Here is a 115343-nt window from a genome sequence, read left to right as displayed (position 1 = left end):
TGGCGTTTTCAAAAGCCAAAATAGGTTTCAAACAAAATTTTTCCGATTCGCGCGCCCACTGATTCACCAGGTGGCAGTAGGGGCAAATTACGAGGAGGACTTGCAGGTTAATTTTATTGTATAATTCAGTGGCGATCGCAAGTGCAGTAATCGTCTTGCCACTACCCGTCGCCATCTTCAGCGTACCGCGTCCCTGATTTGCAAACCAATTATCAACCGCCGCTTGCTGATACGGCCGCAATTGCAGCGATGGCGGTATCCTCGGAAACCCAAATTGCGAATTATTGGCTGTGGAGTGATTCACCTTTAAATGCCGTTAGATGCAAAATTACCCTGATTCAACTGTAACTCATATTCAACTAAAACTTAACAGCTCAAACAAATTTGCCGCCGACAATTGCAAACCAAACAACGCATCCAGCACTGGTAAAACATCTTCATTTTCTTTAATCTCAGGTTCCTGCTGCGGTTTAAAAACAATGACTAATCTTTCTTCCGGGTCAATCAGCCAACCCAATTTAGTCTTATTTTTGAGGCAAAATAGAATTTTATTAATCACGCGAGTTGAACTTTGATCCGGCGATAAAATCTCAATTATCCAATCGGGCGCAAGTTCAAACCTATTTTCTATTTCTCCCTGAGAATTTAGAGGAATGCGCTGCCACTCGAATACTGCGATATCTGGAACAATAGAACGTCCACCAAAAGAGCAGCGCAATTCTGGAAACGCATAAGCCAACTTCTGCGGTTTTCCAATTCGATTAATTACAGATGGGAACTCAAATTGTAATGTACTATGTTTTCCTTGCGGCATAGCTTTTTGATAAATTTGACCATCAAAATACTCGCTAGCCGGCTTAGTTTCTGGAAGCAGCAGAAACTCTTTCAGAGAAATTTTTGACGGAGACTGAATTGACGTTAACATAAGCGATTAAACCCTCAAAAACTCTTATAAATTCACGTCGCTGTCACCTTCCCAATCCTGACAACTCTCCGATTCCACACCAGTAGGGTGCATCGCACAAACCAACAAATTTCCGCCGTAAACTTGACCGTGATAGTTAGTACAACCGCGACAAACCGGATGCTGAGTCGGCGAAGGGTCTACATAAGTCACCATCGACAAATCTATCTCATCAAACTCCGGGTCAAAGTCCCGGCAAATTTCAATTATCGGTTCGAGAAATTCATTTAAATAACCATCGAATTCATTTAAATAACCGTCAACTTCACTAATCAGGTTATTTTGTACTTGTTCTGTAAACTCTTCCGAAATATGAGCCAAAATGTCCAGCATTTCGACAAACTCTTCGCTCATGTCGGTGAAAAAATGCTCTACTTCAGAGACAGCATTTTCCATTACTTCAAAAAAATCTTTAGACCAATCTTCCATGAATTTGACAGCTTGCTATTACAAAATATTTTACAGACAGGTGCAGCCAGCCTCATGTGAAGTGCTTGCACCTACTCTCAATTCTATTACCTATTGCGGTATATCCGTCCACATCTGACAGAGGAGATATTCAAAAAGGGAACTCAAGAGTATTATCCTGAGTTCCCTTTGTGCTTTGCGAGCTTTTTGTAGCTTAATCTTGCTTCAGACGCCGCAATTCGTCTTGTAAATTCTGCACTTGTTCGCGGAGCTTGTCTACGCCACCAGTTTCTTTAGTTTCTTTTGCAGAAACATCTTCTTCCTCAGAAACAATTTCAATCCGCCGAGGTTCAGCCGGTTTTTCTTCCCTAGCCGATTCTACGGGTGGCTGCTGCTGAGCTTGTTGCACCATATCATCAACAAAGCGACGTGCTTCTTCCGTTGACATTTCGCCACGCTTGACTAATTCATCTGCCAGCTTTTGGGCTTCAGTGCGTAATTCAGTTAACTTGCTGCCTGCTTTTTCTCCAGCGTAGGAAGCTAGCCCGACACCAAGGTAAACTGCTTTCTGTAAAATATCTCCGAAACCAGGCATAGGAGCTATACCTCATAAAACTGGGTGAACCGGAGACCACGCCTATTACAAGCATCCCGTGTTGCTGCTACCTTCCGGTCCTGACAAAATTTGGGCGTTGGAATCGCGTGGGGCCAGTTCATTTATGAGTATAACACAGTTATTTATTCTTCAACCACACACCAGTGATAAATTTCATAAATAACGCAACCGTTCTTCACCAGCGGGTCTTCAGCGACGATCGCCTTTGCTTCATCCATAGAACCCGCCTCAAACATCAACATACCGCCGCCCCGCCTCGCCCAGTAGCCAGTTTTCGCTCGGTGTCCTTTAGAAATCAACTCTCGGACATAAGCTCTGTGAGCTGGCACATATTGGTCAAAGACAGGCTTTTCCACAATTCCTTGTTCAATTTTGACAAACCAAGGCATTTTTTATTTTGGATTTTAGATTTTAGATTTTAGATTGGGGATTGTAGATTGGGAATGGAGGTTTTGGTACCGAGCATTGAGCAAATACTCGATCGCCCGTACTCCGCCATTCCTTCCTCACTGCGATGTTATCCTATGAACCAGTCAAAACAGCGATTTTTTATTGCTTTAGTGCCACCTCTCGATATTGAACAGCAGATTACTGAGATCAAACTGTATTTTGCGGAACACTACAATACTCGCGGTGCATTGAATTCGCCGCCCCACATCACGCTGCAACCTCCTTTTGAATGGCTGGCGGCGGATGTACCGAAGTTGGAGGAAAGTTTAAAGGCCTTTGCTGCAAATCGGCTGCCAATTCTCGTTACTCTATCCGGTTTTGCGGCTTTCGATCCCCGCGTCATTTATGTTGATGTTGTCAAATCGCCGGCATTGCTGGAGATGCAACAAGATTTGATGAGTTATTTGGAGGCAAATTTGGGAATTGTCGATCGACTTTCTCAGACTCGCCCATTTGTACCGCACATGACAGTAGCGTTTCGCGATTTAACTCAGGAGAATTTTCAAGCGGCTTGGTTGGAATTTGCAGGGCGTGAGATCCACTTTGAGTTTACCGCTGCGGCCTTAACTTTGTTGATGCACGACGGCAGCCGCTGGAATATCAGAAGATCCGGCGGTTAGAAACCGCGTCTATAGAAACAAAACCCGGATGGTGCGCGGGTTAAATACCTGGTGGTTAATGTGTTATTTTTTTTAGTCCCTCGCTCGCTCGGACATCGTTTGACAAGAAGCGGTTGAAACCGTACGTCTTTTCTTACCAGAAAGAATTGGTTTAAAGCCGGAACCCCTAAAGGTGAGAAATTAAAATCAGACTATTCATTGCTTCAATCCTCGGACGTAAAGTAAAGTGCTGTCAACTGTCAACTGTCAACTGTCAACTGAATGAACGATCGCTCTTATTCGGACTTGCAAGTGCCACAGTTCCATAAACCGAAATTCCCGACTGTTTCAATATTTGAATTGCCGACTTCACGGTAGTACCGCTAGTGTAAATATCATCAACTAACAAAACTCGATCGCGCGGGAGACGGCGGCGAAAATCTTTGCCCAAACTTAAAGCATCTTTCATTTCAGCTTTTCGTTGCTGTGGTGTCAGAGCGAATAAAGCCTGAGTATTTTTCACACGCTCCAAACCGTGCCGCTGCAAAGGCAAACCAGTCAACTCGCAAAAACTTTCAGCCAAAAGTTCCGCCTGGTTAAAACCACGCTCCTTGAGCTTTTCTTTGTGCAGAGGAATTGGTACAACTGTTAAATTGTCAATAGCTAATTCGGGAAAACTTAGCCAAGATTCTGCCAGCCAGCCGCCGAGGGGTTTCGCTAATTGTGGATTACCGTCATATTTCAAAGCTGCGATCGCCCGTTTGAGAGTCCCGCCGTACTCGCCCCACACAAAAACCCGCTGCTCTGAATCCCAAAATCGACCTGGATCGGCTAACTGACATCGCTGAAGTTGCTTGTGGCAGTAGGGACAAAACTCTTCGGCAGCCGATCGCTGACAAAGAGGACAGTTAGCCTTAAGAAATAGATTGAGAAAAGATTTGACCAATCCCGTCCATTTTCGGTTGTTCATCCTAAAATTGTGGTAAGTGATTAATCGGAAAAACTATCAAAATTCAATCAGTTTCCAAGAACAGGATCGCAGCGTGACAAACCTCTACTGGCTAGACAAAATTCAACCTTCAGACCGAGATGCAGTGGGAGAAAAAGCATTTTACTTGAGCTGTTTGCTCGCCCAAAATCATCCAGTTGTACCGGGTTTTGTCGTGCCGGCTACAACATTTTGGCAGTTTTTAGAGTCGATCGACTGGCTAGAACCGCTGTTTGCCGACTGGCCCCACTCTTCGCTACACTTGAACGTCGATGAACCCAGACAACTGCAATCGATCGCCCGCAGCATCCGCCACCAAATCCTTACCACCAAACTGCCAGAGGCACTGCTCTCCAACCTAGAGTCTGCGGTTGGTACTCTCAACTCCCAAGCCTTGATTTTTCGCCCTTCCCTGACTTCCAGGAGCCCGAAAACAGCCGGAATCCTGGAATCTCACGCAGTACGCGCCGAACCAGAATCCATTGAGGCCGGACTAAAACGAGCCTGGGCAGAAATCTTCAGAGCCCGAAGTCTATTTTACTGGCAGCGGTGCGGCATGGAAATACAGCAAATCAATCCCGCAGTTTTGGTGCAGCCGCTTCAAGGAGCAATCGCCACAGGTGAGGTGAAAACTAATGCCGGCGCAGCATGGGAAATCCAAGCCACTAGCGGTTTGGGAATGTCCCTCGCTAGGGGAGAAACTATACCTGATTACTATGAAGTACAGTCAGAAACAGGTGCGGTTAAATTCCAGCGGCTCGGTTACAAAACATTAGCATATAATCTCAAAGCTGATGAAATCAAGCCGAGGGAAAAAACGCATATTGGGAATTTTGCTGCTTTTCCAATCCCCGATTCTCCATTTCTAATTCCTGATTTTGCTGACAGTTGCCTGGAAGTTTTGGCGCTGGGCGAGGAATCACAAGCTGAATATGTTTTAGAGGAATCGCAACTGCAAAAAATTATTAAATTGAGCAAAAAAGTTGTCGCAGGAGTTGACTCTGATTTAATTTTGCAGTGGACAATCAGCGAGACAGAAAACAATGACGAACCGCAGTTTTATTTTACTCAAGTTCGTCTTTTGAAAGCGGAAAAAATCGCGTCGGTACGGGAAAATGCGATCGCCCCAGCCAGAAATCCTGCGATTCTCAGAGGTTTGGGTGCAGCATCAGGAAAAGCCGAAGCAATTGCCCAAGTTATGACGAATTCTCACCCAGAAAACACCCAATTCTTAGCCGGAGGCATTTTGGTAGCCCGCACAATCGAGCCGCACTGGCTGCCTTGGCTGAAACTTGCTGCTGGGGTGGTTGTGGAACAAGGAGGCATGACAGGGCACGGCGCTATTTTAGCGAGAGAATTGGGGATTCCTGCCGTTGTGGGAGTTGCTGGGGCCACGAGGGCGATCGAGACTGGCGATTGGGTGTTGGTAGACGGCGATAGCGGACAGGTTTTTGCCACCGCCGAACCAGATGGCGATCGACTTCGGGAACTAGGAAAAAATCCAGAAAATTACACTACAGCAGCAGAAATGTCAATAGCTAATTACCAATTTTCAACATCAGATCGATCGTCCAATCCCGCGTCTAAATCTCGCCAGCCTGAGTCTGCCGAATCTGTTGCGCCAACGGGGACTCAACTGCTAGTTAATGTCAGCCAAACGAGTTCGATCGATCGCCTCAGAAATTTGCCCATCGACGGCATCGGATTATTGCGATCGGAATTGATGGCATTGGAAGCTTTGGACTGTCAAAACCCTAAAGTTTGGCTGCAAAACGGTCAAAAATCGGAATTTGTCTCGCGCATGGCGGATTGCCTCAGTTTATTTGCGGCTGCCGTTTCGCCGCGACCAATATTTTATCGATCTCTCGATTTGCGCGAATCAGGAACCGACGGCAGTTTCAGTTATACCTTTGAACCGGAGTTATTTGATTGGGAGTTGTCCGTACTTCAAAAAGTCTGCGAGTTAGGTCACACAAATCTCAATTTAATGTTGCCTTTCGTGCGCTCTGTGGACGAGTTTGTCTACTGCCGCCAGCGCTTAGAAACTATTTGGAAAAATCGACCGGCTCAGTTTCAAATTTGGATCATGGCGGAAGTTCCTTCGGTATTATTTTTATTGCCAGATTATGTAAAAGCAGGAGTTCAAGGAATTTCTATCGGTACCAATGATTTAGCCCAATTTTTGTTAGGGATTGACCGCAACTCCCAACAGGTAGCAGGTGGTTTCAACGGGCGCGATCGAGCAGTGATGAGGGCGATCGAGCAATTAATCCGACAGGCCAGGGCTGCGGGCATTCCTTGCTCGATCTGCGGGGACGCGACCGCATTGTATCCTGAGATAGTTGAATCCTTGGTGCGGTGGGGGATTTCGTCTATTTCGGTGAATGTCGATGCTGTAGAACAGACTTGGAGGGCGATCGCCCGTGCCGAACAGCGCCTGCTCCTAGAAGCCGCGCGATCGATATTAACAGTTGACAGTTGACAGTTGACAGTTGACAGTTGACAGTTGACAGTTGACAGTTGACAGCGAAGTTTTTAGGCAGGGGCTTAAATCCCCAGCCTAAAAACAATCCACCTAAAGGCGGGGGCTTAAATCCCCTGTGATGCAGGTTAATAATAATTAAAAAAATCAGACGGCGGTTGAAACCGTGTCTACACAAACGAATTCTGGATGGTGCGCGGAATGAAGAAAATAACATAATTTTAACCGCCCGATCTTCTTCAACCCGGCACCATCCGGGTTTTGTTTGTATAAATGCGGGTTCAACCGCCCGGTCTTCTAAATTAAAAATATCCGATTTTCAAGCTAAGATAGAAATATCACCAACACTTGACCCAAAGGTAAAAACAATGAAATCAAAAATCATTGCAACCGCAGCAATACTCGCCGCCCTCGGCTGTCTGCATCCCCATCCAGCATTATCTCAACCTGCAACTGACGGCGGTATGAAACCTGGATTCTGGCAACCTCAAGCACAGATTGACACTACTCGCAATATTACCCTCAGACTGTTAAATGAAACCGGATTAAACCTAGAATACGGTGAATCAGGTGTTGGCTTGTCATCCTTGCCCGTCGGAGCCAGCAAAAACATCATTGTTCGCGTCAGCAATCGCACCGCCGACATTGCAAATATTCCGATTAATGTCCAAGGAGGAAGCACAACTTTGAAATACGACTATAATGTTGATGCCAAGCAAAACCTTGTGACGGTTCGCATCACCAGATCAGATGGCCGCACTCAGCAAGATCGGTCAGTTTATATTGATGAAAAAGGGCGAATTTACTCTTTCTAAGACTGACGATTGTTAACCAGATTCCCGATCGTGGATCTTGGTTTTAGCAGCGAGATCTCCGGGGCGTTGCTGACTCGAAGTATGAATTCATCAGCAGAGACGCACTCGTAGCGCGTCTCTACAAAGGTTTGGAGATCAGGTTAAATTATTTTCATCCCTAAAATCAGCAACGCCCGCTGTTGCTTAGTCGATCGAGATTGACTGAGGCCCCGTGCTTTTACCGTTGGTTGGTTCGGCTGTGGGCGCAGTGTAGGAAGTTGAGCCGGCTTGTTCGTCAATCCAGCTTCTAACGGGCTCTTCGTGAAGGTTGAGTCGCAGCAGGCCTGAAAAAAATCCGCCCGCAAAGGCAAGAGGCTGTTGCATCAATTCTTTAACTACTGGGATGAGTTCATCGAGGAACATTCAAGAGTCTCCTTGTTCTGCTGGGTTTCTACCTTTACTGTACCGTTTGTACTGCGATGCTGGCAGCGGCCGACAAAAAACCCTATTCTCAAACGCTGAAGATGGGCGATCCTGTTCAAGGGCTTCGCTAACCACCAATTTGGCGGCTGATGGCGTACAATGCTAATCAATTTGCTGTAAAAATTTTATGTGCCGTTTGCTTGGCTACCTGGGCGAGCCGATTTTACTCGATTCTATTCTGTACAAGCCGGAACATTCGCTAATTGTGCAGAGTTACCAGCCCCGCGAAATGACTTCGGGCCTGCTCAATGCTGACGGTTTTGGCATCGGTTGCTATCACCCGCACCTAGATACTGACCCGTTTACTTATAAAAATGTACAACCAATTTGGAGCGACATCAATCTGCCGAGTATTAGCCGGTACGTTGAATCAAAATGCGCGATCGCCTATGTTCGTAGTGCAACTTCGGGACAAGCTGTAGATTTGAGCAACTGTCAGCCCTTTGGGTACGATCGCCTATTGTTCGTACACAACGGCTTTGTGCAGAATTTTCGGAAAACTCTTTATAGACCAATTCGCGATCGGCTCAGCGATACCCTTTATCAATCAATTAACGGTACTACAGATTCAGAGCACATCTTCGGCTTATTTGTCAATGAATTAACAACCGCAAATCTGACTATACAAGCTGCTTTGCAAAACTCCCTAAAAACTTTGGCAGAGCTAGCAAACCTTCACAACGTAGAATTTTCAGCTAATATCATTATCAGCGACGGACACCAGCTCGTTGCCTCTCGCTTTGCTTCCCAAAAAGTCCCTCCTTCCCTTTATTGGCTGCGGGACGATCTAAATTTTCCAAATTCTGTCATCATTGCTTCTGAGCCTTTATTTGCTGGCAATTGGCAGGAGTGTCCAGTCCAGAGCATTATCAGTACGGGAGTAGACGGTGATATCCAAATCTATCCAATCTTCTAAAGAGGCAATTTATCACGATTTGCAGCAGTGTCGCCGTGGCACTTTCAAACTATTTGCAGACATCGATCATGATACTTTTTGCAGTCAAGCTCATCCTGATTTTAGTCCGGTTGGCTGGCACTTAGGTCACATTGCTTATACTGAGGATTTGTGGCTGTTGCAGCGATGTGCTGGGTTAAAGCCTGTTTTTCCTGAGTATCACCAATTGTTTGCTGCTGATATTTTGCCGAAAACACAACGGGTTTTTTTGCCTGCGTTTCCAGAGGTTGAATTTTATCTGGATGCGGTGCGAAAAAATGTCTTAGATTATTTGGAAGTTGCGCCGATTGAACAGCAGGAACGTCTCTGGCGGTTTATGATTCAGCACGAAAGCCAGCACTGTGAAACTGTTGCTTTTGTGTTGCAAATGGTTCAGAAGGAAGAAGGAAGGTTAGCAACGGATTTTGTAGCGGATGTAACGGATGTCACGGATAGAAGAAGGTTGGGAGCGGATTTTGTAGCGGATGTAACGGATGTCACGGATAGAAGAAGGTTGGGAGCGGATTTTGTAGCGGATTTAACGGATGTCACGGATAGAATTAAGAAGGCAGCAGGAAGATTAATTACTGATTCCGAATTACCGATTACTGATTCCGAATTACCGATTCCCAATTACCAATTCCCCATTACCGATTCCCCGGCGATCGCAATTCCGGGCGGCGAATTTTATATGGGAAGCGATGCTGCTGAGGCTTTGGATAATGAGCGATCGCGCCACTTGTGTTATTTGGAAGCATACGCGATCGATCGCTATCCCGTCACTTGCGGTCAATACCGAGATTTTATGACATCCGGTGGCTATCAGAACCACGATTGGTGGTCTGCTGAGGGCTGGGAATGGCAAAAAGTTCATTTAGTCGATCGCCCGCTTTACTGGTCAGAAAATCCAGCTTTCAGCAACCATCCAGTTTGTGGCGTCAGTTGGTACGAAGCCGAAGCTTACTGCAACTTTATCGGCAAGCGTTTGCCATCGGAAGCCGAATGGGAAAAAGCAGCGAGTTGGGATGCCACAAATCAGACGAAACTTACCTATCCTTGGGGAGAAACACGGCCAAATGCCAGCCTGTGCAATCACGGCAATCATCTTGCAAATACCTCGCCAGTTGACACTTTTCCAGAAGGAGCAAGTGCGATCGGCTGCTGCGATATGTTGGGCAATGTCTGGGAGTGGACAGCTTCAACCTTTGACGCCTATCCAGAATTTGAAAGTTATCCTTACAAAGGATACTCTGAACTCTATTTTGATGGAGAACACCGGGTTTTGAAAGGCGGGAGTTGGGCGACTTTTCCTCAAGCAATGCGATCGACTTTTCGGAATTGGTACTATCCGGGCGTGCGCCAAATTATCGCAGGTTTTCGTTGCGCTAAGTAGTTTATTATGCAATTCTAACTGCAATAGACAAAATTGCATTTATTCGCTTTTTTATCTTGAAATTATCTGCGTCAATCTGTGTTTATCTGTCTTGTATCTGCGGTCTATCAATCAAACATTTAAGCAAGAAGTCTAGAGAATCTGGGGGAAGTTGCTTGATAAATGTCAATATAAATCGCATTTCAAAATATTAAGTAAAAAAACTTGGAAAAATTATTTTTAAGTTTTAATTTGGGGAGCGATCGCCATCTGGTGAGAAAATAGATAACGGAGATCGGCATAAAAAATCAGGCTTAAGCGTGATATTTGGCAAGGTGACTGCGTGCTATACCCATTGTTGCATCTTAATTTTACTCTATGAAATCCCCAAGACTGTCCGACACGACAAACCCAGCCTCAACACAGGAAAACCGGCTGCACTTAGAGCGGCTGGTGAGCGCTGTGGCACCGACAACCGCAGAAATCAATCCTGGCAGCGATGCAGTTAGCGGGTTGACTCAAAACCCCAAAACCCTTCCTCCCAAGTATTTCTACGACGATCGCGGCTCGAACCTGTTCGAGTTGATTTGTCAATTGCCGGAATACTACGTGACACGCACGGAGACGGCGATTTTGCAAGAGTGCGCAGGGGCGATCGCCCATTTGACGGGCCCGTGCGAAATCGTCGAACTCGGCAGCGGCAGTTCCACCAAAACCCGGATTCTCCTCGATGCTTACAGCAAATTGGAATATCCCCTGCACTATTTGCCGATCGACATCAGCCCTACCATCCTAGAAAGCAGCGCTTGTCAACTGTTGACAGATTATCCGTCGCTTCAAATTCACGGACTTGTCAGCACTTACGAATTAGCCTTAGCTAAAATTTCCCCGTCACCGTTGCCAACCCGAATGATTTGCTTTCTAGGCAGTACCCTCGGCAATCTCAACCCTCAAGAATGCGATCTATTCTTCTCGCAAATTGTCGGTGCATTGCAGCCTGGAGAGTATTTTTTACTGGGAATTGATTTGGATAAATCTAAAGATATTTTAGAGCCTGCCTACGATGACAGTCAAGGAGTGACAGCAGCATTTAACTTGAATATGCTGCGGCATTTAAATCGGAGGTATGAGGGAAATTTTGATTTAGCACAGTTTGAGCATTGGGCTTTTTACAATCAAGAGGAATGTCAAATTGAAATGCACTTGAAAAGTAAAAAAGCGCAAACCGTGAACTTACGTACTCTAAATTTAACGGTGGAATTTGCCGCAGGAGAAACTATCCGCAGCGAAATTTCGCGCAAGTTTAATCTCAATACTGTAAAGGCAGATCTTTCGCAGCGTGGTTTAAAGCCTGTACAAGTTTGGACAGATCCAAATCAGTGGTTTGGCTTGATGCTTTGTCAGTTGACAGTTGATAGTTGACAGTTGATAGTTGATAGTTAACAGTTGATAGTTAACAGTTAACAGTTAACAGTGGGCAGTTGTCATTAGTTAGTGTGAGGGAAAGAAACCGGGTTTCTACGATTTTTGAGAACAGGAACGAGAAATATCGCAAGAAACCCGGTTTCTGAAATGGTGAGTGCATCCATTAACTTCTGAATTATTACTTTAGGATTCACGTATGAGGTCAACAAACTAAAGCTGTGTCTACTACGCCCCCTACTTCTCAACTGTCAACTATCAACTGTCAACTATCAACTGTCAACTATCAACTGACCAAGGACTACTGACTAATTAACAAATCGGCCGTTGTCCAGGTTTTACGGCGTGAATGTACTCGCTGCCCGATGTCGGCCATCCCCGCTTATAATAGGCTTCCTCCGGCTTCCCCCAGCCCAACTGCAACAAAATTTCCAGAAAATCCAACTTTTCCCACTTCGATAGACTCGCCCATTCTGTACGCTGGGTTAGAGCCTCTACATCAATTGGCTCGATCGATCTAAAATCCTTCCCGCTGTTAATACTCAAATACAAATCCATCCCCGCAGTTACCCGCTGCCAAAATTCCAACATCGCAATCTTAGCTGCTTTCAGAGTCATCAAATCGATCGGTAGAGCGATTAATTCGTCATTGACTGCCGGATAGCGTAGAGTATTGCCTTTAACCGTCATTTCCCGCCAGACAATCCCAGAAACTTGATGTTCCCTCTGGTATTCGTGCACGGCCGCCTTAAAATTTTGATAAGCAGTGAACTTTTGAACGCCCTCAGATTTGAGAAAGCGGTCAATTACGGGGTTCCCTGTAGCATCCGTTTCAGTCAAATTGAGACGCCGCCCGTGCAAGCAGGCTTGGCGCTCTTCTTCGAGGATTTTAATGAGTTGGGCCGTGCTGTAAACCTTGGGCATCTTTATTCAAGCAAAATCAATACATTTGCTGGTCTGGCTGATTTTCTAGGCTAATTTTCAGTAAAGATTGTTTTTTTTGAGCAATATCACTTTTGCGGTTATTGTAACTTTTCTTTGTGCTTAATTCTCGTTTGATAGTTTACAGGAGTTGAATTGAGAAATCCCGAAAGCTTCTTGAAAAAAGCAGTTAAGAAGATACTGAATCGCGAGTTAGGCTGGGAAGTGTGCCAAGGGCTTACCTGGCGGGATTTTTCGCCAAAAACAAAGCCCCCTCGAAGGAGGAGGCTAAACTGAGTTAAAGGTTTGGGAGTTTTATTTGGCGGATCGATCGCACAAACCGCTAAAAAATCAGCATTCGCACCTGCTGTCAACCACCAAAACTCAGATTTTCAGTCTCAAAGCTTAGTAGCGTCGTGAAGAGCGATCCTTGTCGCCCCAGCCGCCGCCGCCACCCGAAGAGCGTTTGTTGTCTTCGCGAGGTTTAGCTTTGTTGACTTTCAAGTCGCGGCCCATCCACTCAGCACCGTCTAGGGCTGCGATGGCTGCTGATTCTTCTGCTTCGCTTGCCATTTCAACAAAAGCAAAACCCCGCATCTTGCCTGTTTCCCTGTCCGTTGGCAGTTGAACCCGGCTAACGGTACCGTACTCGGCAAATACTTGGCTGAGGTCTTCTGATGATACCTCGTAGGAAAGATTACCAACGTAAATCGACATAAAATCTCCAGAATCATTAGGGTGCAGAGAGTTAGATTCGGAGAGACGCTTGTAAATAAATACCAACAAACTACGCAACCGAATTTAATTCTTGAAAAACTACTATAACATGAAGTCAGCAGAATCAGCAATTGCCTGTGCTAATTTTTAATTTAGGGTGCTGTCGGGCAATCTCCCACAGAAAGTATTCTTGATAACTGACATCTTGCACTATTGGCCCATCACCTTGTTTTTTTGCTGCGGGATCGAGCTGATGGCTGAAATTTTTCGTTGGTGATGGCAGCGGGGCCGAAAAAAGGCTGTCCACCTTGATTTACTTAGAAAGGATCGTGGATGCGCGATCGCATTTCGGCGATGATTTGGGTTTTGTTTAAAGCTGGCCAAAAGCTGAGCAGGTTCGAGCGTTCAAATTCGGAAATTGCCTGATCTGCCTGCTGTAGCGAATTTTCGCGTGGCTGTTGGGAAGTGGAACTCGCAACTGCGATCGAGTTGTCTGATTGTGTCATTTTTGTTGTCAGTTGGATCTGTTAATATTTGCCTATAATTAATCACTTCTGCGATCGCACTTGATCGGAATAGATTAACATTATTTTAGGGTTTAATTAGTTTTTTTTATATACCGCAGAGGGCGCAGAGAACCCAGAGAAAGAGAGAAGAAGATATATCTCAGTAAGTTTTTCCTTATTCCTTCTTCCTTACTTCCTTAGGTGAACTGTCAACTGTCAACTGTCAACTGTCAACTCTTCCTTCTTCCTTCTTCCTTCTTCCTTCTTCCTTCTTCCTTCTTCCCCCTTACCATTTTCCTGGGATTGCGTCTTTGAGTCTCAATTCTTCTCGACTTACTAGAGCTTCGTAGTAATCTGGTTTGATTTCTAGGGCGACTCCGTAAGAACTAATTGCATCTTGAGTCCGCTGCAATTTTTGCAAAACGTCGCCCCGCTGCGCCCAAGCTTCCCAGTTGTCCGGCTTGAGTTGAATCACTTGGTCAAAAGCGACGAGTGCTTCGGAATAGCGCTGCATTTTCCCTAGCATCAAACCTCGCTGCACCCAGCCTTGATAGCTGTCTGGCCAGATAGTAATTGCTCGATCGTATGATGCTAGACTTTGCTCGTACTGCTGCAAATTTGACAGGGCGTTGCCACGTTTCAACCAAGCTTCAAAATTGTCTGGCACGTTTTTAATGACGCGGTTGTAAGCTGCGACGGCTTCTTCGTAACGCTGCAATTTTTCTAGCGCTGCGCCTTGCTGCAAGCCTACTTTTGATGTAATTTCTGCTTCTGAACTGAGAGAGATTACTTTATCATAACAGGTGATCGCTTCTTCGTATTGCTGCAATTTTTCGAGTGCTTCGCCTCGAAAATTCCAAGCTTCTAGAAAATTACCTTCAATTTGGAGGGCATTGCTGTAAGCGATGATCGCATCTTTGTAGCGTTCCATTTCTGCTAGGGCGATGCCTCTACCCAGCCATGCTTCGGGGAAATTCGGATTAATTTGAATCGCTTGGTCAAAAGCAGCGATCGCACCTTCATGATCTCTTGATTCTGACAGTGTTTGACCGCGCCCGATCCATGCTTCAGGATAAGCAGGATTCATTTGAATTGCGCGATCGAAACAAGCAATTGCCCCATCGCGCCACTGGTGTTTGAGGGCCATGCCTTTATACAACCAAGCTTCGCAGTCGTTGGGTTGGAGTTGCAGCACGCGATCGTAAGCTGTGACTGCTTCTCCATATTTGTGCAATTTTGCCGAAGCAATGCCCCGATTGAACCAAGCCAGACTGTTTTGTGGTTGCAGTTGAATGGCGCGATCGTAAGAAGTTACAGCTTCAGCGTAGCGTTCGGCCTTCATCAGAGCCAAACCTCGGTTTAGCCAAGCTTCCCAATTGTTCGGGACGAGTTTGAGAGCGCGATCGTAGGCAGCCACAGCCTCAGGGTAGCGCGAGGCTTGCAGTAATACGCTGCCTTGCCTATACCACATCGCGGGCAAATTTGGATGAATTTGGGTGGCTTTTTTGTAACAGGTTGCTGCTTTATCCCACTCCTGCAATTCCTCTAAAACTCTGCCCTGCTGATACCAAGCTTCGTGCTTTTCTGGATTGATTTCAATTGCTTTGTCGAAAGTTGCGATCGCCTCCGGGTGATTCTGCAAACTTAACAGTGCTGTCCCGCGGAGCATCCAGGCCCAATATTCTTCGGGGTTAATGGCGATCGCTCGATCGCAACAGGCCACCGTTTCTGCCCAGGAGTGCAGTTGCTTGTAAGCTTTGCCCAGATTCAGCCACGCCCGAGTCCAATCCGGCTTAATTTGCACCGCTTTTCCGTAGCAAATGATTGCCGCTTCGTACCTTCCCGAGGCGTACTGTCTATTACCCCGATCGTAATCTGGAAATGCTGCAAAAATTCTTAAAATCGGCGGCAGCAAAGCTGGTTGGGGGTTTGAGGAGTTTTCCGTGGCATTCGTCGAGAAGTCTGGCATACGCCTTACATATATAAAATTTAGTGGGTTAACAAGCTTGCGGTCTTAATATATTAACTTATGCTTTATTTTAACTCGTTGCTGTTTTGAAACCAATCTACCATATCAGGTCTGGTCTGCTGTGACAAATTATGTTTACTTAACTGTATGTGTATAAAATTATGCACTCCCCCCACTTTCGGTAGACGACTGTACAATACAGGCAGGACCAAAATAAATATGTCCTGATTCAGATTTCAAATCAAATTTAATATGTTATTTGTGCACGCACTTTTAGATTTCACGGACTGCTTTACAGATCGTAATTCGGGGTCGATCGACCTTTCCTGCAATTATTGGTACGAAGGCCGTTGTCCTCAAAGCGGCGAGCTGCTGAGACTGCCCCGCAATCGAATGTCTGAGGAGATCGCCAGGGGCTTGATGCAATACCTGGCTGCTGACAATTCCTGCACTACCGAGGGCAAGATGTACGGCATATTGCTGGTGGAGATGCCTTGGGGGGAACAGCGGATTCTGAAAGCATTTTCCGGGATGCTGAACGGTTGCAGCGTTGTTGACGGCTGGGTGCCGCCGATTCCAGGACGATCGCGAGTTGCATTCGAGGAAGCCCGCACGTTGGCCCAATTGGAGGCGATGAAACAGGAACTGATTGCACTGAATCAACTCCCGCAGCGACAGGATTATACGGCTTTATTGGGCGAGTTTGAATTGCAATTGCAAGTTTTGAATGAGCGCCACCGCAATTGCAAGCAGCAGCGAGACGAAAAACGCCAGTTGCTATGTCAAACTATCGCAGGAGAAACACTCTTAATTGCATTGGAAGAACTGAATCAAGCCAGCCGTTTGGAGGGAATTGAACGGAGGCAATTGAAACGGCAGCGGGATCAAATATTGCAGCCACTAAAACAATTAATTGAAGCTGCTGACGGGCGGATGCGGACGCTGAAACAGCAGCGAAAAGAACTTTCCCGCGAACTTCAGACGCAGATGCACGCGGCTTACACTCTGGTGAATTTTTTGGGAAAATCGCGATCGATCCAGGAATTGATGCCAGCTAATTCTATTCCCACTGGCACCGGTGACTGCTGCGCGCCAAAATTGCTGCACTGCGCGGCAGTACACAATTTGAAACCGCTAGCAATGGCTGAGTTTTGGTGGGGGCCGCCATCGGGGGATAAGGTTCAGGGAGAATTTTACGGTGCTTGTGGCGATCGATGTCAGCCACTCATGGGTTTTTTGCTGTCAGGATTGTCGCCAAATCCAAGTATTTCGCAACCGAAAGCTTACCCGGATTTTCAATCGTCGGCTAATCACAAAACTCGGTCACAAGTCCGATCGCAAACATTTTCACATCAGCATTTTAGTGGCGGGTTAGAAGCCCGCCCCACAAGTGAGAAAAATTCTGGTGGAACGGGCATCTTGCCTGTTACCGATCGCAGTACAATCACTGATTACCAGCAAATGCTGCCGATTGTTTATGAAGATAAATGGTTGATTGCGATCAACAAACCCTCAGCTTTGCTGTCAGTTCCCGGCCGTTATTTGGCAAATCAAGATAGCGTGCTAAGTCGCTTGCGGAACTTGTTACCGGATGGGTTAGAACTGACTGCGGTGCATCGCTTAGATTTAGGAACATCTGGGATTTTGCTGCTAACACGGGACAAAGAAACCGCCAGTCAAATCAGGCAGCAATTTGAGAAACGCCAGGTTCACAAAGTTTATGAAGCAGTGCTTTCGGGGACTGTCAACATAGAGGCGGGGACGATCGAACTGCCGATCGCCGAAGACGCGGAAAATTCCCTGCTTCAGCAAGTTGATTGGGAGTTCGGAAAACCCAGCGTTACTCGCTTTCGGGTAATGGCGCAACAGGGAAATTACGATCGCGTGGAGTTTTTGCCACTGACGGGGCGCACGCATCAATTGAGGGTTCATGCAGCGGATGTTCGAGGGTTGGGAATACCGATTTTGGGCGATCGACTGTACGGATGTCGCGCTGCTGCGAGCCGGCTACACTTGCACGCGCGGGAGCTTTCCTTTGAGCATCCGCAGTTGGGATCGAGGCTGCACTTACGGGCGGCGACGCCATTTTGAGAAAAGGGCGATCGCGCGGGCGAGCGATAATTGATCGCAAATGTGTGATGCCGTTAGTATTGCGGGCGATCGATGATCGATTCAAGTTATGCTCATAAGCGATCGAACTCTGAATTTCCCTGATTCTTCAGTTGAAAAAATACCAAAACCATGAATACCCCAACAACTTCTCCACTCCTACTCAGTCCCTTCAAATTGGGAGATTTATCCTTAAAAAACCGGGTAGTCATGGCACCCCTGACACGGAGCAGAGCTGGTGAAACGCGGATGCCCAATGCTTTGATGGCAGAGTATTACGCTCAGCGGGCCTCCGCTGGTTTAATCATTACAGAAGCTACGGTGATTTCTACTCAAGCTAATGGTTGGCTGAATACGCCCGGTATTTATTCAGACGAGCAAGGCGAAGCTTGGAAACAAGTTGTGACTGCGGTTCATGCCCGCGAAACACCAATTTTCATGCAGCTTTGGCACTGCGGGCGGGCTTCCCACAGTAATTTTCATGAAAACAATCAATTACCAGTTGCAGCGTCTGCCATCAAAATCAACGGAGAAGGCATTCATACCCCTGCGGGCAAACAACCCTACGAAACTCCCCGCGCTCTCTTAACAGATGAAATTTCGCTGGTTGTGGAAGATTATCGCAAGGCCGCAGAACGGGCAAAAATGGCAGGTTTTGACGGTGTAGAAATTCACGCGGCTAACGGCTATTTAATTGACACGTTCCTGCAAACTAAAACCAATCACCGCACTGATTCCTATGGCGGCAAAGTCGAAAATCGTTACCGTTTTCTTAAAGAAATTGTGGAGGCGATTCTGACAGTATTGCCTGCCAACCGAGTTGGAGTTAGACTTTCTCCCAACGGTGTTTACAATGATATGGGTTCTCCCGAATATCGGGAAGATTTTCTGTATTTCGCGGGTCAGTTAAATGCCTATGATTTAGCTTATCTTCACCTGGTGGATGGTTTAGCTTTTGGCTTTCATGAATTGGGTTCGCAAATGGTGATAGGAGAGTTTCGCGATGTGTTTTCCAAGCCGCTGATTGGCAACTGCGGATATACTCAAGAACAGGCTGAAACGGCCTTGAGCAGCGAAGTTGCGGATTTAATTGCTTTTGGTCGGGATTTTATCAGCAATCCAGATTTGGTAGAGCGTTTTGCTAATGGTTGGCCGCTCAATCCGCCTGCGGAAGTTGGCGTCTGGTATTCTTTTGGCCCGGAAGGTTATATTGACTTTCCTACTTATCAGGAACCGGCAGCTATTTCTTAGTTTAGTCGATCGCACGGGGCGGAGCGATATCAAGTATCGCAACCGCTTTCGTGGGTTAGGAAGCCATGCCAGTAAGATATGCAAAACTCCCAATCAGTCGCCTAACTTGAGCCAAAGCTTCTTCGCCTGCAATCGGTTGCACTGAAGCATCCCGAACCTCGTCTCTGCGTCTTTTTGCTTCAGTAATCCAAACTGCCTGAATTGCTGAGTCGGTGTCGAATTCTCAGCTTTCTACCAATTTGTCTGCAAGGAGTGCCCTTGATTCATTAAGTAAAGATAATATTTATTCTGTCAGTTGCTCGATCGACTGCATAGCTCCTCGCAGAATACTAAAGTCTAAACTTATTGTAACAGTTGAGATCTAGAACGTTTGGGCCTATCCTATTAACCTGAGGGTATCTCAAAAGATCCGAGCTGCTAGCTCAGCTTTTGAGATACCCCAAAATAATCAGTAGCGATCGAAGCATTTTTAAGAAAATGGCACAAAATCACAAGTCAACGGTTATCATTACCGGCGCATCCTCCGGCGTCGGATTATACGGCGCTAAAGCCCTTGCAGACAAAGGATGGCACGTAGTCATGGCCTGTCGCGACGTGCGCAAAGCCGGAGATGCCGCCCAAGAGTTGGGCATACCTCAAGGCAGTTTCACGATTATGCAGATTGACTTGGGCGATTTGGAAAGCGTGCGCCGATTTGCTAGGGAATTCAAGTCAAGCAACAAGCCTCTAGACGCTTTGGTGTGCAACGCGGCTATCTATATGCCTTTGATTAAGGAACCGCTGCGAAGCCCTGAAGGTTACGAGTTGACGATGACTACCAATCACCTTGGTCATTTCCTACTATGCAACCTGATGATGGATAGTATGAAGCCTTCGTATTATCAAGATGCCAGAATCGTGATTTTGGGAACTGTAACTCACAATCCAGACGAGTTGGGCGGCAAGATTCCGCCACGCCCGGATTTGGGCAAGTTTGAGGGTTTTGAAGCGGGTTTCAAAGACTCGATTTCGATGGTTGATGGCAAGAAGTTTGAACCAGTCAAGGCTTACAAAGATAGCAAAGTTTGTAACGTGCTGACGATGCGGGAACTGCACCGCCGCTTTCACGAATCCACGGGGATTAATTTCACTTCGCTGTATCCGGGATGCGTCGCGGATACGCCACTTTTCCGCAATCACTACCCTTTATTTCAGAAGCTTTTCCCGCTGTTTCAGAAGAATATCACCGGCGGTTATGTGTCGCAGGAGTTGGCGGGCGAAAGGTTAGCGATGGTGGTTGCAGATCCAGAATACAAGCAATCTGGCGCTTATTGGAGTTGGGGAAATCGGCAGAAAAAAGATGGCAAATCTTTTGTGCAGAAGGTTTCTCCGCAAGCCCGCGATGATGAAAAAGCTGAGCGGATGTGGGAGTTGAGCGCTAAGTTGGTGGGATTGGCTGACGGGGCCCAAATGGGTGCTGCTAGTGCGGGTCGTTCTGCATAATTCATCTCGTTTCCGGTTGCATCGGAATTATATATTTGAATCGTCGTCAAGAGTGCGATTTCAAGAGTGCGATCGTCCCCGATCGCGAGTGTCAATCACGCGAGTGGGGACGATCGTACTACAAATGCAAAAATGAGCATATATTGTAGGGTGCGTCAAGCCAAAAATCTAATTATTTCTTACACAACCTAAGTCTGACGCACCTTATACATCAAAATTTATGAACAGAATATTTCGCGCGATCGCTCTGATTTTAATCGCATTAAGCTGCATTGCTGCTGTTTTAATTCAGCCATCGCGATCGGCCTTAACCGCACCAACTCCAGCGCAGCAATTCGGAGTTCGAGGAGGAAATGTCGCTCAAACAACTAATTTTGAACGGCACTTTCAAGAATTAGGAGTAGAAGGATCGATCGCCATTTATGACTTGAATAGCGATCGGCTTTATCAACACAACCCGCAGCGCAACAGCACAGCTTTTTTACCCGCATCTACATTTAAAATTCTCAACTCCCTGATTTCCTTAGAAACCGGCGTAATTGCCAATGAACTTGCAATTCTAACTTGGGATGGAATTGAAAGGCAAATTCCCGCCTGGAATCGAGACTTGAACATGAGAGAAGCCATCAAACTTTCCGCCGTCTGGTTTTACCAAGTTCTCGCGCGCCGAGTCGGACACGAGCAAATGCAAAAATGGGTAGCAAAAGCCGATTATGGCAACCAAAACATTGGAAAAAAAGATGATATTGACAAATTTTGGTTAGAAGGAGAACTGCGAATCACACCCAACCAGCAAATTCAATTCTTGCGCCGTCTCCACAAAAACGATTTACCATTTTCCGAGCGATCGCTCTCTCTAGTTAAAGATATCATGATTGTCGAACAAACCCCCGATTACACAATCAGGGCAAAAACAGGCTGGGCTGGCTTTGGAGAGCAAACAGAGACTCAAATTGGCTGGTATGTCGGTTATTTAGAGCAGAATAAAAACGCTTACTTTTTTGCAACAAACATTGACATTCGCAGTACAAAGGATGGAGCAGTTAGAATCGAGTTAACGCGCCAATGCTTGAAGGATATCGGGCTGCTGTAAATGCTTTATCTGTTCTCTAATAAAAAGCGTGTGGGTGGTTCTTCTAAAATCTTACCATTTCATATCTTGAAAAACATCTGCGTGTAAGCTGTTGTGCATTTAAATTGTATATTTTGATGACAATCAAAAATCCTCTCCCCCTCTCCCCCTCTCCCTTTCTCCCCCTCTCCCCCTCAATCGCCATACACAATCTATCTATATGAGTAACAGCTTATCTGTGTTAATCTGCCTCGATCTGCGGTTTCCCGATCGCTCAAAAAATCACGCAATAAGTTTACCAATTAGCAATTACCTTTTTCCCAATCTTACCAAAATTCAAAATCTTTTTAATACTTAACAATTTATTTTGCGAAATGCAGGTGACAACTGCTGTATCAAAAGGCTAAGCTAGTTGCAAGCTTTGGAACTAAGCACGAACCGCAGCCAATTTCACTCGCCTTTAAAATATGGCAAAAGAATTAGCAATAGACACTCGCGGACTCACCAAACAATTCGATCGCCATATTGCGGTTAATGACATCGACTTGCAAGTCGCCGCCGGCGAAATCTGCGGGCTGATCGGCCCTAACGGTGCGGGAAAAACTACCTTGCTGCGAATGTTAGCCGCCGCTGAGGAACCGACAACAGGGGAGATTTACATCAACGGCTGTCCCTTGTTGCGCGATCGATCTAACCCCACTCTCAAACAGCACATCGGCTTTCTTCCCGACGATTTTCCCCTGTACGACGACCTGACTGTGTGGGATTATTTAGATTACTTTGCCCGATTGTACAACCTGCGGCAACCCCGCCGCCGAGAACGCATCTATGCAGTTTTAGAACTCGTACAATTAACCAACAAACGCAACAGCTTAATTTCCACTCTGTCGCGGGGGATGAAACAGCGCCTGAGTTTGGGACGAACTATTATTCACGAACCGCTGTTGCTGCTGTTAGACGAACCAGTTTCGGGTTTAGATCCGATCGCGCGATCGCAATTTCGCGAAATTATCAAAGCTGTGCAACAAGCCGGCATGACCGTAGTCATATCATCCCACGTTCTCAGCGATTTAGCCGAACTTTGCACCTGGGTAGGGATTATGGAACTCGGTTATCTTGTCGAAAGCGCCCCTTTGCAAGAACTTTACAAACGCCTGGGAAAACAGCAAATTTTCATGGCAACTTTGGGCGATTTAGCAGCGCTGACATCGGAACTCAAAAACTTTCCTTGGGTTGAAAGTTGGGAAATCTTGCCGGAAACTCAGCAGGTGTGCGCTCATTTTTCGGGAAGCCGGGAAGATGCAGCTAATTTATTGCGATCGCTCGTCAATGCTAACATTCCCCTCACGGAATTTCACTGCACTCAAGAAAACCTAGAAACTATCTTCCTCAAGATGGGACACAAACAAGCATCTTGACAGTTGACAGTTGTCAGTTGACAGTTGTCAGTTGACAGTTGACAGTTGACAGTTGTCAGTTGACAGTTGAGGGCGACTTTTTCACTCATAACTCAAAACAATTACCTATGAACACAAACATACTAGATACAATTGGTAACTGGAATTCCCAGTTATTCCGAGAACTCAAAGGTCGGCTGAAAATGGGCAAAATTGCGATCGTCAGCGCCTTTTCCCTCAGCGCTCAACTGCTGCTAATCTTGTATTGGCGCGCCCAGCTACCCGTTGCCACTCCTGTCGGTAATTACATTGATTCCAGCAGATTTTGCACCGAATCAAATGACAATGGTAAGCGGATAATATGCATCAAAGATGCGGCAGGAAATTTTATCATTAACTGGCCGTCTTGGTGGCTACAAATATTTGTTGTGCTGAGCATATTTAGTGCGATCGCACTTTTAGTAGCCGGCACTTATCTACTCGTCAGCGACTTAGACAAAGAGGAACGTCGAGGCACACTCAACTTTATTCGCCTCAGTCCCCAATCTGCCACCACAATTTTTCTCGGCAAAATTCTCGGTGTCCCAATTTTACTGTATCTCGCAGCAATTCTGGCTGTACCGCTCCACGTCTACAGCGGATTAGCAGCTCAAATACCTCTGTATCATATTTTATGTTTCGACATAGCAATGGTAGCTAGCTGTGCTTTATTCTACAGCGGCGCGATGCTATTTGGCTTAACAACCAGTTGGTTGGGAGGGTTTCAACCTTGGTTGGCTAGCGCTGCGGTTTTGACTTTTATTACCACAGCTTTTTGTGCACCGTCAGTCGGCAATGCTGCTGATTTGCTGACATTTTTGTCTCCGGCTGCTGTCCTGAAACAGGTAGTTTATCAAGTTAGTCTGTCATCTGATTATAACCTTAATTGGTTCATCGGAGAGTTCGATCGCCTGAAATGGTTTCATTTGCATATTGGCGAAAATTTTGTATCTTTTACCGCCTTATCTTTATTGATTTGTGGGGTGGCAACCTACTGGATGTGGCAGGGATGGCAGCGCCGTTTCCCCAACCCCAGCGCCACTGTTTTGAGCAAGCGACAAAGTTATTTGCTGGTGATTTGCTATCAGTCAATAATTTTAGGGTTTGCACTCCAATCAAATAGGTACTCGATTGACGGTATCGCCTTTTTATTGATTCCAAATTTGATGGTATTTTTAGCTTTAATTGCGGCTTTAACCTCGGAAAGACAAGCTTTGTACGATTGGGCGAGATATCGGAAACAAATCGTTCCCAGCAGTCATAAATCGTGGCGCAGATACCCGATACTAGATTTAATTTGGAGTGAAAAAAGTCCGGCATCAGTTGCAATAGCAATCAATCTCCTCAGTTCGACAGTGATTTTAATACCTTGGCTGCTGGTGAATCCCAACGCTTTTCCGAGCATGATTACCTTCATCAATCTCATCCTGATTTACGCGGCTGTTACCCAACTATTCATGTTCGCAAAAATCCGAAACCAGGCAGTTTTGGCGGCTTGTACAGTCGGAGGCGCTATCTCTTTACCACCAATTATTTTGTATATGCTTTCCCTCACCCCAGAAAAAGCTCCTTTCATTTGGCTGTCTTTAGTATTTCCCGTCTTTGGATCGTCGGCCCTGGAGAGCGCGTCAGGACATACTATTTTGCTCTCAATCCTCGGCCAGTGGACTGTGTTGGTGCTGCTGAATTTGCAATTGAGGCGGCAACTCCGAATCGCTGGGGAATCGGCATCTAAAGCTTTGCTGAAGGCTTGAAAAAATAAAACGGCGGTTTCAACCGCCTGCTATTTTGGAAACAGTCGGATGTTTCAATTGAGAAGGGAGTTGAGCCAGTCATGGACTTCTCCTTTTTTAATGCGATTTGATGATTCCGAATCAAAGGCATCTTTCAAAACTTCAGACATGACTATTTCATATGCGGGGTGATTGCGTTCTATTAAGTAGAGTTTTTCATAACTCAATTCTGTGATGTCTTCGAGAATAATTGGTTGCGTTGAAATTGCTTTAGGCAGTATACATTTATGAGCTTTTGTCCCAGAAAATTCACCGTGATTCATACTAGCTTTTTTCAATTAAGTGAGGTAGGTGGATCTGGATCGTAGTGCAAGTAATACCAATTTAAAAAATCCTTGCTACAATACTCTTCGTTGAGTTTGTTTCCTCAAATATTATCGCGCGTGCTGGTGCGTCGCTCGCTAGATTTTTCGTCTTTTTTTGAGTAAAATCGATGGCGACACTACGAATCTTTACTCTTTAGTCGGCGTCCGGCTGACATCGTTTGTGTAGACGCGGTTGAAACCGCCGATTTTTTTCGGTTTGTCACTAACTATACTTGCGGCCGCGCCACTGAGTAGGCTGATTTAAAGCAGAAATCAGAATTCGCACAAACGCCAGCGGATCGGCCAAAGGTGACAGCCAAAACAGCCATTTACCCGATGCTTGAGTTGTATCGTAACTCGGAGCGATCGCAAAACACAAAGCCGATCGCACCGCCACCAAAAATACATTCAATCCCCACAGCCAAAACTGCGGAAACGCGCCCACAGCAGGCACAGAACCAGACAACAAATACCACAGGACGATCGGCACCGGCAAACCTTGAACCGCGAATAACAGCCACAAATCGCCCCAAATTTGACCGCTAGAAGCAGCATCTTTCAAATCGAGCGATCGCCCCCACTCATTCCAAGTCTCGATCGCCCCCTCATACATCCGCACCTTCAACACCTTCGCCCCATCCAAAAAACCCACCTTAAAGCCCTGAGCCGCAGCATAGCGAGCCAAAGTCACATCATCGCAAAAAGAACCTTTTGCCACCTCATAGCCCCCTAAAGCCACCAAAACCTCGCGCTTACAGAGGAAACACTGACCGTTTGCCATCACCCGTTCCGGCACATCTCCCCCAGTTCCCGTCGGCCCGAACCGATACACCAAAGTCATTAACAGTGCAGGTTGCAGCCACAACTCGCCCGGATATTTCAGGATAAACTGCGGCGACAGCGAAATCAAATCATAATTTCCAGCCACCGCCGTCTTTAGCAAACTCGCAATCAAACCTGGATGCGGCTGAGTATCCGCATCTATCCCCAAAATCCACTCGCATTTGTCGGAACTTGCCAAAAAACCCCAATTCAGCGCCCACGGACGACCAACCCAACCCGTCGGTAGCGGATCGTCGTTAATCAACCGAAACCGGGGGTCTTTTTCGGCGGCAGCTTTGACTAAATCCCCTGTTCCATCTACCGAATAGCTGTCAACTACGATCGCCTCTCGGAGCTCGTAACTTTGGCGGCTCAATCCTTCCAAACAAGGCGCAATTCTCTCTGCTTCGTTCAAAGTCGGCACCACCGCCGTACAAGCACCAAGCATATCCAGTGTCGGCGAATCCGGTTCTAGGGGCGGGATGCGCGATGGGCCTTTAATTAAGCGCGACATTAAAAGGGCGGCGGCGGGTAATTGCAGCAGCAGGAGTGCGATAGGGATGATGCTTGTCAAGAGATTTGGGAGGTTGGGGGCGATGGGGGAAATCAATTTAAAATAAGGAAGTTGATCAAATTTTGACTTAAAACATATTACAGCAATTGGGCTTGAAAATATCGCTGAAAAACCCGGTTTCTTGCCGAAACCGGGTTTTTAAAGTAGCTCAAACATTCCTGCTTAGATCGCAATAGGGTTCCTTTAAGCACAATCTGACTTTTAAAAGAGTGAAGTAGGGAGCCTCGGAAGCTTGATATTGTCGGGAAAAACTCACAATCTCACAACTGACGCAGGCCCGCAATAAATGGTGCATCAGAATTAGATTTTCGGTGATGATTGAGAATTACTTTTCCTGACGCACCCTACCGCTAATCTCTAGCTGAAAAAACCCGGTTTCTTGTCAAAACCGAGTTTTTAAACTAGCTGAAAAATTCGTGTAAATTTTTGCCAAATCAGCCGCGATTGCTCATTAGCCGCTTACTTACGCAAAGCGCCCACGCGCTGAGATGGAATTTCAGCTTTGAGAGCAGATTCCAAAGATGGAATTGCTTCAGTTACGTCATCTACTGCGGGTTTTGCAATCCTGCTTAACACGATCGCCGGAACTACACCCAGAAGCACAGCTAGCGATGTCGGGAACCAGAACCGAGAATCCAAGGAAGTGACAGTGATAATTGCTCCGAAAGCAAAGTTTACCAAATAAACAATTAAGGGCAAACTCAATTCCGATCGCTCTAATTTAATCGACGTTTTTCTCCAGAAGAAAGCTGCTACAGACATAAATAGAGCCCCCGTGCCCATCCATCCCGCCAAATTGCGGTAAGGCATCCCAAAGAAAGCCCCAAGTTCCTCAAACTCCCAAAAAGGTACAGAAGTTTGACTCATCGCCGGATCGAGTACAAAATCCCAAGCTGTCAATAATAGAGCGCCAAGGGCGATCGCCCCTATTTGGCGCACCCAGTTCAGTTCGCCTTTACCACCAGCGACTCCAGCGCGAGCAATTATATATGAAACCAGTCCTAGATAAAACCACGACAGGGGAATTGTAAACGGCACCAGCCCTGCAATTTTGTAGCCCAAACCGCTCAAATAGTGGTAATGGCCGAAGGGAAAACCGGTACTGGTTCCCAACAACTCGCTACTCAAAGATAAAAACACCGAAGGCACCAAAAATGCCAGAGTTGCGCCCAAACCCAACGTCCGAAAGGCATAGAGAGCAACCGCTGCTGCACCAAAAATGATATAAACTACTCCACCTCCAGCCATCCCCCATTGGAACAAAGTTTGTCCAGCGGGCGGTAAATTCATCACCAATTCGGGGCGGGGTAAAATCAGCAGCAACCCTGCCAATCCAAAAGCCATTGATAAGACGTGGGCTATCAGGCAAAAGCGCTCAGCAATCAAAAGTTGCTTCATAAGACTCCTCGAAAAAATATCAGATGCAGAAAGCACTCGTTAACAGTTTACAATCTTTAACAATCTTTAACAAAAAACCAACACAAACTGGGCACAGGCATTTTTCCAAGATTTACGCCCAGGGCCGAGAAACCCAGTTTATTAACGGATTGGCTGCAACAAGCCTAGACAAGATTGCAAAAATAGCTGGGACAGGCAAGATGCCCGTCCCACAAAGATGGTTTTTTCTGGTGGCTGGGACTGCCCGGAGAGCCCGTCCCAAAAATTTTTTCCCAGGCGAGGCAGAGCCTCTAGATATCGATACCCAGGAGAAGAACCAATGACCAATGACCAATGACCACTGACCAGTTTACTGCCAATTCCCCACCAGTACGAAAGGCGCCCAGAAATAGGGATTTTGATAATCTGGGTTTTGCAGCAGGGTTAATTGAGCGTTGCGGAGGGCTTCAGCTTTGCTGGTTTTAGCAGCAGCAAGCTGTCGGTAAAACTCAGTCATAAAAATAGCTGTAGATTCGTCGTTGACTTGCCAAAGGGTCGCGACTGTGCTGCGGGCACCCGATCGAATTGCGGCGCCAGCTAAACCCAAAGCCGCCCGGTTATCGCCGGAAGCAGTTTCGCAAGCACTCAATACCAAAAGCTCGATCGGCTGTTGTTTCTCCCCAGTGCGCGATCGCAGCAGTCGATCGAACTCCTTAACATTCACCCGCTCGTCCCAAGTCACAATAAAAGTATCCGCCGCATTCGAGCTAAACTGACCGTGAGTTGCCAAATGGACGATCGGGTAAGACAAAGCTTTCATGCGATCGCGCAACCGCCCGCTGACAAAATCTTGATTTAGCAGCGCACTCGCCGGCATCTGGGCTGAAATTTGTTCAATTTCCTGTTTCACCCCCGGCAAAGCCGAGAAGCCTTGACGCGCTTCCGACAGGCCACCAGTCAGCACTTTTAACTTGACTTGACTCAGCGGTTTCGGTGCCAGCAATTGCAGTCCCGGCGCCAAAGCAATACTGTACTTTTCTATCAAAAACTGTTCGCCATCGTGCAGCACCGCCATTGGCAGATTTCGCAAATAACCATCGAGCACAAATACCAGCGTTTTAATCCCGCTGGCAGTCAAATCCGCCTCTGCGGGGCGGATTAACCAGTCGTAAACCTGTTGAATAGGTGGCAACCTGTCGCGGACAAAAGCAGAAGGCCTGATCGTATTTTTAGCTAGTCTGAAGGCAGTTTCTAACTCGGCTTGAGACTTTTTAGTCGTGTAGCGGCGCAGGGGTTTGCCCGGAATTGATAAAATTACCTCCAAACGATCGCTTAAAATAATTGGATAAATCACCGCCGCCGTCGGATCGATTGCCTCGATCGACTTTGGTTTAGCATCAGCACAAGCATCCCGAAAAAAGTTATCCAATTCCGCCAACTGCAAAGATTCCACCGTTTGGCGCGCCTGTTTCAACTTATCTTGACTGGGGGATTCATCTTGCAAAAGCAGCCCGACTAATTCCCGATAAACCGGTTCGGCACTTTCCCGAAACGAAAATTGCACTTCGGGATTGACTGTCACCAAATCACCGCGCAGAGAAGACAGTACATTCACAGCTTGAGTATATTGAACGATCGCCCCTTCTGCATCTCCCTTAGCTTTCCGAATCCGTCCAAGTTGCCACAATAATTGGTAAGCAATATCGGGAGATTGAAACGCCGGTGCTAAACTCAAAGCCTGAATTGTCAAATTTTCGGCTTTCTCATACTGCTTTTGGGTTTCCGATAGTTTGCCTTTAGCTGCCAGAATGTAAGCTTGTATTCGTTTGTCGCCCAAACTATTTGCTGGTTCCAGAGAGCGATCGAGCATTTTGTCAATATCGATAAAACTCAAAGTTTTCCCAGGCGACTGAGCTAATTTCATCAAGCTTTGAGCTAGATTAATTTTAGCATAAAGTCCCGCGCGATTCGACGGAAATTGAGCGACTTGAGGTTCGATGGAACGCCACAAAACTTGTGCTTCCGAAGCATTTTGGTTGTCGGCCAACAGACTCAACTGATTCAATCTCGCCTGCATCCCGATAGTTGATTTCCCCGGCATAGCCTCTGCCGATCGAGTATAATATTCTAAGGCAGAGCGTTCCAAATCAGCCCGTTGTGGCGCTTTCAAACTCGGTTGATTGCTTTTCGCCCGTTGAGTATTGCCCAGATTTAGATAAATTGCCGCTTCCTCTTCTTTCAGACTCAAATTGCGAGCCGCTTCCAGTCCTGTTAATAACAATTCATTGGAACGTTCGAGTTGTCCCAAAACCCGCATCACCCTTCCTAAAGCATTAATTGCTCGAGTTTTTTCCAGGGAAAACGATTGATTTTTTAAACTTGTCAAACCTGCGGGCAACACTTCGCAAGTTTTGTTTTCCAGGTTCAAAGAACCTAACAAAATTTTGCAAGCTCTGGGGTAAAGTCCGAGAGTTTCCCAAGCGCGACTTTGATTGATTTGAACTTGAAAAAGTTGATTGTTGCGATCGATTTGCTCGAATATTTTAGCAGCTTGCGTCCAAATGTCGATCGCATCTTGAGTCTGCCCCCGTTCGAGTTTAATCTGTCCTTGAATGTTGAGAGTTTCCGCCCAAATCCGCTGTTGTTCGGGAGTTTTCGGTTGCGATCGCACCACCGACAAACTCGAATTCACAGCTTGTTCTGCTGGTTCCCAAAGTGTTAACTGCCCGTAGGTTGCAGCTAAATTGCTCAATGCCGTGGCGCGATCGAGATTTTGACCTTTTGCCTCAAACTGCGCCGCCGCTTCCTGTAACAGCGGTACAGCTTCGGAAAAACGTTCCGCAGCGTACAGAGTTCGAGCTTGTCTCAGAATCTGCACTCCTTGTGGTGACTGAATCTGAGCAACTGCGGGAGGAATCGCCACGGCTAGCAGACAGGATATCAGAAATAAGATAATTGCTTGTCGGAGCGATCGGGTAAACTTCATATAAGCTTAGAGCACTTGTATTTTAAATCGATTGAAAACCCCAGGCCAAAACCTGTGGGAGCGTAGATGAGCACCAATATTTATCCCTGTTGATCCGCCTTGATCCGCAGTAAAAAACATCTTGTCAGCGCGGCGGACAAACAGAATGCGATCGAGGATGGCGATCGTCAGCAGCATTACCCGGATTGTATCCAACCAGTGTAACTTCTCCTTGAGCATTCACCACCCAACCCCGCGCCGGAACAACTTCCCAAGCTTTTTTTCCCGATTCTTCCCGCATTCCTTCTTCCCTCTTCCCTCTTCCTTCTTCTTCCTCCCTTCTTCCTTCTTCCTTCTTCCTTCTTCCTTCTTCTTCCACCCACGGAAACGGTGTTTCTGCGCTGCTGAGGGCATCGTTAGGACTCGGTGCCACTCCCCCTTTCCCAGTAACTGTAAACTCGTTCTCGCCCCCTTCAATGCAGGGATTTGCCGCAATTAATGCAGCCGGATCGACAACATTTTGCGGCAACTCCACTAAACCTTGAGCGGGATTCACCCCAGCAGCGCTGAATGTAACAGTCCCTTGCAAAGCCGGGCCCCCACTTTGGGAAATAGCCGCAATATCGCTGGTAGGAACTAGAGAAGTAGGACTTACTTGCAAATTTGTAAATTGAGCATCTGTTAATCCCAAATTGCCTCGAACCTGTTCACGAGTGGCTGCTGTAAACCCGAAAACATTGGGGACATTGATATTAACCCGACCACCCCCGGCCGATCGCGCATTAGCAGTAATATCGCTATTTTCCTTGGGGAGAGTAGCCAGAATATCGCTTTTAATATTGATACTGCCACCATCAGAAATACTCGCATCCGTTGTAATTCTGCTCCCTCGGCGCAACTGGATATCCCGTGCTTCGAGGTTAATATTTGCTCCTGCACCGGATTCAGTTCTACCGTCAATGCTGCTTTGGTTGTCAAGGGAAATTGAATCTGCTTTCACGTTAATGTTACCAGCCCGAGCCGAGCCCAAGGCTTGCAGATTGAGTGTTCCCCCATTCCGCAGAATCAATTGCCCGACATTCAAATTCAACGAACCTCCGTTAGCCGTAGCATTGGGATTTCTAACGCCAGAGGCAATCCCAACGGAAGTTTGAATTTGACTGTTAAATTGACCTTGACCCCCATTCCCAATTAGCTCTACACGCCCCGCATTGATTGTGATGCTTCCCGCTTCTCCTTTGCCTAAAGATGAAGTAGAAATAACTCCCCCACCCCGGAGAGTCAGTACAGGTGTAGAAATGTTCATACTTCCTCCCCGATTAGCAGCGTTGGCATCAGCGGAAATGAAACTGGGATTTCGACTCCCGTTCGCCAAAACTCCAGAAATACCCTCTATTGTTACTGACTCACTGGCCCTAACTGTCAAATTACCTCCGCGCCCGCCCGTTGTATTCAACGGTTGGTTGCCCACAATCGATCCGCTAGATAAACCAATTCCGCCTCCTTCAGAGATAATCAACCGCTTTGTGTCGATATTAATGTCCCCGGCTTGCCCATTCACACCAACCGCACTTGAGGCGATTAATGTTGCTACGGGACTTCCAGCGGGAGTCCGCAGCACTTCTACTGATTCAGAAGCTTTAATGTTGATATTTCCCGATGCTCCTCTATCGCGTGTAAAGCTAATAAAAACAGCATTATCGCGCACTCTTAAACGTTCTCCCTCAAAGCTGATATTTCCTCCGCTACCCGTACTCCCCAAAAGTGTACCGCTGTTGATTCCAGAACCGACTAGATCGAAAACCTCCGCACGGATGGTGATACTTCCAGCGTTGCCAGTAGCGAATGTGGGGCTACCCAATACAGTTCCATTGTCCATTAGCAATCGTCCCGTCTCGATCAAGATGTTTCCGGCATTTCCTATACCAGTAGTGCCAGAGATCAGAAGAATTTGTGGGTCAAAAGGCTTGAACGAGCCAGATACCAAATACCTAGCACCAAACACTCTATAGCTATCTAATCCAAGGCCGATCGTTTCTAATGAGTCGGTAGCGCGGATGTTGATAGCGCCTCCCGCACCACTTCCTAGTGTCATTGTGGAGATTTGCGCCCCACCTTGGGCCCGAAACTGTTGAGCGTTAATATCGATGCCTCTACCATCAATATTTCCCAGTGTCAGTGCATAAATTCGCGAACCACTCAGGCTGACATTTCCACCTCTAATATCCACTTTGCCACCACCGAGTCCGCTGGTATTAATCAGCGATCCGTTGGTTATTTGAATGTTACCAAAGTTGGAAATATTATCATAATTTAAATTCAAACCTAGCGCAGTTGGCTCGAAACTAACTAAACCCGGACTCGCCACACTACCCAAGTTAATTTGTCCGGTACTAGCAGTTAAATTACCGCCTGTGAGTTGGATATCACCGCCAACTAAGGCTAAAGTTTGACCGGGAGCTACTGCTAAACCAACAGCGTTGTCAATGGGAAGTTCCGGGGGAAAGAGCCGTTCTCCCTCAACCACAGCCCTTGACTGATTGACAATTGTACCGGGATTGTCTCTAAACCTTAAACCCACAGGAATATTAATTGCTAATAATGGTACTGCGTTGGGATTCGCAGCGTTGAATTCAAAACCATTATTAAACACAACACCCGCAGCAGAGGAACCAATAAATGAACCGCGCAAATCTAACCGAGCATTGGGACCAAAAATAAGTCCTCTGGGATTGATTAAAAATAAATTAGCATTGCCTTGCACTCCCAATACACCTAAAATATTGGAAGGATTACCCCCAGTAACACGGGTGAAAATATTAGAAATGCCGTTAGGATTGACAAAATATGCTCCTCTGCCTGCACCGACGTTAAATTCCCGGAAACTGTGAAATAAACTTACACCACGATTTGCGCCGCCAGTGATTCTATCTGAGGGTAAATTGTTGATAGTGTCGGGAACAGTGCGCGAACTTTCCGCGCCCAAGCTGCCATCGGGGACGATTTGGGCGAGGCTGCAAGTGGGAAACAGGCACAAATAACAACTCACCAATAAAAGCTGAATCGCTGCTGAAATATAGTATTTATTTCGGTTTTTGAATTCGTTGATTTTGGATAGTTGCCAGAAAAAGAGATGTTGGGAAACCATAATTAACCTATTGTTAGCTGACATTCGGCGAAAAATTTTCAAGCATAAACTATTTTGAGCTCATCGGGGCGGACAACCCGACACTTGCTGCTTCGTGCGCCCTGGAAATTGACCCGCATCGTCAGCAGCCACCAGCGTAACTTCTCCTTGAGCATTCACCACCCAACCCCGCGCCGGAACAACTTCCTGAGCTTTTTCCCCCCTTTCTTCCCGCATTCCTTCTTCCCTCTTCCCTCTTCCTTCTTCTTCCTCCTTTCTTCCTTCTTCCTTCTTGCTTCTTCCTTCTTCTTCCACCCACGGAAACGGCGTTTCTGCGCCGCTGAGGGCATCGTTAGGACTTGGTGCCACTCCCCCTTTGCCAGTAACTGTAAACTCGTTCTCGTCCCCTTCAATGCAGGGATTAGCAGCAATTAACGCAGTAGGATCGACCACATTTTGCGGCAACTCTACTAAACCTTGAGCCGGATTCACCCCAGACGCGCCGAATGTTACTGTTCCTTGCAAAGCCGGGCCGGCACTTTGGGAAATCGCGGCGATGTCGCTGGTGGGAAGCAGAGAAGTAGGACTTACTTGCAAATCTGCAAATTGCGCGTCACTGAGATTCAACCTGCTTCTGACTTGTTCGCGCCCCACTGCTGCAAAGCCCAAGACATTGGGGACATTGACATTCACGCGGCCACCTTGGGCCGATCGCGCATTCGCAGTAATATCGCTATTTTCCTTGGGTAAAGCAGCCAGAAGACTGCTGTTAATATTGATATTTCCACCATCAGAAATACCAGCATCGGTAGTAATTAGGCTACCACGTCGCAACTGAATGTTTCGCGCTTGCAGGTTAATATTTGCTCCAGTACCTGATACAGTCGTGCCATCAATTATGCTTTTATTATCCAGAGCAATTGAGTCGGCGACAACGTTAATATTGCCAGCCCTACCTGTTCCTGAAGATTGAACATTAACCACTGCATTATCCCGAATAATCAATTGATTAGCATTCAAATTCAGCGACCCTGCATTTCCGGTAGCATTGGAATTAATAGCATTAAACGCCCTACCAGCCGAGGCTTCAATCCCACTCCTCAACCGACTGTTACTCCCAATACCTTGCACTTTTAAGCGATCGGCATTAATTGTAATATCTCCTGCATTTGCTATACCCAAAGAAGCCGCAGAAATAACGCCGCCATTCTGCACAGTTAGTTTAGGTGTTGAGAGGCGGATATCTCCACCTCTACCAGAACTTGCAGTTTGAGTAACAAAAGAACTTGCTACATAGCCCGCATTCCCCAAAAATCTTGACTCGCCGCTCACTTCTATAGACTCGGAGGCTCTCACTGTTAAATTTCCTCCAGTCCCCCCACTTGTAGAAAACACGACTTCGCCAAAAATCGCACCCGTCGTTAAACTAATTGTGGCTCCATTAGAAACACTCAATCGCTTAGTGTCGATGGTAATATCCCCACCTTTTCCATTAGCATCAAAAGTATTCGTACCGAGCCGAGTTTGCCCTAAACCTACAGGGAGACTACCCGACAATTCCACAGATTCACTAGCTTTAATCGCAATATTCCCCGATGCTCCATCACTAAGGCTGAAGCTGGCAAAAGCACCGCCATCGCGCAGCATTAACCGTTGGGCTTCAACAGTAATGTTTCCGCCTTGACCGGTGCTTTCGTTCGTTGTTCCGTTATAGAGCGTTGAACTGACGAGTTCGACGGTGTTGGCGCGGATAGTCAGATTTCCGCCATTCCCAGCACCAAAGGTGGGAGCACCGGCCACTACGCCATTGCTCATTAACAGCCGTCCGGCTTCAATGTTAATGTCCCCAGCTCTTCCACTACCAATAGTGCTAGTAAACAAAACAATTTGCGAAATAAAAGGGTTCCCTGTTCCAGATGTCTGAAAATTTTCTGTAAGCTGCTGATAGCCCTCAATTCCTAGGCCGATCATTTCTACCAAGTCAGTAGCGCGAATATTAATATTGCTCCCTTTCCCCTCTCCCAGTGTCGTGGTGAAAATTTGCGATCCTTGATCTATTCGTAAGTTTTGGGCATTGATGTCAATACCTCTACCATCAATATTTGCCAGGGTCAGTCCATAAATTCCTGAATTACTGAGAGTTACATTTCCACCCCTGATATCAATTTTTCCACCTCCTAATCCGCTGGTATTTATCAATGCACCATTCATGTCAATATTGCCGAAGTTCTGAATATTGCTATAGTTGAAATTCAGACCTAAAGCTGTTGGTTCAAATTGCACTAAACCTGGACTTTTGACGCTTCCCAGAAGAATTTGTCCGCTACTGGCGGTAGCGATTCCCCCGTTGAATTGGATATTTCCCCCTACTAGCGCTAAGGTTTGACCGGGGTCTACTGCTAAACCAATATTCTTGAAAATTGGTACTGGTAAGGGAATGTCAGGCGGTGATGGGTTAGGAGCAATTGACTGATTGACAATTGTGCCGGGATTATCTCGAAATCTCAAACCCACAGGAATATTAATTGCTAACAATGGCACTGCATTAGAATTAGCTGCACTAAATTCAAAGCCATTATCAAAGAGAATACCGCTACCAGTTGAACCGATAAATGAACCGCGTAAATCTAACCTCGCATTAGGGCCGAAGAGAATTCCTTTGGGATTAAGTAAAAATAAGTTAGCATTTCCTTGCACTCCCAACACGCCTAAAATATTGGAAAGATTACCCCCAGTAACACGGGTAAAAATATTAGCAATGCCGTTAGGATTGGCAAAATATGCTCCTCTGCCTTCACCCACGTTAAATTCTCTGAAACTGTGAAAGAGATTAGAGCCGCGAGTTGCGCCACCAGTGATTTTATCTGAGGGTAAATTGTTGATATTATCGGGAACAGTGCGCGAACTTTCCGCGCCCAAGCTGCTGTCGGGGACGATTTGGGCGAGGCCCGAAGTGGGAAAAAAGCACAAGTAACAACTCACAAATAAAAGCTGAATCGCTGCTGAGATATAGTATTTATCTCGGTTTTTGAATTCGTTGATTTTGGATAGTTGCCAGAAAAAGAGATGTTGGGAAACCATAATTAACCTATTGTTAGCTGACATTCTGCGAAAAATTTTCAAGCATAAACTATTTTGAGCTCATCGGGGCGGACAACCCGACACTTGCTGCTTCGTGCGCCCTGGAAATTGACCCGCATCGTCAGCAGCCACCAGCGTAACTTCTCCTTGAGCATTCACCACCCAACCCCGCGCCGGAACAACTTCCTGAGCTTTTTTCCCCCTTTCTTCCCTCGAACCTCTATCCGTTACATCCGTTAAATCCCGTACAGTGCTCGCTGCCGAATCCGTTACATCCGTTACAGAATCCGCTGCCGAACCTTCTGCTTCCACCCACGGAAACGGTGTTTCTGCGTTGCTGAGGGCATCATTAGGACTCGGCGGCACTCCCCCTTTTCCAGTAACAGTAAACTCGTTATCGGCCCCTTCGATGCAGGGATTTGCCGCAATTAACGCAGCCGGATTCACAACATTTTGCGGCAACTCTACTAAACCTTGAGCGGGATTCACCCCAGAAGAACTAAAATTAACAGTACCTTGCAAAGCCGGGCCCCCACTTTGGGAAATCGCGGCGATATCGCTACTCCGAAGCAGAGAAGTAGGACTTACTTGCAAATCTGCAAATTGCGCGTCACTCAGATTCAACCTGCTTCTGACTTGTTCGCGGCTAACTGCTGCAAAGCCCAAGACATTGGAGACATTGACATTCACGCGGCCACCTTGGGCCGATCGCGCATTCGCAGTAATATCGCTATTTTCCTTGGGTAAAGCAGCCAGAATCTCACTGTTAATATTGATATTTCCACCCTCAGCAATACCTGCATCCGTTGTAATTCGGCTCCCTCGGCGCAATTGAATATCTTGTGTCCTGATATTAATATTTCCCCCACCGCCAGAGTTAGTTCTACCGTCAATACTAGCTTGGTTATCCAAGTCAATTGAGTCAGCTAAAACATTAATATTTCCAGCCCTTCCCCTTCCTAAAGACTGAACGCTAACCGTTCCGCCATCTCGGATACTCAATCGATTTACATTCAAATTCAATGAACCCGCATTCCCCGTAGCATTGGGATTGACAATAATCGAAAAACTGCCAGCCGAAGCCTCTATTCTACTTCCAAACAGACCGTTACTTCCTTTGCCTTGAACTTCTATGCGATCGGCATCAATTGTAATATTTCCGGCATCTACTTCACCCAACGCAGCCGCAGAAATAATCCCCCCATTCCGCAGATTGAGTATGGGCGTAGAGAGGTAGATATCTCCACCCCGACCAGAACTTGAAGTTTGAGTAGCCAAAGCACTCGCTCCGAATCCTACATTTGCCAAAACTCCAGACACGCCGTTAACTTCAATTGACTCGGAAGCTCTCACACTTAAATTCCCTCCTAACCCCCCATTCCTAGAAAATACGACTTGCCCAATAACTGCACCCGTAGATAAACTAATTGAGGCTCCATCAGTAACAGTTAGCCGCTTAGTATCGATGGTAATATCCCCGGATTTACCATTGCCATCAAAAGAGTTTGTACCGATACGAGTTTGCGCGGCACTTCCAGAAATACCACCCGACAATTCTACAGATTCAGTTGTTTTAATCGTGATATTCCCCGATGCTCCATCACTACGGCTGATGCTAACCAAACCACCAGCATCCCGTATGATTAACCGTTCGCCCTCAATATTAATGCTGCCGCCAGAGCCGGTACTTTCTTTAGTTGTTCCATTATTGATTGCTGAACTGACGATCTCGAAGGTTTGAGCGTGGACAGTTAGATTGCCCCCATTTCCAGCACCCAGGGTGGCAGTACCGCCCACTACGCCATCACGCAGCAGCAACCTTCCGGTATTGATATTAACCTCTCCAGCGGCTCCACTACCGACAGTACCACTATTAATTACAATTTGGGGATCAAATGGGTTAAGAGTTCCAGATAATATATATTGGGTATAAAATCGCTGATAGCCTTCTATTCCCAACCCAACCATTTCTACTGAGTCAGTAGCGCGGATATTAATATTACTCCCCTTTCCATCCCCCAGAGTTGAAGTGAGAATTTGCGATCCTTTATCTACTCGTAAATTGTGAGCATTAATGTCAATTCCTCTCCCATCAATATCCCCTAGTGTTAAGCTATAAATTCCTGAACTGCTGACTGTGACATTTCCACCTTGAATGTCAATTTTTCCACCTCCTAACCCACTGGTATTTATAAGTGCCTCATTCATTTCAATATTGCCAAAATTATGAATATTTCCGTAGTCTAACTTTAGACCTAAAGCCGTTGGTTCAAATTGCACTAAGCCGGGACTTTTCACACTTCCCAGAATAATTTGTCCGGTATAAGCTGTTAAGTTTCCACCTTGTAGTTGAATGTCTCCACCAATTAATGCTAAAGTTTGACGGGGATCTACTGTCAAACCAAGTTTATTAGACACAGGAATTTCTATGGGCAATGGCGGTAAAGTTGGTGTGGGGCCAATTGCTTGGGAAGAGTTGACAATTGTGCCGGGATTTTCTCTAAATCTCAAACCCACAGGAATATTAATCGCTAACAATGGCACTGCATTAGAATTAGCTGCACTAAATTCAAAGCCATTATCAAAGAGAATACCGCTACCAGTTGAACCGATAAATGAACCGCGTAAATCTAACCTCGCATTAGGGCCGAAGAGAATTCCTTTGGGATTAAGTAAAAATAAGTTAGCATTTCCTTGCACTCCCAACACGCCTAAAATATTGGAAAGATTACCCCCAGTAACACGGGTAAAAATATTAGCAATGCCGTTAGGATTGGCAAAATATGCTCCTCTGCCTTCACCCACGTTAAATTCTCTGAAACTGTGAAAGAGATTAGAGCCGCGAGTTGCACCGCCAGTGATTCTATCTGAGGGTAAATTGTTGATATTATCGGGAACAGTGCGCGAACTTTCCGCGCCCAAGCTGCCATCGGGGACGATTTGAGCGAGGCTGCAAGTGGGAAACAGGCACAAATAACAACTCACAAATAAAAGCTGAATCGCTGCTGAAATATAGTATTTATTTCGGTTTTTGAGTTCGTTGATTTTGGATAGTTGCCAGAAAAAGAGATGTTGGGAAACCATAATTAACCTATTGTTAGCTGACATTCTGCGAAAAATTTTCAAGCATAAACTATTTTGAGCTCATCGGGGCGGACAACCCGACACTTGGCGCTTCGTGCGCCCTGGAAATTGACCCGCATCGTCAGCAGCCACCAGCGTAACTTCTCCTTGAGCATTCACCACCCAACCCCGCGCCGGAACAACTTCCTGAGCTTTTTTCCCCCTTTCTTCCCGCATTCCTTCTTCCCTCTTCCCTCTTCCTTCTTCTTCCTCCCTTCTTCCTTCTTCCTTCTTCCTTCTTCCTTCTTCTTCCACCCACGGAAACGGTATTTCTGCGCTGCTGAGGGCATCATTAGGACTCGGCGGCACTCCCCCTTTTCCAGTAACAGTAAACTCGTTATCGGCCCCTTCGATGCAGGGATTTGCCGCAATTAACGCAGCCGGATTCACAACATTTTGCGGCAACTCTACTAAACCTTGAGCGGGATTCACCCCAGAAGAACTAAAATTAACAGTACCTTGCAAAGCCGGGCCCCCACTTTGGGAAATCGCGGCGATATCGCTACTCCGAAGCAGAGAAGTAGGACTTACTTGCAAAGCTGCAAATTGGGCGTCACTGAGATTCAACCTGCTTCTGACTTGTTCGCGCCCCACTGCTGCAAAGCCCAAGACATTTGGGACATTGACATTCACGCGGCCACCGGCGGCTGTGCGGGCGTTGGCGGTGATATCGCTGTTTTCTTGGGGAATAGCCAGCAAAGTATTGCTTTTGATGTTGATATTGCCGCCGTCAGAATTGCCTGCATCGGTGGTAATTCGACTCCCGCGCCGCAATTGGATGTTTTGTGCTTGCAGGTTAATATTTGCCCCTGTACCCGATACAGTTGTACCATCAATTCTGGCTTTGTTGTCAAGGTCGATCGCATTTGCGACAATATTGATATTACCAGCGCGCCCGGTTCCCGTAGCCTGCACCGTTACTGTAGCTCCATTTCTGACGGTTAGTCGATCGCGCGCCGTCAGATTCAACGAGCCGGCATTTGCTGTAGCATCGGGATTAGTACCGAATGTCTTACCAACTGAAGCATCTATGGTACTGACAAACAAACCGTTATTGCCGCTACCGCTGACTAAAATGCGATCGGCATTCACAGTAATATTCCCCACATCTCCGCTACCCAAAGAACTCGTAGTAACTATCCCCCCATCTCGCACAGTTAAGCTTGGCGTATCAATGCGAATATCCCCGCCCCGACTAGAGCTCAAAGTTCCAGAAGTCAGCCCGCTAGCATTCTGAATTCCGCTAGTCAAAACTTGAGAAATACCTGAAATCTCTACTGATTCAGTCGCCCTAACTGTTAAATTTCCAGCAGGCCCGCCATCCTGAGAAAACAAAAACCTGCCAACTAAAACACCCGTTCCTAATGTAAACGCAGAACCGCCAGAGAGACTCAACCGCTTGGTATCAACATTAATATTACCAGCACGTCCGGTAGAACCGATAGTTAGTGTGCTAATTCCGGTTGACACAACTGTTCTTGGGCCGCGGTTAGACAATTCGATTGATTCAGAAGCTTTAACATTAATACTCCCAGACTGGCCGCTGCTGTAACTCGTAGTACCCAGAAGAGAACCGTCGCGCATAATTAATTGACTGACATCAATACTAATACCTCCTCCCGCCCCGGTACTTTCTTTCGCCGTCCCGTTGTTGACTCCAGAACCCACCATTTCAAAAGTATTGGCGCGAACAATCAAATTGCCGCCCCGGCCAGCACCAAAAGTTATCCCGCTACCGAGTACCCCATTGTTTAATAACAAGCGTCCGGTATCCAAGGTAATACTCCCCCCAGCACCAGCACCAGCACTAGCATTAAACAGCGTAAATAGCGGGTTAAACGGGTCTGTGGTTCCAGATACCAGATATGTAATTACAACTTGTTGAAAGCCATCAATTCCCAGCCCGCTCATTTCTATTGAATCAGCAGCACGCAAATTGATATTACCTCCGGCACCATCTCCTAGAGTCAAAGTAGAAAATTGTGTGCCGTTTTGCGATCGCAATTTTTGGGCATCGATATCGATACCTCTACCATCAATATTGCCCAGTGTAATCGCATAAAATCGCGCAGCGTCGAGGGTAATATTTCCACCTTTTAACTCTACTCTGCCGCCACCGGTGCCGCTGGTATTTATGAGCGTTCCATCGGATATTTTAATATTGCCGAAGTTCTGAATCTTGTCATAATTTAAACTTAAACTTCCCTGCTGTGGGCTCGATGTCAGTGCCAAATTAACTAAACCGGGACTGGCTGCACTACCGAGCAAAATTTGTCCGCCATTGGCGGTTAAATTTCCGCCTGGGATTTGGATGTCGCCGCCAATCAGTGCTAAAGTTTGACCTGGATCTACGGCTAAACCAACTTTATCTGTAATCGGAATTGGCATCGGAGATGCTGGCAGGTTAATCTTTCCCGTCGCCGTCGATTGATTGACAATTGTACCGGGACTGTCTCTAAATCTTAAACCCACGGGAATATTAACTGTTAATAATGGTGATGTTTGTGGGTTGGTGCTGCTGAATTCAAAGCCGTTATTAAACACAACGCTGTCAGCGGTTGTACCGATAAACGAACCGCGCAAATCTAACCGCGCATTTGGCCCGAATACAATCCCTTTCGGGTTAATTAAAAATAAATTAGCATTTCCTAAAACTCCCAGAGTTCCTAATATATTTGAGGAGTTACCGCCGGTGATGCGGGTAAAAATGTTAGCAATGCCGCTGGGATTGGCAAAATAAGCTCCCCGCCCTTCTTTGATGTTGAATTCGCCGAAACTGTGAAAGAGATTAGATCCGCGAGTTGCGCCGCCGCTAATTCTATCTGAGGGTAAGTTGTTGATAGTATCGGGGACAAGGCGCGAACTTTCCGGGCCCAAGCTGCTGTCGGGGACGATTTGGGCGATCGCGCGATCGGGAAACAGCACTAAAGCAGCCAAAAGTAAAGTGAAATGCAGGCGATTCATACAGTAATTCCTGTTTTAAAAATGGGAAGACAAGCGTTCGGGAACATCTCATTTTTGAAGCATTTTTTATGATATTGCTGTCCCCCTTCGCGAGAAAAAAGGTCGCCAGCGGGGATAGCACTAGGGAGCATCTCAGTTTTGCAAAAAGGATTTTTTTTATGATAGTGCGAGCTGTCGCGAGCTCGCGTATTGTATGCAGGAGCGAGCGGGGACGCTCGCACTATAAGCAAAACTGAGATGCTCCCCAGCACTCAATGCAAAACACCAGATGCTCCCAATAGTTCAATAAAACTTACACAGTTAACATATTTCTGCCCCGGAGATCCCCCTAAATCCCCCTTAAGAAGGGGGACTTTGAGGGCATTCTTGTCCCACCCCCTACTCCCCTTTTTTAAGGGGTGTGCCAGGGAGATCTGTCTTAAGTGAACCGTATTGGTTTATAGTGAGGACTTTACTCCTCATTTATCAGGACTAAAGTCCGAACGATCGAACTTGATTTTGGTTTTATATAACTCCGTTGATGAGAGTCTATGTCCGTAAATCCAAATTTAAAGATTTTGAACTTGACTGCTGAGTACAATTTGCTCTACAGTAATTTCTAGTCCCGGAAAAGTGGGGGAAATAATCCGCTCATTATCTTTAAAACTTTGAACTACATAGCGGTCATTTTCCAAAGAGTAAACAAAAACTGTGGGAACTTTGGGATTGCCTAGATACGCCCTAGCTGCGATCGCCAAATAGTCCACAATCCAATACTCAACAATACCGAGCCGTTGATACTCATCTAGCTTATCAACATAGTCATCTTCCCAGTTAGTTGAGGTAACTTCTACTGCTAATTGGATAGGTTCGGTAAGGGCTCCATAGCCACGTACATTGCTGTTCCATACTGACGCTTTAACCACGCCAACATCAGGATTTCTGCCTTGTTCTTGCCCTGAAGGTTTGACAGTTCTGATAACTATATCTTTGTCAACAATATAATCAAGTCCCAAGCGCCTGATTTCATCGTTAAAGCCAAAGACTAGAAATCTTGCCACATTTTTATGAGCTCTGGTTGCTTCCACTTTGACAATCTCCCCATTTACAAGTTCGTAGATGCCAGATCCGTCTGGGTACTGTTGCAGGAAGTCTGCAAATGTTAGTTTAGTTTTTGTCTGAACCATAAGACAATCCCTCTTGTGTGAACTACTTTATATTTTAAAACATGGTTTGTAGTGAGGACTTTAGTCCTCAGATGCGGACTAAAGTCCGCACTACGAACCTATTTTTATTGTTGTCGCCATCTAAGAGCTAGAAAGCAAAGTAATTAATCCGAAAGTATAGGCCTTTTTCCTGCAAAGTTCGATCGCCCGATCGAGCATTAATCAAAGGAATACCATAATCTAGACGCACATTCAAGCGATCGCCCATTTGCCAAATCAGCCCCAAACCCGCACCCAACAACTTATCCGAGTCAGGATTCGGTTTTTCTCCCGAATGGTTCCACCCTACCCCAAAATCGATAAACGGAGCAACCTGCAACAATCCTTTGACTTTCGGCACCCGCCAAACCGGGATTCGCACTTCCGCAGATGCGATCGCACCGCTATCAGTTAACAGCAAATCTTGGCGATATCCGCGCACGCTTTGCACGCCACCGATCCCGATTTGTTCGAGAGAAAGCAGCGGGCGATCGGCTAATTGAATGTCAGAACGCACAATCAGCAAGGTTTCCGGTGCTAACAGCCGCACATACTGGGCTTGTCCCCGCCACGACAGAAAGCGACTATCAGGGCTGCTATCGTTCGCAGTAGCGCCCAAAAAATTGGTGCCGACGGAAAACTGCGATCGCGCCGCGAACACTTGACTGGTATTCCGCTGCACGTATTCCTGAAAAAACCGCACCGCCGAAACCCGCGTTTCGCCGCGCTCGTTGGCTCCCGCCGATAGCGCAAATCTTTCTCCCAACAGGAATGTATCGCTTTCTTGGCGCGATAAACTTACTCCCACAGCTAAATTGCGATCGGGCTTTTCGACAATCGGCTGGCGGTAAGTTAACTCGTAAGTGCGGGATTTCCCCTCAATTTCGGCCGCAGCAAAGGGTTCCTCGATCACGTTGGTGCTCGCAGCACTCGCAGCGAACCGAATCGTGCCGTTGCGCGGGTTGACGGGAACTGTGTAGCTGCCGTTGAATTCGTTGCTGCCATCGGTGTTAGCATAGGAGACCTCTAACCCGTCGCCCAAACCGAGCAAATTCCCTTGATTGACGCGCACACCGCGCCGAAAACTGCCGACGCTGGGCGATCGATTGTTGTCTGCGAACACTTCACCACTAAAGCTGTCTGCTTCTTTGATCCGCACTTCCAATCGGCTGTTTTCCGGGCGGCTTCCGGCTTGCAATTCGGCGGAAATATTGGCAATTAAGGGGTCGAGTTGCAGCATTTGCAAGGCTTCCAGCAGGCGATCGCGGTTGAGTGGCCTTCTGGTGGCGCGTTCGAGGCGCGATCGCACGTAATTTGCATTTAAACGCTTGTTTCCACTAATCTCAATTGCATCTAATCCGCCTTCGATAATCTGAATTTTCACCACACCTCCTTCTCTGGGAAAGGTTTGGTTGGCGGGAATTAAAGCGCCGGAATTGATGTATCCTGCTGCTACGTATTTTTGAGTCACAGCCGCTTCTGCTGCGATCAGTTCGGCAAAGGTGATTTCGCGCCCCGCAAACTGTTTTGTAACTTCTGCAAGTTCGCGATCGCTAAAAGCTGTGTTTCCCTCAAATTCAAAGCGCAAAACCCGAATTGTACCCGGAATCCCCGGTCTCAAGTCGCCGGGAACTGGTGTGAGCGGGGTTGGTTGGAGGGGAGACGGTGGCGGAGGTTGCGGGGCTGTTGGTACAGGTAATTCCGGCTCTCTGGGTTGAATTGGGTTGGGCAGTTGGCTGAGCTGCGAATCTCGATCGCCATCCAAACCCGTTTTTTTGGCGCTAATACTTTCTTCTAGTTTACCCTGGTTAGAAAGCTCGGTTTCTTGGGCTTTTGTGGCTAATGTGCGATCGACAGAATTGGCAACTTCCGGCTGTAAATCGGGACTCTCGACAGGTATAATTGGTGCAAAAGTCGATCGGTCTAATTCTTGGACACGCAAGTCTTCGCGGTGGCTGATCTCGTCAGTGGGAAGCAAAGGTCGATCGGCTCCGCTGCTGACTGCTGCCAAATCCTCAACATTTGAGGTCAAGATTTCAACGTTGCTCGCGGATGTTTTAGCTGGTTTTCCCAACCAAAGTAATCCAAAGATTCCAGCAATTAAAAATAGTTTTTGCGATTGACAGTTCATATGATCGAGTTACTGTTTAGCTGCATTGGGTGGAAATATTTTAAGGAACCTGTGCACCCTATACTCAAAATTAATCTTAACCGAAAACAAGGTAACAACCGTCGCTGCTAACAGTTTCCCAACAGCTAAAAACCAAAAGCTCGATCGAGCTTTTCGTTCATCTGCCACAAATTACGCAGCAACCGGATGCCGATCCGCAAAAATATCTTAACAGTTGACAGTTGACAGGATTTGTCAATATCGTCTTTGTTACCAATTTTTTGGTTGCCATGATCGACTTTGGCGATCCATTTTTGTATTGGCTCGTATCCGACTCGGCGCGCCAGAACTTGGTCAAACCAAACGGCGGAAAATTTGATAGCTTCTCTCATATTCAAGTCTCGATTCTATGCGGGAAATTGCCTGGTAATTCCATCTCAAGTTATACCACTAATTTGACAAATCAATGCAACAATATTAGTATGGTGTGTCGCCTTCGATAGTATCCCAAAAAAGACGAAAAATAAGCGAGAGCGACGCACCATCGACAATATTTGAATAAACAAACTCAACTAAGAGTATTGTGGCAATGATTTTTTTTAATTGGTATTAGACTATAGCCAGCTTTTAAGCAATAAAGTGCTTGGATTTTTAGTCGGTTAATTACAGTTTGTTGTGACAAAAGTATTTTCAACTCCTTGACTGTTGCATCAATTATTTCTTGATAGTTGACTTTCATAAAATATCCCTTAATTTTGTGGTCTTGTAGCACTTATTCTGCAAAATGGTATTACCTTGAACTAATGACCAACGTAACTGCCAATTGCCAATGGAAAGGGAGAGGAAAAAAAATACTTTTCCTTTCCATTCAATCCGTTAGATCCCGTACATTGCCCGTTGCCGAAGTTCCTTTAGAAAAGTGACTAATGACTATGAATTTTCATGCTCAAATCTAGCCAAGTCGATCGCGTAATTGGAGCGCTAGTTGAAATATAATCAACTCCAGTTTCCGCAACACTTCTAATAGTTTCTAAAGTAACATTGCCGGAAGCTTCGATTTTTACCCGATCGCTCTTTTCGCGAATTATTGCCACAGCCTGCCGCATCAAATCATAAGACATATTATCCAACATGATAATATCAGCTTTGTGCTGCAAAGCCGTTTCTACTTCAGCCAAAGTTTCCGTTTCAACTTCGATAGTCAGCGGATAGGGAATCGAATTGCGGATACGGGCGATCGCCTCTGCAATACCGCCAGCCGCCGCGATATGATTGTCTTTAATCATCACTGCGTCATCCAATCCCATCCGGTGATTGCAAGCACCGCCGACTTGAGTCGCGTATTTTTCCAACAATCTCAATCCGGGCGTGGTTTTGCGGGTATCGACTAATTGCACAGGTAAATCGGCAATTTTGTCAACATATTTGCGAGTTAAAGTCGCGATGCCACTCAAACGCATTGCCAAGTTTAATGCTACTCTTTCACCGGTTAGCAGCGCATCGAAATTGCCAGAAATCTCGGCAATTACTTGTCCTTTGTCGCACAATGTCCCTTCTGGTACTTGCGGGTTGAAGCTCAAGCGGCTGTCTAAAAGTTTAAAAGTGCGATCGGCGATCGGCAATCCAGCGACGACTCCCGCCTCTTTGACAATCCATTTAGCAGTACCTGGGACGCTCTCTGCGGGGAATAAGGTCGATGTTGTGCGATCGCCCCTACCGATATCTTCTAACAGCCAGTTGTGCAATAGGGAGTCTAAAACAATCCAAGGCGGCAATATTGCTGTCATATTTTCTTTGTTATTCCTGCTACTAGGAACGATAGTCGATCGGGCAATTTTAGGCAAGTTGCAGAATGATGGTGGTGTGAGTGCGATTTTGGGCGATCGGGCTAGATGATGGGGTATTCTGTTGCTGACATTGGGTTTTGGTGCTTTAATGGAGTAGATGGGGCGATCGCGAGAATAAACAATGATACAGCCAGTCATTTTAGAAAAACTAGAAGAACTCCCTGAGTCTCTTCAAACAGAAGTGCTTCATTATATTGAGTTTTTGATCGAAAAGCAGGCTAAAAACTCCAATCAAGAAAAGCCGACAAAGAAGCGTCGAGTTGCCGGAACGATGAAAGGAATGTTTGTTCTACCGCTACCTGATGACTTTGATGAGCCGCTTGAGGATATGAAGGAATACATGGAATGAATAGATTACTATGGGATACTCATGCTTTGATCTGGTCTGTATCGAATTGAAAGGAGAGTAAAAAATGATGATAGAAACTGCTATCTTAAAAAATCTCAAAAAATTGCCTGAATCTGCCAAACAGGCAGTCCTTGACTATATAGAATTTCTGGTAAACCGATACGCCCAAGAGCCTCCTAAAACGGAAAAAGCTGCCAAGCGAGGCGGACTTGGAATTTGGAAAGATAAAATCTGGATGTCTGATGATTTTGATGAACCTCTCGAAGATTTAAAGGATTATATGTAAATTTGATCGGCGGTTCAACCTGCTACAAAAAAAATGACTGTGAAGTTTCATGAGGAACTCAGGCTTCTTTCGATAAGTAAAGTCGCACTCAGAGCATTATGGAATACTCGGCAATACACTTGTAGCTATATGTCACGCCCATTGGTACTTAAGTATAATTTTTAAAATGGAGTATCATCAAGATCCGTCCTCGTGTTTAAAACTGCTACTCGAAGAGGTGGAATACCTCATAGCTATTGAATCCGGTAGCAACGGCAATCCCTGGATTTGCGTGGCTAAGCTCACTGAAGTATTTTATCAAAAGCATGGAGTCTTACTTGAAAAAGTGGCAGAAGTTCAAGGTTATAGCGACGGTTTTAGGGGGCTTTTGACAAGTAGCGGGCGCTTTTCGATCTACGGTACTCCAATACCGACAAAGTTTTACGTAGCTCTTATTCAGGAAGTAGTTCCGAGCTTTTCCCAGTTTCAAACAACGTCAATTAATTACTACAAAATAAGGACTTCAGAATATCAGCCAAGCGTAGTTCCGGGTATTGAATCAGTCAATAACTTGGAAATTGCAAGGATTTCAGCAATTAAGCCAATATTAGTTCCTAGCATTAAATCAGTCAACGACTTGGAAAGCGCTCTGATAGAAATCATCAATAGATTAATGGCAAATCATCCGAACAAAAATGTGACAACTGCAATATTGAGTAAAAAATTTCACGATGATTATAAGCAACCCATACGAACTGTAATACGAAGTGTGTGTCCGGATATGAAATTGATTGAGTTACTTCAGACAATTCCTAGTCTCCATGTCCAAAAAGTGGATAATGATTGGCAGATTACTGTAGAAAATTATTCAATTATAGAATAAAGGTCATTAGCCGCTCAATTTTGCCATTATACCACTAGGAAAGATGCGATCGCCCACTATTGACTGCTACAATAAGGGCGATCGCTTGTTATGATTGTGTTAAAATATGGTTCAAGTCCCCCACAATTCTAGCTTATTTGAAAACAGTCATTGAAACATCACATAACCATCATGCAAACCAAAACGATCGCAATTCGCGTTAATGCTGAAGTTGCTAAAATATTTGAGGCTGCTTCTGAAGAACAGCGTCGTAAATTAGAGGCATTACTTAGCCTGAAACTTAGTGATGCAATTCGACACAAAAGACCCCTAGAGGAGGTAATGAGTGAGATGAGTCGGAATGCTCAATCGCGAGGATTGACCCCAGAAATTTTGGATTCAATTCTTTTTGAGGAGTGAGATGCGCTACGTTTTTGATACAAATGCCATTGTCAGTGCGATTTTGTTTGATAACAGTAAACCCGATCGCGCCCTTCGATATGCTTTAGCAAACGGAGAGGTGTTACTATCACTTGAACTGCTAGAAGAATTGAATGAGGTATTGGGGCGCGAAAAATTTAATCGGTATGTCACAAGTGAAGAAAGGGAGGAATTTTTAGCAGCTTTGGTGGAAAGGGGAGTTCTAGTGGAGATAATTGAAAAGGTGCAAGAGTGTCGCGATCCAAAAGATGACAAAGTTTTGGAGTTGGCATTAAATGGAGAAGCGAACTATATCATCACTGGTGACAGGGATTTGCTCGTATTGCACCCATTTCGTGGTGTGGTAGTAATCACAGCAGACGAGTTTTTGAAGACGATCGAATCTGAGTAGTTTTGATTTCGGATATCAGTTACCCATCCTTTGTACGCCTGATGAACTACTAGGAAATTAATTTATGTTGCAAGATGAAATCGTAGAAGAAATTCACAAAATTCGTGAAGAGTATGCCAAATCTTTCAATTATGACTTGGATGCAATATTTGCAGACTTGCAGAAGAAACAAGCTGAAAGCGGCAGAGAAGTGGTGAAATTGTCGCCAAAGCGCGTTCTAACAGGGCGTTGGAGCGGACGGGGCAAAAATATTCTGTGACAAAACTAAAGCCCTTTTCCGTTGTTGCGGGAAAAGAGCTTTAATTTATTATTAACCTGGCACCGAGCTATTTTACCGGGCAGTGACCCGCCGAGTATCTTCGCCATAGTAACGTTTAACAACCGAGTTCGGGATGGATCGGAGTGGTTCCATTACACCATAAGCACCAGGAAAGCTTTGAAAACTTTAAATCCTGTGTCTGCGTTAAGCTTGATGCGCTGCATCTCTTTCGCTCGACTTAATTACATTACCAAGCTTTCCCCAGTTTGTCAACCCCTTTGTCAAAAGTTTTTTTTCGATGATGTCATGGAGTCGGACGAGGGGCGAGAAACCGGGTTTTTATGAAAATATTTCGTTGCAGGCGACAGATGCCGAAAAAACCCGGTTTCTGCCAGTCTGAGCGCGTCAGCCCAATCACAAATCCAAAAAAGCAGCATCGGTTCCCTGCTCTCGGCGAATCTTCCCATCCTTTACAAACCACGCCACGACCTGCTTAACTGTTAATTGCTCGATCGTCCCTCCAACTTCCACAGCAATTTGCTTCAACGGTCGCAAAGACGCAACCACCAAATTAGTAAAAAAGTTTTCAAAACTAGCATCAACTTGAATCGACTGTTGAATGCTCTCATCATTCTTAATCCAATCCATCACCTGCTGGTTAGACACCTCAGTTATCGGCAAACCAGTCTCCCCAGCAATTTGCTTGAGCACCCTCAAACCATAAATTGCCAATCGAGTCGAAAACTTTTCCTTCGACGACAGCAGCGCCATATCAACTTCGGCGCACTCTTCCGGCTTTAAAAAATCTGCTAGCGGTTCCATATATTAAAAATTGATAATCGGTAATTGATAATTGTTACTAATGACTAATGACTAATGACTAATGACTAATGACTTCTTCTTAGCAATAGAATAACCGCAGCGATGTTCCCCATCAATAATCCAGTGAGTCCGCTCCACAATACAATCCGGCAAAACCCCCGCAAACATTTCCAACTCATTGCCGCAAACACTCGGAAAAGTTTCCGCAACATTAGAAATCGCGCAGTTGTGTTCCATCAACACAAATCGATCGCCCTTAACATCGCGATCGCACATTTCCACACCTACAGATTCTACAGGATAACACTCAGCCATATAACCTTCAGCCCTGCGGAGTTCCACCAACTTACTCACCCGCTCTTGCAGCGAACCCGAACCCACCAGCCGCCGATAGTCCGTAGCCTTGCGCTGCCACTGTTTTCGTAGGATACTAATCACTTGCTCGCGGCCGACTGTTTCCGCCAACGTATCCAAGAAAGACACAGCAAAATCGCCGTAACGATTCGGGAAGCGATCGCGCCCCAGACTGGTAAGCTCATAAATATGCTGCGGCCGCCCCATACCAGCCTGAACCGACTGATACCGAATTGCGCCCTCCGCCTCCAAATCCTTCAAATGACGGCGAATCGCCTGCGGGCTCATCTCCAAAGACTCCGCCAACTCAAGAGCCGTCCCCTGACCCCCCTTGAGCAAATATTGCAGGATGTCTTGTTTCGTGGAAGTCTGCTGAGTCGTCTCCATCTTCACAAAAAATTATTAATTTGACTTTGACAATATCACTATTGTTAATGTAGCTTAAAATATACTAAAGCAACAAAACAGTTGTTTAACTTGCCAGCAGCCCCCAGAACTCGCCGGGCCCCCGACAGTTCAAGCGTCTGCCATCTTTGAGAGACTAATCCAGAACACTCGAAAGCACAAAATTCATGAGCTCTACAGTCACAACCCTAGTCAACCAGCCCTACAAATACGGTTTCGTCACCGACATCGAGTCGGACACCATCGCCCGCGGCTTGAGCGAAGATGTAGTCCGCCTGATTTCGTCCAAGAAAAACGAACCGGAATTCATGCTGCAATTCCGCCTCAAAGCATACCGGAAGTGGCTGACAATGACTGAGCCTACTTGGCCTCATGTCAACTATCCGGCGATCGACTACCAAAACATTATCTACTACTCCGCGCCCAAACAAAAGCCCAAAAAGCTCAACAGTTTGGACGAAGTTGATCCGGCACTATTAGAAACCTTCGAGAAATTGGGAATTCCCCTATCCGAACAAAGACGACTGGGAAATGTCGCCGTCGATGTTGTTTTTGACAGCGTTTCAATTGCCACAACCTTTAGAGAAAAGCTAGCCAAAGACGGCGTTATATTCTGTTCCATCACAGAAGCCATCAAAGATTATCCCGAACTAATCGAAAAATATCTTGGCACTGTCGTACCAGTAGGCGACAACTTTTTCGCAGCCCTCAACTCCGCCGTATTCACCGACGGTTCCTTCGTTTTCATTCCCAAAGGCGTAAAATGCCCAATGGAATTGTCAACTTATTTCCGCATCAACAACGAAGATTCCGGCCAGTTCGAGCGCACCCTAATTATCGCCGAAGAAAACAGTTCTGTGTCTTACCTAGAAGGCTGCACCGCGCCGATGTTTGACACCAACCAACTGCACGCCGCTGTCGTGGAATTGGTAACAATGGACAATGCCGATATCAAATACTCAACCGTGCAGAACTGGTACGCCGGCGACGCGAACGGCAAAGGCGGAATTTATAACTTTGTTACCAAACGCGGCTTGTGTCAAGGAGTCAACTCTAAGATTTCTTGGACGCAAGTAGAAACAGGTTCGGCGATTACCTGGAAATATCCCAGTTGCGTGTTAGTTGGTGATAACTCTGTAGGCGAATTCTACTCGGTAGCACTAACAAACCACAAACAGCAAGCTGACACCGGCACGAAAATGATCCACGTCGGCAAAAATACTCGCAGCACGATTATTTCTAAGGGAATTTCGGCGGGAAATTCTGCAAACAGCTATCGCGGCTTGGTAAAAATGGGCCCCAACGCTAAAGGCGCTCGGAATTATTCTCAGTGCGATTCGATGCTGATTGGCGACAACGCTCAAGCGAATACTTTCCCCTACATTCAAGTGCAGAACCACACTGCTAAAGTAGAACACGAAGCTTCTACTTCCAAGATTGGGGAAGAGCAATTGTTCTTCTTCGCACAGCGGGGAATTTCCGCAGAAAATGCTATTTCGATGATGATTAGCGGTTTCTGTAAGGATGTTTTCAATCAGTTACCGATGGAATTTGCGGCTGAAGCTGATAAGTTGCTGAGTCTGAAGCTCGAAGGAAGTGTGGGATAATCTCGAAGGAAGAAGGAAGAGGGAAGAAGGAAGAAGGAAGAAAGAAGAGAAAAGAAAATTTATCGAAGTTTCTTTCTTTTTCTTGACTCCCAAATTCTCTTGAAATTATCTGCGTTTATCCGTGTTAATCTGCCTAACATCTGCGGTTCCTTCATCAATGCAGAAGTTAGGCAAAAGTTGAATTACAACAAGACCAAAAAATTAGAGGAGTTAGGAAAAAAAGAGATGATTGTTGAAAATAGTCAAGTGGTGCTATCCGTCCGCGATTTAACTGCGAATGTGGAAGATACCCAAATCCTTAAGGGTTTGAATCTGGAAATTAAATCGGGTGAAATTCACGCGATTATGGGCCCGAACGGTTCGGGAAAAAGCACTTTGTCCAAGATATTAGCCGGCCATCCTGCTTATACAGTAACGGGCGGAGAAGTTATTTTCCTGGGACAGAATCTCCTGGAATTACCGCCGGAAGAACGTTCTTTGGCTGGCATATTTTTGGCTTTTCAATATCCTTTGGAAATTCCCGGCGTTAGCAATGTGGATTTCTTGCGCGTGGCTTACAATTCTCACCGCAAACATCGCGGCTTGGAAGAGTTGGATGCTTTTGATTTCCAAGATTTAATCGAGGATAAGCTGGATGTTGTGAAGATGAACCCGGCTTTCTTGAGCCGCAGCGTCAATGAGGGTTTTTCTGGGGGCGAGAAAAAGCGCAACGAGATTTTGCAAATGGCGCTTTTGGAACCAAAGTTAGCTATTTTGGATGAGACTGATTCTGGTTTGGATATCGATGCTCTCAAGATTGTCGCCGGCGGTGTGAATCAGTTGTCAAATGCTGAAAATTCGATGTTGGTGATTACTCACTATCAGCGGTTGCTCAATTACATTATTCCTGATTTTATTCATGTCATGGAAGCGGGCCGAATTATCTTGACTGGCCCGAAAGAATTGGCGCTGGAATTGGAAGAGCGCGGTTATGATTGGGTTGTGGAAGAGGAAGCAGCAGGAGTTGGGGCGCGATGATAAATACGCAAGTTGCTACTAGGGAAATGTTTTTGGCTGATTTGGTGAATCAGTGCGGTAAGTTGGAGGTTGCTAATGGCAAAGGTTCGGCTTACGGGTTGCAGGATTTGCGGGATACGGCGACTGAATACGTGCTTGCTGCGAGTTTTCCGACGGTGAAGGATGAGGAGTGGCGCTTTACTGATTTGTCGTCGGTGTTGCAAGTTCCTTTTCATGTACCGCAAAGCTATCAGTCAACGGTTAAGCTGGCTGATATCGTTATGCCTGTGAAGAATCGGGATGATTTACCGTTAAGATTGGTATTTGTTAACGGTTTTTATGCGCCGGATTTGTCTACCGTGGAGTCGGCGGTTTTGCCGAATTTGCCTAGCGACTTTTATGCTGGTAATCTATCTAATGTACCCGAAAAATATCGATCGCGCATTACCGATGTTTTGAGCAAGCACAGCCAACAAACGGAAGTTTTTACAGCGCTGAATACTGCGGGTTTGGTGGATGCTGCAGTGGTGTTCGTGCCGGCCAATATGTCCGTCGAACTGCCGATTCACTTGCTGTTCTTGACCGCACCAGGTGCATCTGCGACGATGTGTCAGCCGCACTGCTTAGTCATAGCTGAGGCTGGCAGCAAAGTTACGCTGATTGAAGATTACACCACAATCGGTAATTTACCCGCTTTTACGAATGCTGTGACGGATGTTTTTGTCGGCGAAAACGCCACTGTGAATCACGTTAGGCTGCAGCGCGAAGGTTTGAATGTGGTTCATGTGGGCAAAAGTGCGATCGCCCAATCCCGCAACAGCAGCTATACTTGTCATGCTATCAGCTTGGGCGGCAAAATATCGCGCCACAATTTAGAAGTATTTCAAGGCGGCGAAGGCACCGAAACAATTCTAAACGGCTTAGCCGTAGCCTTTGGCGAACAAGTAGCAGACACTCACAGTCTAATTGATTTCAATCATCCCCACGGCACAAGTCGCCAATTGCATAAGTGCATCATTGGTAACAAAGCCCGTGCAGTATTTAACGGCAAAGTTTTCGTTCGCAAAGCCGCACAATTGACAGATGCGGGACAATTGAGCCGGAATTTGTTGCTGTCGCCGAGGGCGCGCGTTGATACAAAACCACAGTTAGAAATTGTGGCGGATAACGTTAAATGTTCCCACGGTGCAACTGTCAGCCAGTTAGAAGATGACGAGCTTTTCTACTTGCAAAGTCGCGGTTTGAATTTGGAAAGAAGTCGCTATTTGTTGATTGATGCTTTTGCGGCGGAAATTCTCAATATGTTGCCGATTGTTGGGGTAGCGAAAATGCTTTCTACCTGTGTGGCTGTGCAAGAATAAAGAGGAACCGCAGATTTAGGGCAGATGAACACGGATAGACGCAGATAATTTCATTACGAGGAAAGTTTTGGAATTCAATCTTGTCTAATAAATCTGTAGGGGCGGGTTCACCAACCATCTCTAATGAGTACCAACAATTGAAATAAACCCGCCCCCACCCAGGAAAAATATCCAATTGACATTGATGCCTGATGTCAGATGTAAAGGATTTCAAAAAGAAGAAAAAAGAGTCTGGTGGGAGGGTTTATTTAACCTGTTTGTTTCTGCTATTTGGGGCTGTTGGTGGGGTGGGGGCGGGTTTATTTAACCTGTTTGCTATATTTGGGGCTGTTGGTGAACCCGCCCCTACAAATTGTCGAGAATTCTGCCATATCTCAGTTACATCTGTGACATCCCGTACATTGCTCGTTGCCTAATTTTCTCCTGCTTAACTTCTCATTATTAACTCAGAAATTATGACACTTATTCAAGAAAAAACCCTAGCATCAAAAGTTCGCGGCGATTTCCCAATTTTGACTCAAAAAATCCACGGGAAACCCCTAGTTTATTTAGACAATGCAGCTACATCTCAAAAACCCCTAGCTGTGCTCAATGCTTGGCGCGATTACTACGAACAATACAATGCTAACGTGCACCGCGGCGCTCACTCTCTCAGCGCTAAAGCGACTGATGCTTACGAAGGTGCGAGAGATAAAGTTGCAGCGTTTATTAATGCGGCTTCGCGGCAAGAAATTGTTTACACTCGCAACGCCACCGAAGCGATTAATTTGGTTGCTTATTCTTGGGGTTTGAGCAATCTGCAAGCGGGAGATGAAATTATTCTGTCGGTGATGGAACATCACAGCAATCTGGTTCCCTGGCAAATGATTGCTCAAAAAACTGGTGCGGTACTCAAGTTTGTGGAGTTAACGGAGACTAACGAGTTAGATTTAGAACAGTTTAAAACGCTGATTTCCGATAAAACTAAGTTGGTTTCAATAGTTCACGTTTCTAATACCTTGGGCTGCATCAATCCAGTCAAAGAAATCTGCGAAATTGCCCACAGTTTCGGCGCAAAAGTTTTAATTGATGCTTGCCAAAGCGTGCCGCACATGGTAATAGATGTGCAAGCAATGGATTGCGATTGGCTGGTTGCTTCGGGTCATAAAATGTGCGCTCCGACTGGCATCGGTTTTCTGTACGGTAAACTGGATTTGCTTAGAGAAATGCCTCCGTTTTTTGGCGGCGGCGAGATGATTGCTGATGTGTTTCTTGAATATTCTACCTATGCTGATTTGCCGCACAAGTTTGAGGCGGGGACTCCGGCAATCGGCGAGGCGATCGCCCTTGGTGCAGCAATCGACTATCTTAGTAACATAGGCATGGATCAGATTCACGCTTGCGAAGCCGATTTGACGGCTTATCTGTTCCAACAATTGCGGCAAATTCCACAGATTAAAATTTACGGGCCGCAACCGGACAGCAACGGCGAAGGTAGGGCCGCGTTAGCATCATTTACAGCGGGAGAAATTCACCCTCAAGACTTGTCTACCATGTTAGATCAAGATGGGGTCGCGATTCGTTCCGGGCATCACTGCACGCAACCTTTGCACCGCTATCTTGATATCTCATCTACTGCCAGAGCGAGTTTGTATTTTTATAATACCTATGAGGAGATTGATGTGTTTGTCAAAGCGTTGAAAGAGACGATCGACTTTTTCAGTTAGATTATAAGCTAAGTTTGTGGGGTGGGTATTTGCCCACCTTTTTCTTCATCCGCGTTAATCCGCGTGCATCTGCGGTTAAAAAAGATGGCTCTTTCAGAAGTCTCATTACCCGTGATAAAATAAAACTATAGTTTGCTCAACTCAAGGAGATTTTGAGATGATTGCTACTACTTCAAGTTTAGCCGAACAGAGAACACTGCTACAAAATATTAGCTGGTCAACCTTTGAAACGTTGCTAAAAGAAATAGGCGATAGCCGAGGTTATCGCATAGCTTATGATAACGGGATGTTGGAAATTATGAGCCCTTTATACGAACATGAAAATCCCAAGATTAAGTCTGATCGTTTCATTTTCATTTTAGCAGAAGAACTAGGCATTGAAATCAAAAGTGCTGGCTCAATGACTCTCAAGCAACAACGAGCTAAAAAGGGCATAGAACCTGACAATTGCTATTATATCCAACATGAAGTAGAAGTCAGAGACAGGGAAGAACTGGATTTAGAAACTGCTCCACCGCCGGATTTAGCAATTGAAATAGATATTACCAGCAGTTCAATGAATAAATTGGCAATTTATTCAGCACTTCGCGTCCCGGAACTCTGGCTATATAACGGGCGAGTTTTGAAATTTTATCAGTTGGTAGAGACAGAATATGTTGAGTGCGACTTTAGTATTGCTTTTCCCTTTGTATCGGTAGCGGAAATGGCTGTTTTTTTTACTCGCACTCAAACTATGGGAGAAATGGCTTTGCTCAAATCCTTTAGAACTTGGGTTAAGGAGAAAATATAGAAATGTCTCACATCATGAAAAAATTACTAACTACTACAATTGTTTTTCTGTCCACAGCAAATCCTTGTTTCGCGATGACTCCCTCAGAGCTAACAATATTCGCAACCAACTATAAATACAATGAGAAGGCTCCGGTAGTTTATTCTTATTATGACAAAGCTTGTTTAACTACTGTTTCTGTTTATTTGGTAAAAACTATGGATTTAGGCAATGGAAGAATCGGAGGAATTACCGGGAAATTTCTGTGCTGGGGAGGTACTTACACTTATTTTGAAATGACTCGCGGCAACTTAGAATCTATTCGAGCCTTTGCGGAAATAAATGCAGGCAGAAGCGCTCGCCATGCAAACTGGGGTCCAGTGGCTAATCCCGGCGATGGCTTCACTGGCAAGTTGACATCTGTGGCAAAAGCGATTATGGCAAATACAAAATGATTTGTATTTAAAACTCCGTAATTTCAGGATGGATAAATTGATAACCTGCTGCCTTAATCTTTTGATTCGACACCTTCGCATTATAAGGTCGCACGCTAGGACTTCCATCCCAAGTAGCTTTCGGCAGATTATGACGTTCAAAAATGCGATCGAGCAATTCACGACTAGACAGCGACACATCCCCGACTAAATTGTAAATCCCCTGCAATCGATTGTCCAAAGCAAAGGTTAATCCCCCAACAATATCATCTCGATGCACCCAATTTGTAGCATCTTCCCCCGTACCCGGACGAGTGGTTCCAGCCCAGCCTCCAAAGATTTTAACTAATTCTCGCCCAGGCCCGTAAATGCCACCCAAACGAAGAATGCAGGTGTGAAGATTTGGACTCGATGCTGCTAATAAAATTCGTTCTGTTTCGGCGAGAATTTCACCGTTGGGATTGGCTGGCTGTACGGGCGATTCTTCGTTTACCAGTTTACCTTGACAGTCGCCATACACAGAATAAGTACCCGTATAAATCACCTGCTTGACTGTCGGTACTTGCTGTAAAACTGATACCAAAGTTGTCGCAGTCTCTAAGTAACTTTCTCGATAAGCACTAGCATTTGGAGCGCCGACGCACAGCATAACAGCATCTTGGTCTTGCAGTAAACTCGCGATCGCACTTGCATCATTTCCCTTAACTACAACTACCCGCTGGACGACAGCCTCCAATTCACCCACTCGGCTCGCCGTCGTAGTTGTCGCCGTCACGGTACAATCAGATTTGCCCCGTAAATGTCGGGCTGTCGCAGTACCCACATAACCGCAGCCGACGATCGCAACTTTCATGAAAAATTCTCCATTGTGTCATACCCTTTAAGATTATTGCCGATTTTTGCGATCGATTCGAGGTGAGTTTTGTGGTATGATCCAGAGCATCGCGATCGATTGGCATTGGCATAGTATTACTGTTTTCAATTCTCTGAAATACAGGACACGGCAGTGCTGTTTCCCTACCCAAGAAATAGAGGACACGGCAGTGCCGTTACTTTACCCAAGAAATAGAGGAGACGGCAGTGCCGTTTCCCTAGCTCACAACCCAATTTTTTGGTAAATTTTCACTCTTTAAGTGGCTTGCCATCTCGATTGACAACACGGCTTTCACCATCTTTCGCCGTGACATTTTCATAAACTCCTTCATCCCGCTTCACGTACTTGGTGAAACCAGAATTTTTGTAATCGGTGTCGGATGTTGGCTTCAGTAACCTCGGAGCGCTCAGCAAACGGCGTACCGGAGCATCTGCGGGAGTGTCCCCAGGTTCGCATTTAGCTACATCGCACAATTGACCCCAAGTCGAAACTTCGAGGTTCATGCTGTGGGAAACTTCTAGCTGCTGGTTATTTTGGGGACATAAATAATCGTATAGAGGCATACTAATAATCTCGATCGCAACTACTAAAACTACTGATTACAGACTTGTTAGTGCTATTGTAGCTCAAAATTACTAACAATTCAAACCAAAAAATTAAAATTTACTATTTTTAACGGTTGTTAAAACAGGAAATCAGCTATATTATTAAGCCTGTGCAGTTGCTCCTGGATGCGATCGAGATCAAGCCCACAAGTACACTACCCTGAAATCGTCTCATGCGATCGATCGCTCGGCGACTAGCATCAGCCGGCAAGACTTCCCTGAATGCCGTCAAAGGATTTATCGTCATTTTCAGACTGTACCCAAAACACAGATTCTAGGTTTCAAGTTTATTCATCTACTCACCAGCGAGGATTTACCGATGAGCGATTTCAAAGTTACGCCAGAAGTAGAGCTAAATACAGCTCAAATGTTGGAGCGATACCAACTCCAAGACGAGACAATTCTGCGGCGTTGGGCAAAACTGCACGCCATCAACAGCACTCGCGGTTTCTTTTATCCCGGTGAAGTAGATTTGATGGATCACGCTCACCACCACCTTTACAATTTGGGCATGAGCATTGCTGAGTACCAAAGTCTTTTAGATAGGCGACGCAGCAATTCCCAGACATCAGGCGACCAAAATAAAACAGTAGCAACTCAAGTTGCTGACGAAGCTTATGATGCCATAGAAACGCTGACAGAACAGTATTCTGAAGCTGTTGAATTAATGGGAGAACGTATAGCAGATCATTTCATTGATGAACTAGATTTATCTGTGATGCGACACCTTTCTCAAAAAGTGAAAGACCGTCGCAGTCTCAACGGTCAAGCGAAAAAACCCAACCGTTTTCTTCAAGTAATTAAAGCTGTGTTGCAACCAAGTAGCGAAAATACGCTTCTGGTTCCCAAAAAAGATGATGACTCTAGTTTAGAATTAGAACACCATCACCGACTCGGCTAGCCTCCAAAGTTGCTAGGCTAAGTGCTACTTATAGAGGTAAGGTGCGCGCTGCGCACCTACATAATTAGGTTATCTGTCCCGGACTGCGAAGGTAATAAATTTGCCATTTTTAACCAGTTTAATTTACTTTAAATTATCAATTTAAGACTGGAGATAGATGTATTTTGCGCCGGAATTACCTAAAATAGATATTTAATCGGAGCCGTCAATCTAACCAAAGGTAGAGAAATGATTAAATCCTGGATGGTAATCGGAGGTGTCGCCTTTGTAGTAGCACTCGCAGCTAACTTGCTCTCGCCCAGTGACATTCAGTGGTTCAACCGCTTGCAGCGTCCGAAATGGCTAGTATTTGAAAAGGCAATTCCCATCATTTGGACAGTAATTTTTATTTGTGCAGCTTGGTCAGCAGTGATTGTTTGGGAAAAAGAACCGGGAACTCAGGAGACTTGGCTGAGAATGGGTTTGTACCTGCTTTTAGAAATAGTAACCATATCTTATACCTCTGTGATGTGCAAACTTAAGAGTCTAAAAGTCGGGACAATCATCGGCGGAACGGGCGCTATTTTAAGCGTGGTGCTAGCTTTAAGTGTGTTGCCAGTTTCGGAGCCTGCGGCCCTGTTATTGCTGCCTTATATACTCTGGAGTCCGATAGGCACTTACACGACTTGGGCAATGATGCACTTGAATCCGGCCGATGTTTAGCCTTTCATGGAATTAGTCATTTTAATGGGATTGCAAGCATCGGGCAAAAGCACCTTTTTCCGCGACTATTTAGCTGCCACGCACGTTTTGGTCAGCAAAGATTTAATGCGAAACAATAGAAACAAATCGCGCCGACAAATTCAGTTAATTGAAAATGCACTCCAAGCAGGTCATTCAGTCGCGATTGACAACACCAATCCCGCAGTTCTCGATCGCAGACCGCTGATTGATATCGGTCGCACCTATCAGGCCCAAATCATCGGTTACTACTTTGAATCAATAGTCAGCGACTGTTTAGCTAGAAATCAAAAGCGATCGGGCAAATCTCAAGTTCCAGACATAGCAATTTATGCTACTATAAAAAAAATGGTAGTGCCCAGTTACGACGAAGGGTTCGATCGGCTGTTTTCCGTCCGCATAGCAGATAACTTTAACTTAGAAGTAAAAACCTTGCCCGCAGAGGAAGTTATTCATGGACAATCAGATATTTGAAAAAAAAATGCGGGAGCTAGAATACTTTCACAGCTTGCGTTTATTGCCGGAAACTCACACAGTAATTCGCGCCGACGGTCGCAGTTTTTCAAAATTTACTTCCTCAACTTTTGAGAAGCCTTTCGACTTAAAATTCCACGAATTAATGGTGAAAACTGCCAAAGCGCTCCTGTCAGAACTAGGCGGCATTTACGCTTATACCGAAAGTGACGAAATCTCAGTTTTGTTTCCTCCAGATTGGGATTTATTTGACCGCAGCTTAGAAAAAATTGTCTCTATTTCTGCCAGTATTGCCAGTGCAACTTTCACTTGCGCCGCCCAAACAGCAGTCAATTTTGACACCCGCATTTGTTCCGCAGCGAACAAATCGCAAGTAGTAGATTATTTTCTCTGGCGCCAAGCAGATGCAGCGCGCTGCGCTTTGAATGGCTGGAGTTATTGGATGCTGCGAAAAAATGGCGAAACGGGTGAAAATGCAACAGTTATATTAGACAAACAATCGGTGGCTTTCAAAAACGAATTGCTGTTTCAAAACGGAATTAACTTTAACGAACTGCCGGCTTGGCAGCGCCGGGGAACGGGATTGTATTGGGAAAAATACGATAAACCAGGTTATAACCCGATCGAACGCAAAGAAGTTGTGACAGTGCGGCGGCGACTCAAAGTCGATGAAGAGCTGCCCATGAAAGAGGAATACAAAGAATTTATTTACCAATTTTTAAATGTTGGCGATTAACTCGCCAAGGATATCTTGTCAAATCTGGTGGCAATTGATGAATGCTCAGTCGGTTTTAATCGAATGCAAGCTTTGAGACGGGGGTTTAAACCCCCGCCCCATGTCGGGTAAGCAAGTTAGCCTAGGGACTCGGAGGGCTGCTCGGAGGCTCGGTTTCCGGTGGATCAGGAGCCGGAGATTCAGCGGGCGGAGGATTCAGGGACTCTTCCCAAACTTTGATTTGCGATCGCGCTTGCTCAAAAGCGCGAGAACCCGAAGGAATCTTCTTCAAGATCGCGATCGCCCCAGCCAGATCCGACGACGACTGTTCCACACCAAGCGCCAAAATCCGCTGGCTCCACTCATCAATCGCCTCCCTCGCCTGCGAGGAGAGGGAACTCGATTGCGGTACCTGACTTGCCAGAGAAATTGCTGTTTGCAAAGCGTCAGCAGTTCCTGATTGAGCCGCTTGACGGGCGTTCTGCAAACCTTGCTCGCCCTGAAATTGAGCCTCCCAAGTCCGAATGTTCGATCGAGCTTGCTCATAAAGCACCCTTCCCGATCGAATCCGGCGCGCCATATCAATCGCCCCCGCCAAATTGCCGCCGGCCGCTAGTTGCTGAGCTCTCTCCAAAAACGGCTGGTCTTGAAGGCGCTGTCTTCTCTCGATCCAAGCTTGAATTTTGCCCTGAGCTTCCCCGTAAAGCGCCCTTCCTTGACCGATCCGAGACGCTTGAGCAACGGCGGCCTCCAGGGAATTTGGATCGCCCGTACTCGCCAAATCGTTAGCTCTTTGCAGGTACGGACTGTCTTCCAGCAGCTCGATTTGACGGCTCAAGCGACCAATTTGACTGCGAACTTCCCCAGAGCGAGGATTTGAGCCTGGGACTGTTTGCAATTGGGCGATCGCAGCCCTCAAATCCTTTACCCCTCCCGGCGCTGCCAGCTTGCTTGCCAAATCCAAAGTTTTCACATCAGCCATTTCTTGCTGCCAGCGACCGGCTAAATCTTGAGCTTGTTGGTACAAAGGGCGACCGGAATTCAACTTTTTAGCGAGTTCGATCGCCTTAGACAAACCATCAACAGATCCCGTCAAAGCCTGAGCTGTAGCCTGAGCCAACTCGTTAAAATCCTGTACTTGTTCCTTTAAATTTGCCGCCTCTGGAATCTTGTTAGCGATCGAGATCGCCTCCTGCCAATCGCCCGCCTGCAAGCGTTTTTGGGCGATACCCAGAATTTTTTTGCTAAATTCCGCGATCAGCTTATTGGCAGCTTGATACAAATAACTTTTTTGCTCAATTCCCTGAGCCAGCTTAATCCCCGTCACCAGATTGTCGAGTCCTCCCTCCGAGGCTGTATTTCGGGCTTTGATCAACTTATTGCCTTCAGCCTTTGTCGTCTCAATTGCCTGAGTCAGTTCCTCGTACTTAGTCGATTCCCAGAAAGTATTTCCCGTATCCAACAGCAGATTAGCTTCGCGGAAAGCTTCGCCCCACTCTTCCTGACGCAAGTGGTCTTCGGCCGTGCGATAACGTTTCTCTGCATCGTTCCATGTAGACTGCCACTTTTCAATCTGCTTTTGCACCGTCGGGTAAGCGGGAACGTTTTGAGGAACCTTGCGGGCGATCGCGATCGCCTCTTCCAGCTTTCCTTCTTGGAAACTAGAATTTCCCAACCTGATAATATCCTGAGACCAGCGATCGATCTGACCATTAATTCTTGATCGCAGCGGGTGGTCTTGTGGCAAAGCATTCACTAATTCGATCGCGCGCAGCAAATCATCCACCGTCCGCTTGCTAGCTGCTTCTTGAGCGCAAAAAAAGCGATCGTTAGCAGAAGCCGTCGGCCAAAAAATCTTCGAGCAATTCGACTGCGAAGTCAGGTTGAGCAAAGACGAAATTGCCACAAACCCCATACCCATCGACAGCAGCAAACTCACCGCCAGCCAAAACTGCCACTTCTTTGACCAGATCAGCCACCAAGGATTGTGTTCCCCCGGCTGCCAGTTTTCCCCAGACTCTTTCGGCTGCTGTTCCAGATGCCCTCCCGGCAGTTTTCCCGAAGTAACCAACTCTCGGATCTCTTTAAGTCGCTCAGCGCGGTTTTTCCTGGCGGGAATTGGCACTAGCGAGGAAGTATCCTTTGTTGACTCCAAGGATTCTGATGCAGACCAACGGCCTGGTGTTTTGCGATCTTGACTCATAAATCTCCGCTCACCACAAATAGCAACCAGCCAGTGTTAGTTATTTCAAAACTGCGATCGCTACTATCTACTGCTTTATAAAATGTATCCATCACTTTGACATACTCTCGCAGGCGGAACACTGCAAGAGCCGATCGCCTGCGCCGCGCCAATCAAAATTTCGTGATTAGGTAATTGATAATGCGTAATTGGCAATTGGTCAAGGCCCAAGCCTAACTCGCACTCAATAGAGCCAATTACACATTATCGTCTCAAGAACCGGAGTTCGATCGCAAATCGTCGATCAGTTCAGCAAGTTCGTCACTGTTAGCCTTGTAAACCTCATTGCAGAAATGACAAGTAGCCTCAGCCCCGCCATCTTTTTCGATCATATCTTGGAGTTCCGCTTCGCCCAACATTTTGAGAGCTCCCAAAACTCGATCGAACGAACAGCCGCAGTGAAAGCGCACCATCTGAGTTTCCGGGAAAATTTCTAGCCCCATATCACCCAGTAACTCTTCGAGAATCTGATGCAGCGTTTTGCCCGATCGTAACAACGGCGTAAAGCCCGACAGTGCAGCCACCCTAGATTCCAGAGTTTGCACCAATTCTTCATCCGCTGCCGCCTTCGGCAGAACCTGCAACAGCACGCCCCCAGACGCTTGCACCCCGTCAGCCCCCACAAACACCCCCACAACCAGAGCCGAAGGCGTCTGCTCGGAGGTTGCCAAATAGTGAGTCAGATCGTCCCCAATTTCGCCGGAAACCAATTCTACCGTACTTGAGTAAGGGAATCCGTATCCAACGTCCCGCACCACGTACAAATAGCCGTCACCGATAGCTCCGCCGACATCAAGTTTGCCCTTAGCATTGGGCGGCAATTCCACTCCCGGATTGCTGACATAACCTCGAACCGTGCCATCAAGTCCCGCATCAACCAGAAGTCCACCGAGCGGCCCATCTCCTTTAATGCGAATGTTGACTCTCGATTCGGGCCGCTTCATACTGGAGGCAAGTAACAGCCCTGCCGACATCGTGCGTCCGAGGGCTGCTGTAGCGACGTAGGAGAGCTTGTGTCGCTGTCTTGCTTCTTCGGTGAGGCGGGTGGTAATGACGGCTACAGCGCGAATTCCGCCATCTGCGGCTGTAGCGCGAATTAATTGATCGGCCATGAAAAACCCTACTTTTGCGTTTTGATACTTCCTTCAACTATTTTAGAAGCTCTTGAAGGTTGTCGCAGCAGGTAGGGGCATCTGTAGGGAAACGGCAATGCCGTCTCCGGCCCCGGAGGAAACGGCAATGCCGTCTCCCTACCTTTCAGGTATTATTTGAGATTCAAATAACTCGGAAATCGCTAACACCAATTAGGCTAGCATTGACTCCAGTTAAAGAAGCAACTAATTCTCCACTTCCCTTTAACTTAATCAGCGCACTGTTATTGTCCTGAGTTATTTCTAACTGATTAAAACTCAAACCTCCCGACAATCCGAGGGAATCTTTACCCTTGACAAAATCAGCTATTAAGTCAAATCCCTGATTAGGATTTAACACAAAAGTGTCATTTCCCAAACCGCCAACTAAACTGTTATTGCCCGAACCTCCAAACAAAATATCATCACCTTCGCAACCGAGAAGCGTATCGTTACCTAAGTCTCCATAAATCGAATCGTTGCCCTTACCGCCATCGATTAAATCGTTACCTTGGCCGCCGTAAATGACGTTATCTTGATCACCGCCGCACAAAGTATCATCTCCCAGTTGTCCGAAGAGAGTATCATTACCTTGACTACCGAGAATTACATCATCTCCTTTGCCACCGTAAATTAAGTCATTTCCTTTACCGCCGTCGATAAAATCATTACCTTGATTGCCAAAGATTAAATCATCATCTTCTTTGCCGTTAATGAAATCATTGCCCTGATTTCCGAAGATCACATCTTCACCAAAACCACCAAGAATGATATCGTTTTCTTTGTCGCCAAACAGGATATCGTCTCCTGTATTACCATCAATGAAATCATTGCCTTCATTGCCGTTGAAAATATCCTTTAACTCACCGCCAAACAAGTTATCCTTGCCTTCTTTAGCATCAAAGAAATTAGGACTGTTGCTGCCAAAATAAGCTTCGTTTGCGGGAGTCCCAATTAGCAAACCACCACCATTGATAATCTTATCAATTTGTTGGTTGGGTTGGTTAAGGTTGGGATACTCAATTTTGTCGCAAATGCAGTCTGTATCCTCTTGGTTAACAGGCGTTGGAGTTGGTACGGGTGCAGGTGTAGGTGTAGGTGTTGGTGTTGGTGCTGGTGTTGGAGTTGGTACCGGCGCAGGCGTTGGCGCGGGTGCAGGCGTTGGGATTGGTAAAGGTACAGGGTTTGATACCGGTGCGGGTGCAGGCGCTGGTGCGGGTGCAGGCGCTGGTGCGGGTGCTGGTGCGGGTGCGAGTGTTGGCGTGGGAGTGGCTGTGACTGATGCTGAAATCGGGAAATCAAAGGGATTTTCATCACTGTCATCATTGACAAATTGCAACGTACCTGATTTATTTCCGGCCGTAGCTGTATCGACTTGAACTTGCAGGTTAGCACTTGCACCTGCTGCGAGAGTTGTCGGTGAATTTCCGACTAAGCTAAATCCAGTTGGTAGGGTAGGATTACTGAGGTTTAAAACTGCTGTACCGAGATTTTTTACGGTAAAGGTTTTGTTGAGAGTGCCGCCAATTAATGCACTACCAAAGTCGATCGCACTTGTTGTACCATCAACTATATCCGTTGTTCCGTCTAATACTTGGATTTCTGGAGTTGCTGTAGCTGTAACTGATGCCGAAATTGGGAAATTAAAAGGATTTTCATCGCTGTCATCATTGACAAATTGCAACGTACCTGATAAGTTTCCGGCTGTGGCTGTATCTACTTGAACTTGGAAAGTTGTACTACCGCCTGCTGTGACACTTGCTGGTAAGTTTCCAACCAAGCTAAATCCGGTGGGTAAAGTTAGGTTACTCAGGTTTAAAACTGCTGTACCGAGATTGTTTACGGTAAAGGTTTTCTTGAGACTTGCGCCGATTAATCCACTACCAAAGTCGATCGCACTTACAGTACCATCAGCTATATCCGTTGTTCCGTCTAATACTTGGATTTCTGGTAATGGCGTTACATCGTTATCGCTAATTGCAACGTCACCTGATAAAGTAGTTCCCAGTGTGATACCACTAGAAGGAGTAGAAATTGTGAAAGTACCTGTTTCACTCCCTTCTACCAGTGCATCATCATTAACATTAACGGTAAAGGAACCTGTGGTTTGACCGGCGGCAATGGTAATGCTAGTGGGAATTGTACCATTAAAGTCAGCAGTAGTGGCAGTTCCAGACAGAGCAACATTTACCATTTGAACTCCGACAACTGCGCTGGATGCTGTGGCGGTGACAGTAATAGTTGGACTTCCTGTTTCTGTACTTGTGACTGGAGAAACGGAGAGGTTAACTGTGGGGAGATTTGTGGGTAAATCGTTGTCGGTAATTGTCAGCGTAGCAGTAGTATTCGTGGCAACTGGATCGAGAACGTAGTTGAAATTGCTGGGATCTGGAGTGAAGTTGACTTGGACTGTTTCCCCTGGGTTAACAATAGCATCATCGACGGGGACAGCATTGAGGACGGCGGTAGTTGCACCAGCGGCAATGGTGAAAGTATTAGCAGTCACAGCGGTGATATTCGTACCCGCAGTTAGGGAGTAGTGGCCGGGGGTGGCGGCGGTACTGCCGGTGGTGTTGAAGTTGACGAGTAAACCGCTTGCGGGGGCGGGAGTGTCGAGGGTAATGTTAAATGTGCCAGTGGTGGGGCCTGTTTCGGTGGGGGTGGTGCCGGTGGCGATGCTGATTTTGAGGGGCGTGTTGAGCAGGATGCTGACGCTACTGTTGTAGTAGTTCGCCAAAGCTAAGTCAGGGAGGCCGTCGCCGTTGAAGTCGCCAATGCTGACGGATTCGGGGCCACGGCCAGTAGCGAAGGTGTCTTGGGTGGCGAAGGTGGGGGTGGTGGCTCCGGTGGTGGTGGTGTTGAGCAGGATGGAGGTGGTGTTGCTTTTTAAGTTCGCCACAGCTAAGTCAGGGAGGCCGTCGCCGTTGAAGTCGCCGATGCTGACAGAGTAGGGGCCATCGCCAGTAGCGAAGGTGACTTGGGTGGCGAAGGTGGGGGTGGTGGCTCCGGTGGTGGTGGTATTGAGCAGGATCGAGGCGGTGTCGCTGTCGTAGTTCGCCACAGCTAAGTCAGGTTTCCCGTCGCCGTTGATGTCGCCGATGCTGACGGATTCGACCCTACGGCCAGTAGCGAAGGTGACTTGGGTGGCGAAGGTGGGGGTGGTGGCTCCGGTGGTGGTGGTGTTGAGCAGGATCGAGGCGGTGTCGCTGCCCTTGTTCGCCACAGCTAAGTCAGGTTTCCCGTCACCGTTGATGTCGCCGATGCTGACGAAGACGGGCCTACTGCCAGTTGTGAAGTCAACTTTGGTGGCGAAGGTGGGGGTGGTGGCTCCGGTGGCGGTAGTGTTGAGCAGGATGGAGATGTTGCCACCGTTGAAGTTCGCCACAGCTAAGTCAGGTTTCCCGTCGCCGTTGATGTCGCCGATGCTGACGGAGCGGGACACGCCAGCGAAGGTAACTTGGGGGGCGAAATTGGGGCTGGTGGCTCCGGTGGCGGTAGTGTTGAGCAGGATGGAGACGTTGTCACTGTTGTTTCCCACAGCTAAGTCAGGTTTCCCGTCGCCGTTTATGTCGCCGATGCTGGTGGAGGAGGGGCGATTGCCAGTAGGGAAGGTGACTTGGGTGGCGAAAGTGGGGCTGGTGGCTCCGGTGGCAGTAGTGTTGAGCAGGATGGAGGCGGTGTTGCTGTTGATGTTCGCCACAGCTACATCTGGTTTCCCGTCGCCGTTTATGTCGCCGATGTTAACGTTGTTGGGGCCACTGCCAGTGGGGAAGTCAACTTTCGTGGCGAAGCTGAGGATGCCGCTGTAGGTTTTGAGGGTGGTTTCTGTTAGAGCAAGTTTGGGCTTTTGGCTTGATGGGGGGATGAGTTGCGGAATGTCCCATGTGCCGCCTAGTTTGCTATTGCCTGTAAGTTGGGAGTTAGCGGCGATGTTTGCGCCTGTGAGTTGGTTCAGTTGATTCAGGAATTGCTGCCCGGATTTCCCGGCTGCTATGTTACAGCCATACAAGATGATGCTGGCGTTGGCTGTCAGGGCGTTTCGCCACTGTTGCAACTGTTGGCTGTAGTGTTTGATGTTGCTGCTGTTGAGTTCTGTTGTGCCTAAGTAAATCTTGCCGGGGCTACCGTGGGTGATGATGTGGAGGGTTTCGATGCCTTGATGCTGAGCGAGGATTGTGGTGATTTGCTCGATCGCATTTACCTTGTTTTTGAGGATGTAGGTGGCCGTATCTGGTTTGATGCCTTGGATTATGCGATCGCACTCGGGTATTGTGGGGTCAAGGATGACGATTTCCCTTGGTTGGTTGCATTAGATGCAACCAACCAAGGGAATTTTTTTTTTGAGTTGGGGGTAAGTTGAGTTATGGTGTTCATCTGTTTGTGCTTCCGGTAGAATGACTTGTTTGTAATATGCAAAAAGCGAGCGATTGAATTGCGATCGACGGTGTTTCTATCTAGTAGTGGATGGCACCCTAGGCTTTTAACCATTAGGAGTATAGCAAAGTGCGATCGCACTGTCAGTGCTTTAGCTTCTCATTTACTAAATCTTTATATTTCTCTGGTTATTTTAAACAAATTATAAAAAGTCGAAGTCGGGGCGAGTTTGTGAGATTATTGATTTTAGGCAATTACGATCGGTACAACCCGCTACTTGTATGTTTAAAGCGATTTGCCGCCCAAGTGGCGGGTTTATGAGATTGTGGGTTTTAGGCAATTATGGTTGGTGAACCCGCCACTACGAGTAGGATATTTTGTAGGGGCGGCTTCACCAACAATCTATAACAATTACCAACAATCTATATAAACCCGCCCCCACACCACGAATAATTCAAAATATACCTGAAACATGATGATTTATGGTTGGGTGGGGGCGGGTTTATGAGATTATCAGTCCAGCGGCAATTATTGTTGGTGAACCTGCCCCTACGGGAATTAAAATTTTCTAGATTCTATGAATAACGACACAATTGTCAATACAATCCACGAACACGATATTTTTGGCGATCGCGAGTTTCCAGCTTGGCTAAATCAACAACAAATCAGCCTTGCTTGCACTACCTATCAAACCAGCCGATTAATATTAATCGGTGCTGCGCCAGAGACTAACAAAATTTCAGCATTTTGGCGCATATTCGATCGCGCAATGGGACTTTACTGCACAGGCGATCGCATTTACCTAAGTTCTAAATATCAACTCTGGCAATTAAAAAATGTGCTAGCAGCCGGACAACTGCATCAAGGTTACGATCGCCTTTACGTGCCTCGAATCGCTTACACCACGGGCGATATCGACATCCATGATGTAGCTGTAGATAGCAGCGGACAAGTAATTTTTATCAGCACATTACTCAATTGTCTAGCCACAGTGAGCGATCGGCACAGTTGTAAACCTTTATGGAAACCACCCTTTATCTCACAATATATCAACGAAGATCGCTGTCACCTCAACGGTTTAGCAATGGTGGAGGGGAAAGCTAAATATGTGACAGCATCCAGTCAGTCGGATGTGGTGGACGGCTGGCGCGATCGCAGACAAAATGGCGGCATAATTATAGATATAGAATCGAATGAAATTGTCGCATCAGGATTATCAATGCCGCACTCACCCCGCTGGTATCAAGACAAGTTGTGGGTGCTAAATTCGGGGCGGGGAGAGTTGGGTTATGTGGATTTAGAAACCGGGCAATTTCAGGCGATCGCATTTTGTCCAGGCTATTTACGAGGCTTAGCCTTTTGGCAAAACTGGGCAATAGTTGGATTATCTAAACCTAGAGGCGGCGACAACACTTTTAGCGGCTTAGAATTAGATGAATTGTTAATAAAAAAAGATGCCGAGCCACGCTGTGGTATCATGATAATAGATATTAACACTGGAACAATAGTTCACTGGGTGCGATTTGAAGGAGTAGTTACAGAACTCTATGATGTGCAAATAATCCCAGAAGTGCAAAAGCCCATGGCTTTAGGTTTTCAGACTGAAGAAATTGCTCAATTAATCACTTTGGAAGTTTAACAGTAGTGATATAAAATCTGGGTTCAACTGATGGCTAAAGCTTATACTCCCGCTAACCAGACGATTACCAAACCTTTACCTTGGTGGGTTAGAGTGAGATTCGTAGATCTCAGAGTATTGTTTTTTAGCTGGAAATAACGGATATGCCACCAACATCCAAAGCACTTTTAGCGGAAGTCCAGCATAACACGGGAGCGACTCGAAACTTGCATTTTTATGCCAAGGGCGAAACCATTCCTTTGATGTCTCAAGGACTTTGGCGCGTTTGTCAAGGTTTAGCACAACTGAGCACGCTTTATCCAACCGGGGAAGAAGCACTTTTGGGTTGGGTTGGGCCTTCGATGTGTTTCGGTTTGTGGTTGACTAATTTGCAGACTTACCGAGCTACGGCGACATCAGATGTTTATTTGATGTGGTATTCTATGGTGGAAATCGAAGCTTCTCCTCAATTGGGTCACGAGTTGCTGCCTCAAATGGTTCGGCGGCTGCGGCAAATGGAATCAATTTTGGCGATCGCCGGACAGCGCCGAGTAGAAGACCGTTTGTATCAGCTTCTGCTATTATTGCAACAGGACTTCGGTCAGCCTGTGGTTGAGGGAACTCGTTTGAGCATCCGCTTAACACATCAAGATATTGCTAATGCTATTTGCACGACGCGGGTAACAGTAACGCGAATGCTGGGAAAATTGCAGCAGCAAGGGTTAATCAGTCGAGATGGCGATCGGCATTTAATACTTAACAAAGATGTTTTTGCCTCTACCTCGGATTTGTTTGGCTGCAATCCTCAAGGAGTGTAGCAATCGACAGGAATTTGCATCTACATAACCCTGTCTAATATTAAAGCGAAATTTCAACTACCTGAGAATTATTTGTGTTGCTCTTGCTCCCGCTATCTAGATCCATAGATTTGTAGCCGGAAAAGATATAATTAAGCGGTGCATCTATTTAGGACAAAACTCAATGGCTAACTCTACTCAAGAAACACCAAAACCAGACAAAAAAGAATTAATTGACATCACAGCTAAACCTCAAGAACAAGAAGAACCGCCAAATAAGGGTGATGGACGGAAATAAATATAGTTTTGGAGGCAGAAACCGGGTTTGATGGACGAAAATCCGGTTTCTAGCTACCCGCGCTTCCAGGAAATAATTTGACAAATTACTCGGCTTGTGTACTGCCGTTGGTCGATCGCAACTTAGGCTTTCCAGGCATCTTTCTGCGTCCCTCCAAAGAAACAACATCAGCCTCAGAACTCTCCCTAGCCACCCGAATCAGCAACCCCGACAACAACAAACTCGCCAACATCGATGAGCCCCCGTAACTAAAAAACGGCAGCGGCAAACCCGTAGTCGGCAAAACCCCCGTCGCCACCCCAATATTCAGCAGCGACTGTCCCACCATCACCACCATCACCCCAATTGCCACCAACTGACTCTCAATATTCCGGGCCCTCATCGCCACTCTCAAAGCCACAGTAGCGTAAGCCGCCAACATCAGCAACAGCGAGAAACCTCCCACCAAACCAAACTCCTCAGCAAACACAGCAAAAATAAAATCGCTGTACTGAATCGGCAAATAAAATAACTTTTGCTGCGACATCCCCAAACCAACACCCCAAATCCCCCCAGAACCCACAGCCAGCAGGCTTTGAATCAACTGATAGCCGTCTTGCATCGGATCAGCCCAAGGATTGAGAAAAGACATAATCCGGCGGCGCTGATATTCCCTAAAACTAATACTTAAAACGGCTAAAAGCATACCCCCCACAGCCGTTGCGCCCAACTGCAAGTAAGGTAAGCCCGCCGCCAAAGCCACCAGCCACAAAGTCATCCCGCACAAAGCTGTGGTACTTAAATTCGGCTGCAACAAAATTCCCAACAGCATTGCGCCGAAAATTAACAGCCAACTAAGGCGAACTTTGTTTGTCAATCGGGGCCAGTTGCCGAAAATGCGGGCGCTTTGGAGAACGAAAAATGGTTTAATCAATTCAGAAGGTTGAATAATCGGCACCGGGCCCAAAGATATCCAGCGAGTTGCCCCGTTGACTGTGGTTCCCACTCCCGGAATCAAGGTCAACCAGAGCAATCCCAGCAGCACCAAAATTCCCAACTGAGCTGTTTTCATCAGGTAACGCAGGGGGGAGTACACCATTAAGTTAAAACCTGCCAGCCCGATCGCCACTGCGATTAGTTGCCGCTTAAAATAGTAAAGGCCGTCTCCAAATTCTGAATTTGCGATCGGATAGGAAGCCGAAAACAAAGCTGTCAGCCCTACAAACAGCCACAAAAAAGTCAACCACCTGAGCCACCGGGCCTCAGCGGCCCATTCAGACACGCCGGGGTCAAAAAATGGAATGAAGCGTCGAATGTCATTAGTCATTAGTCAGTTGTCAGTTGTCAGTTGTCAGTTGTCATTAGTTCTTAGTCTAGTTTGCGATCGCACAGACTGTCAGAAACCTGGTTTTTTCACCCAAATATTTGCTTAAAACCCTCAATCTCGATGAAAAAACCCGGTTTCTTTTAACTGGTTCCAAGGCTCTGTCTGGGAACCCATATCACTCTTACTCTGCCTCGGCACAGGATTAAGGAGGCTCTTCCTCGCCCATCTGCGTTACTTTCGCTCTTCCTGGTAACGAGTAGAAAAGTCAACCGCTGGGGGAATGGGCTACGAAGTCAACCGGTGCGCAGTGCACACCCTACAAATTACTACATTCTTCCGTCTTCCTTCTTCCTTCTTCCGTCTTCCTTCTTCCTTCTGCTATAAAATCATAACAAACAAAAAAGAGGTCGCGATCGACCTCTTGCCCCTCTATCAATCCATCCTTGGATTTTAAAGTAGACCAGTATTAGCTCCGGGCTTACCAGTAGCCAATTGCACTTTAATAATTCTGCCACCCATTTTCATAATTCTTTGCTGTTCCCGGAACCAGTTGTCATAAGGAACCAGCTTAGTAAAATAGGTATTTTGCAATTCGCGCTGAGTGCGGATGCGAGTTTGGCTGGGGACGCAAGCAGTCACTTTAAACATTCTCATGGGAAACAAACTCCTGAGTAGGTTTACAGATATTTAGATGGATTTTTTAAAGATTGAAGTCAGGGAGTTAGGAGTCAAAACTAGCTCGTTAAAACTCGTCGGGCTTTCTCGACTGGCCTTTGACGGTCTAGCAATCACTCTCAACTTCCCTGACTTCTTTGAAAGCTAAAGGTAACAAGTCCAAAGTTAAAAGTTTACAGTTAAAAGTTAAAAGTTTACAGTTAAAAGTTAAAAGTTTACAGTTAAAAGTTAAAAGTTAAAAGAGGCAAGAAATAAATCTTTTTCCTTCTTCCTTCTTCCTTCTTCCTTCTTCCTTCTTCCTTCTTCCTTCTTCCTTTTTCCTTCTTCCTTCTTCCTTTTTCCTTCTTCCTTCTTCCTTCGATTTAGCTCAAGCCAGAGCAGATGTAGTCGAAATAGACGCCCATTTCTTTACCAGCGTCAGAACCGACCAAACCGGCGGTGACTTCTTTCATTGCTTGGATTGCTTGTACGGTAGAACCGATGGGCACGCCCAAGGAATTGTAGGTTTCTTTCAAACCGTTGAGCACGCGCTCATCGAGGATGGAAGGGTCGCCAGCTAGCATGGCGTAGGTGGCGTAGCGCAAGTAGTAGTCCAAGTCGCGGATGCAAGCTGCATAACGACGAGTGGTGTACATATTGCCGCCGGGACGAGTTACGTCTGAGTACAACAGAGACTTAGCAACTGCTTCTTTGACGATTGTGGCTGCATTGGCGCTGATGGCGGTAGCGGCGCGGACGCGCAGTTCACCAGAAGCGAAGTAGTTCTTAAGCTTGTCTAATGCGCTGATGTCGAGGTACTTACCTTGAACGTCAGAGGAATTGATTACGGCGGTAATTGCGTCTTGCATGGTTGTCTTGTTTCCTAGAAAGTGGCTGAGTCAGTCCAATTTTGGAGCGAAAATTTGAGATTTGGGATTTGGGATTTGAGATTTACAAGTAGTTGATTATCTGCAAAAGCTGTTGGCTTGTTGTCAGCAACCTTCGATTGTTCAATCAAAAATCTATCATCAAAAACCTAAATTCCTTACTGCATCGCACCGATAACGTAGTCGAAGTAAGAGGAAGCTTCGGAAGCATCTTCTCCAGACAGCAACGAAGAAGCTGCATTCTTCATAGCGCGGACGCCTTCGGCGACGGCTGCAATCGGGGTTCCGAGAGAGTTGTACATTTCGCGGACGCCGACAATACCGATTTCTTCGATCGGAGTAATGTCGCCAGCTACGATTCCGTAGGTGATCAAACGCAGGTAGTAGTCCAAGTCGCGCAAGCAAGTTGCGGTCATTTCTTCGCCGTAAGCGTTGCCGCCGGGAGAAACAACATCAGGGCGCTTTTGGAAAAGTTGGTCGCCTGCTGTTTTGACGATACGTTCGCGGGATTCGCTCAAAATTTGGGCGATGCGGACGCGGCGTTCACCAGAGGTGACGAAGCTCTTGATCCGATCTAATTCGCCTGGGCTCAGGTAGCGAGCTTCAGCGTCTGCGTTGACGATTGATTTGGTGACGATACTCATCTTGTGTGTACCCGCTGGATATTTTGCTATACGAACTGCTCTGCGTTGAACTAGGACGTTCGGGCGCTTTCATCCCGTACCTTTCGCTTTGCTGTTGGCAGGAGCTTTGACGGGGAAGGGCGGACTTTCCACAGCCAGCAACTGTTGAAGTTGTTGACGGGTGTCTGCCTTCGTTTGACGACGCTGGTTCTTCACGCCGGTGCGCTTTTTGATGCCCGCACTAAGCCTGTCGCTTAGAATACCACAAATGATTGATGCGATCTTTAATCTACGATCGAGATTGCAGCAGATTCTTAAGTGGCGATCGAGTGACTGTCCGGCAGTTAGTCAGGATATTGCTTCTCTGACACAACTACCTCTCGCAAGTATTTTGAGGCATTATGTTCACATTCTGAGTGTTACTGTAATAGTTTGTAACATTCCTTTTCATATTCGGGCCCAAGCTGGGGTCTAATCGGTGCAAATTTCCAAGTCAAAAAATCGCTAAAATTATCTTGCAGCAGTAGTTACAGGCGATTCCCTACGGGATAGCTTCGCTCGCGCGTCCTTTGAGCAATTTGTGACGGGAAGTGGCGCGAGGCTCAATAGACTTGTCTCTGAAAGGCAGGTGCGCGAGACAGAGGCCAGAGGTGCGGGAGACGGAGGGGCGACAGGTGCGGATCGGAAATGGTAAGTTTCGAGCTTGTAGCTAAATTCGAGTCTGACTTTTAACCAGGTGCGCCGTGAAAAGAAATCTATCAGCCCTTAAAAAAGCTTTGCAGTTTGGGATTAGCGGTGCTGTCGGCGGTTTGGCCGGCAATCTCATCACTGAACCTTTCAGGCACTATCTCAATGATTCAACATCTGTTTTTGACAGTGTATTGTCAACAAGTCGCTGGTTTGGATTGGTAGGCGGCGGCATTGCTACTGCAATTATGTTCGGCTACTATTACTATATCAAAGGCAAGCCCCAAATTAAACAGGCTTTAAAAAATGGCGGGTTGTCTGGTGTAATTGCCGGGGCAATTTCGGGAGCGATCGCCGAAGGTGTTTTCAGCGGGATTGGCGACGGCGAAAACGAGATATTGCGAGTGATTTGCTGGGGCATAGCCGGCAGTTTGTTAGGATTTGGACTTTCCAAACGAATTCCCAATTTAGGAGCGCTGCGTGGCTTGGGTGGCGGCGGTGTAGGTGGTGTTTTGGGCGGTTGTTTGTTTATTCTGTTTGCTTATAGTTTATCTGGGACGGCGGGCCGTTTAGTTGGCTGTAGTGCGATCGGCTTTTGGATTGGCATTATGCTAGTTGTCGCCGAAACTTTGTTTAACAAAGCTTGGCTGGTAATTAGTTACGATTCGGGAGCAAATCGCACTCTGACTATTGGTGCAGAACCGGTGACGTTTGGGAGTGATGAAAATTTGTCAATTATCTATATTCCTGATGTTTCGCCCTTAGCAATGCGGTTTCAATTGGAGGCTGGTCAAATTGTTTGCGAGAATGTTGATAGCGGGGCGGTGAGTTATTTGCGATCGGGCGACCAAAAGAGAATCGGTAATTGTACAATTACAGTTGGAAACTCTGATTTGCCCGCTGCAACTTCTGCTCAGGTTTCGCCTAGTATTATATCACAAAAATCCTCAGAAGATTCTTTTTCCAGCCATCAATTTTCTCTGAAATTACGAAGTCGAGTGATTCCTCTGAGTGCGGGTACTCAGCTATTCACCGCTGACATCCCGACTTTAACAGCTATGGCATCTAACGGTGTTGTAGCTACGGTGATTTCTCGATCGCGAAACGAGCTATCCTTGGGATTGACCAATTTGGGCGATCGGGCTTGGTGGGCCACAGACATTCAAGGCGAAATAAAAATGATTGAACCTGAAAGCACCCTAACTTTAGCCTTGGGAACTAAAATCGAATTCGGTGAAATCGAGGGCGAGATTGTCAGAAGCTAAATCATGAGTTGGTTCATAGTGCGGACTTTAGTCCGCATCCAAATTAGCGGACTAAAGTCCGCACTACAAACTTTTTTGACTTTTAATAAATCAAATCGCCGCTCGTAAATTCAAGCAGAACTGCCGCTAACACCAGTAATAACCGCCGCACCAATCAAATGAGCCAAACGCAAAGCTTCAGGAACTTTACCAGTATCAGTTAAACGCTGGAGAACCAGTGCAATTACTTCCGGTTGTTCGCCGCAGACTTGAAAGAAGAAAGGTTCAAAAGCGTGAATTTTCCCAGCGCGGCGCAACAATTCTAAACGGTATTCCGAGTCTGGTAAATGGCGTAGAGCTTTTTCGACAGCAGCTAAATCTGGTTGGCGGCGCATGACAGCAACGCACGGAATTTGCAGCCGCGATGCTAACTCCCGAAGGTCAATAATATTGAAGCCGCCGACAGCAATTCCGTCTAGCAAAACGAGATGCAATTGCGGCAGAAATTTGCCTCCGAGCAGTAGCCCAGAAATAGTATCAGTGGCATCTAATCCGTCTGGCAGGACTTGTCCCCAGACCATTCCTTCAAATCGAGTGTTCCCGCAGACTATGCCCGCGATCGACACGAGACTGTCGCTGGTACGAGAAAAGGGTGCGTCATCAAAGCCGATAACCTTAATTGTGCGATCGAGCCTGAGCAATTCTGCTAGTTTCAAAGTAGGGACTTCCCTAAACTAAATTTTTTTAGATTAATTTGACTTTACATATTATCATAAATATTAAAGGCTTGATTGCGAAAAAGGTTTTAAATACTTGACCAAAAAATACGTAGCAGCGATCGACCAAGGAACCACCAGCACCAGGTTTATGGTATTCGATCGCCTGGGAAAGATAATTTGCCGCAACCAACAAGAACATCAACAGATTTATCCACAACCGGGATGGGTTGAGCACAATGCCGAAGAAATTTGGCAGCGCACCCAAAGTGTCATTAAAAACGCCCTGGAAATTGGCAATATAGACCCGAAAGATATTGCGGCCCTAGGCATTACCAACCAGCGCGAAACAGCAATTGTTTGGAACAAAAACACGGGCAAATCCTACGGTAATGCGATTGTGTGGCAAGATACTCGCACTCACCAAATTTGTACTAGCTTAGCACAAGTTGACGGCAAAGATCGATTTCGATCGCGCTGCGGTTTGCCGCTAGCAACTTATTTTAGCGGGCCGAAAGTTAAGTGGATGCTGGACAATATCGCAGGATTGCGGGAAGCGGCAAATCGAGGCGAGGCGATTTTTGGCAATGTCGATTCTTTTCTAATTTGGCATCTGACTGGCGGCGCACACATTACCGATGTTACCAATGCCAGCCGCACAATGCTGATGGATTTGCAAACCCTGGATTGGGATGCTGAAACTTTGGAAATAATGGGAATTCCCCGCCGGATGCTGCCAGAGATTTGCCCTTCGAGTCACATTTTTGGCACTGCAAAAGGATTGTTAGATGGTGTTCCGATTGCTGCTGCTTTGGGCGATCAGCAGGCGGCTCTGGTTGGGCAAACTTGTTTCAATGTTGGGGAGGCGAAAAATACTTACGGTACGGGCTGTTTTATGCTGCTGAATACCGGTGAGGCGATCGTCCCTTCAAAGCAAGGATTACTAACAACAGTCGCCTACAAGATGGGAGAATCGCCCGCTGTGTATGCTCTTGAAGGCAGTATTGCGATCGCGGGAGCATTAGTACAGTGGCTGCGGGACAATTTGGGTATCATCAACACATCTGCGGAAGTAGAAACATTAGCAAATACCGTCGAAGATAGCGCAGGAGTTTACATTGTGCCGGCTTTTTCTGGACTCTACGCGCCCTATTGGCAAGATAGCGCCAGGGGAGTAATTGCAGGTTTAACTCGCTACGCGACTAAGGCACACATTGCCCGCGCAGTATTGGAAGCGACAGCGTGGCAAACGCGGGAAGTATTGGATGCGATGAATCAGGATTCGGGTGTGCAGCTTTTGTCTTTAAAAGTAGATGGTGGGATGGTAGGAAATAGCACGCTGATGCAGTTTCAGAGCGATGTTTTGGGAGTGCCTGTGGTGCGGCCTGTGGTAGCAGAAACTACTGCACTGGGCGCGGCCTATGCGGCTGGTTTGGCGGTTGGTTTTTGGAGTAAACTAGCAGAATTGCGGGATAATTGGGCGGTGGATTGTATTTGGGAACCGCAAATGCCGATCGCACTTCGGGAGCAAAAATATCGCTTTTGGAAAAAAGCAGTTACCCGCACCTTCGACTGGGAAGAATGAATATAAAGGATTCAGGGGCGGGCTAGGAGCAACGCCCCACAAGTAGAATAAAAATTCACTTGTGGAACGGGCATCTTGCCTGTTGCAGTATTGTAAAGCCTTCCGGGGCGGGCTAGGAGCAACGCCCCACAAATAGAATAAAAATTCACTTGTGGAACAGGCATCTTGCCTGTTCCAATATTGTATTTAGTGCTATCATCAAATGCAGCACTATTTTTTAATCTGCAAATAAATGATTTTACTAAATAAATTAAAAAAAATCCTCACCGTCACTTTATTAATACTGACACTGGCATTTGCAGAAGTTGCCACTAATTCCCAAATTGCGATCGCAGATACAGCAACAACTCCCGAAACCGCAACCCCAGCCGAAGTCTTCAGCACCAACTGTGCAGGCTGCCACATCAACGGTGGCAACATTATCAGGCGCGGCAAAAACTTAAAAGAAAAAGCCTTAAAAAAATACGGCATGGACTCCATCGCCAATATTTCCAACCTAGTAACCAACGGTAAAGGAATTATGCCCGCTTACAAATCTCGTTTGTCAGAACAACAAATTATCGATGTTTCAGCCTACGTGCTATCCCAAGCCGAAACCGATTGGAAATAGAACCTCGGTATATTATTTACGACTTAGGCCATCTTACCACAGACATCAGATATGTCTTTACCGCAGGTTGAAGCGCGAACAGGGTTTCACTTTCTGCTTGGACTGTTTCAATTAGCGATCGCCTGAAAAGCGATTCTAACACCTTCAGCAATTCTAAACTCCTCTCTTGCTGAATATCTGAACACAATTTTTCAATATCAACAGGCTTGACTTCTTTCGCCATGCAGTGTAGTAGCTCGATTTCAAATGCTGATAAGCGATTAAACTGCCGAGATAACGTATCGCTATAATCTCCCAGAAATAGCCCATTTCTTAAAAAGTTAGCAATGCTTCCCCCAAACATATCATGAATAGTTGTTGTTACTATTTTTAACGCTAAAGGATTGCCGCTGTAGGCCTCTATCAGTTCTGAGTATTCACCTTCTTCAGACAAACCCTTATTTTTAATGATTTCCACAGCAGCTTCTCCCAAACTGCCCAATTTTAATGACCGTACAGATTGATTTTGACCTTCTAACGCTGCAATTTCTTTAGGTTTTTCGCAGCTAGTCAACAGCAAGCAACTTTGATGCTGCGATTTTGCTAGTTGTTTCAGCAATTCCCCATACACTTGATATCCTTCTCGATAATTTCCTGTTAACTGCTCAGTGCTGAAAACAGCTTCCCACTCATCTAAAATTATCAGGCATCGACGCTTTTGTAAACAATGAATCAGCCGCTGGATACCATCAGCGATGATTGTCTGTTCTATTGCATTTGTGGAAGCAATTAGGTTGTCTAGGTAAAATTCAATGTGCGATCGCTCTCGGAGAGCGATCGCAGCTTGAAAAAATATTTCTTTAGACTGACTAATTAATCCCAATCTCTCTAAATCGATTGGGGGGTTATTTGATAAAAATTCGATTAAATTTACCAGAGTATGTGCCAACAGAGGTGCATGACTGAGGTTGAGCCAAATCAATCTGTCAAACTGGTGTTTAATCATATTGCTCAGCTTAGATACTAAAGCAGTTTTGCCAATGCCGCCCATACCCAATATAGCAACTAAACGACAGTTTTCTTGTAAAATCCATTGCTCTAAGTTAGCAAGTTCTGTTGTGCGCCCGTAGAAAATAGACGTATCAGCCAACATCCCCGATTCAGTTTGATTTTCGATGGAAGTTTCGGGAGTTTGGATATAATTTATCAATGTAGAATGCAAAGTTTCTACATTCCCCTTTTGTTTATAACCAAATATTTCTAGGATACTGGGGATTTCTTTCCAATCTTTCGGTTGTTGCAGCGTTAAAACTTCTATGTAGCGATACAGCCCTCTCGATAAGTCTACTCTAATACCGGCGCATTCACGGTTGAGTGCGGTGGCCATTTCCGGCGGACTATAATTGCAAAGTAATCCTCGCAGGTAAGTTTTTTCTAAAGGAGTGAGTCGCTGCTTTGTACTGCTAGCGTACTCTTGCTTTGCCACTGTCAAGTCTGCATATAACTGTTCGAGATTCCAGCAAGCCGCAGCCTCTATAAACTTCTGTTCTGGTATTTGTAAGGGTTTATTGGGAGGTGTCATGTATATTCATAAGCAGAAGCACACTCATAATTATTTATGATTTTACCAGATTAAGTATCTAACTTATTAAGTATTTTTACTGGCTTATGAGGATATTTTAGATACGTTATAAAATTTATTGTAAATAAAGCCTATCCCTGTGTTGGTGTACTTCTCATAAGAATACCTAATAAAAATACTAATAGCTGTTAGGTAACTTATCAGTCTTGAGTGTTTTATAAATGTAGAAGGCAGTATTTTATAACACCTGCTATCAAAAAAGTTAAAAGGACAGCTTAAATGGCATCAGTTCAAGTGACCAATCAGTTAACTACAACTGACAAGAGTATCCCGACTCCTAATTCGGGCGATGGTCCTGCAAGAACTCGCGCTAAAGATTACATCTTAGAGGTAGAGTTAGTTAATCAGCCTATATCAATTGATCTTTTTAAAGATCTAAGCACTAGCTATGACCCTTACGTGCAAGTCTTTCAAATACCCAAAGGCAACACGGGTGCGAATGTCGCTGATACGAGTGGTCTTCTTGTTGCTCAGGCTGATGATGGCAACGGTCTCAACTCAAAAATACCGAGTTTTAGCGCCCAATACTCTAATGGTGCTACTTCGCTTACAAGTGTGCCTGGTGTGGACTATGTAGTCCGCGTGACTAGCTTGAATACGTTAAACGAACTTCCTCAGCCTTTCACATTACAGGTTTCAACTGACAGGGGCAATGTCACTTTGAAAGACGCCCTAACAGGTGCGCCTGTAAATCAAGGAGGCAGTAGTGGCATTCCCGTCGCGCGTTTCTTTGACAAGACGGCAGGAGGGCATTTTTATACTACAGACCCGATCGAGAAAAGTGACCGACTAACCAACCCTGCTCGTTTCCAGAGTGAAGGCGATGAATTTATTGCTCCAAACGGCGGTAACGCAAAGGTTGAACGCTTCTTGAATACGGCATCAGGAACTTATTTCTTTACGAATAAACCTGGTGAGATAAGCTTTGTTCGCACCTTACCCCAGTTCCGCGATCAGGGGGAGGTTTTCAATTCATATAGCACGGCTGTTCCGGGTGCGATACCCGTCTATCGTTTTACCAACCTCGCGAGGGAACGGGAAAATCCGCTAAATATTACACACTTTTTTACCGCAAGCGCAAGCCAGCGGCTGGCGGTACAGGGGAGGTCAGATTTCCGGGATGAGGGAGTTGCTTTTTATGCTCTTCCTTCCCCCTAAGCAGGCAGTTGGATTATAGGTTTAAAATGAGTAGTAGGGTGCGCCGTACCCTACTTTTTTATTTATCAAGCTTCTGGGTAACAAGCGATATTTTGGTCATCCCATGAAAAATCTCAGTGCAAAACCTTCCTTTTTCAAGGCTTTAACAATCATTAGCTTGTGCTTGTATCTAATCTTAGCTGTCAGCCCGCCCGCTTTCGCCTCGATTCACAAGTATCCAGAAGCGGGCGACAGAGTAATGTTTCGTTCCGTACAAAGCCTGCGCGATACTGATGAGAAAGCGTGGCAAGTGGTTTTGTACAAGCGAGTAAAGTCGGGAGTAGTAAACTCTTTTAATCTGAGATTGGTAGGGTTTCCTGGAACTGAATTGGAGCACCCTGTGTCGCTGAATGTGGCTGCGGGAAGTCGCGCAATTGGCATGGCTAATGATATTTGGAGCGAGTCGGATTTGCCGATTAATGTCGGAGAATACGATTTTAAATCAATCATTACACAAGTCGAAACCAATCAGCCCTTGCGGTTGAACTTGCCTGTGAAAGATGAAAAAAAAGCTGCGTTGCTGGTTCCTCCCTTTGCTGTCAGAGAATGGCGACTGTTGTTAGAAACTAAGTAATGCCTGTTGCAAGAAATTTTGCTACATTTTTTGATTTGATATCAATTTTCACAATTAAATTATTCCTAAGCAGGGCAAGGGATTGCCATTTTTTTTCAAAGTAGCACGCATTATTTATGTGTAGCGTTAGTTTAAAGAAAACTTGTAAAATCATCAGTTCGATCGCATTATTGAGTAAAAATTGATACAATTTACCAGTGACAAATCGATCGCTCAAAATATACCTTAAGATAGATTTGACCTATTTGAAGCGCGATCGCGAAACAAACTAAAATCAGAGTTAGTCTGGTGACACAACTCCATTGTTTACGTGCGTGCCATCAGGGTGAATCTACTATGACTTTAATCAGTACCATTGTCGGGAAAGCGTTGAAAACCGGTTATTTAACGGTTGAGGCAGAAGAACTGTTGCGTCAGCAGTTGCAGATGACTAAGTACGGTTTAGAAGATTTTGAGGCTTTTATTACCTTGCAAAAAGAGGTGATGGAGGGCAGGGTAAGACATCAGGCTTTGGAATTGTTGCGAAGTAGCAGGTGTTCTGCGACTGCTTGAATGTAGGTCGTGCAAGCTGGGGCGTACCATCGCCCTTTTGGATAGAAATCCCGCTTTTGGATCAATAAGTGCGATCGATCTTATCTTAATTACTTGGTTTGGGATATTGCGATCGCAGATATTAGCGGATAAACACAGATTAACGCTGATGGAATGGGTAGAATTACTGCATTCCTAGCTGTCGCTTTAACGCTTCTGGAACATTCACGGCTGTATCCAAACCTCGAACATTTTCCCATTTTGTATTTTCATTCCATTTGACATCGCCAAAAATTTCGGTGAGGTCTGCGCCGCTGAGTTTTGCGCCACTGAAGTCTGCGTCGCTGAGGTCTGTGCGGCTGAGGTCTGCGCGGCTGAGGTCTGCGCGGCTGAGGTTTGCGCCGCTGAGGTTTGCGCCGATGAGGTTTGCGTCGCTGAGGTTTGCGCCGCTGAGGTTTGCATCGCTGAGGTCTGCGCGGAAGAGGTTTGCATCGCTGAGGTCTGCGCTGCTGAGGTTTGCGCCGCTGAGGTTTGCGTCGCTGAGGTTTGCATATCTGAGGTATGCGTCGCTGAGGTTTGCGTATCTGAGGTTTGCGCGGCTGACGTATGCGCGGCTGAGGTTTGCGCCGATGAGGTATGCGCGGCTGAGGTCTGCGCCGCTGAGGTTTGCGCGGCTGAGGTTTGCATATTTGAGGAATTGCCCAACTGTTTGGAGAAAGCCCAAATCCCCAACACAACAGCTATAACCGACGATACGCAACAAGCGACTTGCATCGTCAAGTTGACCTTCTGCATTAGGTTTCCCACAAGGATAAAACACCATTTTGTCTTTCAATTCATCTATCTGCTGACCGTAACGGTGCAACTCCAACAGCAAAATCATCACATTCAAACCAGCGTAAATATCTATTTGTCGCTGCCCCAATTCTTGAGTTTTCAATTGTCCTCGCAGCAGCCAGAGCTTCCTTTGAGGCAAACTTTCCCGCAGCATATCAATAAATTCTCCCTCGCACCACCGCTGATAAAAATATTCCAGACGCTGGAATAACTCCACAGGGCGAAACTGACTTGCTTTCCCTGAAGGGGCTGGCGTTGTCAACAACCCCATCAAATATTGCACAATTTCTGCAGTCAGCCCTCCATAACCCAACAAATCATAAATTTCCCAATCCATATCGGAGTCTTTTATATTAAATCCTCTTCCTTTCTTTCCCGGTTCTGTCCACTCTTCCAGACTTTCTTTCAATCGTTCTGCACACAGAAATTCACCAAAACTCTTGTGTACAAACTCTACAGAACCTTCTTTGCTACCTTGCTGGAGATAAAAAACCGCCAAAGCATTTCTCAGAGGATTATCGCCAATCCGTTTTTTTGCTTCCTCAAGTAAGGATTTAACCGATTCATCTTCTTTCAATCGTTTGTCAATCATCGCAAAGGGAGCGCATTCTCCCCCCGACTGCACCACGCACAATCCGGCTTCTGTCAGGATGCGTCGTAAATCCTCTGTTTCCAATTCGGTCAAATTTCGATTGAGCAATTTAGTCCGCTGTTCTGTGAGTACCCAATTCACAGTTTGGTTGTAAATCAAAATCTTTGCTTGAGTGCTGTTAGTTCCTTGAAAATCTTCTACTTTCAACTTTCCATCCCGGTGCATCGCTGCTAGCAGATAAAGCAATAGCGGTTCTCGCGCCAAGTCGGATTTTACCTGTTCCGGACAGCATTCATCTTGCAAAAAATGCTGAAAAGCTGAGGTTTTTTCTGCCCCAATTTGGACTTTCCAATTGCTCAACCACTGCTGCTGTAGTTCGTCATCCATCACCTGAATTTCGACTCGCTCCAAATTGTCCGGCATTTGCCTTTCAATCCCCTGCAAAGCTAAAGTTCTGCCAGTAATCAAAACCCGATGTCTCATTTCAGAACTCTCCTGACAAGCCTGTTGAAATTTCCCTACTTGCTTGAGAAATTGTTCTAAACCGCCGCTGCTTCTTCCTTCCATCAGCAACTCGTCAAAGCCATCTAATAAAAAGAAATATCGCGTATTGCGATCCGTCAACCAATTGTCATCGCTAGCAAAACCAGCATTAACTGCCTCTTTTAGCGTTTCTCGAAAACTCTTTTGTAATGTGGGAATATCTCGCAATCGAATTAACACCGGTGTCCAAACAGGATGCAAGTTTTGTCGCACCCAGTCAGCAAACATCCGACAAAAAACGCTTTTACCGCGTCCTGGCCCAGCTTCAACAAACATAACTTGATCTTGTTTTTTCTCGTCCACGAGTAACTTTTTCGCCCAAGTTTCTAAATCAAATGCTTCGGCATCCTCACTCACAGATCCATTTTTATCAATTGGTTTTGCCTTCAGTGGCACGTAGATATCTTTAAAAGTAAATTTTTCAGCAAATACTTTTTCTTCCGGTTTAGAGGCAATTTGTTCTTCTAAATAAGTATCGATACTTTGATATTTCTGCTGTTCCTCCTGCCATTCGCTGAAAGAAGGCTGTCCGAGATGTTTAATTGCATCGCCGGAAATTGCCCAAGCTTCGATTAAATAGCGGTGAGTATTAGCAGCAACTCTTGCTGTCAGAATTTGAGCTTCATTGGCAGTTAGTCCTGCTTGTTCCAGCCGCTCTGATAGCACTAGATTGAATTCCTTGGCTAATATCGAATCGCGGAAGCAATTCACAGTTTCTTTAGCTGCTTTATCGCTCAATTCTAAATCAGCCAATTTTTTAAGCAACTGCTTGACTTTATCAGAAACAGGAGTTTCCCCGATGCGATTTAACAAACTCGCGTCTTGTTCAATAAATCCCTTAAAACTTTCCAGATAAGCCGCCTGACTGACAAGAAAAATGCACTCAGCTAAGGTGGGCTGCTGTTGAGTTTTTTCGATAAAAAACGCCAGCAGTTTCGCCGCCATCCCGACAAATGGCAATCCAGCCCCCACAACTTGAGCTAAGGGAGAGTTCAAAACTTCTAGCAGCAAATTGCTATTGTCTAACCCTTGTTCTTTGAACATTTTTGCCAATTCTGCGGCTGTTTTACCAGCTTCTCCGATTCCCTCGGCTGCTTCGGCGGAACACAGTTCTTTAATATCAGTAGTTAAGACTTTCCAGATGCCATTTGCCATTGTTACCCGCCGTGCGTCAAAAGAGAGAATTTCATAAATATAGCAATCCTCATTGATTTTCTAGGTATACAAAACTTGAAACCCTTGCTATACAAAGAGTCTAATAATATAAGAGGTCGTTATATCTTGAGACTCAGATCGGATTGCTATATACATTCAACTATCTAAGTATTCCGCAAATCAATCAAATATGACTTATACCAATTTGATAAAGTATCGCTAGATATTAACCCCCCCCAACCCCCCCTTAGTAAGGGGGGGCTTCGGACTTCATCAGCATATCTTTAGAAAATGGTATTAAGCTATGACTTACGTACGGGTGGTCAGAAACCGGGTTTTTTCCGAAATACTTCGTTAAAGGCGACAAAACCCGCAAAAATCCGGTTTCTTTAGTTTTGATGGGTAAGTCCTAAATCAGAAAATCTCGCACACGGGATAGCTTGACAAAAATACCCAAATCAACAATAATTGTAGGCTGTCTGTCTAAATCCTGCTCGGATCAGGTCGAGACATTCCAAAAGCTGGAGAGCAGTCAGCCGTCAAAAGTCCACAGCCAAAAGTCCACAGCCAAAAGTTCATAACTAATGACTGATGACTAATGACCAATGACTAATGACCAATGACCAATGACTAACTAGCTACCTGTACGGCAAACCCAACGACTATCCCATGACCTACGCAATTATTGAGACCGGCGGCAAGCAATTTCGAGTAGAACCAGGCCGCTTCTACGACATCGAACTGCTTCACGTCGAAGCTGAATCACAAGTCATCATTGACAAAGTATTTCTGATCCAGCACGAAGACGACGTTCATATCGGCCAGCCTCTAGTAGAAAATGCCACTGTAGAAGGAACTGTGCTGCGGCATTTCCGGGGCCGCAAAGTCCTCGTCTACAAGATGAAGCCGAAAAAGAAAACTCGGAAGAAAAAAGGACACCGCCAAGAAACAACTCGGTTTATGATTGACTCTATTACAGTCAATGGTGTTGTTTTGGCAGCGAGAGATTTGACTCAAGAAGTTGTGGAAACTCCCCAAACTGGCGAAATTGAATCAGAATAAACAATAGTAAATAAAGTTGAGGACATTATGGCCCATAAGAAAGGTACAGGCAGTACACGTAACGGACGCGATTCTAATTCCCAGCGTCTGGGTGTCAAAAAGTACGGCGGTCAAGTTGTCAGAGCTGGCAACATTTTGATTCGTCAACGCGGCACGAAGGTTCACCCCGGTAATAATGTTGGTATCGGCAGAGATGATACTTTGTTTGCCATGATTGATGGTGTTGTGACTTTTGAAAGAAAGGGCAAAACTCGCAAGAAACTCAGTGTTTATCCTGTGGTTGCAGCGGCGACTGAAGCTGTGGCTGAAGCTGTGGCAGTTTAATTTTATGCGTTCCTGGGTTTTGCCTGGGAACGCATATAATTGGGGATATGTTTCCTGATTTTCTCTGTGATTTCCTCGTTCCTAGGCTCTGCCTGGGAACCGATATATAGAGGCTCTGCCTCAACACAGGATTAATCCAATTTTTGGGTAAATAAGGAGGCAGAGCCTCCGGATCTGCATTACCAGGCAGAGCCTGGTAACGAGTAATAAAATTGGTTCGTAGTGAGGACTTTAGTCCTTGGATTTGGAAGGACTAAAGTCCTCACTACGAACCTGTGAGGGCTTTAGTTTTCGGATTTGGAAGGACTGAAGTCCTCACTACGAACCTGTTAGCCTCCTCCGACGATTGTGACAACTTCTAGGATGTCGCCATCTTTTATTTGTGTGGTTTCCCAAAATTGTTTGTGCAGGATTTCGCCGTTGTACTCCACAGCTATTAAGCGCGGGTTTAATCCTAGTTGTTCTAGTAATTTTGGTAACGGTGTGTCGATCGCACAATTGCGTTTTTCTCCGTTAACTTTCAGCGCAATTTGATTTGTCATTATTCAAATATTATCAGTTTTTAGGTTTTGTAACACAATTATATTTCAACACGCGATTGATAAGAATACTCGGCGGTTGAAACCGCGTCTACACAGACAAAACCCGCCTCCGCGGGTTGAAGATCGAACCGTTAAAATTAGGTTATTTTCGATCGCCAATCAATCTAGCTTGTCCCTTGCAAAGCTTTCTGAGCTTTCAAATTCTGCACCCGAATCAACTGCGAGATCAAAAACTGCGTGACTAAAGTAGGCTGTTCTGCTTCCATAATCGATCGCACTACGGCAACTCTTTGAGCTCCAGCATTCAATACTTGATCGAGGTTGTTGATATCAATTGAGCCGATCGCAAACCAAGGAACAGGCGACTTATCAGCAGCATACCGCACATAGTCCAAACCCGCCGCTTGTTTATCGGGTTTAGTAGGAGTAGAGTAAACCGGCCCAACTCCAATATAGTCGGCTCCGGCATCAATAGCTCGCTGCATTTCCTCGCCATTCGTAGTCGAACAGCCGATAATCCGTCCTGGGCCGAGCAACTTGCGCGCTTCGGCTACAGGCAAATCTTGCTGTCCTAAGTGTACGCCGTCCGCATCCACTGCGATCGCCAAATCCACGCGATCGTTCACAATCAACAAAGCATCGTAGCGGTGACAAAGTTGGCTCATCTGCCGCGCATTGGCCAACCTTACCCCATCGTCGGAGGTTTTGTCGCGGTACTGCACCAAAGTCACTCCACCTTGCAAAGCAGCTTCCACGACTTGTAACAAATTGTCTCTGGGCGAAGTTACCAGATATAAGTGCGATCGAAGTAACTGCTGGTAGCGCCGATAAGCCAGCAAATCGCTTTCGAGAGTATACACCCGATAGCGCATCTGCTTAAAAGCCTTCCCCATATTGCGATCGTAAACTTTGCCGTACTCTTCCAGTACCCGCAGAGCTTCTTCCACCCGACAGAAATTCGCCTCCAGTAGCTGCTGAATGCTCGATCGCTGCTCTTCCTGCGGGTGAGTCAACTCCGTCCCCGGATCGGCCGGCGTATCCCTAGCGCTGCGTAATTCTGCCGTGTGCCAAGCCGCCAATTCCTGACGCAATTGCTTGCACACGAGGGCCTTTTCGGCGTTGTTAAGACCAAACCTGCACCATTCTTCAATAATTCTCAACCCTTCGCGCGATCGATCTAGATTTGCATCTAAAATCCGGCAGAGGGCCGGCTGTGCCGGTAAAGTTCTGTTTTGTTTCTCGGTCATTCAGAACCACCTTAATTAAAATTCATCCTACCTGTCAAACTGCTACATTTTCCCACACCGTCAAGATTGTAGTAAAGTGCGATCGACCTAATTTTGGCATCAACCGCTCTAAATTTGACAAATTTTTAAGTTTTATGGAATTTCAGGAAAACGAAGCATAATAGATCAAACTTGATCAAAGTGGAATCGTTAAACTGCATACCACACTTCGGAGGAAAGCCGTGAGGTTAGCAGATCACAAAAGATTAACAGCAGAAAACCCCAGCAGGCGGGTGAAATTAAAATGCGATCGCAAAAATCCGACACGAAACACGGGATGCGAAATTTGGCTCAAAGATAAATTGTGTTTTTTTATGATCCTAAATTCAAAACAGAGCGAGTGCAAAAAAAGTCGTAGCTTGCGGGGCGGAACGCCATCGCCAAGGAAAGCTTTAAGTTCTTGCTTGCTGCTCGTCTTTGCCAGCACGGCTTTTTATAGCCCTCAAGCCTCAGTTATCGCTGCGGGTATCCCCTCCGTGCAGCTACTTTCTCAAGCGCCAGAGAGCGACATTAACATACTCTATGTGAGTTCCAACGGCGGTAGCGACACAGGAGGTAATGGGAGCGATCGAGCGCCATTCAAAACCCTCACCTACGCCTTAAGCGTAGCCCCGCCCAAAACAGCAATTTTACTAGCGCCCGGTACTTACAGCGCTCAAAGCGGCGAAAAATTTCCATTAATGCTCAGGCCCAGTGTGACTGTTCAAGGAAATCCCAGCACTCGTGGCCAGAATATTGTGATCAAAGGCGGAGGAGAATTCCTCAGTCCGACTTCAGCGGGTCAAAATATCGCGATTTTAGGCGCAGACGGGGCGGGACTCAGCGGGGTGACGGTGACAAATACCAACTATCGCGGTTACGCTTTGTGGATCGAATCGAGTTCTCCGACAATTGTCAACAATACTTTTTCGGGGAGCACTCACGACGGAATTTCGGTAGTGGGAACTGGAAGGCCGACGATTGGCGGGAATTTTTTCTCGAAAAATGGAGCTAACGGGATGACGATTTTTGGTAGTTCCCGCCCGGAAGTTCGAGATAATGTGTTTGAAAACACGGGATTTGGGATAAATGTAGCGCAGAACGCTTCGCCTTTGTTGATCGGTAACAAAATTACTCGCAATAAGGACGGCGTGGTGGTGCAAGCTGATGCTAGACCGGTGCTGCGTAACAATTATATCGAGAGTAATCAGCGGGATGGAATTGTGGCGATTACTAGAGCTCTGCCGGATTTGGGAACTGCGGCGGAACCGGGGGGAAATGTGATTCGTAATAATGGTCAATATGATGTGAATAATGCGGCGAAAGGTCAAGTAATCCCGGCTTACGGTAATCAATTGTTGAGCAACCGGACGACTGGATCCGTTGATGTGGCTGGAACTTTTAGCCCGCCGCAGGCCATTGCGGGAAGTGCTTTACAGCTAAATGTCGATCGACCTTCGAGTATCGGTGGCCCAGAAACTTCTCTCCCTGCTTACACTCCTGGGCGGCTAACTCCCAGAGTTGAAAGAGCGCCAATTGCGCCACCAGCGGCCGTTTCCAGGCGACCTGTGCAAAATCGACTTGCACCGCAAAATGTTCAGTTGCAGCCTCTGCTGGCTCCGAGGAGTGTCGCTGCTTCACCGGAAGTCCCAGGGGCGATCGCAATTCCCGTACCAGATCCAGATGCTCGCTCCGTTCGGGAAAGTTCGGTACAGCAACCCATGATTCCGCCCAATTTTGATAGTTCGAGTTCGGTTTCTTCCGAGGGTAAATTGCCGGTTCCGAGCCGCAACATTCCTCTAGGAAGGGGCGGCTATGTACCTGCTGTTTTAGGGGGTAATTCTGTAGCAGGTTCGGAGAATTCGCCGTCATTCGATCGAGCTATTGCTTTGGGTTTCCGGTATCGAGTTGTGGTGGATGCCAATAGTTCGGGCGATCGACAAAAAATGCTATCCTTGGTTCCCGATGCTTTTCGGACTTTTACCAACGGGCGACAGGTGATCCAAGCCGGTGCTTTTCGGGAGCGCGAAAAAGCTGACGAATTGCTCCAAATTCTCACCGTTAACGGTTTGAATGCTCGGATTGAAGATATCAAATGAATATAGATGGGACGGCGGTTGAAACCGCGTCTACACAAACGAATTCCGCCTCCGCGGAATGAAGAAAGATCAGACGGCGGTTGAAACCGCGTCTACACAAACGAATTCCGCCTCCGCGGAATGAAGAAAGATCAGACGGCGGTTGAAACCGCGTCTACACAAACGAATTCCGCCTCCGCGGAATGAAGAAAATAATGCGGTTTCAACCGCTCTTCAACCCGCGGAGGCGGGTTTTGTCTGTGTAGACGCGGTTTAAACCGCCCTTCTGTCAACAGTCAATAGTCAATCACCGCAGCAGAGCTTCCCACGTAGCACGGCCGACAATGCCGTCTGCTGGTAGTTGATATTGTCGCTGAGCCGCCTTTACAGCAGCTTGAGTTTCCGGGCCGAACACGCCGTCAGCACTAGCGCGCAAAAAGCCCTTCGCCCGCAGTCGTTCTTGCAAATCTCTAACCGCCGGGCCCCGCATTCTTCTTCTCAAAACCGGAAAATTGGTGGGCTGCGGTTGTGGGTTAATTTCTGAGTTTTGTGCCGTTTCAGGATTGTTGGCGATCGGGCTTTCGATCGCCCCAGGAGTCGCAGGAAACAGTCGGTTCCAAGTATCTTGACCGACAATACCGTCTGGGGCGATGCCTGCTGCTTGCTGGAACTGAGACACAGCTTTAGCGGTGCTTTGCGAGAAAATCCCGTCTACACTGTCAGGGTAAAATCCCAACAACTGAAGAGCAGCTTGAAGTTCGCGCACTTCCGAGCCGCGGCTGCCTAATTTGATGGCCGGACGGACGATCGCACCTGTTTGGGCTGTTTGGGCGATCGGGCTATTATTGTTACCGGGTTCGGAGGTAGGCATTTGTGCAGCAGCAGGAGTAGAGGCGATCGAACTTATTGCCAAAAAACCGCACAAACCCCAGCCTAGGGGCCAACTCAGAACCTTGCGAGCTTCATTCCAGCGTGCTGTCTGGTTTCGGGACATGGAAAATTCGACCTCTGTCTGCACAACTCTTGGCGATCGTACATCAAATTGGGGAAGAAGTTCGGCAACGGATTTTGTAACGGATTTAAGGGATGTTCATCGCAGAATTGCCAATCTCCCACTCTCCCCCTCTCCCAATCTCCCACTCTCCCACTCTCCCCCTCTCCCACTCCCTCCGATCAAAAAATTAATCCCCTGAAATAGCTGCAATTGGCAAAAAAACTGCTAGATTGCCGTAGAGAAAAGATTAAACAGCGTTCATTGGGCTTTCTTCAACACCATGACCGAATCCAGCATCCCCACCAGAACCGCCAGCCAAATAGACATCGGCAACGTCAACATCGGCAACTTCCAAGTCGGCAGCATCAGCGGCAATAAATACAACGACTTCAACGCCAACGGGCGCCCCGATGGCGGTGATGTGCCAATTCCTAACTGGCAAATCTACCTCGACCTCAACAATAACGATCGATTTGACTTTAATGAACCTTCCACCCTCACCAACGCCCAAGGCAACTACACCTTCGTCAACCTGCCGCCTGGGACTTACCAAGTTAGGGAAGTCCAGCAGCCGAACTTTCGCCAAACTACGCCAAATCCCGCACCCATCACGATTAACAGCGGGACAAATGCTGGCAATATCAATTTTGGCAACAACTTTAACGCCGGGACGATCGCAGGCACCAAATTCAACGACATCAACAGCAACGGCAGCCAAGACTTGGGCGAACCACCCCTAGCTAACTGGCAAATTTACCTCGATCTCAACCGCAACAACAGGCTCGACGGCGGCGAACCTTCTACTATTACAAACTTTCAAGGCAATTACGCTTTTGTCAATGTTCCCGCAGACAGATATTTGGTGAGAGAAGTCCAGCAACCGGGTTTTCGCCAAACTACGCCTGACCCAGGCCCGATTAACGTTACTTCCAACGCCAATATCAACAACGTCAATTTTGGCAATGTCTTTTTTGTCGGCAGCATTAGCGGTCTTAAGTACAATGACCTAAATGCCAACAGCGTCCGAGATGCGACAGATCCGCCTCTGCCCAACTGGCAAGTTTACCTCGACCTTAACGGCAACAACAGCCTCGATCCGGGCGAACCGAATACCATCACTAACCCGCAAGGCGACTACACTTTTGCCAATGTTTCCCCCGGTCGCTATTTGGTGAGGGAAGTTCAGCAACCGGGATGGGCTCAGACTACGCCAAATCCAGGGGCGATCGACATTACGGGCAACACTAACGCTGTCGGCATCAATTTCGGCAACAATTTCCCCACCGGTAGCATCAGCGGCTTCAAGTTCAACGACCTCAACGCTAACGGTATCAACGAACCGACGGAACCGAGAGTTGCCAACTGGCCGATTTACATCGACCTCAACAACAACAACGCCCGCGATCCCAACGAACCTTCGACTTTAACCAACCCCCAAGGCAATTTCTCTTTTATCAACTTGCCCCAAGGCACCTATTTCGTCAGGGAAGTCCCGCAGCCCGGTTTCCGACAAACCACGCCCAATCCGACTCCGATCGCCGTGAGTAACGGCACAAATGCCACTAATCTCAGCTTTGGCAACGTGTTGGTGACGGGTACGATCAGCGGTGTCAAATTTAACGATTTTAATGCCAACGGTCGCCTAGATGCCGGGGAACCGCCGATCGCCAATACCCAAATTTACATCGACCTGAATAACAACAGCAGTCTAGATTCGGGCGAAGCGAACACATTCAGCGACAGTCAGGGCAATTACAGTTTCCGCAATGTTCCGGTAGGTAGTTACGTCATCAGGGAAGTTCCGCGGCCGGGTTTCATTCAAACGACTCCGCCTGCGGTGGTTGTTGTCTCGGCGGATATTCGGGCCAGCAGCATGGATTTGCTGACGGGAGAGGCTGATGGTCGATCGGCTAAATCCTTAAATGGCGGCCCGCTGACGGATACTAGCTATGTGGGCGAACCTGTCAGCAATATTGCGGTCGATAGCTTGCTTTCGAGTCAGAGTCGTGATATTTATCCAGTTAGTGATTTTTTGGTCGATCGACCAGCGGCGAATTTAGGCAATCTTCCTAACTTTGGGCAACAGAATGTCGGTCTGGAGCCAAACACACAAGTCTATCAATTTGTCAACAAAAATGAATTAATTAATTGGGGTCTCCGAAACCCTTTCGTGTCGGTGGGTGTGAGAGATTTGTCGGTGATGCAAGGGTGACAAAAAGCTCGATCGCCCGGAATCCCAAACTGCATAAAAATCAGGAAGAGATTAAAGGGCGATCGCGTGATACCCTATTCTTGGCAACCTCCAACACTCAAGCTTAAGTTCCGGGAGTCCCGAAGCTGGCTTGTATATTGGGTGCAATATTTATGAGGCTGTATCATCGATCGCGAGTCAGTAACTCAGGGCTAAAGCCACTGAGCTTGTAAGAGAAATCAAGCAAGCTGTACTGACCAGCCTAAGTCTTAACTGACTACGTTATTTAGGTCATGACACCCGCTTGATGCGAAGCTAGTCCCTTGCTCTGTCGCTAGTAGTTAAACAGTCTTAAAGTCACTCTCGACAGTGCTGCTAGCCTGACAAGCCTTTATAACATTGGCGAAGCTAAAATTACTCCGAAAGGAGCAGAGGACAACCATATCCTCACTGGAGGGGTAACCATACCGCTCCACCTCGCAAGGGGATTCAAGGCGATTGAAATCGCCGGATCGTTTTCCTCTCAGGACTAAAGTCTCTGAGCTTCCCACTTACCGAGCTTTTCTGTGAGAAACTATCAGACAGTTCCCCTAACCCTGATCGGCATATTTTCAGGCAAAGCAAATCATATCCAGTCCGGTAGCTCGATCGGTCTCAAGTGGGTTGCGGTTGGCAATTTCAGAGGCTGCGATCGTCTCTTCACAGCAAACCATGACAAACCTGAACGATGCGATCGGACTTGCGATCGGGGGGAACACTCAGTCAAGGCCTTTTTAGATCTCGAACCAGCAAGTATGTAAGGACAGAGAAAACCTGCAAGTGTTGAAGATGTTGCCCTCAAATTGCCAGGGTTCTTCAAAACCTGATATACTGGCCAGCGACAAAGCTTGAGGCATTGTTGTGTGAGATGGGGAACATTACCTCAAGCACAGACGTATGTAAAATCGAGTGGCAATTGTCAGCGACTAGCAAAAGCTACTCAGCTATTGACAAACCCATACAGTAGTCTGTAATTAACGTGGATTTAGGTGTGAAGGAGAGAAATCATGGCAAATTTAACTAACGAAGAGCGCATTGCCAATCAGTTACAGCCAGTTGTGGTTGGGAATGCTGGCCCGGCAATTTTAGGTATCAAGTTCTTGGACCAGAACCGGGATGGCACCAGACAGGCAAATGAACCAGGTCTGGCGAATGTCCCCATCCTCCTCGAATCAGCAACAAGCACCAACGGTGTATTTGATGCTGGTACTGGGGAAGTCTTAACCACGACGGACGCTAACGGCGCGTTCTCATTCATAAATATTGTCCCGGGCAATTACGTACTCAGGGAAACCGTAATACCTAGTAATTTGACCCCTACTACTCCCAACCCCCTCGCGGTCACGGTTGGCAACAGAAATGTCAACGTTTTCTTTGGTAACGGCCCAGTCGATGTAGGCAGCCGAATTATTGGATGCAAATATCTAGACATAGATGCCGACGGTTTTCGCGACGGGAATGAACCGGGCATTAAAAATGTCAGGATATATCTTGATATCAATGGCAACGGTCAACGCGACGCAGCAGAACCCAACACCTTAACTGATAAAAATGGTGCTTGGTCATTCAACGTAGCACCAGGAAGCTACAAAGTTCGGGAAGAACGGATCAGACCAGAAGTTGATTCAAATGGAGTAAAAATTAACTCTCCCAACGCAGAACCATTAGAAACACAAGATTTCCCCCAAAGTACCCCGCCAAACAACGTTCCTTTACTAGACGTGACGGTAGCTGCCGGTCAAACTTTTGCCTGCGCTCAAGTTGGTGACACTCCGCTCTATCAAATTGAAGTTAACAAATTTCAAGACATAGACCGCAGTGGCACACGAAATGTCGTCAGTGGAGTTTTGGAACCCGCCGTTGCTCGCGTACCCTTCATCTTAGATTTGAACAAAAACGGTCGTTGGGATGCCGGATCAGAACCAATCACCATCACCGATATCAATGGAGTCGCTACCTTCAAAGATTTGCGTGCTGATAATTACTCAGTGTTGGAAATTTTTCCATCTGTACTACCAGCAGTAGTCGGTGGCGGTGTCCCAGGCAACATCAATCTGCCAGTAGGAACTACTTCCAACCCCACTCTGGTTTCGGCACCTGGGCCGCAAGCACGGTTCCAGGGTACGATCAGCAGAGAGCAACCGCTGTTAGTAGCCGACTCAACCTATACGCTGAGACCACAAGACCCTAAATTCATCGATACTAACCGCGACAGTATCCAACAACCAGGTGAAAGATCGATCGCAGCAACTGGCGAACGGCCGATTTTTGCCAACACGCCTGTACCTTTACCAGCGACTAACCCCTCACCAGCACTGACATTTCTTCCTGTAAGTCCTAATAATTCACTGGGAGGGAATAGTCCTTTTGGTAACACTCGACCAAACATCAATGTATTCAAGTACAATGATGTGGATTCAAATGGTCGCTACGAACCAAATATGGGTGACTCACCCATTGCCGGTGTCACCGTATTCCTTGACACCAACAATAATGGGACTCCTGAAGCTGGAGAACAACAAATACAAACTAATACCCAAGGGGTAGGATTTTTCCCCAACTTACCAGCAGGTAATTACACGGTACGGGAAGTAGTACCAGTTGGTTTTTCACCTTCGACAACTCCTGTCGTTCCAGTGACTCTGGCTACTCAAGACGCTAGGGTTGTTTTTGCCAATACGCCGAACAGCAACATCACTGGTTGCAAATTCGAGGACTTGAACCAGAACGGTTATCGAGATGGTAATGAACCTGCAATTAGTGGCGTTGTCGTCTATATCGATACCAACCGTGATGGTCAACGGCAGCCAACAGAACCATTTCAGACAACTGACCAGTTTGGTACTTTTGGATTCAGAAATTTGGTTCCTGGTACCTATAGCGTCCGAGAAGAGCTTTCTCCGGCTCAACTGAACTTCGTCCAGACTACTCAACCGCTGGATATCGTTCTCGGCCCCAATCAAACCTTTACTTGCGCTTTGATTGGCAACACTCGCCGTTATGATTTGTTAGTTCGGAAATTCCAAGATGATAACCGCAACGGCATACAAGATGGGAACGAAGGCCCTCTGGAAGGCATTCCATTTACTTTGGATTTGAACGAAAATGGTCGCTTCGATGCAGGCACTGAGCCTCTAGTCAGAACTAATGCACAAGGGATTGCTTTATTCTCAGATTTGTTGCCCAAAACTTACTCAGTTTTGGAAGTTTTTGGCGATCCTAGCGTTATCAACCCCTTCCCAATCCGCACTGGCCCGAATCCTACTAGCTTTGACGTGCCAGGCCCGAATACAGTGCCTTCGCCAGCAAGACCAGTTCCAGTCAGAACTGCTGCTAGCCTCCCTGATGAGTTGAATGGCACGGGTGTGGCTGCTACAGTTAGCGCCGATGACTTGACTAACCCCGGCAGTTCAACCGATTCTACGGTGAAGGCCAGCATGATCGCTGAATTCGTCGCAGGCGGTGCAGTTGTTACCAACTTTGATGATCTTGAGGCATTGAAAACAGCGAGTTCGCTGACTTTTGTAACGACAGAAGATAAGTCTCTCGATAAGTTACTGTTCGTCGCTCCTGCTCCAAGCCCGCTGTTTAAAGTTTAAGTTGGGTCTCTAGTTTGAGACTCAACAATTAGTAATTCGCTGGTTTAAGCTGCACGTCAAAACATTGTTTTGACGTGCAGTTTGCTGTTGTAGCGATCGCACAAACTGTCTTTATACCAATTTGCAAAATAATTGGTATTAGTCGTAGAGTGTGGCAAAAAGCATAACCGATAAAATTTTGCATCCCAACGGTGGCTCTGTGGTTAACGGATAGAAAGAAAGGACTTGCATTCCTGACTACGAACTTAATGTTTGTAGTCAGGACTTCAGTCCTCTTATTGAACATTGGTCAGTTCACACAAAACAGTAATCCCGCCACCTTGGTAGCGAGATTGATAGGTTGCAGTTTAACTATCCTCTAGTTTTGCTAGAGTGGAAATTAGCTTGCTGCTGAATTAGCTCTTCTTAGCCATTTCTTGCTGGATCGTGCTTTTGGCTGCTTTGAATTGAGTAGCCATTTGTTCCATTTGTGCTTCGCTAAAGTTGCGGCGAATTTGAGGGAACATATCATTTTCTTCTTCTTTTACGTGAGCCTGAACCGCTGCTTTGAGCTGTTGGATTTGAGCTTTGAAATCAGAAGAACTGGGGTTGAGAGCCTTGATTTTGGCGAGCATTTGCTTCATTTCTGCTTGCTCGTTGTACAGCGCTTGAGTATCGGTGTAGTAGCTGCGGACTGCGGGATAAACAACTTGTTCTTCGGCTGCTGCGTGCACGCTGAGGTCTTTGTAAAGTTGACCGAAGAATTCTTGCAGTTTTTGAGGATCGTCGGTTTTTTCGATTTCCATAAATATGGTATCGACTTTGCGGTGATCCATTGTGATGATTTCAGCGATGTTCATCTCTTCTTTGGTGCGGGTAACTGCACCGCCGATGATGCCGCTCATGGCTGCCATCGCATCTTGGACGCGAGCCCAAACGCCTTGATCGGGGTCTTTTCCGGTGAGTTCGCGCACTCCTAAGACTTCTAGAACTCCTTTGAGTTGTTCTTGGTGAGCACGGTTTTCAAAGTTAACTGTGTTGAGCGGGGTAATGGCCGCTTCGATGTCGGCGCCAACTACTTGAGCAGCTTTGTGCACTAACAAACCGGCCATTGTTTGTTGGTGTTTGAGCAGTTCGTGCTGACCGACTTTTTCAAACATTGTGAGTTCAGAACCTTTCATTAGTTTCTGAACTGCTTCGATCATTTTTGTGGTGGTTTCTTTGGGTTCAGCTTGAATGCCGTATTGGATGATGGTGGTTTCCAATACGCCCAAGTTTTTGCGATCGTCCTCCAGCATATCCCGGAAGCGATCGCACAGTTCGGAGTCGTTGCAGGAATTGATGAACAATTGCTCGTTGGCGATCAACAGGTTTTGCAGCGCTTTCATGTCTGCTAATTTCATCGCGATCGCTTGGCGCTTGGTATCTTCTAAGGTAGCTACCATCTGTCGTGTCTCCTCTGGATGTCTTTAGTGTTCTTACATCTCTTAATTTATGGAAATATTCTGATAACTTCCTCTTTCTACCGACTGATTCATTAATATCCCGCACAACCTATTGACTTTTGAGTAAAAAAATGGTAATTAATTAATGTTAAGGTCGTTTTGAAAACAGCAAAAACTACCCTTAATGAGAACAGAAGAACAGAGAACAGAAAACATAGAACTCACAACTGCCCAATGAGAAATGAGAACTGAGAACTGAGAACTCACAACTGACAACTGAATTTTGTATCAATTAATCCAGATCGCACAGCAGTAAAGCGCTACCATAGTCGCAGCCAAAGTTAACTAAAGTTTAAGAATAACTAGCTTGTCTCAACTCCTAACTGCTTTAGAGTTCCCAGCCAACGTCTGGAAGCTGCACAATGGGTTAACAGTCATTCACCAGCGGATTTCGGCCACACCGGTGGTTGCCCTAGACGTGTGGGTGAGGGCTGGTGCTATGAAGGAGCCGGATTCTTGGTCGGGAATGGCTCATTTTTTAGAACACATGATATTTAAAGGGACGGATGCGATCGCCCCTGGAGAATTTGACCAAGTAATTGAAAATCGTGGCGGTGTCGCCAATGCAGCTACAAGTCACGACTACGCCCATTTTTTCGTCAACGCTGCGGCCGATTATTTAGCAGAAACGGCGCAGCCACTGGCCGAATTGCTGCTGCGCGCTGCGATTCCCGATGCGGAATTCGATCGCGAACGAGATGTGGTGCTCGAAGAAATTCGCCAAGCTCAAGACGATCCCGATTGGCTGGGTTTCCAAGCAATGATGGAAACAGTTTACCAGCAGCATCCCTACAGGCGATCGGTATTAGGAACCGAAGAGTTGCTGATGTCGCGAACTCCCCACGAAATGCGGTGTTTTCATCGATCGCACTATCAGCCGGAAAACATGACTGTGGTGATAGTCGGAGGAATTGAGGAAGAACAAGCCAGAGACATCACGGGGAAAGCATTTGGGCAGTTTTCTGACAGGTGGGATTGTCCCAAATTTGCAGCAGAAGCGGAACCGCCGTTAGTAGCAATTCGCCGTCAGCAACTCCGTCTCCCCCGATTGGAACAAGCGCGGCTGATGATGGCATGGACTGGGCCGGGAGTTGAACAGTTACAAAATGCTTGCGGCTTGGATTTGCTCTCAGTGTTGCTCGCAGACGGGCGGACTTCGCGTTTAGTCCGGGAACTGCGGGAAGAATTACAATTGGTACAGGCGATCGAAAGCACTTTTTCACTACAACGAGAATCGAGTTTATTTACTATTTGTGCTGTGTTGGAAGCGGATGATATCGAACAGGTGGAAGCTCGGATTTGCGATCGGCTTTGGGAATTGCAATCTGAACCGGTTTCTGAGGCAGAACTGATGCGCTGCAAGCGTTTGCTGTGCAATGACTTCGCTTTTTCCATCGAAACGCCGGGACAGCTAGCCGGTCTTTATGGATATTACAGTACGATCGCCACTGCCGAATTAGCCCTCAGCTATCCTACCAGGATTCAGGCATTTAAAGCATCAGACCTCCAGCGGCTAGCTCAACAATATCTTTCTCCCCGGCGCTACGCCGCCGTGGTGCTCAAACCAGTCTGATTGTTAACCGAGTGAATATCAATATCTTTTGTACCGGATAGATGTTCGTTTGTCCGGGGTTTTCTCTGTTTGGCGCGCACCCTACCGGATATATGTTGTTATATAGCGGTTCTCAAAAAAGTGAGGTATGCCCTATGCCCTATGCCGGAAGCGTACCTGATCTTTCTGAGAAAGGCTATATTTAGATATTGTGCGTCAGACCTTACCCGGAATGACAGTATAACAAGATGCCAATGGAAAATAGCAAAATGGCGATCGAGTAATTACCAATTACCAATTACCAATTACCTATTCCCAATTCCCAATTACTAACTAAATTAATGATGAAAAATGAAATCCAGCGCAAGGTTTTAGACAACGGTATTGTTGTCTTAGCATCAGAAAATCCAGCAGCAGATATTATTGCAGCTAGGATATTTCTGCGCGCCGGTAGCCGCTGCGTACAGCCCGAACAAGCAGGATTGTCTCACTTGCTGTCGGCGGTAATGACTAAGGGAACCGATCGCCTGTCTTCGCTAGAAATTGCCGAACGTGTAGAATCAGTAGGAGCGAGGTTGAGTACAGACTCGACTACCGATTACTTTTTAGTGAGTTTGAAGACGGTTGTTGCCGATTTTCAGGACATTTTGGAGTTGGCTGCGGAATTGATGCGATCGCCCACTTTCCCGGAAGCTGAAGTCGAACTCGAACGCCGCATCGCCATATCAGCAATTCGATCGCAGCAAGAACAGCCATTTGCGATCGCCTTCGAGCAATTGCGACACGCGATGTACAAGGAACATCCCTATGCTTTCTCAACCTTGGGCACGGAAGCTACGATGTCAAAGCTCACCAGAAACGAGCTCGAACAGTTCCACAAAACCTATTTCCGTCCCGATAATGTAGTTATTTCTGTAGCCGGCAGAATATCGACTGAAGATGCGATCGCTTTAATCGATCGAACATTTGGCGACTGGAAAGCACCTTTAACACCCCTGCCAACTTTAGCAGTATCCCCGTTGACACCTTCCCCTCAATGCGTCGCTAAGGCGCAAGATACGCAGCAATCAGTGATTATGCTGGGCTACCTCGCACCGTCTGTCAAAAATCCCGACTACGCAGCAATGAAGTTGTTGAATACCTATTTGGGTAACGGTTTGTCGAGTCGGTTGTTTGTGGAATTGCGGGAAAAACGGGGTTTAGCTTACGATGTTTCCGCGCTCTACGCGACGCGCCTGGACAAGGCTCAGTTTGTCGCGTACATGGGTACAGCGCCGGAAAATACGGTGACTGCTTTTGAAGGATTGCGCACTGAGGTCGATCGGCTAGCCAACACCCAACTAAGCGAAGAAGAATTGCAAGCTTGCAAGAATAAAATGCTAGGTCAATATGCTTTAGGAAAACAAACTAATTCGCAAATTGCTCAAGTTTTAGGCTGGTACGAAATTCTGGAATTGGGTATTAAATTTGACCAGGAATTTCAAGCAGAAATTGCGGCGGTAACAACTGCTGAAGCTCAGGAAGCTGCTCGGAAATACTTCATCGAACCATATATTTCTCTGGTGGGCCCGGAAGCGGCGATTCAGGAATTGGGTGTGATGGCTGTTTGTTGAGTAGGAAATTAGCGATCGAACTTTTGAAAAGTTCGATCGCTGCGATTTACCTATTACCTATTACCTACTGATAGACTAAAAGAATTGATTGGGCTAAGTTGAGCTATGACCATTGCGATCGACCAACCAATACAACATAAACCACTCAGCTTTGACGAGTTTATCGCCCGTTATGGTGGCGATAACTGCTATGAACTGATTGATGGAGAGGTATTCGACTTGGAACCAACAGGCCCTCACGAAGAGGTTGCAGCCTTCATTACCACAAAAATCTGTGTCCAGATAGACGCAACAGGCTTACCTTGGTTTGTGCTTCAGCGGGGACTATTGCGCCCTTCAAATATTGGTATGACAGCATTTCGACCTGATGTTGCAGTTGTCGATCGAGATGAACTTACCAAAGAACTGTTTTGGTCTGACGAGTCGATCCTGACACTGGGCAGTTCGATTAAATTTGTGGCAGAAGTTGTTAGTAGCAACTGGCAAAATGATTATTCCCGTAAGGTCGAAGACTACGCAGTTTTAGGTATTCCTGAATATTGGATTGCAGACCACGCAGGATTGGGTGGTACTCAACACATTGGGAAGCCCAAACAACCCACGCTCTCTATCTGCACTTTAGTGAATGGGGAATATCAAATTCAGCAGATTCGGGGCAATCAGACCATCGTTTCTCTAACTTTCCCAGATTTAAAACTGACTGCTGAACAAGTGTTGATGGCTGGCAGGTAACAGTTGACAGTTGACAGTTGACAGTTGACAGTTGACTTCGGAGTGCGAAGTTTTTAGGCAAGGGCTTAAATCCCCTGCCTAAAAACAATCCATCTAAAGGTGGGGCTTAAATCCCCTGTGCTTCGGTAAAATCACTATAAGCTGTTGGGCAATTAAATTGGATGTTGAAAAACAATCAAACAATGATTGGGGTGGGCGGGAGAGCCCGCTCTAAATATACGCTGATATCAGGTCGTGAGTTGATGACTCCTTTGCTTTGCCAATAAGCAACAAGTTCTGCTCCAGTTTTAGGTGGGTTGCTCAGAACTTTTCTGATCGATAAAACACGTAGGATATATTCAGATAAAGGTAGGTTTAGTCGCAAGGCTTCAGTAGATAGTTGACTTTCCAACTCCGGTAGCAACTCTAATTGAATGCTTATTTCTGCATTTCTCATCGATCGAGATTCTCAATTAATCGTAGCTGATTTCCTGATTATTAGAATATTCCTGCCACATAACGGCACAACCGAAAAAATTAAACACACTTTCATTGAACCTTTTCTGTTCCCGATCGGTCTAAATCACAGACAGACCCATCAAGATCTAATTTATATCTACTTTTTTAGAATATGTACCTTGTAAAAAACTTTCACATTAAAAAAGAGCTGACTCCCTGGCTGGGCGGGATTCTCGCCACCGGATTGCTGGCAGGAGTAGGCTACACAGCTTACAGCCAACTCGCAGTCAAACAGCGTAGCGAAACCGCGCGCAAGGAAAAAACCGTTGCTGTAGAAAGGCTCAACCTGCCGATTACAATTTCGGCAAACGGCACAATTGTGCCCGAACGTTCCGTCAACGTCAGCCCCAAAACTTCAGGAGTGCTCAAAAGTTTGCTTGTCAACGAAGGAGATAGCGTTGAAAAAGGGCAGATTCTCGCCTACATGGACGACTCCAACCTCCAAGGCCAACTTACCCAAACTCGCGGACAACTCGCAGCCGCCGAAGCAAACTTGCAAAAATTGCTCAACGGTAATCGCAGCCAAGATATTGCTGCGGCTAAGGCAGTTTTAGCAGAACAACAAGCCAGTCTGGAAAAATTGCTCAACGGGAATCGCAGCCAAGATGTTGCTGTAGCTGAGGCGCAAGTCGCAGAACAACAGGCAAATTTACAAAAATTGCTCAATGGGAATCGAACTCAGGAGATTGTCGTCGCCGAGGCGCAATTAGCTGAACAACAGGCAAATTTACAAAAGTTGCTTGAGGGGAATCGGCCTGAAGATATCGCCCAAGCAAGTGCCAAACTCAAAGATGCCGAATACGCTAAAAATCAAGCAGAGGATGACTTTCAGAGAAATCAAGAACTCTATTCTGCTGGGGCGATTGCTTTGCAAATTGTCAACAATTCCCGCACCGCGCGCGATCGAGCCGGCACGCAAGTCAGACAAGCCGAACAAGCTGTAGCTTTGTTGAAGGCCGGTGCTCGCCCCCAAGAAATCGCAGCAGCTAGGGCTGCGGTGGAGCAGAAACGGCAAGCTTTGGCCCTAGCGCGATCGGGCGCGCGCCCCGAAGATATCGCTGCGGGGCGGGCTGCTGTGGAGCAGAAACGGCAAGCTTTGGCCCTGGTGCGATCGGGCGCGCGCCCCGAAGAAATCGCCCAAGCCCGCGCCGCAGTCGAGCAAAAACAGCAAGCTTTGGCGCTGCTAGAAGCCGGTTCTCGCCCCGAAGAAATCGCCCAAGCCCGCGCCCAAGTTCTCTCCGCTAGAGGCAGCCTGCAAAGCGTCGAAGCCCTGATCGATGACACTGTGTTGCGGGCTCCTTTTAGCGGCACTGTCACCCGCAAATACGCAGATCCGGGCGCTTTTGTGACTCCCACGACAGCGGGAAGTGCGGTTTCTTCGGCGACTTCTTCTTCGATTTTGTCCTTAGCTTCAAAAAATCAATTAATCGCCAACGTAGCAGAAACTAATATTGCTCAGATTCAGATCGGCCAAGCTGCGTCTATTCAAGCCGATGCTTTTGCAGGAAAAACTTTTGCAGGTAAAATCACTCAAATTTCGCCTCAGTCGATCGTCCAGCAAAATGTGACAAGTTTTGAGGTAAAAGCCGCAATTATTAATGATGACAAACAAATGCTGCGTTCTGGGATGAATGTAAATGTCGAGTTTAAAGCAGGCGAACTCAAAAATGTTTTGGTAGTCCCCACCGCGGCAATTGTCCGCCAACAAAGGGCAACGGGGGTGTTTGTTCCCGGCGGAAAAGATGGCAAACCTGCTTTTATGCCGATTAAAACTGGTATGACAGTCGATGACAAGACGGAAGTGCGATCGGGTTTGAAAGGAGATGAAAAAGTGCTGATTAGTTTACCCTCCGGATTGCGGCCTAGATCCCAAACTCCATCATCGGGTGGAATTCCAGGTTTGCAACCAGGTGGCGGAACCCGCTTGCGTTAGTTGTCAGTTGACTGTTGTCAGTTGACTGTTGTCAGTAGTCAGTGGTTGACAATTACCAATGCCCAATGCCCAATCAATAATAACATGAAATTAAAGACTCCCCCAGCTATCAACAAAATCTCAAACATTCAAATCGCCTTCATGGCGACAGAAGCCCTGTGGAATAATAAATTGCGTACCAATTAATTATCGCTCTCCTACCTCTCCCCCTCTGCGCTCTCTGCGCTCTCTGCGGTTAAAAAAAATCTTAATCCCCACCAGCCATCAACAAAATCTCAAACATTCAAATCGCATTCATGGGAACAGAAGCGCTGTGGAATAATAAATTGCATACCAATTAATTATCGATCTCCCTCTGCGCTCTCTGCGCTCTCTGCGGTTAAAAAAATCTTAATCCCCACCAACTAGACATTACCAATACCCAACCACCTAATGAAACTAAAGACTCCCCCAGCCATCAACAAAATCTCCAACGTTCAAATCGCATTCATGGCGACAGAAGCGCTGTGGAATAATAAATTGCGTACCAGTTTAACCATGCTGGGTGTAATTATTGGGATATCTTCAGTAATTGCCATTACTTCGGTAGGACAAGGAGTCCAAAAATCAACAGAAGAACAGTTTAAATCTTTGGGTACAAATGTGCTGTTGGTGTTATCCGGTGCTTCTCGAACGGGCGGTGTCAGTCAGGGAAGCGGTTCTGCTACTACCCTGACTTGGGATGACGCTAGGGCGATCGGCAAACAAGCTCCCGCAGTCAAAGCAATTACCGCTTATTTGCAGCGCCAAGTGCAAATCGTTTACGGCGGACAAAATTCATTTACTGCGATTTTGGGAACAGATTTAAACTATCCAGATGTGAAGAACATTCAACCCCAACAAGGACGATTTTTTACTGAGGATGAATTGAATGCTGCTGAGCCAGTAGTTGTCCTCGGTTCTAAGGTGCGGGACGAACTTTTTGGAGTCGGAGCTAATGCGCTATCCTCCGATATTCGCATTCAGGGAAACCGCTACAAGGTCATTGGAGTGATGGAAAGCAAGGGGTCTGTAGGGGGAACCGATCAGGACGATCGAGTGTATATTCCCCTCAAAAATATGTCTTCGCGGATTGTGGGGAGAAATTCTTTAGCCGGGATAGCGATTTCGGGTTTTTGGTTGGAAACTGCCGGCGAAGCGGATTTAGCGGATGCTCAATTTCAAGTGGAAAATATCATGCGCTTGCGCCACAATATTTATCCGCCACAACCGGATGATTTTCGAGTTATCAATCAAGTTGAGATTGTTAGCACTTTCAGCAATGTAATAGGTTTATTTACGGTGATGGTGGGAGCGATCGCCGGAATTTCTTTGGTAGTTGGCGGCATCGGTATTGCTAATATTATGTTGGTGTCTGTTGTGGAGCGCACGAAGGAAATCGGGATTCGCAAAGCGGTAGGCGCTACTAATGCAGCAATTCTGATTCAATTTATGGCCGAATCTATTTTAGTGTCTACCGTGGGGGGAACGGCGGGTATTGGGTTGGGAATTGCGATCGCCTTTGGGGCCGCGACAGCGTTCAAATTTCCGTTTGTGGTTTCTGTCTGGTCGATTACAGCAGGTTTTGGGCTATCTTTTACCGTCGGGTTGTTAGCTGGAGTATTGCCGGCTCGGAATGCCGCTCGCTTAGATCCGATCGCAGCTTTACGCAATGATTGAAATTGAGCTGGTCGTGCGATATAATTAGAAATTGCCCAAAAAGGTATTTAACACATTATCTATAGCCTTCTGTGTCTTCCGCAGCACAGGCGGGATGCGCGTGAATTTCTACGCCTGTAAATTTATACAGCAAACAAAACCTTAATGAGCAACCAACCTGAACTCAACAAATACAAGCAAGAAATAGCAGATTTGTACAGCAGCAGAAGTCAAACCTATGACAATAGCGATTGGCATTTACAGATTGCTCGCCGTTTGGTAGAATACGGGGGAGTGAGTTTAGGCCACCAGGTTTTAGACATTGCAACGGGAACAGGTCATGTGGCGATCGCAGCAGCTCAAATTGTGGGGTCAGAAGGTCGAGTTGTCGGCATAGATATTGCAACGGGAATGCTCGATCGAGCCAGAAACAAAGCTCAAGAATTAAATCTAAAAAATACCGAATTTATGCTTGCAGATGCCGAAGCGCTAGACTTTCCAGTCAATAGCTGCGATCGCATATTTTGTGCCTCTGCCTTTATTTGGATGTCCGACTTGCACGCAGCCCTCACCCACTGGCACAAATTTCTCAAGCCAGGCGGAATCCTAGGGATTCAAGCCTTTGCCGATACCGCTTTTGTGGGCGGAATTGTGACACAGAAAGTAGCTAAAAAATACGGCATTTCCTTCAAAATGAGCCAACCCACAGGTACTGTAGAAAAGTGCCGCAGCTTGCTCGAACAAGCAGGATTTGAAGATGTAGAAATTAAAATTGATCGAGATGGTAGCTATATCAGTTTAGAAAAAGCAAAAGCAATGTGGGCGGGAAGTTCTCATCCGGCTCCCGGACAGTATCCGCCTCCTTTGTCAACACTTTCAACCGAGCAATTAGCGCAAGCTAAAGCTGAGTTTGATACTGAAATAGAAGCATTGCAAACCGAACGAGGAGTTTGGAACGATATCACAACTTTTTATGTTTTCGGTCGGAAATAGTAGCCGACAATCTCCCTATTTTACCATTACTGTAGGGGCGGGTTCGCCCAGATATTTGACATTAATCGACAAATTATAAAACCCGCCCCCACCCACGCAAAAATTAAGTTAAATAGGTGTAATTTGAAAGCCACAAAGTTGACAAATACCTCCGTTGCCATCCAAAGTAAAGTTGATAGATGGTAGCCCGCAGATAATACGAGTAATACCAATATCGCCCTTAAACCAACTCTGCATCACACACACCGGAAATGTTGAATTGAGTAGGGATCTGGGTTAATCCACCAGTGAGAAAAAAGTCAGGCAGAGCCCCGAATGAAGCGAACCCATTAGCGTTGTCTCTTATACCTGTAATAACAACACTACCAGATATTCCTGGTCTACCAGTGGCCGCAAAACCAAGATCATCGCAGTCTCCAAAAGCATTTGGCTTGCTTCTTATCTCAAAACTTACCGTGCCACTCGAAGAGGAAATGGGAATGTTTTTGGTTTGTTTTCCACTCCTTGTATTAAGTTCTACGAGTATGTTGTTTATTTTATTTTGTGGATCGCAGTAGGTAACTTTGACTTCTGCCGCTTGTCCATAGTTGACAACTGAAGGGATGACTTCTGCCTTAAAGACTTGCTCCGAACAAGTTGGTTCAGGCGTTACAGGAGTAGTCGCAGGTTTATCGCAGAAGTCAAAGGGAATACCCGTCTTATCAGCAAGAAACTTTCGGATCTGAGGCAAAAAGTTTGTTTTAGAGGCTGTCGGCTCTTTTTTCTGAAATGAATCAATAAGACTAGCAGTAGATACAACTATATCTAATTTATTTCCTGTACCTTCTGCCAAGTCTCCTGCAATTTCTCCTGATTTGGTAACTTTCTCAATTGCCTTTCCAAACAATTCTTTAATTACTGCATCACCAAGGTCTTTATCGCTACCTGTAAGAAGTTTGCAACTGTAGTCAAGGACTTTCAACGCAGTCGATACTCCCTTCAATCCTAATCCAACAAGTTCAAGGGGAGCAAAGGCTAAACCACCAACTATTCCAAGATTAGCAGCAACATCTACCACTTTACCCACTTTGCCAGTTCCTTCACAGAATTTTTTAACTGACTCACAATCTTTCGCAAAATCTCGTCCGCCAACTGGGGGAGGAGTCGTTGGTTTTGGTGGCTCAGGAGTTGGAGATGTTGGAGATGGATCGGGAGGAAGAGGAATCTTTACAGTGTCAAAAATCTGACCATCTTTGATCCGCGATATTTCACCTTGATCCGGCTTCCCAGGTTCGTTACTCGGTTGATTCTTAATTCGCGTAGTTTCATTAGATCCTTCAAGAGTGATATCCGCCGTTGTACCATCTCGACTTAAGCTCGTTGTACTACCACGAATACCCGTTGTAGGATTGGGTACAAATATAACTGATTCTACGAAACGTCCGTCAGCATCATCTTGAAAAACAATTATATATTTGCTACCATCACTCGCTGGAAATTCCATCTGAAATCTGTTATCAGATAGCTTTGTCACCTCTGGTAAATCGATCGTCGCCACGTCTTCAGGACGATCGGGCTCCACATCATAAGGTCTGAAACGACCTTTTAAATCATCTGGTGTAACTCCCAAAACAGTACCTAACAACGCCCCTGTTGCAGCTACCTTAACATCCACAGCAGAACCGCCGAAAGGCTGCACTTTCGACTCCAAAACAATATCGGATTCTTTCAGATTTGTGCTAAGTCCGATGAAATCGATCGTTCTTTGAAAGTCCGTAATTAAGTCAAAAGTAGGAGATCCTAAAGCCGCTTCCGATCGCAGAAAAAATATATCTTGACCCGCACCACCAGTCAGAGTGTCATTGCCAAGATCGCCAATTAGGAAGTCATCGCCATCTCCCCCATTGATGATATCGTTACCGCGACCACCCCGCAAAAAGTCGTCTCCCCCTGCGCCGAAGATTACGTCATTACCTGCATTTCCGTTAACACCGTCAGCATTGTCACCACCCTGCAAGGTGTCTGCACCCGCACCGCCAAGAAGGCCGTTTTCGCCAGCACCCCCACTCAGAAAATCGTTTCCCAAGCCGCCTTGCAGCAAATCATTACCACCTCGGCCCTCAATTCTGTCATTTCCTTCGTCGCCATAGACGATATCCCCAGATTCCGAGCCAGTAATCGTATCCGCACCGCCTAAACCCCGCAAACCGCCTAAGAGGGTATCGAGTAAGCCGAGGGGGATGGTGAATGTGTCGCTTTGCTCAGTCAAAACGTAAGCGCTACCATCTGGAGAAAGTGAGCCGTTGCTGACTTGGGAACTCGATCGCCCAATATCGCCAGCACTACCGGATATAAAGTCGCTTCCTGTGTTACCATTCAACAAGTCTGGCGCGACAGAAGGTTCTAGCGTATCGTTACCCCCTAGGTTGAGGATATCCTGGATAGGTTGAGCATTCGATGCCGTCTCTTGGGTCGCAGTTTTCTTGAAGGGACAGCCGCAATCCGCTTGACTTTCTTCACTGTTACCATTCAAAAGGTCTTCGTTTTTGTCCAGCAGAGCCAAATTGTCAGGCATTGTGTCGCTCTCCTTCGTGTTGGTGCAAATAAACTAATTCAGAATCTACCTCATCTGTATCACTTTTGTCTTGGCTGAAAAAGCCCGAAAAAGACTGAAAAAGCCCGGAGTTTCACCCACTTTTATTTTTTCCTCACTCAACCCATGCAGCCCAACGACGATCGCCCGTTGCAAGCCGTCCCAGACGAGAACGAACTGCTAAAATTGGTCGATGGCCTGATCTTCGAGAAAACGGGCAAACATCTCAATACGCTACAACGGCTAGTGCTTGAGGGAATGTATGATGGCAAAACCTACGAAACGATCGCGCGTGACACCCGCTACACCACCAAATACGTCCGAGAAGTCGGCTACAAACTGCTCAAAACTCTCTCCGTAGTCATGGATGAAGAGATGCAAAAAGGCAATCTCAAAGCTGCGATCGATCGCAGAAATATCAGCAATACTTCAAATTTTGGTAGAGATTATATTCAATACGTCGAATACGTCCACACCCTCAATCTCAAACCCTGTCCTTTTTCGCCTACCAACTCTGACAACGATCGCCCCACTGAATCCAGATTCAAAACTCAGATCGAACGGCTGGAAATTGATGTCGCTGAAGTCGTTTGCAAATTGCACAGTCAAGGTATCGAACCATGCCAAATCGCTTTGTTGCTTGGTCTACCCGATGTGATAATCAACAAAATATTGAGTGAATTATCATAGCTAAGGAATGAAAATTTAATAACTTTAGCGTTGGTTAAATAGTCGGCACTGCACGATAATTCCATTTTGGTAGATATTCATCAAAAATAATTTTCATTGTTTCTTTAAATCCATTAGCTACTTTTCG

The 115343-nt window shown here is 46.4% G+C and carries 96 protein-coding genes, 1 rRNA gene, 1 other RNA gene and 3 pseudogenes (1 of these 101 running past the window's edge); 52 read left to right on the top strand and 49 right to left on the bottom strand.

Translation table 11 applies throughout. From position 1 onward, the window contains the following. The 6 genes from K4039_RS06585 to K4039_RS06560 form a co-directional block, all read right to left on the bottom strand. Positions 1–304, bottom strand: the beginning of a protein-coding gene (locus tag K4039_RS06585; protein ID WP_265234337.1) for a DNA phosphorothioation system restriction enzyme. It extends 1088 nt beyond the left edge of the window; the window shows 304 of its 1392 coding nt (coding positions 1–304); it begins with the start codon at positions 302–304; its stop codon lies beyond the left edge, outside the window. 51 nt (positions 305–355) lie between these two features. After that, positions 356–925: a Uma2 family endonuclease gene (locus tag K4039_RS06580; protein WP_265234336.1), complete on the bottom strand. Its 570-nt coding sequence runs from the start codon at positions 923–925 to the stop codon at positions 356–358. 24 nt (positions 926–949) lie between these two features. Next, positions 950–1393, bottom strand: coding sequence for a hypothetical protein (locus K4039_RS06575; RefSeq protein WP_265234335.1), 444 nt, complete (start codon positions 1391–1393; stop codon positions 950–952). Between the two features lie 193 nt (positions 1394–1586). Beyond that, positions 1587–1967, bottom strand: coding sequence for a phasin family protein (locus K4039_RS06570; RefSeq protein WP_265234334.1), 381 nt, complete (start codon positions 1965–1967; stop codon positions 1587–1589). A gap of 23 nt (positions 1968–1990) precedes the next feature. After that, positions 1991–2087: signal recognition particle sRNA small type (gene ffs, locus K4039_RS06565), an RNA gene on the bottom strand. Positions 2088–2110: 23 nt separating this feature from the next. Continuing rightward, positions 2111–2377 (bottom strand): YciI family protein, encoded by a 267-nt coding sequence (locus tag K4039_RS06560; protein WP_265234333.1) that lies wholly within the window; start codon positions 2375–2377, stop codon positions 2111–2113. A 135-nt stretch (positions 2378–2512) separates the two neighbouring features. Here K4039_RS06560 and K4039_RS06555 point away from each other — a divergent pair, with 135 nt between their 5' ends. Beyond that, on the top strand, positions 2513–3058 hold the full coding sequence (locus tag K4039_RS06555; RefSeq protein WP_265234358.1) for a 2'-5' RNA ligase family protein: 546 nt from the start codon (positions 2513–2515) through the stop codon (positions 3056–3058). Positions 3059–3311: 253 nt separating this feature from the next. Here the strand turns inward: K4039_RS06555 and K4039_RS06550 are convergent, their stop codons facing one another. Next, positions 3312–4007, bottom strand: coding sequence for a ComF family protein (locus K4039_RS06550; RefSeq protein ID WP_265234332.1), 696 nt, complete (start codon positions 4005–4007; stop codon positions 3312–3314). Positions 4008–4023: 16 nt separating this feature from the next. Between K4039_RS06550 and K4039_RS06545 the strand changes: the two genes are divergently transcribed. Beyond that, entirely contained in the window at positions 4024–6507 is a 2484-nt protein-coding gene (locus K4039_RS06545; protein WP_265234331.1) for a putative PEP-binding protein, read from the top strand. Positions 6508–6875: 368 nt separating this feature from the next. Continuing rightward, a complete protein-coding gene (locus K4039_RS06540; protein ID WP_265234330.1) occupies positions 6876–7322 on the top strand; it encodes a hypothetical protein in 447 nt (148 codons plus the stop codon). 183 nt (positions 7323–7505) lie between these two features. Here the strand turns inward: K4039_RS06540 and K4039_RS06535 are convergent, their stop codons facing one another. Further along, complete coding sequence (locus K4039_RS06535; RefSeq protein ID WP_265234329.1) at positions 7506–7724, bottom strand: hypothetical protein; 219 nt, start codon at positions 7722–7724, stop codon at positions 7506–7508. Between the two features lie 187 nt (positions 7725–7911). On the opposite strand from K4039_RS06535, the gene egtC reads away from it, so the two are divergent. The 3 genes from egtC to egtD all read left to right on the top strand — a co-directional run bounded on the left by egtC (position 7912) and on the right by egtD (position 11512). After that, complete coding sequence (gene egtC / locus K4039_RS06530; RefSeq protein WP_265234328.1) at positions 7912–8700, top strand: ergothioneine biosynthesis protein EgtC; 789 nt, start codon at positions 7912–7914, stop codon at positions 8698–8700. Next, positions 8672–10111 (top strand): SUMF1/EgtB/PvdO family nonheme iron enzyme, encoded by a 1440-nt coding sequence (locus K4039_RS06525; protein ID WP_265234327.1) that lies wholly within the window; start codon positions 8672–8674, stop codon positions 10109–10111. Before egtC ends, K4039_RS06525 begins: the two co-directional genes overlap by 29 nt. A gap of 357 nt (positions 10112–10468) precedes the next feature. Continuing rightward, on the top strand, positions 10469–11512 hold the full coding sequence (egtD, locus tag K4039_RS06520; protein WP_265234326.1) for an L-histidine N(alpha)-methyltransferase: 1044 nt from the start codon (positions 10469–10471) through the stop codon (positions 11510–11512). 312 nt (positions 11513–11824) lie between these two features. Here egtD and K4039_RS06515 read toward each other — a convergent pair whose 3' ends face one another. The 5 genes from K4039_RS06515 to K4039_RS06495 all read right to left on the bottom strand — a co-directional run bounded on the left by K4039_RS06515 (position 11825) and on the right by K4039_RS06495 (position 15625). Continuing rightward, positions 11825–12436: a hypothetical protein gene (locus K4039_RS06515; protein ID WP_265234324.1), complete on the bottom strand. Its 612-nt coding sequence runs from the start codon at positions 12434–12436 to the stop codon at positions 11825–11827. 402 nt (positions 12437–12838) lie between these two features. Then, positions 12839–13150, bottom strand: coding sequence for an RNA-binding protein (locus K4039_RS06510; protein ID WP_265234323.1), 312 nt, complete (start codon positions 13148–13150; stop codon positions 12839–12841). A 124-nt stretch (positions 13151–13274) separates the two neighbouring features. After that, positions 13275–13457: a hypothetical protein gene (locus K4039_RS06505; RefSeq protein ID WP_265234322.1), complete on the bottom strand. Its 183-nt coding sequence runs from the start codon at positions 13455–13457 to the stop codon at positions 13275–13277. A gap of 10 nt (positions 13458–13467) precedes the next feature. Then, positions 13468–13656, bottom strand: a complete 189-nt coding sequence (locus tag K4039_RS06500) for a hypothetical protein (RefSeq protein WP_265234321.1) — start codon at positions 13654–13656, stop codon at positions 13468–13470. A gap of 286 nt (positions 13657–13942) precedes the next feature. Further along, the gene (locus tag K4039_RS06495) at positions 13943–15625 is read right to left on the bottom strand and encodes a tetratricopeptide repeat protein (protein ID WP_265234320.1); all 1683 of its coding nucleotides are present in this window, start codon (positions 15623–15625) and stop codon (positions 13943–13945) included. 252 nt (positions 15626–15877) lie between these two features. Between K4039_RS06495 and K4039_RS06490 the strand changes: the two genes are divergently transcribed. Both K4039_RS06490 and K4039_RS06485 read left to right on the top strand, forming a co-directional pair. Continuing rightward, entirely contained in the window at positions 15878–17716 is a 1839-nt protein-coding gene (locus tag K4039_RS06490; RefSeq protein WP_265234319.1) for an RluA family pseudouridine synthase, read from the top strand. A gap of 150 nt (positions 17717–17866) precedes the next feature. Continuing rightward, positions 17867–18985, top strand: coding sequence for an alkene reductase (locus K4039_RS06485; protein ID WP_265234318.1), 1119 nt, complete (start codon positions 17867–17869; stop codon positions 18983–18985). 55 nt (positions 18986–19040) lie between these two features. On the opposite strand, the pseudogene K4039_RS29765 reads toward K4039_RS06485, so the two are convergent. Beyond that, positions 19041–19190, bottom strand: a pseudogene (locus tag K4039_RS29765) (hypothetical protein); the annotation flags it as partial. A 272-nt stretch (positions 19191–19462) separates the two neighbouring features. Between K4039_RS29765 and K4039_RS06475 the strand changes: the two are divergent. The 4 genes from K4039_RS06475 (at position 19463) to K4039_RS06460 (ending at position 24729) form a co-directional block, all read left to right on the top strand. After that, positions 19463–20467, top strand: a complete 1005-nt coding sequence (locus K4039_RS06475; RefSeq protein ID WP_265234317.1) for a protochlorophyllide reductase — start codon at positions 19463–19465, stop codon at positions 20465–20467. Between the two features lie 220 nt (positions 20468–20687). After that, entirely contained in the window at positions 20688–21560 is an 873-nt protein-coding gene (gene blaOXA / locus K4039_RS06470) for a class D beta-lactamase (protein WP_265234316.1), read from the top strand. A gap of 446 nt (positions 21561–22006) precedes the next feature. Next, on the top strand, positions 22007–22957 hold the full coding sequence (locus K4039_RS06465; protein WP_265234315.1) for an ABC transporter ATP-binding protein: 951 nt from the start codon (positions 22007–22009) through the stop codon (positions 22955–22957). A 107-nt stretch (positions 22958–23064) separates the two neighbouring features. Further along, entirely contained in the window at positions 23065–24729 is a 1665-nt protein-coding gene (locus K4039_RS06460) for a hypothetical protein (protein WP_265234314.1), read from the top strand. A 53-nt stretch (positions 24730–24782) separates the two neighbouring features. On the opposite strand, the gene K4039_RS06455 is transcribed toward K4039_RS06460, so the two are convergent. The 12 genes from K4039_RS06455 to nadC all read right to left on the bottom strand — a co-directional run bounded on the left by K4039_RS06455 (position 24783) and on the right by nadC (position 48187). Next, on the bottom strand, positions 24783–25031 hold the full coding sequence (locus tag K4039_RS06455) for a hypothetical protein (protein WP_265234313.1): 249 nt from the start codon (positions 25029–25031) through the stop codon (positions 24783–24785). A 265-nt stretch (positions 25032–25296) separates the two neighbouring features. After that, entirely contained in the window at positions 25297–26505 is a 1209-nt protein-coding gene (gene cruG / locus K4039_RS06450) for a 2'-O-glycosyltransferase CruG (protein ID WP_375339787.1), read from the bottom strand. A gap of 423 nt (positions 26506–26928) precedes the next feature. Then, positions 26929–27867: a gamma-carotene 1'-hydroxylase CruF gene (gene cruF, locus K4039_RS06445; protein WP_265234311.1), complete on the bottom strand. Its 939-nt coding sequence runs from the start codon at positions 27865–27867 to the stop codon at positions 26929–26931. A 349-nt stretch (positions 27868–28216) separates the two neighbouring features. Continuing rightward, positions 28217–30832 carry a CHAT domain-containing protein gene (locus tag K4039_RS06440; protein WP_265234310.1) on the bottom strand — a complete coding sequence of 872 codons (2616 nt, stop codon included), beginning with the start codon at positions 30830–30832 and terminating at the stop codon, positions 28217–28219. A 124-nt stretch (positions 30833–30956) separates the two neighbouring features. Beyond that, positions 30957–33983, bottom strand: a complete 3027-nt coding sequence (locus K4039_RS06435; protein WP_265234309.1) for an S-layer family protein — start codon at positions 33981–33983, stop codon at positions 30957–30959. Positions 33984–34019: 36 nt separating this feature from the next. Then, entirely contained in the window at positions 34020–37043 is a 3024-nt protein-coding gene (locus tag K4039_RS06430) for an S-layer family protein (RefSeq protein ID WP_265234308.1), read from the bottom strand. Positions 37044–37079: 36 nt separating this feature from the next. Next, on the bottom strand, positions 37080–40127 hold the full coding sequence (locus K4039_RS06425) for an S-layer family protein (protein ID WP_265234307.1): 3048 nt from the start codon (positions 40125–40127) through the stop codon (positions 37080–37082). 36 nt (positions 40128–40163) lie between these two features. Next, the gene (locus tag K4039_RS06420) at positions 40164–43106 is read right to left on the bottom strand and encodes a filamentous hemagglutinin N-terminal domain-containing protein (protein ID WP_265234306.1); all 2943 of its coding nucleotides are present in this window, start codon (positions 43104–43106) and stop codon (positions 40164–40166) included. A gap of 548 nt (positions 43107–43654) precedes the next feature. Continuing rightward, positions 43655–44272, bottom strand: a complete 618-nt coding sequence (locus K4039_RS06415) for a Uma2 family endonuclease (RefSeq protein ID WP_265234305.1) — start codon at positions 44270–44272, stop codon at positions 43655–43657. 127 nt (positions 44273–44399) lie between these two features. Continuing rightward, positions 44400–46421 (bottom strand): ShlB/FhaC/HecB family hemolysin secretion/activation protein, encoded by a 2022-nt coding sequence (locus K4039_RS06410; protein WP_265234304.1) that lies wholly within the window; start codon positions 46419–46421, stop codon positions 44400–44402. Between the two features lie 125 nt (positions 46422–46546). Next, a complete protein-coding gene (locus tag K4039_RS06405) occupies positions 46547–46792 on the bottom strand; it encodes a hypothetical protein (RefSeq protein ID WP_265234303.1) in 246 nt (81 codons plus the stop codon). Between the two features lie 531 nt (positions 46793–47323). Next, positions 47324–48187 carry a carboxylating nicotinate-nucleotide diphosphorylase gene (gene nadC, locus K4039_RS06400; RefSeq protein WP_265234355.1) on the bottom strand — a complete coding sequence of 288 codons (864 nt, stop codon included), beginning with the start codon at positions 48185–48187 and terminating at the stop codon, positions 47324–47326. Between the two features lie 181 nt (positions 48188–48368). Here nadC and K4039_RS06395 point away from each other — a divergent pair, with 181 nt between their 5' ends. The 6 genes from K4039_RS06395 to K4039_RS06370 all read left to right on the top strand — a co-directional run bounded on the left by K4039_RS06395 (position 48369) and on the right by K4039_RS06370 (position 50814). Beyond that, positions 48369–48596 carry a DUF2281 domain-containing protein gene (locus K4039_RS06395; protein ID WP_265234302.1) on the top strand — a complete coding sequence of 76 codons (228 nt, stop codon included), beginning with the start codon at positions 48369–48371 and terminating at the stop codon, positions 48594–48596. Positions 48597–48660: 64 nt separating this feature from the next. Continuing rightward, entirely contained in the window at positions 48661–48882 is a 222-nt protein-coding gene (locus K4039_RS06390; protein WP_265234301.1) for a DUF2281 domain-containing protein, read from the top strand. Between the two features lie 166 nt (positions 48883–49048). Further along, positions 49049–49744 carry a hypothetical protein gene (locus tag K4039_RS06385; RefSeq protein ID WP_265234300.1) on the top strand — a complete coding sequence of 232 codons (696 nt, stop codon included), beginning with the start codon at positions 49049–49051 and terminating at the stop codon, positions 49742–49744. A gap of 150 nt (positions 49745–49894) precedes the next feature. Beyond that, complete coding sequence (locus K4039_RS06380; RefSeq protein ID WP_265234299.1) at positions 49895–50143, top strand: hypothetical protein; 249 nt, start codon at positions 49895–49897, stop codon at positions 50141–50143. A 1-nt stretch (position 50144) separates the two neighbouring features. Further along, a complete protein-coding gene (locus K4039_RS06375; RefSeq protein ID WP_265234298.1) occupies positions 50145–50555 on the top strand; it encodes a putative toxin-antitoxin system toxin component, PIN family in 411 nt (136 codons plus the stop codon). 64 nt (positions 50556–50619) lie between these two features. Next, positions 50620–50814: a hypothetical protein gene (locus tag K4039_RS06370; RefSeq protein WP_265234297.1), complete on the top strand. Its 195-nt coding sequence runs from the start codon at positions 50620–50622 to the stop codon at positions 50812–50814. Between the two features lie 54 nt (positions 50815–50868). Here the strand turns inward: K4039_RS06370 and rrf are convergent. The 3 genes from rrf to sufR form a co-directional block, all read right to left on the bottom strand. Continuing rightward, a 5S ribosomal RNA gene (gene rrf, locus K4039_RS06365) occupies positions 50869–50985 on the bottom strand. 243 nt (positions 50986–51228) lie between these two features. Next, entirely contained in the window at positions 51229–51636 is a 408-nt protein-coding gene (locus K4039_RS06360) for a hypothetical protein (protein ID WP_265234296.1), read from the bottom strand. Positions 51637–51687: 51 nt separating this feature from the next. Continuing rightward, positions 51688–52377, bottom strand: a complete 690-nt coding sequence (gene sufR / locus K4039_RS06355; protein WP_265234354.1) for an iron-sulfur cluster biosynthesis transcriptional regulator SufR — start codon at positions 52375–52377, stop codon at positions 51688–51690. 185 nt (positions 52378–52562) lie between these two features. Between sufR and sufB the strand changes: the two genes are divergently transcribed. From sufB to K4039_RS06325, 6 genes are all read left to right on the top strand, one after another. Further along, the gene (gene sufB / locus K4039_RS06350) at positions 52563–54002 is read left to right on the top strand and encodes a Fe-S cluster assembly protein SufB (RefSeq protein ID WP_265234295.1); all 1440 of its coding nucleotides are present in this window, start codon (positions 52563–52565) and stop codon (positions 54000–54002) included. 225 nt (positions 54003–54227) lie between these two features. Further along, a complete protein-coding gene (gene sufC, locus K4039_RS06345) occupies positions 54228–55019 on the top strand; it encodes a Fe-S cluster assembly ATPase SufC (RefSeq protein ID WP_265234294.1) in 792 nt (263 codons plus the stop codon). Further along, a complete protein-coding gene (gene sufD / locus K4039_RS06340; protein ID WP_265234293.1) occupies positions 55016–56359 on the top strand; it encodes a Fe-S cluster assembly protein SufD in 1344 nt (447 codons plus the stop codon). Before sufC ends, sufD begins: the two co-directional genes overlap by 4 nt. Before the next feature lie 455 nt (positions 56360–56814). Then, positions 56815–58065, top strand: a complete 1251-nt coding sequence (locus K4039_RS06335) for a cysteine desulfurase (RefSeq protein ID WP_265234292.1) — start codon at positions 56815–56817, stop codon at positions 58063–58065. Positions 58066–58222: 157 nt separating this feature from the next. Next, complete coding sequence (locus tag K4039_RS06330) at positions 58223–58855, top strand: Uma2 family endonuclease (protein WP_265234291.1); 633 nt, start codon at positions 58223–58225, stop codon at positions 58853–58855. Between the two features lie 2 nt (positions 58856–58857). Continuing rightward, positions 58858–59289 (top strand): hypothetical protein, encoded by a 432-nt coding sequence (locus K4039_RS06325; RefSeq protein ID WP_265234290.1) that lies wholly within the window; start codon positions 58858–58860, stop codon positions 59287–59289. A gap of 7 nt (positions 59290–59296) precedes the next feature. Here K4039_RS06325 and K4039_RS06320 read toward each other — a convergent pair whose 3' ends face one another. Together K4039_RS06320 and K4039_RS06315 are read right to left on the bottom strand one after the other, a co-directional pair. Further along, a complete protein-coding gene (locus tag K4039_RS06320; RefSeq protein ID WP_265234289.1) occupies positions 59297–60121 on the bottom strand; it encodes an SDR family oxidoreductase in 825 nt (274 codons plus the stop codon). 269 nt (positions 60122–60390) lie between these two features. After that, entirely contained in the window at positions 60391–60705 is a 315-nt protein-coding gene (locus tag K4039_RS06315; RefSeq protein ID WP_265234288.1) for a zinc ribbon domain-containing protein, read from the bottom strand. 361 nt (positions 60706–61066) lie between these two features. Between K4039_RS06315 and K4039_RS06310 the strand changes: the two genes are divergently transcribed. The 4 genes from K4039_RS06310 (at position 61067) to K4039_RS06295 (ending at position 63578) form a co-directional block, all read left to right on the top strand. Further along, entirely contained in the window at positions 61067–61648 is a 582-nt protein-coding gene (locus K4039_RS06310; RefSeq protein WP_265234287.1) for a hypothetical protein, read from the top strand. 228 nt (positions 61649–61876) lie between these two features. Continuing rightward, a complete protein-coding gene (locus K4039_RS06305; protein ID WP_265234286.1) occupies positions 61877–62350 on the top strand; it encodes a TspO/MBR family protein in 474 nt (157 codons plus the stop codon). A 6-nt stretch (positions 62351–62356) separates the two neighbouring features. Beyond that, positions 62357–62842 carry an AAA family ATPase gene (locus tag K4039_RS06300; RefSeq protein WP_265234284.1) on the top strand — a complete coding sequence of 162 codons (486 nt, stop codon included), beginning with the start codon at positions 62357–62359 and terminating at the stop codon, positions 62840–62842. Continuing rightward, the gene (locus K4039_RS06295; protein WP_265234283.1) at positions 62823–63578 is read left to right on the top strand and encodes a tRNA(His) guanylyltransferase Thg1 family protein; all 756 of its coding nucleotides are present in this window, start codon (positions 62823–62825) and stop codon (positions 63576–63578) included. The genes K4039_RS06300 and K4039_RS06295 overlap by 20 nt, the downstream gene beginning before the upstream one ends. Positions 63579–63699: 121 nt before the next feature. Here the strand turns inward: K4039_RS06295 and K4039_RS06290 are convergent, their stop codons facing one another. From K4039_RS06290 to K4039_RS06275, 4 genes are all read right to left on the bottom strand, one after another. Next, positions 63700–65760, bottom strand: coding sequence for a hypothetical protein (locus K4039_RS06290; protein WP_265234282.1), 2061 nt, complete (start codon positions 65758–65760; stop codon positions 63700–63702). After that, positions 65757–65912, bottom strand: coding sequence for a hypothetical protein (locus K4039_RS06285; RefSeq protein WP_265234281.1), 156 nt, complete (start codon positions 65910–65912; stop codon positions 65757–65759). The genes K4039_RS06290 and K4039_RS06285 overlap by 4 nt, the downstream gene beginning before the upstream one ends. Before the next feature lie 99 nt (positions 65913–66011). Then, entirely contained in the window at positions 66012–66911 is a 900-nt protein-coding gene (gene hslO / locus K4039_RS06280; RefSeq protein ID WP_265234280.1) for an Hsp33 family molecular chaperone HslO, read from the bottom strand. 163 nt (positions 66912–67074) lie between these two features. Next, complete coding sequence (locus K4039_RS06275) at positions 67075–71169, bottom strand: FG-GAP-like repeat-containing protein (RefSeq protein WP_265234353.1); 4095 nt, start codon at positions 71167–71169, stop codon at positions 67075–67077. Here K4039_RS06275 and K4039_RS06270 point away from each other — a divergent pair. The 3 genes from K4039_RS06270 (at position 71056) to K4039_RS06260 (ending at position 73739) form a co-directional block, all read left to right on the top strand. Beyond that, positions 71056–71289 carry a hypothetical protein gene (locus tag K4039_RS06270; protein WP_265234279.1) on the top strand — a complete coding sequence of 78 codons (234 nt, stop codon included), beginning with the start codon at positions 71056–71058 and terminating at the stop codon, positions 71287–71289. The two genes, K4039_RS06275 and K4039_RS06270, sit on opposite strands and share 114 nt — an antisense overlap. A gap of 591 nt (positions 71290–71880) precedes the next feature. Then, a complete protein-coding gene (locus K4039_RS06265; protein ID WP_265234278.1) occupies positions 71881–72942 on the top strand; it encodes a TIGR03032 family protein in 1062 nt (353 codons plus the stop codon). A 143-nt stretch (positions 72943–73085) separates the two neighbouring features. Further along, positions 73086–73739 carry a Crp/Fnr family transcriptional regulator gene (locus K4039_RS06260; RefSeq protein WP_265234277.1) on the top strand — a complete coding sequence of 218 codons (654 nt, stop codon included), beginning with the start codon at positions 73086–73088 and terminating at the stop codon, positions 73737–73739. A gap of 362 nt (positions 73740–74101) precedes the next feature. On the opposite strand, the gene K4039_RS06255 is transcribed toward K4039_RS06260, so the two are convergent. Further along, complete coding sequence (locus K4039_RS06255) at positions 74102–75322, bottom strand: FtsW/RodA/SpoVE family cell cycle protein (RefSeq protein ID WP_265234276.1); 1221 nt, start codon at positions 75320–75322, stop codon at positions 74102–74104. 450 nt (positions 75323–75772) lie between these two features. Next, complete coding sequence (locus K4039_RS06250) at positions 75773–75976, bottom strand: phycobilisome linker polypeptide (RefSeq protein WP_006634929.1); 204 nt, start codon at positions 75974–75976, stop codon at positions 75773–75775. 37 nt (positions 75977–76013) lie between these two features. On the opposite strand from K4039_RS06250, the gene K4039_RS06245 reads away from it, so the two are divergent. Next, a complete protein-coding gene (locus K4039_RS06245; protein ID WP_265234274.1) occupies positions 76014–76145 on the top strand; it encodes a hypothetical protein in 132 nt (43 codons plus the stop codon). A gap of 214 nt (positions 76146–76359) precedes the next feature. Here K4039_RS06245 and apcB read toward each other — a convergent pair whose 3' ends face one another. The 3 genes from apcB to K4039_RS06230 all read right to left on the bottom strand — a co-directional run bounded on the left by apcB (position 76360) and on the right by K4039_RS06230 (position 77702). Then, positions 76360–76845, bottom strand: coding sequence for an allophycocyanin subunit beta (apcB, locus tag K4039_RS06240; protein WP_006634930.1), 486 nt, complete (start codon positions 76843–76845; stop codon positions 76360–76362). 176 nt (positions 76846–77021) lie between these two features. Continuing rightward, positions 77022–77507: an allophycocyanin subunit alpha gene (gene apcA, locus K4039_RS06235; RefSeq protein WP_265234273.1), complete on the bottom strand. Its 486-nt coding sequence runs from the start codon at positions 77505–77507 to the stop codon at positions 77022–77024. Between the two features lie 69 nt (positions 77508–77576). After that, positions 77577–77702, bottom strand: coding sequence for a hypothetical protein (locus K4039_RS06230; protein WP_265234272.1), 126 nt, complete (start codon positions 77700–77702; stop codon positions 77577–77579). Positions 77703–77754: 52 nt separating this feature from the next. Between K4039_RS06230 and K4039_RS06225 the strand changes: the two genes are divergently transcribed. Next, entirely contained in the window at positions 77755–77961 is a 207-nt protein-coding gene (locus K4039_RS06225; RefSeq protein WP_265234271.1) for a hypothetical protein, read from the top strand. 268 nt (positions 77962–78229) lie between these two features. After that, positions 78230–79438: a hypothetical protein gene (locus K4039_RS06220; protein WP_265234270.1), complete on the top strand. Its 1209-nt coding sequence runs from the start codon at positions 78230–78232 to the stop codon at positions 79436–79438. A gap of 110 nt (positions 79439–79548) precedes the next feature. Here K4039_RS06220 and K4039_RS06215 read toward each other — a convergent pair whose 3' ends face one another. Beyond that, entirely contained in the window at positions 79549–80133 is a 585-nt protein-coding gene (locus K4039_RS06215) for a DUF99 family protein (RefSeq protein WP_265234269.1), read from the bottom strand. Positions 80134–80230: 97 nt separating this feature from the next. Here K4039_RS06215 and glpK point away from each other — a divergent pair, with 97 nt between their 5' ends. Both glpK and K4039_RS06205 read left to right on the top strand, forming a co-directional pair. Further along, positions 80231–81718: a glycerol kinase GlpK gene (gene glpK / locus K4039_RS06210; RefSeq protein ID WP_265234268.1), complete on the top strand. Its 1488-nt coding sequence runs from the start codon at positions 80231–80233 to the stop codon at positions 81716–81718. A gap of 232 nt (positions 81719–81950) precedes the next feature. After that, on the top strand, positions 81951–82328 hold the full coding sequence (locus K4039_RS06205; protein ID WP_265234267.1) for a c-type cytochrome: 378 nt from the start codon (positions 81951–81953) through the stop codon (positions 82326–82328). Positions 82329–82344: 16 nt separating this feature from the next. Here K4039_RS06205 and K4039_RS06200 read toward each other — a convergent pair whose 3' ends face one another. Continuing rightward, positions 82345–83889, bottom strand: coding sequence for an NB-ARC domain-containing protein (locus K4039_RS06200; RefSeq protein ID WP_265234266.1), 1545 nt, complete (start codon positions 83887–83889; stop codon positions 82345–82347). Positions 83890–84168: 279 nt separating this feature from the next. Between K4039_RS06200 and K4039_RS06195 the strand changes: the two genes are divergently transcribed. The 3 genes from K4039_RS06195 (at position 84169) to K4039_RS06185 (ending at position 86272) form a co-directional block, all read left to right on the top strand. Further along, the gene (locus tag K4039_RS06195; protein ID WP_265234265.1) at positions 84169–85107 is read left to right on the top strand and encodes a hypothetical protein; all 939 of its coding nucleotides are present in this window, start codon (positions 84169–84171) and stop codon (positions 85105–85107) included. 103 nt (positions 85108–85210) lie between these two features. After that, positions 85211–85720, top strand: a complete 510-nt coding sequence (locus K4039_RS06190; protein WP_265234264.1) for a DUF3122 domain-containing protein — start codon at positions 85211–85213, stop codon at positions 85718–85720. A 336-nt stretch (positions 85721–86056) separates the two neighbouring features. Beyond that, entirely contained in the window at positions 86057–86272 is a 216-nt protein-coding gene (locus K4039_RS06185; RefSeq protein WP_265234263.1) for a hypothetical protein, read from the top strand. A gap of 163 nt (positions 86273–86435) precedes the next feature. Here K4039_RS06185 and K4039_RS29900 read toward each other — a convergent pair. Next, positions 86436–86933 (bottom strand): annotated as a pseudogene (locus K4039_RS29900) (pentapeptide repeat-containing protein); the annotation flags it as partial. On the opposite strand from K4039_RS29900, the gene K4039_RS29895 reads away from it, so the two are divergent. After that, on the top strand, positions 86881–86997 hold the full coding sequence (locus K4039_RS29895; RefSeq protein ID WP_375339788.1) for a hypothetical protein: 117 nt from the start codon (positions 86881–86883) through the stop codon (positions 86995–86997). The pseudogene K4039_RS29900 and the gene K4039_RS29895 overlap by 53 nt on opposite strands. Positions 86998–88643: 1646 nt before the next feature. On the opposite strand, the pseudogene K4039_RS29890 reads toward K4039_RS29895, so the two are convergent. Continuing rightward, positions 88644–89267: pseudogene (locus tag K4039_RS29890) on the bottom strand (hypothetical protein); the annotation flags it as partial. Between the two features lie 780 nt (positions 89268–90047). Between K4039_RS29890 and rplU the strand changes: the two are divergent. Both rplU and rpmA read left to right on the top strand, forming a co-directional pair. After that, entirely contained in the window at positions 90048–90440 is a 393-nt protein-coding gene (gene rplU, locus K4039_RS06175) for a 50S ribosomal protein L21 (RefSeq protein ID WP_265234261.1), read from the top strand. Positions 90441–90467: 27 nt separating this feature from the next. After that, entirely contained in the window at positions 90468–90764 is a 297-nt protein-coding gene (gene rpmA / locus K4039_RS06170) for a 50S ribosomal protein L27 (protein WP_265234260.1), read from the top strand. 329 nt (positions 90765–91093) lie between these two features. On the opposite strand, the gene thiS is transcribed toward rpmA, so the two are convergent. Both thiS and K4039_RS06160 read right to left on the bottom strand, forming a co-directional pair. Continuing rightward, positions 91094–91306, bottom strand: coding sequence for a sulfur carrier protein ThiS (gene thiS / locus K4039_RS06165; RefSeq protein ID WP_265234259.1), 213 nt, complete (start codon positions 91304–91306; stop codon positions 91094–91096). Between the two features lie 164 nt (positions 91307–91470). Further along, positions 91471–92553 (bottom strand): thiamine phosphate synthase, encoded by a 1083-nt coding sequence (locus tag K4039_RS06160; RefSeq protein WP_265234258.1) that lies wholly within the window; start codon positions 92551–92553, stop codon positions 91471–91473. 221 nt (positions 92554–92774) lie between these two features. On the opposite strand from K4039_RS06160, the gene K4039_RS06155 reads away from it, so the two are divergent. Beyond that, the gene (locus K4039_RS06155) at positions 92775–94670 is read left to right on the top strand and encodes a DUF1565 domain-containing protein (RefSeq protein ID WP_265234257.1); all 1896 of its coding nucleotides are present in this window, start codon (positions 92775–92777) and stop codon (positions 94668–94670) included. Between the two features lie 286 nt (positions 94671–94956). Here K4039_RS06155 and K4039_RS06150 read toward each other — a convergent pair whose 3' ends face one another. Continuing rightward, on the bottom strand, positions 94957–95643 hold the full coding sequence (locus K4039_RS06150; protein WP_265234256.1) for a peptidoglycan-binding protein: 687 nt from the start codon (positions 95641–95643) through the stop codon (positions 94957–94959). Positions 95644–95923: 280 nt separating this feature from the next. On the opposite strand from K4039_RS06150, the gene K4039_RS06145 reads away from it, so the two are divergent. Together K4039_RS06145 and K4039_RS06140 are read left to right on the top strand one after the other, a co-directional pair. Continuing rightward, positions 95924–97855 carry an SdrD B-like domain-containing protein gene (locus K4039_RS06145; protein WP_265234255.1) on the top strand — a complete coding sequence of 644 codons (1932 nt, stop codon included), beginning with the start codon at positions 95924–95926 and terminating at the stop codon, positions 97853–97855. Between the two features lie 1025 nt (positions 97856–98880). Further along, positions 98881–101472, top strand: a complete 2592-nt coding sequence (locus tag K4039_RS06140; protein WP_265234254.1) for an SdrD B-like domain-containing protein — start codon at positions 98881–98883, stop codon at positions 101470–101472. Positions 101473–101867: 395 nt separating this feature from the next. On the opposite strand, the gene K4039_RS06135 is transcribed toward K4039_RS06140, so the two are convergent. Next, on the bottom strand, positions 101868–102896 hold the full coding sequence (locus K4039_RS06135; RefSeq protein WP_265234253.1) for a hemerythrin domain-containing protein: 1029 nt from the start codon (positions 102894–102896) through the stop codon (positions 101868–101870). Between the two features lie 367 nt (positions 102897–103263). Between K4039_RS06135 and K4039_RS06130 the strand changes: the two genes are divergently transcribed. From K4039_RS06130 to K4039_RS06105, 6 genes are all read left to right on the top strand, one after another. After that, a complete protein-coding gene (locus K4039_RS06130) occupies positions 103264–104529 on the top strand; it encodes a pitrilysin family protein (protein ID WP_265234252.1) in 1266 nt (421 codons plus the stop codon). 323 nt (positions 104530–104852) lie between these two features. Beyond that, a complete protein-coding gene (locus K4039_RS06125; protein WP_265234352.1) occupies positions 104853–106121 on the top strand; it encodes a pitrilysin family protein in 1269 nt (422 codons plus the stop codon). Positions 106122–106226: 105 nt separating this feature from the next. Then, the gene (locus K4039_RS06120; protein WP_265234251.1) at positions 106227–106853 is read left to right on the top strand and encodes a Uma2 family endonuclease; all 627 of its coding nucleotides are present in this window, start codon (positions 106227–106229) and stop codon (positions 106851–106853) included. A gap of 610 nt (positions 106854–107463) precedes the next feature. After that, positions 107464–109284 (top strand): efflux RND transporter periplasmic adaptor subunit, encoded by a 1821-nt coding sequence (locus K4039_RS06115; RefSeq protein ID WP_265234250.1) that lies wholly within the window; start codon positions 107464–107466, stop codon positions 109282–109284. Between the two features lie 432 nt (positions 109285–109716). Then, positions 109717–110982 carry an ABC transporter permease gene (locus K4039_RS06110; protein ID WP_265234249.1) on the top strand — a complete coding sequence of 422 codons (1266 nt, stop codon included), beginning with the start codon at positions 109717–109719 and terminating at the stop codon, positions 110980–110982. A 144-nt stretch (positions 110983–111126) separates the two neighbouring features. Beyond that, positions 111127–111954 carry a class I SAM-dependent methyltransferase gene (locus K4039_RS06105; RefSeq protein WP_265234248.1) on the top strand — a complete coding sequence of 276 codons (828 nt, stop codon included), beginning with the start codon at positions 111127–111129 and terminating at the stop codon, positions 111952–111954. A 220-nt stretch (positions 111955–112174) separates the two neighbouring features. On the opposite strand, the gene K4039_RS06100 is transcribed toward K4039_RS06105, so the two are convergent. Beyond that, complete coding sequence (locus K4039_RS06100; protein ID WP_265234247.1) at positions 112175–114508, bottom strand: calcium-binding protein; 2334 nt, start codon at positions 114506–114508, stop codon at positions 112175–112177. 144 nt (positions 114509–114652) lie between these two features. Here K4039_RS06100 and K4039_RS06095 point away from each other — a divergent pair, with 144 nt between their 5' ends. Beyond that, positions 114653–115216 carry a hypothetical protein gene (locus K4039_RS06095; RefSeq protein ID WP_265234245.1) on the top strand — a complete coding sequence of 188 codons (564 nt, stop codon included), beginning with the start codon at positions 114653–114655 and terminating at the stop codon, positions 115214–115216. The last annotated feature ends 127 nt before the right edge of the window (positions 115217–115343 follow it).

It is taken from the genome of Lyngbya sp. CCAP 1446/10 (genome assembly GCF_026130175.1).
Taxonomy (GTDB): Bacteria; Cyanobacteriota; Cyanobacteriia; order Cyanobacteriales; family Microcoleaceae; genus Microcoleus.
Note: the sequence above shows the minus strand (reverse complement) of the source record. Positions and strands in the feature narration are given on the sequence as shown.

Bases quoted from the DNA above. Each gene is read 5' to 3' on its own strand.
- K4039_RS06580 (WP_265234336.1), bottom strand. From the start codon at position 925: ATGTTAACGTCAATTCAGTCTCCGTCAAAAATTTCTCTGAAAGAGTTT.
- K4039_RS06575 (WP_265234335.1), bottom strand. From the start codon at position 1,393: ATGGAAGATTGGTCTAAAGATTTTTTTGAAGTAATGGAAAATGCTGTC.
- K4039_RS06570 (WP_265234334.1), bottom strand. From the start codon at position 1,967: ATGCCTGGTTTCGGAGATATTTTACAGAAAGCAGTTTACCTTGGTGTC.
- K4039_RS06560 (WP_265234333.1), bottom strand. From the start codon at position 2,377: ATGCCTTGGTTTGTCAAAATTGAACAAGGAATTGTGGAAAAGCCTGTC.
- K4039_RS06555 (WP_265234358.1), top strand. From the start codon at position 2,513: ATGAACCAGTCAAAACAGCGATTTTTTATTGCTTTAGTGCCACCTCTC.
- K4039_RS06550 (WP_265234332.1), bottom strand. From the start codon at position 4,007: ATGAACAACCGAAAATGGACGGGATTGGTCAAATCTTTTCTCAATCTA.
- K4039_RS06540 (WP_265234330.1), top strand. From the start codon at position 6,876: ATGAAATCAAAAATCATTGCAACCGCAGCAATACTCGCCGCCCTCGGC.
- K4039_RS06535 (WP_265234329.1), bottom strand. From the start codon at position 7,724: ATGTTCCTCGATGAACTCATCCCAGTAGTTAAAGAATTGATGCAACAG.
- egtC (WP_265234328.1), top strand. From the start codon at position 7,912: ATGTGCCGTTTGCTTGGCTACCTGGGCGAGCCGATTTTACTCGATTCT.
- egtD (WP_265234326.1), top strand. From the start codon at position 10,469: ATGAAATCCCCAAGACTGTCCGACACGACAAACCCAGCCTCAACACAG.
- K4039_RS06515 (WP_265234324.1), bottom strand. From the start codon at position 12,436: ATGCCCAAGGTTTACAGCACGGCCCAACTCATTAAAATCCTCGAAGAA.
- K4039_RS06510 (WP_265234323.1), bottom strand. From the start codon at position 13,150: ATGTCGATTTACGTTGGTAATCTTTCCTACGAGGTATCATCAGAAGAC.
- K4039_RS06500 (WP_265234321.1), bottom strand. From the start codon at position 13,656: ATGACACAATCAGACAACTCGATCGCAGTTGCGAGTTCCACTTCCCAA.
- K4039_RS06495 (WP_265234320.1), bottom strand. From the start codon at position 15,625: ATGCCAGACTTCTCGACGAATGCCACGGAAAACTCCTCAAACCCCCAA.
- K4039_RS06490 (WP_265234319.1), top strand. From the start codon at position 15,878: ATGTTATTTGTGCACGCACTTTTAGATTTCACGGACTGCTTTACAGAT.
- K4039_RS06485 (WP_265234318.1), top strand. From the start codon at position 17,867: ATGAATACCCCAACAACTTCTCCACTCCTACTCAGTCCCTTCAAATTG.
- K4039_RS06475 (WP_265234317.1), top strand. From the start codon at position 19,463: ATGGCACAAAATCACAAGTCAACGGTTATCATTACCGGCGCATCCTCC.
- blaOXA (WP_265234316.1), top strand. From the start codon at position 20,688: ATGAACAGAATATTTCGCGCGATCGCTCTGATTTTAATCGCATTAAGC.
- K4039_RS06465 (WP_265234315.1), top strand. From the start codon at position 22,007: ATGGCAAAAGAATTAGCAATAGACACTCGCGGACTCACCAAACAATTC.
- K4039_RS06460 (WP_265234314.1), top strand. From the start codon at position 23,065: ATGAACACAAACATACTAGATACAATTGGTAACTGGAATTCCCAGTTA.
- K4039_RS06455 (WP_265234313.1), bottom strand. From the start codon at position 25,031: ATGAATCACGGTGAATTTTCTGGGACAAAAGCTCATAAATGTATACTG.
- cruF (WP_265234311.1), bottom strand. From the start codon at position 27,867: ATGAAGCAACTTTTGATTGCTGAGCGCTTTTGCCTGATAGCCCACGTC.
- K4039_RS06440 (WP_265234310.1), bottom strand. From the start codon at position 30,832: ATGAAGTTTACCCGATCGCTCCGACAAGCAATTATCTTATTTCTGATA.
- K4039_RS06435 (WP_265234309.1), bottom strand. From the start codon at position 33,983: ATGTCAGCTAACAATAGGTTAATTATGGTTTCCCAACATCTCTTTTTC.
- K4039_RS06430 (WP_265234308.1), bottom strand. From the start codon at position 37,043: ATGTCAGCTAACAATAGGTTAATTATGGTTTCCCAACATCTCTTTTTC.
- K4039_RS06425 (WP_265234307.1), bottom strand. From the start codon at position 40,127: ATGTCAGCTAACAATAGGTTAATTATGGTTTCCCAACATCTCTTTTTC.
- K4039_RS06420 (WP_265234306.1), bottom strand. From the start codon at position 43,106: ATGAATCGCCTGCATTTCACTTTACTTTTGGCTGCTTTAGTGCTGTTT.
- K4039_RS06415 (WP_265234305.1), bottom strand. From the start codon at position 44,272: ATGGTTCAGACAAAAACTAAACTAACATTTGCAGACTTCCTGCAACAG.
- K4039_RS06410 (WP_265234304.1), bottom strand. From the start codon at position 46,421: ATGAACTGTCAATCGCAAAAACTATTTTTAATTGCTGGAATCTTTGGA.
- K4039_RS06405 (WP_265234303.1), bottom strand. From the start codon at position 46,792: ATGAGAGAAGCTATCAAATTTTCCGCCGTTTGGTTTGACCAAGTTCTG.
- nadC (WP_265234355.1), bottom strand. From the start codon at position 48,187: ATGACAGCAATATTGCCGCCTTGGATTGTTTTAGACTCCCTATTGCAC.
- K4039_RS06395 (WP_265234302.1), top strand. From the start codon at position 48,369: ATGATACAGCCAGTCATTTTAGAAAAACTAGAAGAACTCCCTGAGTCT.
- K4039_RS06390 (WP_265234301.1), top strand. From the start codon at position 48,661: ATGATGATAGAAACTGCTATCTTAAAAAATCTCAAAAAATTGCCTGAA.
- K4039_RS06385 (WP_265234300.1), top strand. From the start codon at position 49,049: ATGGAGTATCATCAAGATCCGTCCTCGTGTTTAAAACTGCTACTCGAA.
- K4039_RS06375 (WP_265234298.1), top strand. From the start codon at position 50,145: ATGCGCTACGTTTTTGATACAAATGCCATTGTCAGTGCGATTTTGTTT.
- K4039_RS06370 (WP_265234297.1), top strand. From the start codon at position 50,620: ATGTTGCAAGATGAAATCGTAGAAGAAATTCACAAAATTCGTGAAGAG.
- K4039_RS06360 (WP_265234296.1), bottom strand. From the start codon at position 51,636: ATGGAACCGCTAGCAGATTTTTTAAAGCCGGAAGAGTGCGCCGAAGTT.
- sufR (WP_265234354.1), bottom strand. From the start codon at position 52,377: ATGGAGACGACTCAGCAGACTTCCACGAAACAAGACATCCTGCAATAT.
- sufB (WP_265234295.1), top strand. From the start codon at position 52,563: ATGAGCTCTACAGTCACAACCCTAGTCAACCAGCCCTACAAATACGGT.
- sufC (WP_265234294.1), top strand. From the start codon at position 54,228: ATGATTGTTGAAAATAGTCAAGTGGTGCTATCCGTCCGCGATTTAACT.
- sufD (WP_265234293.1), top strand. From the start codon at position 55,016: ATGATAAATACGCAAGTTGCTACTAGGGAAATGTTTTTGGCTGATTTG.
- K4039_RS06335 (WP_265234292.1), top strand. From the start codon at position 56,815: ATGACACTTATTCAAGAAAAAACCCTAGCATCAAAAGTTCGCGGCGAT.
- K4039_RS06330 (WP_265234291.1), top strand. From the start codon at position 58,223: ATGATTGCTACTACTTCAAGTTTAGCCGAACAGAGAACACTGCTACAA.
- K4039_RS06325 (WP_265234290.1), top strand. From the start codon at position 58,858: ATGTCTCACATCATGAAAAAATTACTAACTACTACAATTGTTTTTCTG.
- K4039_RS06320 (WP_265234289.1), bottom strand. From the start codon at position 60,121: ATGAAAGTTGCGATCGTCGGCTGCGGTTATGTGGGTACTGCGACAGCC.
- K4039_RS06315 (WP_265234288.1), bottom strand. From the start codon at position 60,705: ATGCCTCTATACGATTATTTATGTCCCCAAAATAACCAGCAGCTAGAA.
- K4039_RS06310 (WP_265234287.1), top strand. From the start codon at position 61,067: ATGAGCGATTTCAAAGTTACGCCAGAAGTAGAGCTAAATACAGCTCAA.
- K4039_RS06305 (WP_265234286.1), top strand. From the start codon at position 61,877: ATGATTAAATCCTGGATGGTAATCGGAGGTGTCGCCTTTGTAGTAGCA.
- K4039_RS06300 (WP_265234284.1), top strand. From the start codon at position 62,357: ATGGAATTAGTCATTTTAATGGGATTGCAAGCATCGGGCAAAAGCACC.
- K4039_RS06295 (WP_265234283.1), top strand. From the start codon at position 62,823: ATGGACAATCAGATATTTGAAAAAAAAATGCGGGAGCTAGAATACTTT.
- K4039_RS06290 (WP_265234282.1), bottom strand. From the start codon at position 65,760: ATGAGTCAAGATCGCAAAACACCAGGCCGTTGGTCTGCATCAGAATCC.
- hslO (WP_265234280.1), bottom strand. From the start codon at position 66,911: ATGGCCGATCAATTAATTCGCGCTACAGCCGCAGATGGCGGAATTCGC.
- K4039_RS06265 (WP_265234278.1), top strand. From the start codon at position 71,881: ATGAATAACGACACAATTGTCAATACAATCCACGAACACGATATTTTT.
- K4039_RS06260 (WP_265234277.1), top strand. From the start codon at position 73,086: ATGCCACCAACATCCAAAGCACTTTTAGCGGAAGTCCAGCATAACACG.
- K4039_RS06255 (WP_265234276.1), bottom strand. From the start codon at position 75,322: ATGACTAATGACATTCGACGCTTCATTCCATTTTTTGACCCCGGCGTG.
- K4039_RS06250 (WP_006634929.1), bottom strand. From the start codon at position 75,976: ATGAGAATGTTTAAAGTGACTGCTTGCGTCCCCAGCCAAACTCGCATC.
- K4039_RS06245 (WP_265234274.1), top strand. From the start codon at position 76,014: ATGGATTTTTTAAAGATTGAAGTCAGGGAGTTAGGAGTCAAAACTAGC.
- apcB (WP_006634930.1), bottom strand. From the start codon at position 76,845: ATGCAAGACGCAATTACCGCCGTAATCAATTCCTCTGACGTTCAAGGT.
- apcA (WP_265234273.1), bottom strand. From the start codon at position 77,507: ATGAGTATCGTCACCAAATCAATCGTCAACGCAGACGCTGAAGCTCGC.
- K4039_RS06225 (WP_265234271.1), top strand. From the start codon at position 77,755: ATGATTGATGCGATCTTTAATCTACGATCGAGATTGCAGCAGATTCTT.
- K4039_RS06205 (WP_265234267.1), top strand. From the start codon at position 81,951: ATGATTTTACTAAATAAATTAAAAAAAATCCTCACCGTCACTTTATTA.
- K4039_RS06200 (WP_265234266.1), bottom strand. From the start codon at position 83,889: ATGACACCTCCCAATAAACCCTTACAAATACCAGAACAGAAGTTTATA.
- K4039_RS06195 (WP_265234265.1), top strand. From the start codon at position 84,169: ATGGCATCAGTTCAAGTGACCAATCAGTTAACTACAACTGACAAGAGT.
- K4039_RS06190 (WP_265234264.1), top strand. From the start codon at position 85,211: ATGAAAAATCTCAGTGCAAAACCTTCCTTTTTCAAGGCTTTAACAATC.
- K4039_RS06185 (WP_265234263.1), top strand. From the start codon at position 86,057: ATGACTTTAATCAGTACCATTGTCGGGAAAGCGTTGAAAACCGGTTAT.
- K4039_RS29895 (WP_375339788.1), top strand. From the start codon at position 86,881: ATGAGGTATGCGCGGCTGAGGTCTGCGCCGCTGAGGTTTGCGCGGCTG.
- rplU (WP_265234261.1), top strand. From the start codon at position 90,048: ATGACCTACGCAATTATTGAGACCGGCGGCAAGCAATTTCGAGTAGAA.
- rpmA (WP_265234260.1), top strand. From the start codon at position 90,468: ATGGCCCATAAGAAAGGTACAGGCAGTACACGTAACGGACGCGATTCT.
- thiS (WP_265234259.1), bottom strand. From the start codon at position 91,306: ATGACAAATCAAATTGCGCTGAAAGTTAACGGAGAAAAACGCAATTGT.
- K4039_RS06160 (WP_265234258.1), bottom strand. From the start codon at position 92,553: ATGACCGAGAAACAAAACAGAACTTTACCGGCACAGCCGGCCCTCTGC.
- K4039_RS06150 (WP_265234256.1), bottom strand. From the start codon at position 95,643: ATGTCCCGAAACCAGACAGCACGCTGGAATGAAGCTCGCAAGGTTCTG.
- K4039_RS06145 (WP_265234255.1), top strand. From the start codon at position 95,924: ATGACCGAATCCAGCATCCCCACCAGAACCGCCAGCCAAATAGACATC.
- K4039_RS06140 (WP_265234254.1), top strand. From the start codon at position 98,881: ATGGCAAATTTAACTAACGAAGAGCGCATTGCCAATCAGTTACAGCCA.
- K4039_RS06135 (WP_265234253.1), bottom strand. From the start codon at position 102,896: ATGGTAGCTACCTTAGAAGATACCAAGCGCCAAGCGATCGCGATGAAA.
- K4039_RS06125 (WP_265234352.1), top strand. From the start codon at position 104,853: ATGAAAAATGAAATCCAGCGCAAGGTTTTAGACAACGGTATTGTTGTC.
- K4039_RS06120 (WP_265234251.1), top strand. From the start codon at position 106,227: ATGACCATTGCGATCGACCAACCAATACAACATAAACCACTCAGCTTT.
- K4039_RS06115 (WP_265234250.1), top strand. From the start codon at position 107,464: ATGTACCTTGTAAAAAACTTTCACATTAAAAAAGAGCTGACTCCCTGG.
- K4039_RS06110 (WP_265234249.1), top strand. From the start codon at position 109,717: ATGAAACTAAAGACTCCCCCAGCCATCAACAAAATCTCCAACGTTCAA.
- K4039_RS06105 (WP_265234248.1), top strand. From the start codon at position 111,127: ATGAGCAACCAACCTGAACTCAACAAATACAAGCAAGAAATAGCAGAT.
- K4039_RS06100 (WP_265234247.1), bottom strand. From the start codon at position 114,508: ATGCCTGACAATTTGGCTCTGCTGGACAAAAACGAAGACCTTTTGAAT.
- K4039_RS06095 (WP_265234245.1), top strand. From the start codon at position 114,653: ATGCAGCCCAACGACGATCGCCCGTTGCAAGCCGTCCCAGACGAGAAC.